Here is a 115,343-nt window from a genome sequence, read left to right on the forward strand (position 1 = left end):
ATTTTCCGACAGCGTCATCACATAACTGTCCAGCCGTACCGGTTCCCGGTCAGGCTTGGGATGCATGGGCTTACGTCCCTTGTTTCCCTGGCGCGGGGGCACTGCCAGAATCGGTTCTTCCAGGAAAACAGTCTCATCTTTGTGGACGTCCAGCACAAAAAACAGTCCCCTCCGGTCCAGTCCTGAGCCCAGCTCATAGCTGTGTCCGTATAGGCCGTCTCCACCCACCCAGTCAAAGGCCACCCCGTTGGCAACACATTCGTCCACAAGCTCCAGGGCAAGTTGCGGCTTGGTCTTGAATTGCCGCACATTGCCCGGGATATCGGATTTGTCGCAGCGGTTTTTGTCTTCCACCCAGTTTTTTGGCAAAAAAAGCTTCTCATTGACCAGGGTGGCGTAGCTAGCGTTGCAAAGGGAGGCATAAACACCCACCTGACAGTTGTCCACCTTGCCCACAGAACCGGCATACTGACGGGAAACCCCAACTGACATCTTCCCTTTTTTCACATGGGAAGACTCGTCCACAATCAGTCCGGTTGGCTTCCCGTTCTTCCGCTTTTGGGCAGCCAGAACCTCGCTGGCCTGGAGCTGGACCTTGCTGAGTACAGCGCTGTGATCCCATTTTGAATTGGAGATGAACTGTTGGTACCTGCGGTATTCACCTTGGTCTATCGCTTCTTCCATTCTTTCCAAATTAGCGGTGTTCTTTTCACAGGCCACCAGTCCAAGAATATAGTCCAGGGCAGTGGGGGAATTGTCATATCGGTGGCATAAGAATTCAGGACGGTAGCCGGCGATGAACTCAGAGAGCTTACTAGCTGATTTAGAGAAAGTTGACTTATAATCAAATTTTTTTTTATCCGATTGAAATGTCATGGTTAATTTCAATCGGCTCGGTTAAAAGCGTAGTTTTATTTAAACTTAAAATACCGCATTCACCCCACTTTTACAAACTACTACTGTACTATTTTTAACTTCGTAAAGTAGTAATAGAATGAACTTATTGATTTGCCTCACTTCTCGCACTAGACTTTGGGCTTCCTGCTTTTTCTACTTCAATGACTTGATCAATCTTTCATTTAATCCCACATAATCCTGATTCCCTGCTTCCTCTGCTAGGTCTATTGCTTCTTCAGCTGACTCTAACGCCTCTGTTTTTTTGCCTAAGGCAGCTTCTATCTTAGCTTTCAGGTGCATTGTCCAATATTTCGGATCATCTTCCACAGATTCATTGATCCAGTTGAAAGCCTGATTCAGATCCTTCTTGTTGGTGTAATAATAGCTTGCCGCAGAATAGAGTAGACTTGGATCAGCGTTGTTGGCATCGATTACATATTCTTTGATCTGTGACATCACCAGTGGGTCTACCTCTGTTTCAATCCGGAAATCAATTTTTGTTTTTTCCCATTTCAATGAAAGATCTGAGCCTGTATCCGTCATATTTGCAAAGCTGATTTCAAAGGTTTCAGCCTTTTTGTTAAGCTTTTCAGGCTTTGCACTAAACCGGATAACATCTTCACTTTCATTGTATCCAATAGCGCCCCAGAGTTTGATGTTTCTGGAAAGAATCATAGTCCACTCAGATTTACCCGGGATAGAATAAAGCGCATATTGCCCTGCCGGGATGTTTTTGCCGTCTATGATAACATCGGTGGAAAATGAAAGTACTGTAGCGCCGTTTGCACCCGTTCTCCAAACCTGTCCGTAAGGAACCAGTTCTCCAAAAATTTTACGGTCCTTAGTACTCGGTCTACTATAGTCCACCGTCACATCTGTCAAGCCTACTTTTTGGGCAATCTTTGCTGATGGAGATGCCTGTGGCATTTGGATTTGCTGTGCAAAAGAAACTAGACTGCACAGCAAAATAGCTAATGTGAATGCGATTTTTTGTTTCATTGAATTTGAAGTTCTAATTTGGTTTAAAGTTAGTTAAGCGTAAAACTGTGATCGTATGTTTTGAAAAGCCCAAATTTCGATCTTTTTAAGGCAAATATTTTAAATGCATCCCTCATTTTTTATATACGCCTGAAGGTTTTTAGCTGTTTTTCATCCTCAATTGATATCCACCGTATAGAACATTATGAGTTTAGCTATTATAAGTCCAGGCAAAGATCCGGACGTTTGGATTAAAGAATTTAACGCGCTCGCACCTGATTTGAGTATCGAGGTATATCCCAAAATTAATGAACCTGAAAAAGTGGAATACGTTTTTCTTTGGCAGCATCCGGAAGGCATACTTTCCGAATTTCCGAATTTAAAGCTTATCAGTTCTATGGGTGCAGGGGTAGATCATATTTTACGGGACAAATCAATTCCTGCCTCTATACCTATAGTGAGGATAGTGGACGAAAAGCTTACTTTTTCCATGACAAATTATGTGGTGATGGCTGTGCTGAATTTTCACAGACAGACAACACGCTACCAGCTAAACCAGAGAAAGAAAATCTGGGATATGAGTAGTCCGGAATTGGACGTGACTATAGGAGTAATGGGTGTGGGGGCTTTGGGAAAAGACGTAATGGACAAACTCAATTATATGGGATTTCCAGTGGTTGGTTTTGGTTTTTCTGAGAAACCTGATTTTGAATATCCCTATTATACTAAGGATAAATTAAATGAGTTTTTAAATCAAGTGAATGTGTTGATTTGCTTACTTCCGCTTACTCCGGATACTGAAAATATTTTGAACATGGATTTATTTGAGAAATGCAACCCAAACACCTACCTCATCAACGTGGCCCGTGGAAAGCACCTGGTAGAGGATGATTTGATGAAGGCCCTAGAAGAAGGCCACTTGTCAGGAGCCATGCTTGATGTTTATCGAGAGGAACCATTGCCTGAAAACCATCCATTTTGGGAAAATCGGAAAATAACCATGACCCCGCATATAGCGAGTGTGACAAATCCCCAGGCAGCGGCACCACAAGTGGTGGAGAATATCAGACGAATCAAAGAGAACCGGGAATTGGTAAATGTCGTAAATCGGAGTAGAGGCTACTGAGAATACTATGGAGCAAGTTTTTAACATATTATGCCCTACAGATTTTTCTGAATGCTCGCTCAACGCAATTGAGTATGCTACCAGATTGGGTGAAAAATACAGGGCAGACCTTGTCCTTTTCCATGTTCTTAACAGAGAAGATTATGAGAAGCTTTCTCCTTCAGATAGTAGTGGTGAACATCAAATGAACTTTGTGCTTGAAAAGCTTCAAAATCTGCAAGATGCTGTCATTAAGGAAGCGACAAAGAATGGACTGAAGAGCTGTGTTTCCGTGGTGAAGGAAGGTGGTATCGTCAAGGAAACGCTGGAATATGCGGAACAGATCAATGCCGGTCTGATCGTGGTAGGTACTGAGGGTGTGAATGACTTTAGAGAGAATATGATTGGCTCTAGAGCCAGCCTTATAGTGGAGCAATCCGATAGGGATGTCCTGGTAGTTCCTCGAAAAGTTTATTTCAAAGCTCCCAGAAAGCTTGTGTATGCGAGTGATTACTTGGAAGAGGATAAGCTGGCGATTCAAAAAATCGTGGAGGTAGCCAGATTTTTTGATTCAGAAATTGATTTGGTTCATGTCACCACCAGTCATAAAGCCCTTGATAAATCACTGCACATGACCATGGTGGAAGAGATTGAACCCTTTATAAAATATGATAAAGTCAATTTTGTCCTGAAGTCCTTCCGCGATGATATTGCTTTGGGATTGGAAAATTACCTACAAACAGCGAAAGGTGACATTTTGGTCACGCTCAGTGAAAAGAAATCCTTTTTTGATCAGATTTTTTCGAAAAGCCTATCGAAGAAAATGGCCTACTTCATCAATAAACCGTTGTGGGTAATTAAGTCTTTTTAACGTTTTTTACAACGAAGGATATGAAAAAATTAAGCCGAAAGGTTTATCTACTACCCGCTCTTTTTCCCGCCAAACATGCCCTTTAAGTAATCTGCAAATTCTTTTCTGGTATTGACATTGGTAAAAACAGAACCTAATGTATTTAAGAAATGGTTAAAAGACATTTCTTTCTTGTGAATTGGGACAGTAAGTTTCTCAATTGATTTTGGATCAGTTTTAGGAATACCAGAACCTTCTTCAGCGGGCGTCGCACTTGGGGCATTAATCTCTTTTGGTGAGTATCCGACTAGACCATCAGCTTTTTCAAAACTCTTTTTTGACCTTTCCTGATAGCCTAGTTTCTCTTCGACCAACCCTTTATTGTTATGTGAAACTGCATCCTCAGGATCCAGTTCTATGGCTTTTTCGTAGTCTGCAATAGCTCCTTCCAAGTCACCGATTCTATCTTTGAAGTAAGCGCGGCTGCTGTAGCGATAAGGGTTTTTAGGATCGAGATTTGCGGCTCGGTCCAGCTCAGTGAGCGCTTCCTTATTTCTTTTGAGCAAATGCAAAACCACTGCCCGATCTGAGATGAAGTCAGTATTGTATGGCTCCAAAGCTGTAATCAGATCGAATTCGACCAAGGCTTCTTCCGTTCTCCCAAGCCTGGAAAGTATCCGCCCGCGACTTAGATGCAGGTGAGGTTGGTCGGGAGTGGCTTTTACCAATCCATCAAATATGGCCAAAGCCTCTTCAAATTTTCCTGACTTATATAATTCTATTCCTTTTTCGAAATTCATAATCCTTTTTTTTAACCATCGGGGACACGGAGTGATACGCAGTGAGCATAATTATATGGTACAGACGCTGAGGTTGCAAGGGGAGTTAGAGGAGGGAATTTTTATAGCTTACTACACTTTCCAACTTTCGAACGCTACCTCTAACTTTTAACCTCAAACTATATCTACAAACAAAACGTGCACCCGAAATTGTTCATACTTTCCAACTTTTACACTTTCCGGCTCTCAATATCAAGACAAAGTTAAGCCTTGAATAGTTTACCAAAGAATCTTTCCGTGGTTTTTGCAGGCAAATGGGTAGGCTTGCTATCTTTAAGGCCTGAGATTACTCCTTCCTTATGCCCCAACAACCACAAGCTGTACTTAAAGATCTGAAAGCGAAAAAGTTTGCTCCCATTTACTTTTTGGATGGGGAGGAACCGTTCTTTATTGATCAGATTACGGACTTTATCGAGAAGAATGCGATCGCTGAACATGAACGGGGGTTCAATCAGGTAGTCCTTTATGGAAAAGATTCCAATGTCGGAGTGATCCTGAACAACGCAAGGAAATTTCCGATGATGGCAGATCGCCAAGTAGTGATCGTGAAAGAGGCCCAGAGTTTATCCGATCTGGGAAAGGAGGAAGCGCAGAAATTACTGGTTAGCTATGTGCAAAATCCACTACCGAGTACTATCCTGGTATTTGCTCATAAATACAAAAAGCTGGACGGGCGAAGTGCACTTTACAAAGAGTTGGATAAGAAAACCGTGTATGTACGCTCCGATAAGGTGAAAGATTACAAGCTCACGGACTGGATAGAGGGATTCATCAAGGAAACGCAGCATTCGATCGATAATCGTGCAGCTCAACTGTTAGCGGATTCTATTGGGAATAACCTCGAAGTACTTTCCAATGAACTAGGGAAGATGCTGATCAATTTCCAGGAGCCTACGAAAATCACCAATGAACACATCTCCAAGTACATTGGGATCAATAAGGATTACAACAACTTTGAATTTCTGAAAGCAATAGGATTCAAGGACGTGGTGAAGGCAAATAAGATCATCCACTATTTTATCCAAAATCCTAAGGCAAATCCAGTGATTCCCATGTTTTCACTGATGTTCAACTACTTTACGAGAATTGCTATGATCCATCAGGCAAAAAAATCAGGAGCAAACGAGCAGCAGTTAGCAAGTCTTTTGGGGTTGCCACCATTTGTGGTCAAAGAATATTTGGTAGCATCCAGAAACTATAATTTAGGCAAGGTAATTGATGTGTTTGGATACATCAAAGAGGCTGATCTTCGTTACAAAGGAGTTGACTCCGGAAGTCTGAGCGAAGCTGAAAACCTCCGCGAGCTTGTTTACAAGATTTTGCACTGAGTACCTAAGCCACTTTATGAAATCGAGCATGTTGCAGGCAACACACAGAGGCAAGATTGTACGCCGTGCGAGATTCCATATGACCGCTGAGAAATAAAAAATAAACAGATGAAATATCACCTTGTGGTCCTGGCGAGCCTTGGACTCAGTTTGGAGGCGTATTCCCAATCTACCCTCTATCAGACCAGTCCCCAACAGAAGCTAGATCACAATCTGGCCCTTTTTGACAAGCAGCTTTTTTCTGCAAACATCTATGATAATACCAGGCTTCTGGAAAGGCCTGTGAACTCAGGACAGGAAAAAGCCGCTGAATTGAACCGCGCAATGGCGGCTCTTCAGCTAGAAAGTCCAGATGGGGCAGGATTGATGAAAAGCTATATCTATGATCATGGAAATGATCCTTCCGTAACCACTGCAGGATTGTATCTGGGGGATCACTATTTTTTCAAAAGGAATTTTGCTGAGGCGATCGAAAGCTATAAGCTGGTCGATGCCGAAAAACTGCCTCTGGAAAATCAAGCCGAAGTTCTCTTTAAGCAAGGCTATTCGCATTTCCAGCTCAACCAATACGAGCAGGCAGCACCCTATTTTGATGCCGGCAAAGCGCTTAATCAACAGGCAAGTTTTGACTCTTACTATTACAGTGGCTTTATTGCCATGGAAAATGGGAATACTTCAAAAGCTATTGCAGATCTTCAGACAGCTTCCCAATCACCATTCTATGCCAACAAGGTTCCTTATCTACTGGCGGCTCTTTATTACAAGCAGGGAAGCTATGATCAGTTGATTAGTTTCGCTGAGCCAAAGTTGACAAATGGGCAAAATCTGGAGAAAAAGGAAGTAATCTATTTGTACCTGGCAGAAGCATATTATGCCAAGGGAAATTTTGCAAAAGCGGCAGAAAACTACGATGCGTTTATCAATGCCCAAAAAGGAGAACTCGGAAGAGAGGAGATTTACAAAGCCGGGATTTCCCAGTTTGAAATAAAAAACTACCAACGCGCTACGGATTACTTAAAAGTATCTGCATCAGCAACTGATGAAATTGGCCAAGCTTCCAGTTATTACTTGGCCCAAGCTTATTTGAAACTGGAGAATTATCAGTTCGCCTCAACAAGTTTCCAATCAGCTGCAAAATCTGATTTTAATCCTGCAATCAAGGAAGAATCCATTTTCAATTATGCCAAAGTAAACCTGCAAAAAGGAAGTTTCCAATCTGCCATTACGGCTTTAGATGAATATGTGGAAAGTTATCCTTCAGGAAAATACAGGTCAGAAGCAGAGGGTTTACTTTCTGAAGCACTTGTAAACACCAATGATTACCTCCGTGCCATTGAGCAGATGGATAAAATCTCTAACAAATCACCTAGAATCCAAGAAGCTTATCAGAAAGTGGCCTTCTATCAAGCCATGGTTTATTACCGGGATAAAAAGTGGAATCCTGCTTTGGTTTATATCGATAAATCTCTGAAGTTTCCTGTAGATAAAAACCTGGTTTTGGATTCACACTTCTGGAAAGGAGAAATCAATTCAGCAGCAGGTAATTTGCCGCAGGCGATCAAAGCCTACGAATCAGTGCTGAGTAATCGCCCATCGGGAACCAATGGCACAGTGGCCAAAACCTATTATGGGCTTGGCTACGCCTACTTCAATTCCCAGCAATATTCCAAAGCAGAGGAGCAGTTCAGGAAATTCACTGAAAACAGACAGATTATTGCAAACAAACAGCAGTACGACGATGCGATATTGAGGTTGGGTGATTGTTATTATGTGCAGAAAAGATTTGGTGAGGCAGCTTCTGTATTCCAGCGGGCCATCAATGAAGGGAACTCAGGAGTTGATTACGCTTATTACAGATTGGCGGTAGTGCAAAATTTCCAGTCCAGAAACCAAGAAGCTCTTGGTCAACTCGATGTGCTCATTTCCCGCTATCCGAATAGCCTTTACCTGGAAGATGCTTTATTCCAACGAGGTCAGATCTATATGGAGGAGACTAGCTATCAGGCGGCTTCTGTTTCTTTTTCAGACCTGCTGAGTTCTAAGCCAAATAGCCCATTTGTACCTTATGCGTTGGAAGGTAGGGCTGTGGCGAATTTCTCGCTTCAGAATTACGATCAGACAATAAAGGATTACAGTACTATCCTCAATGAGCATCCCAATGCCCAAAATGCCGAGACTGCGCTGAAAGGCCTTCAAGAAACTCTTGCGCTTCAGGGAAGATCTGGTGAATTTTCAGATTATTTGACTAAATACAAAGGAGCAAATCCAAGTGACGGAAGTGTTCAATCGTTGGAATTTGAAGCTGCAAAAGGGACTTATTTTGATAAAAACTATGCCCAGGCAATACGAGGATTCGAAAATTACCTGAAAAACTACCCTCAATCAGCACAGCGAGCTGATGCACTTTATTTCTTAGGAGATAGTTATATGCTGGCCGGTGATACGGATAAAGCCTTAGCACAATTCAAAACTCTGGAAAATGAGCCAGCTTCTCCGCAGAGACTTCGTGCCATGCAGAAGATAGGAGCCATTGAATTGGAAAAAGGCAACTTTGCGCAGGCTATACCCTATCTGGAGACATCTGTGCAAAATGCCCGCAGTAAACCAGAGGAAGCTGAGGCTGTTCAGGGATTGATGCTTGCAAATTTTGAAGCAAAGAATTATCAGCAGGCGATCACACTGGCTGAGCGTTTAGCTACGCTGGATGGCGTGATTCCAGAGACTTCTCCAAAAGCTTTGCTGATCAAAGCAAAATCCCAAAATGCCCTAAATCAAAAACCGCAGTCGGAATTGACTTTGACTGCTTTGATAGCAGATTATAAAACGGAACAGGGGGCAGAAGGGCTTTATTTATTGGCTTTAGCTTTACAGGAAAAAGGAGAGATTACCCAATCCAATGAATTGATCTTTGATCAGTCAGGTCCTTTTGTCAACTACGATTATTGGTATGGGAGGATATTCTTGCTTTTGGCAGATAATTATGTGAAAAGCGGAGAGGAATTCCAGGCAAAAGCGACCTTGGAATCTATCGTGGAGAATTCTACTAATCAGGAAATCAAACAAATGGCTCAATCCAAACTCCAAACCCTTAACTAGACAATGATAAAGCTAGCAAGAACTATCCTTTTGACAGGAATTATCGGTTTGACGTCCGTGTGGTCAATCGCACAAACCCAGCAAAGAGGAGCTGTTACTGATCAGGAATTTGTGATCAGAAAAGACCGCGTACTCACTGTACCGGTTCAACCGCGGATGTATGAGAAGTTGCCTACATTGCCTAAACCAACAGGGTTGAATGAATATAATTATCTGGTTACAAGCTATCCGTTGAATCTGAAGCCCTTGGATCTGAAAGCTGAACCTTCACAGAAAGTCTATACTCCTGAGCGATTGGATCTTTATCCAGGATACATACGGGCCGGTTATGGCAATTTTGATTCTCCACTTTTGGAAGCTAGGTATATGGGTACTGAGATTGCGGATTTCAATTATTCTTTGCAATTGAACCATCAGAGTTTTAGAAAAGGCCCTGTGTTGGGTGAAGAATCTAAGGAATCACATACTGATTTAGGGTTTGATGGCAGCTACTTCACGGATTTTGTTGAGGTATTTGGTGGGTTCAGTTGGAACCAGGATAGCTATCGGTTTTATGGCCTGGATCCAACTTTCCTGGTGGATGAAAATGGTCAGTTTACAGGATTTGATGGAAATGTACTACAGGCCATCGAGGTGAAGGCCGGTATACGTGAGCTCGAAAAAGTGGGGCCTATATCTTACCAAGGACAGTTGAGCTATAGAAATTTCACGGATAGCTATCTGGTCAAAGAGAACCAAATTGGTGCAGAGGCAAGCTTGACGTTTAGACCAACAGATGACTGGGCTGGAAAAGTTGGGCTATCTTATTTTTCCACCAATCCCGAAGATCTGACCTATTCATTGAAGAGGACTTATTTTGCAGTCCGTCCTACAATTTCCTATAGATATGAAGCATTTAATTTCACTGCAGGTTTGAATCTGGTTTCAGAAAATGATTCTATAGAGAATAAATCAAGTGATTTTCATGTCTTTCCAGTACTTAAAGCAAACTATCAGTTTGCAGAAGAGTTTGGCTTTTTCGGAGAGTTTTCCGGTGATGTACAGCGTAATACCTATTACAGTTTTGTTAATGAAAATCCTTATTTGGGGCCAAGTGATCAATTGCTAAACACAGTTCAGAATTACAAGATTGAAGGTGGGATAGAAGGTCAGTTTCAAGGTGCTTTCAGCTATAGGGCAGCAGCCAATGTGAGCCGCTATAATCAGATGCATTTCTTTGTGAACAGTTACACCAATAATCTGGTGACGACTGATTCAGCAAGGTTTAACCTAGTGTATGATGATAAAACCACGGTCTTAAACATCAATGCAGAACTGGGATATAAATTCTCGGATATGTATTCGCTAAATAGTAGGCTTGATCTATATCAGTATGATCTGGGCACTCAGGCAGAGGCCTGGAATAGACCGATCTGGGAACTGAGAGTAAATAATCAGGTAACTCCAATTGAGCGATTGATCGTACAGGCGAATCTTAATTTGATGGGTGGAATTAAAGCCCGCGGGACTGATTTGAGCGACACAACAGACCCGGGACCGTATGAGGTGGTCAAATTGAAAACAATTGCCGATTTGCAGCTGAAAGCTGATTACGGGATCACGGATAGAATCTCCATTTTTGCCGAAGGCAATAATATCCTGAACGGTAAAAATATGCGCTGGCTGAATTATCCTGTGCGGGGAATCCAGTTCATAGGAGGAGCGTCTTTCAAATTCTAAGATTGTTTGAGACTTTAGGTTGGGGTTTAGACTCAATTCATTTAGTTTCGTAACATTCCCCGAAAGCAATGACCGGTAAAACCACAGATAATAAACATTGGACTGACCCTAAGGATTATGGACTTCCATATGTAGAGGTTGTTCCATTGGCACAAGCCCGAATTTCCAAGAAGGAAGAAGGAAAAGCGGCTCCTATAAATGTAGCTGAAGTCAAAAAGAAGACAATCCAAGCATTAAAACCACCTCTTTCAGAGACAGAACAGGTTTCTAAATCAGAATTCAAAATTGAAGAAAAGAAATCCAGTAGTTCCTGGATTTGGATTACGGCTATCTTGGCTTTAACGGTGGTAGTTGTGATTATTTGGCAAATGAATAAGTCGGATGTTTCTACTCAAGGATCTGAGGTATACATGTCTGAATCGGCAGCAGGGGCAGCAAGTAAAGAGAACGATGAAGCTATCTTAAATTCTACACCAAGTGAAGAGTTTCAGGATATTGATAATCAGGGTATTAATTCCGACTCTCTAAGTTCTGCTAAACCTGCCATCCAGTCTGGTCAAACTGGTACAACTATTGATGATAATGCAACAGGTAACTTGGTGAAAGTAACTGAAAAAAGTTCAAGACCACAGTTTTACATTATTGTTGGAAGCCTTCCTAATGAAGAATTGGCGGTGAAAGAGGCTTCCCAATACTTTAACCGAACTGAGACTATTTACCTGATCATGCCATACGAAGGTTCTGACAATTATCGTTTGGCTATTGAACGCTCGATAGGATTCACAGCCATGACTGAAGAATTGGAGCGTGTCAAAGATCAATACAGTGAAGCATTATGGATTTTGAAATATTAATATGATTCTACTTCAAACGCTCTCTACAGATACTCTTTCTGCAGCAGACAGCTTGGCAATGGGCGCCACCAAAGATAACATCGGTCTTCTTGATCTTTTAATTAAAGGCGGGTACATGATGGTTCCGCTTTACCTTCTATTTATTCTGGCCATTTTTATCTTTGTAGAGCGACTAATTACGCTCAATAAAGCTTCTAAAACTTCCTCACATCTGATGGATCAGGTGAGGGTATTGGTTCAGAATGGACAGACAGAAAAGGCGAAAATTCTCTGTGCAGGCGAGCAAACTCCGGTTGCCAATATGATAGCCAAAGGAGTGGAACGTATAGGCTCTCCTTTGAAAAATATAGAAGTAGCTATTGAGAACGTCGGTAAAATCGAGATCTATAAGTTGGAAAAAAACCTAAACTTGCTTGCTACTGTATCAGGAGCAGCTCCTATGATAGGATTCTTGGGGACCGTTGCGGGTATGATTCAGGCATTTATAGCCATAGCGCAAGAGGAAGGGATGGTTTCACCGAAGCTTCTTTCCGAAGGTATTTATGAAGCGATGATCACTACCGCGGCGGGATTGGTGGTCGGTATTATCGCATATTTGGGGTATAACTATCTGGTGTCGAAAGTATCTAAACTCGTCCACAATATGGAATATTCCTCGATAGAATTTATTGACCTGCTACAAGACTAAAGAAAAATGGGACTTCAGGCTAAAAATAAAGTGGATCCGGCATTTAGCATGTCATCGATGACAGATATTATATTTCTGTTGTTGATTTTCTTCATGCTGACATCTTCCTTCATCACACCTTCAGGTTTACCGGTGAACTTGCCTTCCAGCGAGACTTCAGATATCGTTATGCAGGAAGTCACCGTTACAGTTACCAAAGATCTTAAGTATTCTGTAAATGATAAGATTGTTCCAAGGGAACAAATCAAAGGCGAATTGACTTCTTTACTTAAGGATAAGAAAGGCCAGGTAGTCTTGCACATTGATAAAGATGTTCCCGTTGAGTATTTAGTAGAGATTGGAGGAATAGCGGCAGGACTTGAGGCAAATGTATCTATAGCAACAAAACCATTCTAAAAGAAATGGAATTCTGGAACGCAGATAAAATAGAGAACGAAAGCAAAAGGAAATCGTGGATAATTACCATTATCTTCAACGTGCTGCTTTTGATCGCGTTCTATTTTATTGTGGTTTGGAAGCAACCTGTCCCACCTTTGCCTACTTTCGGGCTGGAGCTGAATCTTGGATTTACTCCAACGGGTTCTGGCGAAAGAAACAGTCCCGTTGCTCCTTCAGAAACTCCAACGCCGGTAGTTGAAGCAGCTGCACCTGGAGAAATAGCTCCAGAAGTGACCAAACCTGCTACTCCGCCACCAAGCCCTAAAACAGAGACAGCAAAGCCAGCTGCCCAGCCTAAGCCTTCTGTAAACAAGGCAGTGACAACCAAACCATCTCCAATCAGAGGGGAGGAAAAGGCCACAGAACAGACTAAAAAACCTGAACCTGTAAAGAAAGAAGTAGCTAAACCGGTAGAAACTCCTGCAAAAGCTAAAGAACAGGAAACTGTACAAAAAGCGCCTGAGAAACCAAAAATTGATCAGAGAGCGATATTTGGTGCTGGTGGAACCTCAGGGAAAGGAACTACACCCGCTTCTGGCGGAGCTCAGGGAACTTCGCAGGACAAAGGAGATGAAGGCGATCCAAAAGGTACTGTTGATGGAAGAGCTATTATGGGAGTTGGATCAGGGAAAGGTGCTAATTCCGGTGATGGGTATAGTTTAGATCTTGCAGGCTGGGATTTTGCGCAGCGACCGAATATCAACGATAGGGTCTCCACCCGAAATGGTAAGATTGTTTTTAAAATAACCATTGATGATCTGGGAAGAGTTGTGCAGGCAGTACCTTTAGAATACAATGTGTCAAATGACGTGTTGGCTTATTACCGCCAGGTAGTAAACCAGATATCATTTAAGAAGCAAGGGGGGGCTGCAGCTGAGTTTTCTACAGGTAAAATCACGTTTGTCGTAAAGGTAGATTAAGCAATGAATTACCAGGAAACGCTGGATTATTTGTTTAATTCCCTTCCCATGTTTCAGCGCGTGGGAGCCTCAGCATTCAGAAAGGATCTTCGAAGTACTGTTTTACTTTGTGGCTACTTAGGCAATCCCGAACGAAAATTCAAGTCAATTCATGTGGCTGGAACTAATGGCAAGGGAAGTTCTTCTCATAGTTTAGCATCAATTTTTCAAAGTGCAGGTTATAAAACCGGACTTTATACCTCTCCTCATCTCAAGTCATTTACAGAGAGAATAAGGATTAACGGGGAGAAAATTAGCCCGGGGTTGGTGGTTCAGTTTGTAGAAGAAAATAAAAACTTTCTTGATGAATTGAAGCCAAGTTTTTTCGAAATGACTGTCGGAATGGCTTTTTGGCATTTTGCGCAGCAAGAAGTTGATATTGCTATTGTGGAAGTAGGAATGGGAGGGAATTTCGATAGTACGAATATTATCACCCCTGAGCTCTCTCTGATTACCAATATTGGATTTGATCATGTACAGTTTTTGGGAAATACACTTCCTTTGATCGCAGGAGAAAAAGCTGGAATCATTAAAGCAAATACGCCTGTGGTGATCAGCGAAACGCAGGGGGAAACGAAAGAAGTTTTCATTCAGAAAGCTATCAAGATGAATGCTCCAATCACTTTTTCCGATGATAAATGGAGAGCTGAAAAAGTCTCTGAAGAGGAGGGAAAGGCGAATTATTGTATTCAAACTAGTGGTGAATTAAAGTCGTCTGTGGAATCACAGATCGATCCCGGCGATGCAGCAAGCCGGTCCATGAATCCACAGGAAGAGGTTAATAATTCTTTCATTCTGACGTTTGGGTTGAACGGGAATTATCAGAAATATAACCTTCCAGGTATTCTTGAATCAATTGCTCATATGCGGAAATTGGGTTGGAATTTGCCAGAAAAAGCTGTTTTGGAAGGACTGAAAAATGTAGCTGAATTGACCGGGTTGAAGGGAAGGTGGCAAACATTATCTACCAATCCTACAGTAATTTGTGATACTGGACATAACGAGGCTGGTTTTAGGGAAATACTATCCCAATTGCAAACATACACTTTTACGAAGCTTTGGCTGGTGCTCGGGATGGTTCAGGATAAGGATATTTCAAAGGTACTTTCCATGCTTCCGAAATCGGCAAACTTTGTCTTTTGCGCAGCCAAACTACCAAGAGCTTTGCCTGCAGACCAGTTGGCAGAAAAGGCATTTTCTTTAGGTTTGAAAGGAGAAGTAGTTCCTGATATTAATGACGCATTGGCATTTGCCAGAAAAAATGCTGGCGAAGATGACTTGATTTTTGTTGGAGGGAGTACTTTTGTGGTCGCAGAAATCGAAGAGCTTTAGATGAGTAGAAAAAAACTGGTTCGCTTCCAAGAAAACGAAGAGAACCCAAATGTAATCCAGGCTGGAAAGCCAATTTTTGAAACAATCAAGGGGAGCTGGAATGATGGTCAGTTTAAAAATCCAAATCCACTAGTAGTGGAACTTGCCTGTGGGAGAGGAGAATTCACCGTTGGTTTAGCCCGTAATTTCCCCAATCAGAATTTTATTGGCGTGGATATCAAAGGAAGTCGAATCTGGAAAGGTAGCTCAACAGCCACCAAAGAAGGTATTCACAATGTGGCTTTCCTTAGAACTCAGATTGAGCTTTTGGATAAGTATTTTGCGGCAGATGAGATTTCTGAGCTTTGGATCACTTTTCCTGATCCATTTCCACGAGATGGAGACGAAAAACGCCGGTTGACCTCACCTCGCTTTTTGGACATGTACAAACCCATACTGAAAAAACAAGGTGTTTTGCATTTCAAAACTGATAATACAGATCTTTTCAATTATTCATTGGAGCTTTTTCAACGTAGGGAAGATATCCAAGTGATAGGCTTCACTCATGATTTTTATCAAAGCGAATGGAAGGATGATCATTTTGGAATTCAAACCCGATACGAAAAGATGTTCTCTGATAAGGGGGAGAAAATCAAATACCTTAAATGTAGGTTTATTTAGCTGGACTGTCATTATATTTCCCCCTGGATTTGTGCAAATGATTTGATATTTCCCATCAAATATCATTTCAGAATCTGGGATAATCCGTGATTGTTTTTCGCATTTACCTGCGGGAAGTAAAATGAAAACGCAAGAGTCATGGGCAAAAAGAAGCATTTGGTTGTATTGAGTGGTGCAGGAATCTCTGCGGAAAGTGGTATTAAAACTTTTAGGGATTCCGGTGGCCTTTGGGAAGGCCATGACGTGATGGAAGTGGCTTCACCAGAGGGGTGGAGACGGAACCGTCAGCTGGTACAGAATTTTTACAATCAACGCAGGAAGCAACTGCTTGAGTGCGAGCCGAATCATGCTCATGTGATTTTGGCAGATTTAGAGAAAGATTTTGATGTATCCATCATCACCCAAAATGTGGATGATCTACATGAGCGGGCAGGCTCAACCAAAGTTATTCATCTTCATGGTGAACTGAAAAAAGCGCAGAGCACTTTGGATCCCAGTCTGGTTTATGAGCTAAATGGTTGGGAAATAAAAGATGGTGACAAGTGTGAGAAGGGCAGCCAACTCCGTCCTTTCATCGTCTGGTTTGGTGAGCAAGTACCCAAGATGGATGAAGCGATGGAAATTGTAGCACAGGCAGATATTTTCCTTGTGGTTGGTACTTCGCTTCAAGTTTATCCCGCAGCAGGTTTGGTTGATTATGTTCCTGTTTCCAGCAAGATATATTTGATCGATCCTAAGAATCCAGAAATTGGTTTAAGCAAAAAAGTTGTTTATATCCCGGAAAACGCCACTTATGGGATAAATACTTTTGAAAAAGTGATAAAGTCTATAATTTAATTTTTGTTCAGGGCGGAAAAACTATAAATTGAGAGATAAACTTTTGTCTATGGCACCGAAAAAGAACTCCTGGCCGGTATTTCAGTTTGAAGAGAATAAAGATACCCTTTATCTCTTGCACCAATGGACTCAGATTGTGGGCAAAGTACGTCTCAAAAAGTCGCCATGGCAAAATCATTCCTGGCATGTTTCCCTCTATGTAGACACGCAGGGGTTGACTACGGGAAATATCCCGTATGAGGGAGGAATGTTTAATATTAATTTTGACTTTATCCATCACGAATTGAGAATAAAAACAAGCAATGGTACCCGGGATCGTTTTGCGCTAGGCGGTCAGACTGTAGCCAGTTTTTATGAGCAATTAATGGAAAAGTTGAAATTTCTAGGGATCGATGTGAAAATCCACGAAAGCCCAAATGAAGTGCCTGACCCTATTCCTTTCCCGAAGAACAAAAAGCGGATAATGTACCAGGCGAATGCTGCACAGAGTCTATGGAAGACTTTGGTTCAAATTCAGAATGTATTTGGAGTGTTTAGAACAAAATTCACTGGGAAAAATAGCCCAATACATTTCTTCTGGGGTTCTTTTGATTTGGCATATACTCGCTTTTCAGGAAACAAAGCTCCTGAATTCTCTGGGCAGGTGCCTAACATTCCCCTTACTGTAATGCAGGAAGCTTATTCCCATGAAGCTTTTAGTGTTGGTTTTTGGCCGGGGAGCGACACGTTCAAAACTCCTGTTTTCTATGCCTACAGCTATCCAAATTATCCTGATTTTCAGAAAGAGAAGATTTCTCCGGATAAAGCTTATTGGAACAATGATCTAGGTGAATTTATACTCAACTATGAGGAGGTGAGGAAATCTTCTTCGCCTAATGAGATGCTGCTAGAATTTCTGCAAAGCACCTATGAGGCAGCTGCGAAGGCCGGGAATTGGGACCGTGAAAAGCTCGATTGTGACTTCTCACATTTGGATAAAAAGTAGAAGCGGGACGTTAGGTTCTTTGGATGTTTCTTATTACCCGGAAAGGCTAAACAGCTCTAGCTTCCCAAGATCCAATTAGATTAAAAATAGTTGATTCTATGACTAAAAAAATCAAAATTCTTTCAACTGTTTTGGTTTTTTGGATAGCGCTGTTTGTGGCTTGGGAATGGTGGCATAGCTATCCCAAAGTACGTATCACCCCTAGCTTAAAAGCATCAACCCAAAATGAAGGCATTGATTCTATTGTGAATCAAGCTATGTCAACCTATCTTTTGCCCGGTATTTCTGTAGCGGTCGTAAAGGATGATAAAGTTATTTATTTGAATGCGTTTGGGTTCGGGAATTTGGAGACGAAGGATCCCTTGACTGTAGAAAGTAAAATAGTAGTTGCATCGGTTTCGAAAATATTTACGGCCTTAGGATCAGCTACTGTTTTTCAGGGTAAAGAAATAGATCCAAAAGATCCTGTTTCCTCACTGGAATTGGGAAGGGAAGTAAATTCTTCTTTCCTTACCAACCTGCGCCTTCAAGATTTGTTATTGCATCAGTCGGGTATTCGCGATAAAAATCTCTCTGAGCTGATTTTCTCATTTTCAAAATCACAAAACCTGAATGAATGGGGATGGGAGTTTTTAGAAAAGCCGTCGATTGATGAGGTAGATTCTGTAGCCTTTAACTATGCTGACTCCAATTTCGATTTATTGGGGTTTTTGCTAAGCGAGACAGGAGAACTTAATTTTGGTGCCCAAATTCACAAAAATGTGTTAGCTCCTTCAGGAATGGCTAATTCTGAATTTGTGACGAGCTGGCCTTTGGAAGGGAATAGGATAACCGGATATCAAAAAACCTTCCTGTGGAAGAGGATTGAGCCAAAAAGGATTAGTTTTTCGCTGTTTCCTTCGCCATCCTCTGGACTGATTACCACTACAAAAGACATGAGTTTAGCCCTGCTTCATTTACTAAGAGCAGAATCGGGAGCGTATAAAAAAGCGCTGGAATGGCTCACTCTTGATGATGCCGATGTACCCGCAGGTTTTCAAAAGACCCAGATTAATGGCAATAGGTGGATTGGCCACTACGGAGGTCAGGCAGGATATTCCAGTTTATTGTTCTACTCCAAAGAAACTGAAACCGGTATTTTTCTATTTTCGAATGCCAGGGACAAAGAAGATTTCAGAATTGAAATTGCCAGTCAAATTATCTCTTATATTTCCCTTAATTGAATATTTTTCCAATACATTGATTTTTTCAGCTATTGAATCAGCTATGTATGGAAAAGTTGATTACTTCATAGGGTCTTAGGTTTGATATCAGCTTTAATCGCTCTATTTTGGTTCGTTTAAACAATAACTTAGACCTAAAACATGGATATTAACGATCATTCACCACTTCTACCATACCAGCCTGCCGCTGATCGCTACCACCAGATGAAGTACCGCAGATGCGGAAATAGTGGCTTAGTCTTACCTCAGATAAGCCTGGGATTATGGCATAATTTCGGGCATAACTCTAATTTTACACTCGGAAGATCTATCCTCCGAAGAGCTTTTGACCTAGGGATTTGCCATTTTGATTTGGCAAATAATTATGGGCCTCCCTTTGGATCTGCCGAGGAGAATTTCGGTCGAATACTAAAAAAGGATTTTTCTGCCTTAAGAGATGAATTAATAATATCCTCTAAAGCAGGCTGGGATATGTGGCCTGGACCGTATGGCAATTTTGGTTCTAAGAAGTATTTGGTAGCAAGCTGTGATAAAAGTCTGAGGCGAATGGGATTGGATTATGTGGATATATTCTACCATCACCGTCCGGATCCCGATACTCCGCTTGAAGAGACCATGGGAGCGCTTGATCTTTTGGTAAAGCAGGGAAAGGCACTTTATGTCGGTATTTCCCAGTACTCTGCCGAGGATACGGTCAAAGCCTATGACCTATTGAAACGACTCGGGACACCGCTTTTGATTCACCAGCCTAGGTACTCCATGATAGATCGCTGGGTGGAAAATGGGCTGATGGATGTGTTGGGGGAAAAAGGAGTGGGCAGCATCGCATTTTCTCCATTGGAACAAGGACTTCTTACGGATAAATACCTGAAAGGAATTCCTGCAGATTCCAGAGCCGCCAAAGACGGAAGGTATTTGAAGGCAGAGCAGATTTCTGATGAGAAGATCCGTATGATCTCCCGATTGAATGATATTGCGATAGACCGGGGGCAAACACTTGCTCAAATGGCTATTGCTTGGTTGCTTAAGGATCAGCGTATTACATCTGTTTTGGTAGGAGTTTCCAAGCCAGAGCAATTGGATGATAATGTAGCTGCTGTGAAAAATTCGATATTCAGTACTGAAGAGGTAGCCATGATCCGCCAAATCTTAGGCGCTTGAAATATGAGCTAACATCCCGAAGTGCCCTGATTTTGATCGTCTTCGCTCAATTTTTGGGTACTTCGCTTTGGTTTGCGGCAAACGCTGTAGCCCCGGAAATCAGCCAAATACTTAATAATACCGGAATTTTAGCAAGCATCACTTCGGCAGTGCAATTTGGCTTTATACTAGGAACCATGATTTTTGCTGTTTTTTCGATTCCAGATCGCTTTTCTCCTAGTAATGTTTTCTTTTACAGTTCGATTTTGGCTGCAGGTTTTAATCTGTTGATTGTTACTCTTCCAATGGATCTTTCCATGGTCCTTTCCTGCAGATTTATGGTTGGTTTTTTTCTAGCCGGAATATATCCAGTCGGGATGAAGATCGCGGCGGATTACTTTCAAAAAGGTTTGGGAGCTGCGTTGGGGTTATTGGTGGGGGCGCTAGTTTTGGGAACGGCTTTTCCGCATCTTCTGAAGGGACTGGAGCTGGATTTCTCATGGAAGCGAGTGCTCTGGTTTACTTCGGGACTGGCTTTATTAGGAGGATTTATCATAGGATTCTTTGTTCCAGATGGTCCATTTCATAAAATTAATCCAAAATTTGACCTTAGTCTTTTGCCAAAACTAGCTAAGGTCAAAGCCCTGGTAAGTGCTGCTTCGGGATATTTCGGTCATATGTGGGAGTTGTATGCTTTTTGGGCGTTCGTTCCGATCCTCATTTCATTTCTGAGTGGCAATGATAAACCGGGTGGTTCAGAAAGTTTACTGTCTTTTTTTGTGATAGGCAGTGGAGCTATTTCTTGTGCAGTAGGAGGGTGGATAGCCCAGCAGGTCGGGAGTAGGAAAGTAGCTGAAGTAGCTTTAACAGGATCTGGGATTTGCTGTGTCTTGCTAGTATTTGTTTCAGGAATGCCAAATTGGGTATGGATTGGATTGTTATTGATATGGGGTAGTCTGATTTCAGCTGATTCCCCTCAGTTTTCTACATTAGTTGCCCAAAGTGTACCTGCAGAATACCGGGGAACAGCGTTGACTTTAGTGAATTCTATTGGGTTTGCTATTTCCATTTTAAGTATTCAGCTTGCCCAGTTTCTCCTAAAATGGACCCAAATTAACCATGTTCTGGCTTTACTGGTCCTTGGCCCAATAATAGGGCTTTTTCTATTCCGGTTTTATGATCGAAATTAAGTAATCTCTGTGATGTTAACAGGCCTTTACATTGTCCGGTCTCTGAAGATTTAGTGCAGCTACTTTCAGTTTTTTCAGTAATTTTTTGATTAGTTGAATAGAAGCATAATACCCTGATCCTCATTCGGGCGGTGTTTTCTATGCAATCTTCCGAGCTCATCAAATTGAAGCACGCAAAAAAAAGAGGCTCCCTTTGAAGCCTCTTCACGTAAGTTGCAACCGGACTATCGAACTACGTTTTCTAATGTTGCTAGATAAACCCATTTCTGATCTCTAGAATTTAAGCCTTCATTTACAGCTTCCCGCTGTGCAGCGGTCTGGTTCATGTCTTCATAGGATTGGGCATTAAAGAATTGCATGTAATCCTTGTAAATATTCATTGTCAGGTGTGTGGAATTAGCTTCTGAGCCCAGGGGTAGAGCAGTCCTTAAGAGACTCCAGTGTCCCATCAATCCTTGGTCTATATATTTTTGATGAATGGGTTTAAATACTTGTGATTCAGCCTCTTCATAGGCTTCGAAGTTTCCTTCTTTCGCTTTCATTAGGTCAAAGGAGGCTAATACTCCGGGCTTCATTTGGAAATTATCCCTGGTCTCTGATATTTCCTTCATATATAGCCTCATGGGCAGATCTCTCATGGCAAGTGATTCTTGAAACAATTTGCTTATTTGGACACTGTTCAGATGTGGGTAAGCGATTTTTGTGTACTCAATCATGGATTGTTCATCTAGGCCATTCATCATTTTGACAGGATTATCATAATAGGTGACCATGATGTACTGGAAGTTGGAATCTTCCGCGCCTGATTGTAGCGACCAGAAATCCCAGCCTTCTATTCTGTCGTCATTAAGAGCTTGCCTGTACACTTTCTCCATCAAATCCTTAAACTCGATATAATCAAAAAGTTGATCGTTTTCAACCTTGACAAATTCGAATACCATGTATTGCGTTTGCTGAGCCTTGAGACTACTTACCCAAAGCATCCCGCAAACCAGGAAAAATATTAGCTTTTTCATAATTATTAGGGTTTAGGGTTAATTTCGCTTTTGTATAATTTAAAAAAATATTTTGTTGATATCCATATTTAAGAGAGATAATTTTATTTTTTTGTTGATATCATGGTAAAAGCCAATTTTAACAAAGTGTTTAAAATAATGCTGTATTTATAAGCTAAGAGTGAAAAGTTTAGCGTTTTGATAAACAAACAGAGAAATATTAAAAAGATTTGTAAGAAGATTTATAAAAAAAGTGTGCGTTTTCATGCTTTATTTTAGATAAATAAAGCTATAGTTCAATAATTTGAAAAATAGATATGATAGATCGGAATTTGATTTTGGAAAATGAAAGCGTGCGGCTTGCCCCGATTGCTGAAGAGGATTTTCAGAATTTGATGCTTTTGACAGATGTTCCAAGTCTATGGACTTATTTCACATATAACCTAAGTATTCCGGAGGAATTCATGGAGTGGGCAAATCAGGCGCTGGAAGGTCAACGCTTGCAGTTCTCAGTTTGGGATAAAAACATAAACCAACTTGTGGGAAGTACAGCTTTTGGAAATTATTCCGAGCGGGATAGGCGTATAGAAATAGGGTGGACTTGGTTGGGAGCGGAATTCCATGGCACCGGCATTAATCGGGTTATGAAACTGTTGATGCTTGAATATTGCTTTGAAAAACTCAAATTGAAGCGCGTCGAGATCAAGACGGATGTGTTGAATATTCCTGCACGCAAGGCGCTTGTAAAGTTAGGAGCTGTAGAGGAGGGCGTTCTGAGAAGCCATACTTTGTTAGCTAACGGTAGACGCAGGGATACTATTTATTATAGTGTACTGAGCAGTGAATGGGAAACAATTCGGAGAAAAATGTAAAAAACAGTACTGCGTATAAAAGTGTTTTTTCTGAGTGGTGTATGGTTCCGGCAGATTTGCCCTGAAAAGGAGGCAGACCTGACTGGTCTCAGGCAGGTCTTCGGGATCGTATAGCACGGTGGTCCAACTTTCATCTTTGTTTGCGGAATTTTGATTCATAGATGCTTTTTCTGGAGAGGCATTTGCTCTTTAATCCTTTGGTGCAGTCGCGGGGAGGTCTATTTTTTTCAATAACCAATACAGAGTACAGCCGAAATACTTTTCAATCCCAAAACCAAAGTTACCAGCCAAATCAAACCTGCTGTTGCAGTATATACAGGTTTATTTCGGAAATCTCCCAAGATCAATCTTTGCGAAGCTATCCAGATAATCCAGCCACTAACCAGGGGCAAAAGTATTCCATTGGCCAATTGCGCCAAAGTGATCAATTGTATAGGTTTGATTCCCAAAGAAGCGAAAGCCAAACCCAGCAGCACGATTGCTCCCATAGAGGCTCTCATGGCTTTGGAATGGATAGTTTGGTCCCAATCCATTATTCCACAGATAACCAACCCGCCAGCGAGTGGCGCTGTGATGCTAGAGGTAAGCCCAGCAGCCATCAGTCCAAAGCCCATAAGGTACTTGGCCAAGCCTCCAAAGACGCCTTCCAACCCTTTGGAGACATCGGATGCATTTGTGATTTCTTCGCTTGGGTTACCGGCACCGACCATCAAAATAGCCATGGAAACCAGACCACCGAGAATGACAGAGATCACGATATCCCTTCGCATCCACTGAATGTCCGATGACCCAGACCATCTTGTCTTTGCCAAACTGGCATAGAGAAATAGATTATAAGGAACTACCGTTGTCCCTATTAATGCAACCAACGTGGGAAGATCTTCATTGCTCCAACTTGGGATAAAGCCTGCAGATACAGCTGGCCAATCTGGCTTGGTAAGAATAGCTGTGGCTGTGAACGCTATGGACATACAGACCACCAAGCCCACCAACACCCGTTCCAGCGCTTTGTAATTGCCCCACCATAACAGTGTGAAAACCAGAATTCCCATGATCAGATTGCCGGATTGAATTTCAATTCCCGGAAGGACTGGGGTAGGAGCTTCCCAGAAAATCTGCAGCCCTAAGTAAGTGCCAGAAATATTTCCTGATTCGTAAGCCCCATTTCCTACCCCTATTGCTATAATAACCAGTGACATACAAAAGTAGCGAAAGACTGGATTACCTTTTTGATTACGGATGAGCTGACTCAAATCCCTTCCGGTGATAAGTCCCAATCTTCCGGAAATTTCCTGAAGGATCACCGTTGAGATCACTGATAACCCTAAAGCCCACAGCAAGGAAAACCCAGAATTCATACCTGCAAGTGTACATACCGTCACTGTTCCCGGACCAATAAATGCGGCGGCGACAACAGGGCCAGGACCAAGGTTGTTTAAAAGTGTTTTAAGACTCAACGTGTATATTTATAAGCCAACATAAGGGAAAATGAGTTTTCTTGTTTTTCTTTCTGACAGCAATTAACATAAAGATAAAAAAAGCCACATTAATGCTTTGGATCAAACGGACTTTGAAGGTTTTATTCGTTCTTGCGCTAACGTTGATATTTTTCATGCTCTTGATTTTCCGCAGTGATATTCCTGCTGCCCAAATAGAGGAAAAGTACGGCACTGCCCAGTCTCATTTCATTGAGGTAAACGGGATCAATGTTCATGTGCGGATTATGGGAGAAGGCGATCCGGTTTTCCTTTTGCATGGAAGCTTTTCGTCGCTTCATACCTGGGATATCTGGCAGCAGGAGCTCAGTCCGTATTTTTTGACCATCTCGCTGGATTTCCCTGGGCATGGGCTTACAGGCCCCGATGAACTGAAGCGTTATAGCCTGACGGATTATTCCCAGTTAGTTTTATTGTTGGCAGAAAAACTGAACCTAGACCAGTTTCATTTAGCTGGGAATTCCATGGGAGGGTCAGTAGCAATGCAAATAGCTTCTACGCGGCCTGATAAGGTGCTCTCCCTTAGTCTTATAGATGCTGTTTCTGCAATACCATCTGAAGAATTATCTTTTAATAGTGGAGAACCCAAGCCAAACGAAGCATGGATTTTTAAATTTGCCACAACTCCGATTATTTCATCTGCACTTATGAAATGTACCCCCAGGTTTTTGTTTGCGATGAATCTAAGGCAGGTTTATTCTGATTTTGATAAAATCACAGAAGAGGTAATTGATCGCTATTATGAACTGATGCTTCGGGAGGGCAACAGACAGGCGACTTTAGATCGGTTAAGAGCTCCTGGAGAAATGAGGATTGACTATGAAAGACTGACTATGCCCACCTTGATTATGTGGGGTGAAGATGATTCCTGGATTCCTGTGGCTCAGGCATATTCACTCGAAAAAGCAATCTCAGGTTCCAAATTGATTGTTTTTGAAGCTGTAGGTCATGTACCCATGGAAGAAATTGCGACGGAATCTGTCGCCAAATACCTGTCCTTTTTAGGGGTGGAAGCCCGGAAGGATTACCTTCATGAACCTCAACTAATGACATATGCCCACTGAGTACATTTTAATTTTAATAGTCTTTTTACAACTGGTTTTTTTGGTTTTGTTCTTCTTACGAAAGAACAACGATCAGGACAAAGCCTTCCTACAAGCCGAGCTGAGCAGAATGAGTAAGGAGCTCGAAATCGCCTTGGCACAATCTAGAAGGGAAGCGAGCGAGAATCTTACCAATCAATTTCAGTTGGTTTTCAATAGCATCCGTGCCAATTCCAAAGATCAGAATGAGGCGTTAAAATCCTTTGGTGAGCTATTTCGTCAGAATGTCCAAGAGTTCAATACCCTGCAACGGGAAAAGTTCAGTGAGCTGAATCGCCGTCAGGAAGAGTTGATGAAAACAACAGAACTGCGTCTGGAAAAGATCAGGGAAACAGTCGATGAAAAGCTTCAAAAAACATTGGAAACCCGTCTTGGGCAGTCATTTGCCATGGTAAGTAACCAACTTCAGGCAGTTCAGAAAGGATTGGGTGAAATGCAAAACCTTGCCAATGGCGTAGGTGATTTGAAACGCGTGCTGACCAATGTGAAAAGTCGTGGAGTATTGGGAGAATACCAGTTGCAGGCCATATTGGAGAGCCTCCTTTCACCTGATCAGTACCTATTGAATGCCGAGGTAGGTAAAGGAAACAGAGAGCGTGTAGAGTTTGCAGTGAAAATGCCAGGTCAGAACGAGTCTATTTTGCTTCCTATTGATTCTAAATTTCCTCAGGAATCGTACTTGAGGTTAGTTGATGCATATGAAGTGGCATCTAAGCCAGAAATAGAAATGTATAGAAATGAGTTGTATAAAGCTGTGAAAAAAGCTGCTCAGGACATTCAGAACAAATATGTCCATCCGCCTTACACCACGGATTTTGCAATACTTTTTCTTCCTGTAGAAAGCCTATATGCCGAAATACTTCGTGAGCCGGGCCTGACGCAGCAGATCCAACAGGAATATAAAGTCTTAGTGACAGGGCCAACGACCCTTTCTGCGATTTTGAACAGCCTTCAGATGGGGTTCAGGACCCTGGCTATTCAAAAGAGAAGTTCAGAAGTTTGGCAAATATTGGGGGCAATCAAGACAGAGTTTGGAAAATTTGGAGAGCTGATAGAAAAGACCCAGAAGAAACTAACTGAGGCAAATTCCGAACTGGATAAGCTGGTTGGAGCGAGAACTCGTGTGATTCAGCGGAAATTGAAAGATATTCAGGAATTGCCCGAAGCTGAGAGTAGCAAGCTTCTCGAAGAGTAGGGGGATTTACAGGATTTGAATCTGAAAAACCCACCCAAAAAATGAATTATTCGATTTTAGCTTTGTTACTTTGACCTGTATAGCATAAAGAAATAGCTTAATGGCTGATTACCATTTAGAAAGATATTACTTTTGCCAGTTCAAAAATCACCTGAATTACCTCTATGGGGATGAATATTGTGATTGCCGGTGCAGGAGATATGGGATATCACCTTGCTGAGCAATTAAGTTTCGATAATAAAGACATCACACTGATCGACACGGACAGAGAAGTTCTGGACTATGTTTCTTCCAAACTTGATGTGTTGACAGTACAAGGGGATGCTACATCTTTTGAAGTGCTCAAGCGTGCCAATGCTAACAGGGCGAGTATGGTTTTATGTGTCACTACGTCAGAGAAAACCAACATTGTCACAGCAGTTTTGGCTAAACAATTAGGGGCAAAGCGCGTGATGGCAAGAGTGAGAAACCACTCTTACATGGAAGCCGAGAATTTGACCTATTTTCAAAATCTGGGTATTGACAACCTGATCTCGCCTACGATGCTCTGCAGCAAGCACATCTTCAATATGATAGAAAATTCCAGTTTTACTGAAGTTTTCGATTTTGAAGGAGGAAAGCTCAATATTGTGGGCATCACACTGGATCAAAGCAACCCTTTGGTCAACCAGCGGATCATGGATACCAAGTCAAATCCGATTTTTGAAGACATTCGGATCATTGCGATTTTAAGGGATCAAAAAACCATTATACCCCGCGGAAGCACAATTATCCGAAATAACGATCACGTGTTTTTCATTTCCAATAAGAAAAATACGCAGACTATCATGGAAGTTCTTGGCCAAGAGAAACATACGGTCAGAAATGTGATGATTATCGGTGGAGACGATATGGCTTTGACCACTGCACTCAGACTGGAAGACCACTTCCGTGTGACCTTGATCAATAAAGACAAAGAGCGCTGCAAATGGCTGGCGGAAAATCTTAAAAGTTCCCTGGTGATCAATGGGGATTATAAAAATGTCGAGCTTTTGATTGAAGAAGGATTAGAGCAGATGGACGCTTTTTTGGCGTTGACTGAATCTTCGGAAACAAATATTATAGCGAGTTTGACGGCCAAAAACCATGGGGTTTATAAGACTATTGCGCACGTGGACACACGGGAATATATACATATTTCACACAGTATAGGAGTGGACTCACTAATTAATAAAAAGCTGGTTGCAGCGAATGAAATTTCCAGATTTTTAAAAAAGGGGACTGTAGAGGCTGTTTCGGGAATATATGGCGTGGATGCTGAGTTTATTCAGTATTCTGTATGCAAGAATAACCGGTTGATTAAAAAGTCACTTAGAGAGCTACATTTTCCAGATTCAGCGATTGTCGCTGGAGTGATAAGAGGAGAAAAAGTATTTATTCCTGATGGGGATTTTCAATTGGATCTGAATGATAAAGCAATTGTTTTGGCATTGCCAGAGGCAAAAAGCGCACTCGAAAAACTGTTCCATTAAGACATGATCCATTTCAAGGAAATCGGAAAGATCATGGGAGCACTCTTGGTGCTGATTTCCCTCCTGATGCTTCCGGGTATAGCTTTTTCCTTCCATTTCAATGAAGACCCCTGGCCAATTTTGAGTTCGGCGGTGATCACTATGATTATCGGAATGGTATTGTTCTTTTCATTCTCAAAGCAGGATCAGAACATACGAAAACGTGAAGGTTATCTCATTGTAGCCTTGAGCTGGATTTTTATGGCATGTTTTGGAATGCTGCCATATGTGCTTAGTCGGGAAATCAATGGGTTTTCTGATGCACTTTTTGAGACCATGTCTGGGCTTACCACTACAGGAGCTTCCATTTTGACAGATATAGAGGCGATGCCAAAGGGCTTGCTTTTTTGGCGTAGCATGACCCAGTGGATCGGAGGGTTGGGAATTATTGTCCTGACAGTGGCTATTTTTCCTTTGTTAGGAATCGGCGGAATTGAGCTTTTTGTTGCAGAGTCTCCAGGCCCTACTTCCGATAAAGTCCACCCAAGGATATCCGAAACAGCCAAACGGCTTTGGTATGTATATGTAGGTCTTACTGTATTGGCCACCTTGCTTTATTGGGTTGGGGGGATGACTTTTTTTGATGCAATTAACCACGCCCTTACGACTTTGGCCACTGGAGGGTTTTCTACCAAAAATGCCAGCATGGCTTACTATGATTCGGCTTTTATTCAATATGTAGCAATTGTGTTTATGTTTTTGGCGGGGACTAACTTTACGGTGATCTACTTTGGATTGATAGGGAAATTTAAGCGTGTTTTCCAAAGCGACGAATTCAAAACGTATGCCCTTGCCTTATTGGGAATTTCTGTACTTCTGTATTTTCCTATTTCTAACATTGAGACTAATGCTGAATTGGCATTTAGAAAATCCCTCTTTCAGGTGGTTTCCATTGTGACTACTACAGGTTATGTGACTGATGATTATACCAAATACAGTCAAGGAGTTACTTTTTTTTGCTTTATGTTGTTGTTTTTGGGAGGTAGTGCAGGATCAACCGCGGGAGGAATAAAATTTGTAAGGCACCTCACGTTTATCAAGAATTCCTGGTTGGAATTTAAGCGGCTGGTACATCCGAGGGCAATTGTTCCTTTGATTATCAACGGTGACAGAGTAACAGGTAGGATCATCACACATATTATGAACTTCCTCCTGATTTATTTATTGACTTTTGTCTTAGGCTCGTTGGCGCTTTCCCTGATGGGGTATGATTTGCCAACTTCTCTAGGGGCGGTGGCTACTTCTTTGGCCAATGTCGGGCCGGGAATCGGGGATGTTGGCCCGGTAGATAATTTTGCATTTTTCTCACCTACAGCCAAGATCTTTCTCTCCTTCATCATGCTTTTGGGAAGGCTTGAACTGTTTACTATACTGATATTATTTACGCCGTTCTTCTGGAGAGCTAATTAATTTGGGAATTGGTACTTAGTTTTGTGAGCGTGGATGTTTTGACAACCTCTAAGAATTTCGAACAGAAATCAATAACTTTCCGTTGAGCACTAAAAGCCGAATTATTATGAGAAAACTGTTTCTGATCTTATCTGTACTAGTGAGTGTTTGGTCTTGCTCTGAATCTGAACCTGAAGTCTACACTGGCAAGAAACTAGAGTACCGGCTACATAAAGCCAGTGCATTTGATTATTCTGGTCAGCTTACCGTCCGGGAACTAACAGATGGGAATCTGGAGCTGACAGTGCAGCTAGTAGGTGAGACAAGCAATTCGGCGACGGCATTTCCTGCTCATTTGCACTATGGGAATTACTCCGATCCAGAAGCTCCGATGGCTTTTATGCTAAACCCTGTAAGTGGTGCTGATCTTCGAAGTGAGACAATTCTCGGTTCATTGATGGATGGAAATAAACTGAGTTTTGAAGATATGAAAGAGTTTGATGGACACGTGAAAGTTCACTTGGCTAGTGAGGGCCCGGATTACAAAGTGATTTTGGTGGCAGGAGATATAGGGTCAAATCTAGATGAAACAGTGGAATTTGTCGCTGCCCAGATGACAATTTGTTCACCTGACTTTTAATAGTATTTGCCAGCTAAACAGAAAAAGCAGCTGAGAAGCTGCTTTTTCTGTTTATAAACGTCATTGATTACTCAATCACAACAGGGAAAGTGATGTCCAGATCGGATTCTCCTCCCGCTTGTGCATAGTCTGTAAAAGTTGGATTTGTCGCTCCGGGATAGCTTTTGTCCAATGCATGACGGAGTAAGATCTGCATGTTGGCATTGTTGAGTGTCGGGCTTTGGTCTACCTTCACTATGCCTTTCAATCCAAGGTTTATCCCGCCTTCGTCGTCATATTCATAGGTAAGAATAGGTGTGCCTACAAAAGCTGAACCTAAGAAATAGAACTGATGCTCATCTGATTCTTCACTGATTTCTTCAGTGATATCTTCTCCTGCTACGGAATTATAAACAGAAATGGACATCTGGTAAGTCTTGCCTTTAGCCAACATCACTGTTTCTATCTCAGGTGTAGAACCTATTTCTATACCTTCGGTATCAGAAGCCGTGAAGTCAAAAGGCTCTCCCACTTCATCTCCGTTTACATCAATTTCCTGAAAAGTGAGGGTTACATCAGTAATCAGTTCTCCGTCATTTTCCGGTACGGGATCTTCGCTGTCGCAGCTTAAGATGGTGAATGAGATCAAAACTAGGGCAATAAGGTAAAGTTTGTTTGTCGTTTTCATAAGTTATTGGTTAGAATTCATAATTGATTTTTAGAAGAACATTTCTTCCCATATCATAGGTGAAGTACCGAAAGCGGTTCATGTAATCTTTGTAACTGGTATTGAACAGGTTTTGTACCTGCAGCCCTAGATTCAGCTTATTTTCTCCAAGGGTGAGCTGCTTTTGATAGGCTAAATTGAAAAGGGCATAAGCAGGTGGGGCAGGAGCAATATCAAAATCAGGTTCTCTGTTTTGCCTGGCAACAAGGACATTGCTCAAGGTGATTTTATTGGTCCGTGAATCCGAGGCTTTCGCAAAATCATAACTGACACCCCAATCCATTCTGTTGCTGGGAATAAACGGGAAATAGCTGTCATTATCTATGTTTTTCGCCTGAACGATGGAGCCTTTCAGGTAGCCATTGATCTTGGTGGTAAATTGATAGCTTCCTGCAAAGTCAAACCCGTAGAAAAAAGCGTTTGCCTGCACGTATTCATATACATTGAATGTTCCTCTTAGGCTTACATACGTTTCACCTGTAGGGTTAAGGTAGATGTAATCACGGATAGGATTCAGATAAGCTGTGAATTCCAAATGGGTTTTTTGCCCATCATACTGCAGTTCATTGATCCACTTAAGGGATTTCTCCGATTCCAGATCAGGATCACCGATTTCTACCGCTGCAGCTCCATGATGTAGCCCTTCACTAAATAACTCATTCACATTCGGGGATCTCCATGCTGAACCAAGGTTCGAATTGAATGTAAGATCAGGACTAATATGATAGAGTCCACCGATAAAAGCCGAGAGGTTTTGATAAGCAAGATCTGATGTTCGCAATTCCTGGTTGATGTACCTTGCTGTACTTACATTTCTGAAATCATATCTTACTCCAGCTTCAACTTCCAGCGGTCCTTTCGAAAATTTTTCCATTGCATACAATCCGGCATTCACCATGTCATAGTTTGGGATCAAGGGCGTCACCCCAGTTCCAGGTACATTCGTATTAGCTTGCTGGATAAGGCTGATGCCCCATGTTCCGCTCAGTTCATTCTTATGTGTGTGGTTTACATAGAGGTCAATAGTATTGGTGTAAAGTTCCAGATCCAAGCTGGCCTTCTTGTTTAGATTTCCCCGTCTCTTATCAAATTCCTGTCTGTGGTTTAGTTGGAAACCGTATTGAAAGTTTAATTTCCAGCTTTCAGAAATGTGATAATGTGACTTTAATTTAGCTAGGTGATGAGTTACCCGTTGCTTTGGATTAACGATGTCATAGCTGAATTCCCCGTCTGCAAATGGGCGACCATTTTCGATGATATCTTTCAGATCCGAAAGATTTCCGGTATGTGAATCCTTCAGTATCCCCAGTTCTGAATGAAAAAGGCTGTAATAGGCTTCAATACCAAGTTTGGTGCTGCTATAGCCAAGTGAAGTGCTTAAGTTTAACTCATTCACTCCGGTGTTTTCTTGGAAATATCCGGGAGACTTCACATTGCCTGATCTTTTGGCGGAGCCCTGGATCCGGTAGCCTAATCCTTTGATTTTATCTGAACCACCAACATGGGCCAAATTTAAATTGCCCATCCGACCATTCGTACCGCCTACAAAGTTAAGATTTGTCTTGCTGGTTTTTTTTGTAGGTAGAGGTGCTGGGTTTACCAGTATCACCCCGCCCATCGCCTCAGGTCCATATCTTACAGTTTCAGCGCCTTTTATCACGGTGATTTCATCCGCGAGAAAAGGATCAATCTCAGGTGCATGCTCAGCTCCCCATTGCTGTCCTTCCAGTCGAATGCCATTATTCATAATCATAATCCGATTACTATGCATACCATGGATTACAGGTTTTGCTATACTGTTTCCGGTAGAAAATGTAGATACACCAGAGATGCGCTTTAAACTTTCTCCAAGATTCTCACCTCTTGATTCCAGCAGGTTTTCGCCATACAATGAAGAGACGGCAGTAGTCGTTTGGACCGCATCACGGTGACCATGGATTTCCACTCCGCTCAGTTCCATAGCTTCATCTTCCAGCCTATAGGTTTTGCTGAATGTATTGGATTCTATTTTCACAATATCCCTAATATCCTTATGTCCAAGGTATTGTATCGTAATTGTATAAGTTCCGCTACACAGGTTTTTGACTGTGAAATTCCCATTCTGATCACTTACTGCCCCTTCCTCTGCCTCAACAACCCACACATATGCTGCCTCAATGGGTTCATTGTTTTCCAAATGGACAATTTTTCCCCGGATAGAAAAGTTGCAATTCTGGGCATTGGCTTTAAACCCAAACAGCAAAATCAGTGTTAAGAGTATTCCTGTTTTTAAATTCACAATGCAAAAATAAGATGCGTCGGAATTATTAACTAGGATATTTGAAACAAAGTTGCATTAATAGGATGGATGGTTAAAAATGGGAAGTGATGCGGTGATTTGGACTGAGAATAGATGATGGTGATGGCTGGATTTTAGCAGTCAAACTTATTCTGTTTTAGCTTTGGTAAGAAGGACAAAAGCTTATTGGTTTTAATGAAGACTAATCACAATTTCATTTAAAAGAGACGGAAGCTTATAGAAACTGCGTCATTTTATGCCGTCAATTCTTAACTGAAAATTCTATTTCATACTTTTAGTCAATGGAATTTGCTATAGTAGATATTGAGACCACGGGAGGAGCTCCAAAGAATGGTGGTATTACCGAGATTGCTGTTTTGATACACGATGGGAAATCGATTATCAGAGAATACCAGACACTGCTTAACCCCGAGCAGGCAATTCCCACTTATATTACAGGATTGACTGGGATCGATAATTTCATGGTAAGACATCAGCCCACTTTTTCGGCAATTGAGGGAGAGCTTTGGGAGTTGCTCAATGATAGGGTATTTGTGGCGCACAATGTTAGTTTTGACTATGGCTTTCTTCGTGAGGCGTTTTTGAAAGTTGGCAAGGAACTCAAGACTCCAAAACTCTGTACTGTTCGATTAAGTAGAAAGGTCTATCCAGGCATGGGATCCTATAGTCTTGGTAGACTTTGCGAAAGCCAAAAAATACAGATTGAATCCAGGCACCGTGCGATGGGTGATGCAAAAGCTACAGCTATATTGTTTGATCGGATGATCAAATCCGACTATCAGATCATCAATCAATCACTGAAGAAGAATACAGGAGAAGGCTTTTTGCCTCCTAATTTTCCCCATTCAAAATTCAAAGAAGTCCCTACAGCATGTGGTGTTTATTATATGCTGAATGAGCATGGCAAAGTAATCTACGTAGGGAAGGCGGTAAATATCAGGGAGCGGTTTAAGAGTCATTTTTCCGGACAGCTACTCCCAAATCTGAAACAAAAACTTAAAGCCGAAGTTTTTGATCTGAAATGGGAACTTACTGGAAGTGAATTTATGGCTCTTTTATTTGAAGCGTTGGAAATCAAAAGATTATGGCCAAAATATAATTCCGCTTTGAAACTTCCTAAGCGCATGTTTGGCTTATTTCACTACGAGGATAATTCAGGTTATGGAAGATTTCAACTAGCTAAGATTACCAAGTATTTCAGGCCGATTGAATCCTTTTTCTCTTTGGAAGAGGCGAACACATTTCTTAAAAACGGTATTACTACTTATAACCTATGTCCCAAATTATGCGGAATCAGGAAAGTAAATTGTGATCCTGAAGAGGAAATGTGCTGTGATGGCGCATGTGATTTTACTGAGGAACCAAAAGAATACAATAAGCGTGTGGCAGAATTCATGGAAAAGATAAGGGAGAGCCAAAAAGAAATCCTCATCAAATTGGAAGGGCGAAACCCTGACGAAGCTGCATATTGCATGTTTGAAAGCGGGATGCTAAGCAGATTCGCCTACCTGGGTATTGAGCAGATAACCGATGATATACCTTCCCAACTTGAGCTGGTGGCGCAAGTGCCTGAAACCTATTATATCCTTCGTCAATATATCCATCAGATCAGCCCAGAGCAGATCATGGTTTTGGAAACCCACTGAGATTAGCTATAAGTTGGTAGCATTGAATGTGTCTCCTTGATTGATGTCTCCTGTTTCAAAGCCTTTTTTAAACCATTTCATTCGTTGGGCAGAGGAGCCATGGGTGAAAGAATCAGGTATTACACGACCTGTAGCTTGCTTTTGCAGACGATCGTCTCCGATAGCGTTTGCTGCATTTAATGCTTCATCCAAATCTCCCTTCTCCATCCAACCAATTGATTTTTGACTGTGGTGAGCCCAAACTCCTGCCAGGAAGTCTGCTTGCAGTTCTAATCTTACCGAATATTGGTTGTACTCTTTTTCGCTCACCTGACCTCGCAGCTTGTGCATTTGATCAGTGATGCCCATGATTTTTTGAATGTGATGTCCAACTTCATGAGCTATGACGTAGGCCTGGGCAAAATCTCCGGGAGCATTCAGTTTCAATTCCATTTCTCGGAAAAAGCTGAGATCTATGTATAGTTTTTCATCCCCCGGGCAGTAAAATGGGCCAGTGGCACTGGATGCCATTCCGCAGGCGGAAGAGACCTGTCCGCTAAAAAGTACCAGAGTAGGTTCCCTGTAGTTTTCCAAAAGATTATTCCATACATCTTCGGTATCCGCTAAAATGGTTTCGCTGAAAGCAGCGAGCCGATCTTCCTCAGCAGTGGGTGTATAGTTGGTCTCAGTGGTAAAACCTTGGCCACCTTCGCCAAGGAATCCCCCTAGAAAAGTAAGAGGATTGGTACCGGTGATCACTGAGACAGCAATCACAATCCCGGCAATGATCAGTCCGGTTTTGGAAAATAGAATCTTGATCAGGGGGCCAATAAGCATTGGATTAAATCCACCGCCCCGCATACCGCCACCGCTTTGCCCCCTTCTATCCTCTACATTTGAGCTTCGTCTTCTTCCTTCCCATTTCATATGATTGTTATTTGTCGTTTAAAGACCACATGGACTCTTTGACGATTAAAATCATCATTGCCCTGTGTATGTAATGATGATTTTAGTCGTGCCGATTTCATATGATTATAATTTGTTTTTAAAGGCATATGGAATCTTGCATGGGAGATAATCATCCCAGAGGGGAATCCCTTAGGTACGGGATCATGCTCGATTTCAATGCATAAAAAGCTTGATTTTGTCTAAAATTAACCAAATTGGGCAATTACACATTCTTCTTTATTTATTTTCGAAAAAAATTACTTAATCCATTAACCTATGAATAATATAGTTTTTCAAAGATTTTCACTAAGTCTTGCTTTCGTTTTTGCTATTACACTGGTTCAAGCCCAGACGGGGGTGGGGGCAAAACCTGAAAAAAGAGCCAAAATGTATCTGGATGGTTCCAAGAAGTCCCTCGAAAAAAACTGGGAGTATTGGGAAGGCCCAAGATTTAAGGCTGAAATGCCTATCAAATGGCCGGAAGTGACAGATCCAGTAGATGGAGGAAAGGCAATAAGCAGTAATGATCCAGCTGCTGCAGGAGGACTTTATGGAGCAGCGGATATAGTCACCAAAGACAAATTTGAAGATTTTCGCGCACACGTAGAATTCTTTATTAAAAATGAGGGAGGTAATTCCGGAGTCTATCTTCAAAATAGATACGAAGTTCAGATTCTGGACGGAGATTATGGAGATCATGGCATGGCTGCCTTGATCAATGAACATATTCCAACTTCCAAAGAGTACTATGGCATTGGGAAGTGGAATGCTTATGATATTGTGTTTAAAGCAGCTCGGTTCGAAGACGGCAAACTAATAGAAAAGCCTCATGCTACTGTTTATCTAAATGGGGTTAAGGTTCATGAGGACAAGGAGATACAGCAGGTTTGGGGAGGGCCTAATTCAGGTCTGGATGGAGGAAATGATGGCGGAAAGGGGATAACCGATACTCCGGGAGGATTAAAGTTGCAAGCAGAAGGCCATGATGTTTATTACAGGAACGTGTGGATTAAGAAGCTTGATCTGGATGGGAAGTCAACTGATTTCTAAAAACTAAGTGCAAAAAATCTATTCAGTTTTTTTGCACTTAGTTTTAATTCTGCTCCAGGAGATGTAAAAAGGCTGTTTTTCAATCTTAATTCACCTGGAGCTACATCTGGATTAGATGCTGACTGAATAAAGCAACTAACTGTTTTTCAGTTACGGCCTGAGTTTATATCAGAGTAGCTTTAATCGGAGTAATCATAATTTGGGTAGTATATTCTTTAAAGGGTACTCATCGGTTAGCCATTTGTCTGAAATCAAATTCCGGTTCCAATGGCAATAGATTCATTCGAATATTTTGGGCTAGACATCGGATTAAAGTTCCGAATGGAGAGTGCACTAGTGGGATTTATAACTTCAAAGAAAGCTAAGATTTACTTGAAGTGAGTGCTATCCTTTGCTTTTCTTGAATTATTCTGCGAATATAGATTAATTCGGTTTAATAATTTGATAGAATTGCAGGTTTTCTTGTCAAAAAGAAGAAAAATGGTTTGTATTCCTGTTGAGTTGCCCGGGATTGGTTTGCAATTATTGTATAACCTCTTTTAATATCCCTGTACCTATGCCAATCATTTTCCAATCTGATATTTCCAAGTCAATCACTGCCAGCATTCCAGGTTGCAATCCAAGGTAATTTTCATCGGAAATATGTGCCAGAAGAAGGCTAATGGTAGGATTGTGTCCGACAAATAGACAGGAATCAACCGAAGGGGAAGTTTTTTCCAGCATAGCAATCATAGCTCCCATGCCTCCCTGATAAATGTCCCTGGAGTAAATTTTTTCTTTTATAAAAATGTGATTTTCTATCAATTCAGCAGTTTCTAAGGTGCGTTGGGCAGAAGAACAATACATCAAATCGACTGATTTCAACTTTTGACCTAGTCCTAATCCCATGCGAATCAGTTTTTCTCTACCTTTTTTTGTGAGTTGTCTTTGAAAATCCGAATCTTGAGAAAAACCTGCTTCCCCGTGTCTTAGTAAAAACAATTGCTTCATGATAAGTGGTTTATGTCATAAAAAGTATCTGTCACTTTAATCAAAAATCCCACCAATTTGAGACTGGTCTAGTTTAAATATTTGGACGAGAATACAATGCCATCTATTTTTAGCTTTTCTAAACGGGCTTGAACCCCCAGAAATATTGCTTTTTATGTCAAAAAACCTTGTTATCGTCGAGTCACCTGCTAAAGCCAAAACCATTGAGGGATACTTGGGCAAAGACTATAAGGTAGCATCCAGTTACGGTCACGTTCGGGATCTACCTAAAGGCGATAAAGCGATCGATATTAAAAATAGATTTAACCCTACTTACGAGGTTACAGCTGATAAAAAGGATGTGATCAAAAATCTCAAAGCTTTGGTAAAAGATGCAGAAACTGTCTACCTAGCGAGTGATGATGACCGCGAGGGAGAAGCTATTTCCTGGCATTTAAAAGAAGTATTAAAGCTTAAGGATGAAAACACCCGGCGAATTGTGTTCAGAGAGATCACCAAAAATGCGATTACCAAGGCAATCGAAAATCCCCGGGGAATTGATATAGATCTTGTAAATGCCCAGCAAGCCAGACGTATATTGGATAGACTGGTGGGTTTTGAACTTTCTCCCATTCTTTGGAAGAAAATCAAAACAGGGCTTTCTGCTGGTAGAGTGCAGTCCGTGGCAGTCCGTCTTATCGTTGATAGAGAGCGGGAAATAGAAAAACACAAAGCCAAATCAAGCTTTAGGATCACAGCTATATTTGAGGTGGAAGGAAGAACATTCCAAGCGGAACTGCCAAAGAAATTTGATACTAAAGCTGAAGCTGAAGAATTCCTCAAGAAGTGTCTTGAAGCTGATTTTTCCGTTGCAAACCTTGAGAAAAAGCCAGGAAAAAAATCACCTGCCGCACCATTTACAACTTCTACGCTTCAGCAGGAAGCGAGTAGAAAGCTTTATTTCTCAGTAGCGCAGACGATGTCTGTAGCACAGAAATTATATGAAGCGGGTAAGATAACCTACATGAGAACAGATAGCGTAAATCTATCAGATGATGCCATGGCTTCTGCCAAAAATGCAATTCATGGTTCATATGGACAGAAATACCATAAATCAAGAAAATTCACAACGAAGTCTGAAGGTGCCCAGGAAGCTCACGAAGCCATCCGGCCTACCGACTTTGCCAACGCCAATGTATCTGGGGACCGTAATGAGCAGCGTCTATATGAGCTGATCTGGAAGCGTGCTATCGCTTCGCAAATGGCTGATGCGGAATTGGAAAAGACTATCATTACTGTAGATATTTCCAACCAACCTCAAAGTTTGGTGGCTTCTGGAGAGATCATCAAGTTTGATGGATTTCTAAAAGTTTATTTGGAAGATACAGATGACGAGCCGGAAGAAGATGAAAGCAACGAGGGCAAAGCACTTTTGCCTCCATTGACTATCGGTCAGAGCTTGAACTTACAGGAAATGAAAGGCCGGGAAACATTTTCCAGACCTGCTCCTAGATATACTGAAGCATCGCTGGTGAAGAAGTTGGAAGAACTTGGAATCGGTCGTCCATCCACTTATGCGCCTACAATATCCACGATCCAGAAACGAGAATACGTGATCAAGGAATCTAGAGATGGCACACCTAGAGATTATGTGGAAATGATTATCGCCAAAGGGAAATTTAAGGATGCGACCAAAACTGAAAACACAGGAGCTGAGAAACAAAAGCTCTTCCCTACCAATATTGCGATGGTGGTAAATGATTTTTTGGTGGAACATTTTCCAAATGTGATTGATTTTAGCTTCACGGCAAGAGTCGAGAAGGAATTTGATGATATCGCCGCAGGGGGACAAGTTTGGCAGGATATGCTAGATTCCTTTTATGGCAAATTTCACAAGAATGTGGAGGATACCGAACAGGTTTCCAGGCAAGATATCAATTCCGGTCGTGAGCTTGGTAATCACCCTGTGAGCGGCAAGCCAATAATCGCAAGATTAGGAAAATTTGGACCTTTGGTGCAAATAGGAGATTCAGAAGACGAAGAGAAGCAGTTTGCAAGTTTGAAAAAAGGGCAATTTATCGAAAATATTACCCTAGAGGATGCACTTGAATTATTCAAATTGCCTCGTGACATCGGGATGTTTGAGGATAAAAAAATGGTGGCGGCGATCGGCAGATTTGGCCCTTATGTTCGTCATGATGGTTCTTTCGTCTCCCTTCCAAAAGAAATTGATCCATTAAGTGTCACCGAGGAGGAAGCTATTCAATTGATCAAAGACAAGCGGGAAGCAGATGCAAAGAAGCATATCAAATCCTTTGATGAGAACCCTGATATCCAGATCTTGAATGGAAGATGGGGCCCTTACATCAAGATGGGGAAGAACAATTATAAGATCCCTAAGGATAAGGAAGCTGAGGCTTTAACTTACGAAGAGACTATTCAGATCATTGAAAATCAGCCGGAGCCTAAGAAAAAAGGTGGACGGTTTGCCAAGAAGAAATAATTCCTTAAGGATTTCCTTAGCATATGGACAAGCCTAATTCAATTCTAATGAAGATTGTTTTAGGCTTGTTTTTGGTTTTAGGAAGTTTTTTCTCCTTCTCACAAACCGTTTTCAGGGGAACTGTAGCTGATTATGATACAGGAGAGCCCATTGCTGGCGCAACCATATTTCTGGCAAATACAACCTTGGGTACATCTTCTGACAATGAAGGGAAATTTTCAATTTATTTACATAACGGAAATTATGAGGTGATCATCAGAATGCTGGGGTATGAGGGCTTAACATTCAATCTACCAGCAGCAATGGTGAAGCCGCAAGGCTATAAGTTTTTGTTAGTCGCAATAGATGAAGAATTAGAAACTCAGAACGTAGATGACACCCGTGATCAGGTTTGGTATAGAAATCTTGCTGATTTCAAGCGATATTTTTTAGGAACATCACGTAATGGGGAATCCACAGAAATAGAAAATGAGTTATCTATGATCCTGGACGATCAATCACTCCCAGGTCATTTGATAGCATCCTCCAGAGATATTCTAAAAATCAAGAACCCGAATTTAGGCTATGCAATAGACTATCTGCTCAATGAGTTCAGGTATGATTACCAAAAAGGTTTTGTGTCATACAGTGGATTTCCGTTCTTCATTCCGGATTCCACTCTTTCTAAGAGAAAGCAAAGAAGAGTGGAAAGAAATCGTGTGGAAGCATATCATGGGAGTTTACAGCATTTCATTAAATCGGTATACTATGGCAGGACTATGGCTGAGGGATTTGAGATTAGAAGACTTTACCGTAAGGAGGATCCTGTTCATAGAGGGAAATTCATAGACAGTGTGGCTATTGACCCTATTACATCTATTGCAATCCGTAAAAACAGGGATAGAAGAGAATATTTGGAGTTCTCAGGTTATATTCTTGTCACTTATCTTAAGGAAAGAGAAAGTCCTCTATACCTCATGGGAATGCGTAGAGGAGCTAGAAATAGTCAATCCTCAATAATGCGAATGACGGTTGATTCAACTGAGATTTTTGAGAATGGAAGCCTCTTTGATCCCCTTGGTCTTGTGGTAGAAGGCTATATTGGTTGGGAGAGGTTCGGGGATATGCTGCCAATAGATTATTTTCCTGAAAACGATTATGAAGTTAGGGGGAACTAGTTTTTGGCGAAACTTGCTTTATTTTAGAAAATCCGGGTTTTTATAGCTTGGGTTAGGGTAGCTGTAGAATCCTTCTCCGGATTTGGTTCCCAATTTACCTTGATCCACATAGGTTTTTAGAAGCGCTGCAAAAGCTCGAGAAGCAGGATTTCTTTTGGAACTGGTAATGTGCCAAGCAGTATCCAGTCCCACATTGTCCAAGATTCCGAAGGGCCCAACGTCCACATTGAAATTTATCATCCAGGATTTATCGATAGCCTCCACTTCAGAGATTTCTCCGGTTAAAAGCCTTCCTGCCGCATCGATCCACGCTATCAGCAAGGCATTGAAAATGTAGCCGGAATTTTCCTTTTTAATCAAAATCGGTATCTGGTTAAGCTTTCTCCCAACGCTTTCCAAACTAGCAATTACCGCTTGTGCAGTACCTGCATGTGGCATAATGTCCACTACTCTTGAATGAAATACATCATGGAAATGAAATGCACAGAATTTCTCCGGCCTTCCCGATAGCTGAGCAAATTGGGAGGGAAGGAAGTAGGAAGTATTGGTGGTAAAAATCGTATGGGTTGGGGCCATTTTGCCTATTTCTTTCCAAACTTCGCTTTTGACTTCGATATTTTCGGTTACGCTTTCGCTGACCAGATCCACTCCTTCAAGAGCTTCTTTTAGATTATTGGTAAAAAAAATGCTTTCTATTGCCTGAATTTCCCACTCCCCTTTGCCTGATGAAGCCTTGTCCATCTCCTCTACTAACTTTTTCATGTTTAGCAGGGAGCTTATCAGGCTTTTATGATGAATATCATACACATTCACACGATATCCTGAAATCGCAGCCTGCAATGCAATTCTGGTCCCTAAGTTGCCTGCTCCTATAATTCCGATAGTATTTATTTTCATTAAAGTTTGATTTGCTACTGGTTAAACAGTGAATAAAGGATTTTAACAATTATCACCCTAGAGTTCGGTTTTCTTCATCTTAGTATTCGATGATTTACTTTCTTAGGTAGGCTGCTGCCTTGGAATGCAGTGTTTTTTTTGATTTTAATTAAATAGTTTTTAGCTTGGAGGGAGATGGCTAACCCATATCCGTCAGTTGGAGCTTATCTTTTTTCAAGGTAGAAAAAAGATGAAGAGTAAGCCTGAGTGAATGTATATTTTTACCGGTTAAAAACGTATTAACTGTCAAATCTGAAATTTATGGAGACTATGAAGGAAGTGATTTTTGAAAAGACAGGGTTACCTGAGGATGTTTTGCAGGTAAAGGACTCACCGCGTCCGGAACCAAAACCGCATGAAGTCCAGCTAGAAGTAAAGGCGAGAAACATCAATCCTTCTGATCTGCTATTTATTCAAGGCCAGTATGGAGTGCAGCCAGATTTACCAAGCAGTGCTGGGTTTGAGGCTGCCGGAATAGTAAGTATAGCTGATAAAGAGGGTAAATTCCCTGTGGGCACAAGGGTGATGTTTACAGCCCAAGGGACAACTATGGGAACATGGAGAGAGTATATCACTCTTTCGACGAAGCAGGTTTTTCCAATGCCGGAAGGGATGTCTTTTGAAGTAGCATGTCAGGCTTTTGTCAATCCTGTGACAGCCGTAGCCCTGATCAATAAATCCGGGTTGAAGGCCGGAGAATGGCTTTTGCTTACTGCCGGTGCTTCGGCATTTGGGAAATTTGCCCTTCAGGTAGCGAAGAGCAAAGGAATTAAAGTGGTTTGTACAGTGCGTCACGATGAGCAGAAAAAATATTTAGCTGACCTAGGTGCTGATTTGGTGATCAATACGGAAAAAGAAGAGCTAAAAAAGATAGTTTCTGATGTTGTGGGTGATGGGGTTTCTGCAGTTTTTGATGCCGTAGGCGGAGAACTAGGGGCCATGGCATTGGCCTGCATCAGGCAATTCGGGAAAATGTATGTCTTTGGAGTATTGAGTTTGCAAAATATGCCTCTCAATACCGGAATGATTATTTTCAAAGAAGTTACAATTGAAGGATTTTGGTTAAGTAGTATTTTACAGCGAATAGGTAGTGAAGAGCGGGCGAAGCTTTATAGAGAAACCCAGACTTTTCTGATGGGAGATGATACTAAGGCAGAGGTAGCAGGGAAGTTTCCGCTTGTCGAAGTAAAGTCCGCTATCGAGGCTTATAATAGACCTGGGAGAAATGGAAAAATCCTTTTGATCAGTTAATTTCTTTGAAATAGTTCTTCATAAAAAAAGGGATTCCCCATCTTTGCATTTCAAATCAATAAAACTGAACAGAATGAATTGGGATACGCTGGATAAAGAGCTTACCGAAATAGTAGAAAAGAGAAATCAACTTGCCGCAATGGATTATAGTGACGAAAGCTATGATGATCTGGAAGAAGAGCTTCATGACTTAGAAGATGATTTTAACGAAAACTACGAGGATAGACTTGAAACTGAAATAGAGAAAATCCAGGATAAGTTGCAGTCTGACACTGACATTCTTTTACCCACCGCCTACATTGCCAATGCTTACAAGCCCCTTTTACCTGATGCTAACGGTGTTGTTAGCTATGAAGTTTCTGGTCTTCAAGGTGTTCCTATTGAGTCAGAGCAATTTGACAAGCAGGATGTTCGCATAGTTTTGATCCCAAACCCTGCGCGATTTGTAATGCTGATCAATGGAAAGCAGTTGAAGGATCTTTGGAGAAGCAGATAATAGAAAGTATCAGGATATTAGTTTTGGGTATCTTGGGATTATTAGCATGATGATAGGTTTTATAATTATAATTTTAAAATCTAATTGATTTAGAAGGCCTGGCGAGTAGCCGGGTTTTTCTGTTTTTCACGGTTGATCCAGGTTGAAGATTACCGTAGATAGCATATACAGGTTATTATTAACAAGGCAAATGAACTAGGATTGAATATGGATTTAATTTAGAAGACCGCCGTTTATCCTATTTGGTCTTTCGAATTATGCCTAATAAACTAAAATTTAACCAATGAATTCAAAAAGAGTAGTGATTACAGGTTTAGGAGCTTTGTCTGCTCTTGGAAATGATGTGACGACCAATTGGGAGAATGCAAAGAGTGGAAAAAGCTGTGCCGGTCCGATTACTTATTTCAATGCCGAAAAATTCAAAACCAGGTTTGCCAGCGAAATCAAAAATTTTGACCCGACGCTGAAGCTTGATAGAAATGAGATCAAGAGAGCTGACCTGTATACCCAATATGGTTTGTATGCAGCTACAGAGGCTATGACTGATGCCGGTTTGGATGTTTCTCAATTGGCTTCCCCATTTGACGCCGGAGTAATCTGGGGGACCAGTCAGGGAGGCATGGGCACATTCGAAAAGGAAATGAAAGAGTTTGTGGGAAATGACTTAAACCCAAGATTCAATCCTTTTTTCATTCCCAAATATCTGGTGAATATGGCATCCGGTGTGATTTCGATGAAGTATGGCTTTATGGGGATCAATTATACACCTGTCACAGCATGTGCGTCTTCAAATAGTGCGATCATGGATGCCTTTAATTACATCAAGTGGGGAAAAGCAAAAGTGATCATTACCGGTGGTTCGGATGCCCCGATTACTGAAGCTTCCATGGGGGGATTTAATGCATTGAAAGCACTTTCTACGCGAAATGAAAATCCTGCTACAGCTTCTAGGCCTTTTGATGCACATAGAGACGGATTTGTAATGGGAGAGGGGGCAGCGGCTTTGATCCTGGAAGAATATGAACATGCAAAAAAACGCGGAGCCAAGATCTATGGAGAAGTGGTAGGAGCGGCGATGACTGCCGATGCTTATCACTTGACTGCTACACACCCGGAGGGAGCTGGCGCTATGCAATGTATGAAGTTTGCCTTGGAAGAAGCTGGCCTGACCATACAGGATGTAGCTTACTTAAATGCACATGCGACTTCTACGCCCACTGGAGATCTGAGTGAAATCAAGGCAATTTCACAGCTACTTGAGGGCAAGTATGAAAAACTCCATATTTCCTCTACTAAATCTATGACAGGACACTTGCTGGGCGCTGCTGGAGCGATAGAAGCGATCTTCTGCGTGAAGGCAATTACTGAAGGAATAGTACCTCCTACCATCAATACCGAGAACTTAGATCCGGCAATTCCTGCTGGAATTCAGATTGTTACTAAGCATGCTTTAGAGAAAAAAGTTAAGGTGGCCTTGAGCAATACCTTTGGTTTTGGAGGGCATAATGCTTCGGTGATCTTTAAGGAATTTGTGTAGCCTTTGAGGTCTAGAAGACCTCAATTTTTTTGTGGTTGATCTAACTAAATATGTCTCTGTCATACAGTAGCGGAGACATATTTAGTTAGATTGCAAATCTTATAGCAGCGCTAAGGAAATAAAAATCCAGAAAAGTGAGAGTTTACTTCGAGATTACAGATCCCGAAGTGCACTAAAGGAATATAAAAACCTTCAAGTTTTCCAGACCCCCAAGGCTAAAACTTATTTAAACCCCAGTTTAACTCTGACTCTATCCAGTAATTCTGCTCCGATCGCTTTGGCTTTTTCCTCGCCGGCAGCAAGTTTCATTTCGATTTCTTCCGGATGGTTCATATAGAAGTCAAATAACTCACGTTCTCTACGGTATGTATCCAGGATCAGCCCTAGCAATTCTTTTTTTGCATGTCCATAACCATAGTTACCACCTAAGTAATTTGCTCTCATTTGTTGGGTTTGCTCGGCAGAAGCTATCAGGCTGTATAGCTTAAATACGTTATCAGTATCTGGATCCTTTGGTTCTTCCAATTCTTTACTGTCCGTTACGATGCTATTGATGTTTTTCTTCAACGCCTTTTCCGGGAGAAAAATGTCAATAAAGTTATTATAAGACTTACTCATCTTCTGGCCATCCGTACCTGGGATTGTTTTTACAACTTCATCTATTCTTGCCTCCGGAATTGTCAAAATATCTTCGCCTACAATCCTATTGAACGTAGAGGCGATATCACGTGTCATCTCTAGGTGTTGCATCTGGTCTTTTCCCACAGGGACTAGGTCTGCAGAATACAGCAAAATATCTGATGCCATCAATACTGGATAGGTAAACAGTCCGGCATTTACGTCTGATAATCGTTCGGCTTTGTCCTTGAAGCTGTGCGCATTTGCGAGCATAGGAAAAGGAGTAAAACAGTTAAGATACCAAGTCAATTCTGCTACTTCAGGTCTTCTAGACTGGCGGTAAAAAGTAGTATGCTCTATATCCAATCCAAATGCCAGCCATGCTGCGGCCACCGCCAACGTGTTTTGTTTCCTCAGTTCACCATCTTTGGAAGTGGTGAGCGAGTGTAAATCTGCAATGAAAATGAATGATTCTTCCTCATTTTGCTTGATCAACTCTATAGCAGGAACGATCGCACCGAGAATGTTTCCCATATGTGGTCTGCCACTGCTTTGAATACCTGTTAATACTCTTGCCATTGGTCTGATTTTGGCGCAAATTAAGTAAATCAGCCTATAATACGTTTGAAATTATACGTTAATTGCGGGTATGATTCGAATTGAGAAGACCCTTTGCACCCTTTTATTCTTTTGTATCGTATCCCAACTAGCACTGGCTCAAGGTACTATAACACCAAAATTGATTTGGGCAGTGAATAAGGTTGATTTGGGAACTGTCCTGGAAGAGCAAGGACCGCAGGTAGCAGAATTTCAATTTACGCACACACAGGACTCCCTGTTTTTCATAGAAAAAGTCTTGACAGATTGTGGGTGCACTACTGTAGAATATACGCAGGATACTTTGCAGGTGGGAGAAAGCGGGACTTTACAGGTTTCATTTGACCCATCTTCGGGTGCTGGTTTTTTTTCCAGAATGATTGTAGTGAAGGGCAATCTATTTGGCGTTCAGGACACACTTTATATTGAGGGAAGAGCCATTCCCAGGGCTAGTAATCCTGAAGAAACTTATAGGACACGAAAAGGTGATTTGGGATTTAGGCTTTCCAAAATCAACATGGGGGAGGTATTGACAAACGGACCAAAAGTGAAGCAGGTGGAGATTTACAATTTTGGTGACAAACCTTTTTACAAAGACAGCCTGATGTATGTTGGCCCTGAATATATCCAGGTAGAGCAGCTTACGGATTCGATTATGCCCAATGACCGTGGATTGATTCAGTTGCATTATGATGGAGCAATGAAAAATGACCTGGGGTATTTCGAGGATCAAATTTCCCTCAACTGGCAAGACAGCTCTACTTATATTGACTTGGATGTGTTGGCAGATGTCTTTGAATACTATGCGCCATTTGCCAAAAATAAGCTGGGCTTGGTGCCACAGCTGGTCCTGGAGCCAAAAGAAATTGATCTGAAGACCATAAAAGCAACTGCTATTCAGGTCGAATATGTGACCCTAAGCAATAGAGGTAAGCAAGTGCTGGAAGTCAGGAAAATCCAGGGAAATTGTGAGTGCCTGAAACTTGAGCTGCCTAAAACAACCTTGGATCCGGGAGAATCTATTCAGCTAAAGGTAGTCTTTGATCCCAAAGAACGAAAGGGGATTGATCAGCGGAATATTTACATCTTCAGCAATGATCCTGTGAACCCGGTACAATTGTTTTTATTGAAAAGTAGAGTGGAGTAAGTAAAAAAGGCTTAAGTGAGGAAAAGAGATAGGAATCCGAATTATATAATGCTTTCTTCTCACATCAGTAAGAAATCATTTATACATATAATTGATGTTTTAGTCTAAATTTACCATTTAATTTACCTTTTCCAATAATTAGTTATACTTAAGCTGAAATGAGAATAAAACTGTTTTTTATTTATTTTTTGATTTTTTCGTTACCGGCTTATGCTGGAAAAAAGTTTGCATCACCAAGTGGGAGTTCGTCAAATTCCGGAAACTCTCTCACGGATGCCTGGTCTCTTTCATTTGCGCTTGGAGCTACATCTCCCTTAAACCCAGGTGATTCTTTGATATTAGCAGACGGTGTATATCAGGGCAATTATATTTCGGCAGTAAATGGGTCGCCCACTAAACCCATTATAATCATGGCTTTGACTACAGGTAAAGCCATTATAGATGTTAGCTTAAATAGATCAGCAGAAGCCGGAATTATTATCAATGGAAACAACACATGGTTCATTGGAATACACATTACATCTTCTGACACAAATAGACGATCGGATGATAGTAGTGGCAGTACTCCTCTGGCAAATACATCTGGTATTACAGTTTATGGGAATAACAACAAGCTTATAAACTGTTGGATTTATGATGTGTTGGGGGGAGGATTGGGACTTTGGAGGTCAGGGTTGAATCTTGAGGTTTACGGGTGTGTAATTTTTAATAATGGCTCTCAAGATGCTTTGCGCGGTCATGGCCATGGTATGTATATTCAGCATGATGACGTCAATTCACCAAAGAAGATTGTTAATAACTTCGTTTTTCAGAATGCGTCCCAAGGAATTAATATTTATACTACCAATCCCGTAAATCGAGGGATGATTATAGATAGCAATGTATCTTTTAACACTGGAGCTATGGCAGATTTTAATCCGGCTTTTTTTCGTCCTCCCCACAACTTGACTATAGGCTCTAAAAATAATTTCAGCAGTGATGTAAAGGTGCTCAACAATATTTTTTATTCTGACTTACAAGGAGGCAGGCTGAATGCATCACAAATTAGCAATGTAACCCTCGGAAGAACGTATTCTCCAAATGCAAATTTGAGCTTTATCGGTAATAAAGTCTATGGAGGACGAAGCCAAGTGGAATTTCTGCCTACCGAGAATTTAGAGTTTAGAAAAAACCTTTTGTACAATATTAATGGCAAGTTCATAGAATTACTAGGTGCGAATAAAACGTATTCTAGGGCAAATTGGAATTCGAATACCTACGTCAATTTTTCTTCCAATACTGCTGTTTTTGATGGTTCCAGCTTTTCCGACTGGAAAAAGTCTTATGGTTGGGATAGTGAAAGCCAGGTGATTTCTGCCGCTCAAAAATCAGTCGAAACTTTGATAGTCAGGAATGAATATGTTCCAAATCTTTACTACGTAACTATTCTCAATCTGGGCAGACAGGAAATCATTGACCTGGATTTTTCTGGATATGGAATAGCAGAGGGGCAAGATTATGTAATAAGGGATGTACAGAATCCTTTTGATCAGGGACAGAGAGTCGTTGCTAAAACGAAGGGTAATATGGTTTCATTTCCGATGAATTGGACTAAATCCATGCAGCCTAAGGGCAATATGCCACATCAGGTAAAGCATACGGATAAAACATTTGGAACATTTATCCTTGAATTTGCGAAAGCAGCGGAGACTAATCGTCCAGAGGTAAAAGACTCTGTGGTGATATACCTTGACAATAAGGGAAAAGCCAATCTGACTTCAGTAGATTTTTTAATTGGACAACCAGGCACAGATTTCACATTTTCATCTTCCCAGGGATTTGAGTTTGATTGCGATAAGTTAGGGCTGAATGAAATCACAATCACCTCTACACACTCCATTTCAGGAGATAAATGGGAAGATGAAACCAGTTTGTTTGTACTGGACACTATCAAACCTCATTTTAGTTCACTATCAAAAACCTTTGAATTTGATCCTTTGGTCGGTAAAGTTGAATTTAACAGGGATGACTTTGCTGGTATAGGTATTCAAGATAATTGTATAGGGGATTATGATATCACGTTTGGTAGATCCACGACTATAACTTGTGCGGACTTAGGGGAATATTATGAAAAAGAAAGACTTGCAGTCGATATCACTGTTTCGGATCAATCTAAAAATAAGTCCACGGTACGTTCTTTCATTACACTTAAAGTCATTGAATCTGCGAAGATTTCGCTGACAGCTAATACTGAATCCCAAGAAGGAGGATCGGTGAAATTAACTCTTGGCTCAGAGTTTCCATATAAAGTATTGGGTTGGTATAGGGGGGAAGGACTGTTGTCGTCCAGCGCTGAAAAGCAGCTTATAGTCACCAAACCGGGGTTATATAAAGCTAAACTACGTCCGGTAAATGGCTGTGAGGTATATTCAAAATCAATGGAGGTTACTATCGGAGATACACCGGAATGGCCTGTGGTGAAAGAAAAAATTGAACTGGAACTCGTTAAAGATGGTAAGGGAACGCTAAGCCCCGAGCAAGTATTTGTGGAGTGGCCAATCAGTTCAGAATTCACCGTGGAATTGAGCAAATTGGATTTCACCTGTGATGACCTTTGGTCAAATACTGTACTTGTCAAAATAACTGATTCGAAGGGGACAATTGAAGAAGAGGAAATTGAGGTGGTAGTCAGGGATAAATCAAATCCGGTCCTAGTCACCAAAAATGTAGAGGTGGTTGTTGATTTGTCTATAGGTAAAGCAGAATTGAAACCTGAGGATTTTATAGCTTCTCTCACGGATAACTGCGGAATAAAAGAAGTTAATCTAAGCCGACAGACTGTGGGCTGTGAGGAAATAGGAAAAGAAATAACAGTAGAAGTGGGCGCCATAGACTATGCGGGGAATGTCATGCAGAAATTGGCCAAAGTAATAGTTAAATCGTCTAATTCTAAGCCTTTGGCGATCAATGGCCCTTCATCTATCTGTCTTGGGGTTAGTCAACCACTGACTTTGACATCAGAAGCTGAGTTTGAAGTGCTACAATGGAGAAGAAATGGAATTGAGATTAGCGGTGCAACAGGCAAAAACTTGGAAATAGAAGAGGGCGGAAGCTATCATGCCATCGTGAGATATGCTGGTGGATGTCTTTTTGAAACAGCCAGATTCGAGGTAGAATCGCTTGTTAAGCCTAGCGGAGAAATCCTGGTGGATGGAAATATTCTTAGCGCACCGGAAGGTAACCTTACTTACCAATGGTTTAGGAATGGGGATATAATAGATGGTGCTATCCTGCGAACGCTGACGGTAAATCAAATAGGGGAATATGCAGTAGAATTGACCAACGAAGCAGGCTGTATGCAAAGGCTGGAATCAGTCACTGTGACTATATCAGGTCTTTTCAATCCAGGTCTTTTGGTATCCGGAGAACTCAAAATTTATCCAAACCCAGCTTCCTTGGAAGTTGAAATACAGGTGCTTGGAGATTTAAAATTTGCTGAAAACTCTATGAGGATTTACAATTCTTCTGGGAAAGAAGTCAGTTCCAATGTTGAGCTAGTGCATCAAAGCCCAAGTAAAGTAACCTTGGCAATATCCCGATTAGCCGCCGGAACTTATCTGATTAGGGTGGAAAGCACAGATAATAGGGCGTTTGTAGGCAAAATGATAAAACGCTAGAAAATATTGAAGATTTCGTTTTTTGAATTCTATTTTAACCACGGCATGGAGGTTAGAGGTATTCAACTGCAGAGAAAAACGGATACCTAAATAGAATGAGTCAAGAGAATCCTTCATATTCAATAGGAAGGGCATTTTGGCGATTCAATTATCTTCATAATATCCGGGTGGATAAAACGTGATTTTGAGCCATCAATTACAACCTAGGATCGTTTGCCTCTCCATTTCTCGCAGATCCGGCTATTGAATGTATTTGCGATTGTACATGCTGACTTACATAAATAAGAGAAATCAAAAAGGTGGTCAGCTTCATTTATAAAGTAAGTTATATACGAGGAGCAATCGCCGCACCATTTATTCAAATAAACCTAAAAGTATGTTCACGCGGGACAAGCATGCTCTAAGTAGGCTTAAGGAAAGGAAGATCCTGTTTCAGAAGATGCAGAATAATGCGCTCCATAAAATTATTCAAGTGTAAAAATTGGCAAGGCATAGAAAGAAGCAGCATAGCCTGCAAGGGAATAAGACGGAAGCTGTGTTTTCCACCCCACCTTTCGTATGTCTGGTAGTGAAATTTTAACTCAAAAAAACTTACAATTCTTTTTGATTGTAACATATTCATTGTAATATTGCAATGAGATAATAATCTATGGGAGTTACCAAAGCAGATTTATTTACACAGGAACAAAATGAGCTGGCGCAGGTGGCCAAGGTGTTTGCACATCCAGCCAGAATCGCAATCATCCAATACCTCCTCAAATGCAATACCTGCATTAATGGGGACTTGGTTCATGAGCTGGGATTGGCACAAGCTACCATTAGCCAACACCTTAGAGAGCTCAAACAAGTGGGGATTATTCAGGGTACCATTGAAGGTGTCTCAGTGAGCTATTGTATTAACCCGGTGAGATGGGCACATATACAGCAGTTATTCAACGAAGTGTTCGATCAGTTTCAGGCGCCGGATAGCTCCTGTTGCTAACTAGTAAGAAAAAAATTTGTACACATTCATCGTATTATCGCAATAAACAATTTTAATTATGAGATTATCAGAAGTAAAGCAAGCACTTAGCCAATTGGAAAACATCGCGTTTCAACTGCCGGACGGTACTTTGGTACCTACCCATTTTCACGTCACCGAAGTAGGTAAGATCTCCAAGCATTTTATTGATTGTGGCGGGACTGTGAGAACTGAAAATGTAGCAAATTTCCAACTTTGGGATGCGGATGATTACAATCACCGCCTGTATCCGGAAAAGCTGAACAAGATCATAGAGCTGTCAGAGAACGTATTGGGTCTGGAAGATCTCGAAGTGGAAGTGGAGTATCAGGGGGAAACCATAGGTAAATTCGGGTTAGAATTTGATGGGACTAACTTCTTGCTGGTTGGAAAACAGACTGATTGCCTGGCAAAGGACAATTGTGGGATTCCACAGGGTAAACAAAAATTAAACCTTTCAGATATACCTACCAGTGCTAATTCCTGTGCGCCTGGATCAGGATGCTGTTAATCCAACCGAATCTATCTATGCATCCTTCGAATGTAAAGTTATTGCCTGACCTTGCTGCCACAGTTGAAAAGGCTAGATCACTTCCTATACCCGAAGAAAGAAAGGAGGCTCTACAGATCCTGATTGATTATATACAGTCCAAGCTTGAGTCTGGGGGTGATATTAACTTAAACTTCATCTGCACCCACAATTCCAGGAGGAGTCAGTTCTCCCAGATCTGGGCCCAGACAGCTGCCGATTATTTCGGGGTTCCTGCTGATTGCTATTCCGGGGGAGTCGAAGTGACTGAGTTCAATGAGCGGGCAGTGGAATCCATTAAAAGAAGCGGATTCCGGGTGACCAAAAAAGGGAGCGAAAACCCCGTATATTTTATTTTTTACTCAGATGAAGCCGAGCCGGTTTCTGCCTTTTCTAAACTCTTTGATGATCCGATCAATAAGGCGCAAAAATTTGCTGCAGTAATGACCTGTTCACATGCGGATGAGAACTGTCCATTTATCCCCGGAACCGAGAACAGGATAGCAGTAAGGTATGAGGATCCTAAAAAGTATGATGGAACTCCTGAGGAAGCTAGCCGCTATGATGGAAGATCTATGCAGATTGCTTCTGAGATGTTCTATGTTTTCAGTAAAATCAACAAGCATGACTGCGTTTCGAAAAAAGCTGGGATTTCTGGATAAGAATCTGACCTGGTGGATTTTTATTGCAATGGGTGTAGGTGTAGGGATAGGTTATCTATTCCCCTCCAGCTCTGATTTTATCAACTCCTTTAGCTCCGGGAGTACGAATATTCCCATCGCTATCGGGTTGATCCTGATGATGTATCCGCCCCTGGCAAAAGTGGATTATAAGCTGTTGCCAAAAGTGTTTCAAAATGTGCGGATTCTCAGCATTTCCCTGGTACTAAACTGGATCATAGGTCCGGTACTGATGTTTTTCCTGGCATTGATATTTCTGCAGGATTATCCTGAATACATGGTAGGGCTGATCCTGATCGGATTGGCCCGATGTATTGCTATGGTGCTGGTATGGAATGACCTAGCGGAGGGAAGCAGTGAATATGGAGCGGGTTTGGTGGCGCTGAACAGTATTTTCCAGGTGTTTATGTATAGCTTTTATGCGTGGCTGTTTATAACCGTGCTGCCTCCTTACTTCGGATTTGAAGGAGTCATAGTGGATATTTCCATTAGAACCATTGCTGAGAGTGTTGCTGTTTATCTCGGGATTCCATTTCTGGCTGGAATCCTCAGCAGGTTGATCCTGGTCAGCATAAAAGGAGAAGAGTGGTATAAAAACGCGTTTATTCCGGCAATTTCTCCCATGACCCTCATCGCACTACTATTTACCATTGTGGTGATGTTCTCTCTCAAAGGTGATCTGATCGTGGAGATCCCGATGGATGTGGTCCGTATTGCCATTCCTCTTCTGGTCTATTTCACCTTGATGTTTATCATCGGGTTTTTCTTCAGCAAGGCCATGGGAGCCACTTATGACAAAAACGCCGCTATCTCCTTTACTGCCGCCGGAAACAATTTTGAACTGGCAATTGCGGTTGCCATCGCTGTTTTTGGACTGGATTCGGGACAGGCATTTACCGGGGTGATCGGCCCATTGGTGGAAGTCCCTGCATTGATAATTTTGGTGAGGGTGAGCTTTTGGTTGAGAGATAAGTATTATGGAACTCCAAAACTTGCGGATTGATGGAAAAGGAAGTTGATCTGATAATTATTGGGGGAGGACAAAGTGCCCTTGCCTGTGGCTACTTTCTCCGCAGAGCGGAGCTGGATTATTTTATTTTGGATGACCGGGAAGATTGTGGTGGCAGCTGGCCACAGACCTGGGAGTCCCTCACACTCTTTTCGCCCTCCAAGTTCAGCTCTCTTCCGGGCTTTATGATGCCCGCATCCGTAGGAGCATATCCTTCCCGCGATGAAGTAATCGCCTACCTCTGTGCCTATGAACAACGTTATGATTTCCCGATTAAGAGGAATGTACGTGTTACAAAAGTAGAGCTTCAAAACGGTGTTTTTCATATCCATATCGCGGAGGGGGAACAGCTGAAAGCAAAAGCTGTGATCTCCGCCACGGGAACCTGGCAAAAGCCTTTTATTCCTGAAGTACCTGGAAGGAAAAGTTTTAAGGGAATCCAGATTCATTCGGTGGAGTATCAAAATGCCGAAATCTTTAAAGGAAAAAAAGTACTTGTTGTGGGTGAAGGAAACACCGGGGCCCAACTGCTTGCCGAGGTCAGCAAAGTGGCCAGTACAGTATGGGCTACCCATAAGCAACCGGAGTTTTTGCCCGATGATGTGGATGGCCGGGTGTTGTTTGATCTGGCTACTGCAAAATATGAAGCTGAGAAACAGGGCAAACCTTTTGACGCATCCCAATACCATCTGGGGAATATTGTCATAACCCCTGCGGTCAAAGAAGCCCGTGACAGGGATGTGTTCAGATCCAAGGGCCGAATTTCAGCCATAGAGGATGCCGTGGTAGTCTGGGAAAATGGGGACAGAGAGGATGTTGAGGCCATTCTCTGGTGTACAGGATTCGGTTTTGCTACCGATCATCTCTCAGGTCTGGTTCCTACTGATTCAAGGGGTAGGATAGCTACTGAAGGCACCCGCTGTAAAGAGGTGCCGGGGCTCTGGCTGGTAGGTTACGGAGGATGGACCGGTTTTGCCTCTGCTACCCTTATAGGCATTGGCCGCTCAGCGCGCCAGACAGTAAAAGAAGTTGTGGAATATATCAAAGAATTAAAATGAAAGTCGCTTACTTTTCTGTACATGCAAAATTTGCCAGGAATGGGATAAAGGTCACTCGCAGTTTTACAGCCTAGTCGCTGAACTGCACGGTAGCAGGATTGGTAGCCTTGTTTTCTGGTTCTTCTCGGTGTGTTTTTTGGGGAGTAGCAGAAATGGGTATTTCTGTCTTCAGAGGTTAGCGTATAGGTATTGTCCTACTGGTCAAAATAGTGGAAGAAATGGAGAATCATGGAATCTGGATGTTACAGATCGGTATTTTTCCTTAAAATCATGGGAGTATTTTACTCCATGAGAATTCAGGTTTTAGAAAAGTACTGACAAGGGAGAAAATAGGCCAAATGCCTGGGCCTTGGCATGATACTGTCCTATCAGAGTGCAAAGTAACCAGGATTGGCGTAGATACAGGAAAACCTGTAGATAAGATTGAGAAGAAAAAGTGGATGCCATCCATCGTTTACAGCCTGCCTTTGAGTGGAATAGGGACGGGGTTGTGTTTGTGATCGTTAGGTAGCTTGAGTACCATTTTTCTGCAAGTATAAAAGGTCGGCTATACCGGTGTACTTTTAGCTTCCTTACCGATAGACTTCTTCATTCCAAAAACAGTATAATGGATTCCCATAAAACTTCAGTGCGAAAATTTTCAACTGTCTTTACTGAATATGCTTATGAGGATAGTTATTCTAATAAAGTGTAAATTGGTTTGAATTTCTTAATTTTGGTCCATGGAAAATAAATCAGAACGTTGCATTTCGGATTTCAACACAGAACTCAAACTGAAGGGCTTCAATGTATTTCAAATAGAAGAGGATGGGGCTTCCACCAAAGTTTATAGCCGTAAGGATTTCTACAAAATCTGCCTTACTACGGGGAAAAGCAAAATCCATTATGCAGACCGAAGCTTTGAGCAGGAAGGAACCATTTTGTTTTTTGGGAATCCCCATATTCCATACGCATGGGAAACGATCTCCAGTACTTATGTAGGGTACACCTGTCTTTTCTCAGAAGAGTTCCTGAAGTTGTCTGACCGCTTTGATGGTATTTTACAATCTCCTCTGTTTAAGATAGGTGGAACGCCTGTTTTGATGATAAGTGAAAAACAACGGGTCTTTTTAAACTCTTTATTTATAAAGATGATCGAGGAGCAACAAACGGAGTATATGTATAAGGATGATTTGATTAGAAACTACATACATCTTATTATCCATGAGGCGCTTAAACTGGAACCATCCGGAAATTTGGACCAGCATAACAATGCGTCTTCCAGACTGACTTCAGTTTTTCTAGAGCTTTTGGAGCGGCAGTTTCCTATCGAAAGCGTAGACAATCCACTTCAACTGAGAACAGCCCAGGATTTTGCAGCCAGTTTAGCTGTGCATGTTAATTACTTGAACAAATCGGTTAAAGCATTGACTGGAAAACCTACCTCAGCACATATTTCAGAGAGGATTTTTGCTGAAGCTAAGGCCTTGTTGCTACATACCAACTGGAATGTCAGTGAAATCGCCTATGCCCTGGGATTTGAATACCCTACCTATTTCAACAATTTTTTCAAGAAAATTTCCGGTACCACCCCTAAAGCTATCCGGTCTGCAGAAGTTTGATTTTCTTACTTTTTGATTTGAAGCTCATTACTTTTTCGGGCTAACACGAGGTAGCTTTGCATTGGATTATCAAATTAATCAATCGATGCATACCTCAGACCACACGAATAAAGATGCCAAAAATATATGGCAAAGACTGATGACAGGGGAATCCATTTCCATGGATGATCCCGGATACTCCAGGGTACATGAGGTAGTGGAGGCAACTAGAAAACTTGTTCTTCAGCTGAATAGTCTTAGCGAAGACCATGAAATCCGTCAAAAATTAGCTGAGATTACCGGAAGGAAGATTGATCCCAGGACTACAGTTTTTCCTCCTTTCTATACCAATTACGGAAAAAACATATCGCTGGGGAAGCAGGTGTTTATTAATCACCTGTGTAGTATGCTGGATCTTGGGGGGATCACCATCGAAGACGGTGTAATGATAGGTCCCCGGGTAAATTTGATCTCCGAAAATCACCCCGTAAACCCCAGACATAGAAATACGCTGGTACCCGGAGCTGTCTTGATTGAGAAAAATGCCTGGATAGGAGCTGCTTCTACTATCCTTCCCGGGATCACTGTTGGTGAAAATTCTGTAGTGGCAGCCGGTGCACTGGTCACTAAGGATGTGCCAGCCCACAGCCTGGTGGCAGGAGTCCCAGCTAAAATTATCAAATCAATACAGGATATATAATTATAATATATGAAGGAGTTTGTAATAGTAGCGGCCGCATTGCTCATGTTTTTGGCATGTCAACCGAAAGAAGCCGAGTTAACCACGAAGAAAGAAGTGGAGTCTATATTTCCAAGTGGTGAAAAAGGTTCGGATGAGTTTTTTACAGGAAATGCATATGCATTAAGTCTGGTGCCTTCAGATTCCACCTTAACGACATTGGTTGGCAATGTGTACTTTGAAGCAGGGGCAAGAAGCCATTGGCATACCCATCCTGCAGGTCAGATTCTGATAATTACCGATGGGATCGGATATCATCAATTGGAGGGACAGCCACGCCAAGAGCTTAAAAAGGGAGATGTGGCCACCTGTCCTCCCAATATCAGGCACTGGCATGGGGCCAGCCCGTATACAGGTATGCAACAACTTTACATTATCCCCAACAACGAAAAAGGTATTGTAGAATGGATGGAGCCTGTGACAGATGAACAGTATTTTCGATAGCTAGGAATTTTGCTTGGAAAAGTGTGTGAGACATGAAGCCTGTCTGTTGCAAACATGAAGGTCTCATGCTTTCCTGCTTATGCATTCACATGAAATCGAGCATGATGAAAACGTCGCTCACTGGAATGATTATTCGCCATGCGAGATTCCATATGACCTTTGAAAAACTATTATAAACATATGAAACGATGATTAACAGAAGTGAGAGATTCCAAATGGCATTAATAAATAACAAATTTAGAATAGCATGTTAAATAACATTCAAGGTAAAGTTGTAGTAATAACTGGAGCAAGCAGTGGTTTAGGGGAAGCAGCCGCCAAAAATCTGGCGGATATGGGGGCAGTTGTCGTCCTTGGGGCAAGAAGGGCCGAACGTATCGAACGGTTGGTAGAGGAAATACAAGCCAAAGGGGGGAAAGGGTTGGCGGTCGCTACAGATGTGACCAAGCGTAATCAGGTCAAGAAACTGGTGGATTCAGCAGTAGCGCATTTTGGGAAGGTGGATGTGATCATAAATAATGCAGGGGTGATGCCGCTGTCACCAATGGACAGATTAAATTTAGACGAGTGGGATTTGATGGTAGATGTGAATATCAAAGGGGTTCTCAATGGTATAGCAGCCGTACTTCCTTATATGAAGGAGCAGAAGTCAGGTCAGATCATTAATACCTCCTCTGTGGCTGGACACAAGCTGTTTGGAGGATCTGCAGTGTATTCTGCCACAAAATTTGCTGTACGGGCATTGAGCGAGGGATTAAGAATGGAAGTCAAGCCTTACAATATCCGTACAACCATCATCAGCCCGGGAGCAGTAAAGACCGAACTTCTGGAACATATCAGTGAAGAAGATATCCAACAAGCCAACAAAACGTATGTAGGGTCTGTGGGGTTGAGTCCGGAGACTTTTGCCAATCTGGTGGCTTTTGCAATCAGCCAGCCAGAGGATGTGGATATCAACGAGATCCTTTTTCGGCCTACTTCCCAAGAGTTGTAAATGGTGGGTACTCAGATCAGTTACTAACAAACAAGAGTACGAGTTTGAGGAAAGGAATAATTATGCGGGATGAAAATGATAAGCTATGTTCCGAAAATTTAAAGTGAATTATAGTCATACCAAATTGAGGACGATAACAATTTTGTTGCTGTATGGAATATTGTCCACCACGGGAATGTTCTACCAAGGCGAAGAACCTCGTGCACAAATTGTAAATGATATGGAAAGCGAAGCAGTACAAATCGAAATAATAGTAGGAGATCAGCAGTTTTTGGCTAATTTGAATGAAAGTGAGACAGTCCGGACTTTCTTGACACTTCTTCCAATGACCGTGAATATGGGTGATTTAAACAGCAATGAGAAATACATAGATCTTCCACAGAACCTACCCCAAAATGCAAGTAATCCAGATGCCATTCAGGTTGGGGATTTAATGCTTTGGGGATCCCGCACCTTGGTTATATTCTACAAATCATTTTCTACTTCCTATCCTTATACCGCATTGGGGAAACTTACTAATTCTGATGGATTGGTACAGGCTTTAGGTGTAGGAAATGTAGAGGTTACATTCCGGGTTAAGACTGAGTATTAATTTGAATGAACCGGTTTCACCTGATGGTAGATTGTTAGTCGAGCATAAAAATTCCTGATTAACCTTTAGTAGAGTTGTGGGTATGTTGCCCTAAATCTGGATAAATGGAATTCAATCAGAACAGGTCTCCTGATTTCTACCTTGCCGTATTTCCTTATAGTTTTAAGAGATAAAATTCGATCCAATCAAAAAAAGCCGGATTGTGTCCGGCCTTTTTTGTGTCAAATCTTAATTGGCAATTCATATATCCGCTTCCCGGTCATTTTGTATACCGCATTGCACAATGCAGGTATAAACGGAGGTACTGGAGGTTCACCTACGCCTGTAGGCTTTTCAGTACTATCCATAATATGTACATGGATATTTCTCGGTGATTGGGACATCCGGATCACTTGATACCCGTCAAAATTATTCTGTTGCACCTGTCCGTTTTCAAATGATATCGCAGAAGTAGTGGCTAAGCTGGTCGCAAATTGAGCCCCGCCTTCAAACTGAGAACGGATTCTGTCTGTATTTACCGGTACTCCACAATCAACTACATAGTGGACATTCGGTATCAGCAATTCACCATTGGCGCCTTTGTCTACTTCGACGATACAAGCAACGTAAGTCAGAAAGCTTTTATGGGCAGCAAATCCAATGTTTTTTCCCTGTGCCAGTGATTCCTTCCAATTTGCCTCTTGAGCCACTCTGCGGATTACATTTTTGAGACGGCCGGTATTCCAGGGGAATTTCTCAATAGGCTCTCCATAGTTGCCAAATGTACCTTTCATCTCCCCTTCAAAAGAAATGTTTCTATCTTCTCCGAGTAAATCCAGTAACATATCAACGGGATCCATGTTCCGTGCTTCGGCTATCTCATCTAGCATTCCGTTTACCGCAAAAGAGTGATGGATATTACTTACTGATCTTAACCAGCCTATGCGGGTATGGGCCCTGGATTCATGGGTTTCTATTCGAATATTGGGGACTTCAAACGGAAAGTCTATGCAACCCAGCCCCAGTTCTCCATCTGAGGGATGCAGTTCATCCGGGGTGCTTGTTGCTCCGATTGCCGGGAAAACCGTGTGGTGGTTCCATCCGCTGAACTTCCCTTCGTCATCCAATGTGACTTTTATGCGCTGAGCACTCAAAGAGTGGTAAAAATCATGGTGAATATCGTCTTCTCTTGTCCATTGAACTCTAACAGGGCCTTCGGTGGCTTTGGAAAGCAAGGCTGCTTCCACAACAAAGTCTGGCTTTGATTTTCTGCCAAAACCTCCTCCCAGAAGAGTCACATTCACCCTCACCTGTTCTTCGGGAATACCCAATGCAGTAGCCACGGCGGTTCTCGCCCATTGGGGATGCTGGGTAGGAGCCCAGATTTCACAGAAGTCCGCTTTCCAGTTAGCAATTGCCACAGGAGGTTCCATAGTAGCATGTGCGTAATAGGGAGCCACAAAGCTTCTTTCCAATACGGTTTTTGCTTTACGTTGAGCATTGGAAAAATCGCCTTTCTCCCTGCGGATCTGGCCATTCGTTAACGTACTCTTTACCATTTCTTCCAGCTGCCTGGCTGAGTCATAAGTTTGATTTGGTCCTAAGTCCCATTCTACTTCCAGGGCTTTTCTTCCCTGAATTGCTGCCCAGGTATTGTCTGCAAGTACTGCGATACCTTCCAGTGCCTTATCCAAACCCGTGGGGATTCCTTGCCCATCAATTTTTATAACGCGGCTTACCCCGGAAATTGCCAACGCTTTTTCATCCGAAAATGAAACAACTTTTGCTCCGATCACTGGACTTCTCCGGATCACCGCGATTTGCATTCCTGGGATATCTACGTCAGCTCCGAAAACGGCCTTTCCTATGGCAATATCTTTGGCATCGTATATCGGCACATCCTTGCCTATGAGCTTATAGTCCTTCAGGTTTTTTAGTTTAACGTCTTCAGACTTAGGGATTTCTTGATTTTTCAACTCTTCAATCAATTCTCCAAAGTCAGCGGTCTTTCCGTCCGAATGAATAACCTGGCCCTTTTCAGTGCGGCATTCAGATGGATCCACTTCCCATTTCCCGGCAGCTGCGTTGATAAGCATCAATCTGGCGATGGCACCTGCTTGCCGCATCGGTTCAAAAAACATGCGGACAGAATAAGATCCATCTGTGTTTTGATCTCCATATTTTTCGTTGTCTCCCTCTGCCTGTATGATTTTTACCTTAGCCCAGTCAGCTCCCAGTTCATCTGCGATAATCATCGGAAGAGAGGTGCGTATGCCAGTACCCATTTCAGATCTATGGGCAATAAGTGTGACCTGATTGTCTGAATCAAGGATTAGGTAAGCATTGGGAGCGAAGCTAATGGGATCACCTTTCGGTCCACTGCATTGAAAATTCACTCCGAGGAGAAAACCACCGGTGGCCAAACTTCCAATTTTCAGGAATTCCCTCCTTGAAGGAATATATACCTTGCTTAAATTCTCAGGATCCTGTTGTTTACGGGAAAGAAATTTTGTGAACATTTGTGGTTATTTCAATGAGATGGATGCAGTATGTATAGCTTCTTTAATACGGTTGTAGGTACCACAGCGGCATATGTTTCCATTCATAGCTGTATCAATTTGCTCATCAGATGGAGTGGGATTGGATCCTAAAAGCGCTACAGCACTTAGGATCTGACCTGACTGACAATAGCCGCACTGGGGGACAACATGCTTTATCCAAGCTTGCTGGACAGGGTGGTCTCCTTTGTCTGAAAGTCCCTCGATGGTGGTAATAGTGGCATTATCGCCAACCTCTGAAAGCTGAAAGCTGCAGGAGCGTATAGGCGATCCGTCCAGAAGAACTGTGCAGGCACCGCATAGTCCCTGACCACAACCAAATTTGGTTCCTTTGAGCCCTACCAAGTCTCTTATTGCCCACAGTAAAGGCATTTCGCTTTCGGCTGAAATTTCATGGACCTTGTTGTTGATTCGAAGAGAATATTTTTCCATAATTTAATTTACTTCATTTTCTGTTATTAAAACAGGACACCTGAATTTATCTTCTAACTGTTTTGGAAGGTAAAGTTTGTGAATTGAAATACACTAAAGTTGAGCTAATCAAACTTTGGATTAATGGATTCAAATAATCCCTGAATAGGATTAATGAATAGAAGATAGAAGGGGATGCTATACCAATGGCACGAATCTTTGGTTATTAGATCTAGGACCTTACAATTTCGAAAGAAAATGAGTGGAAAGCCGGGCAGCTTATTAGTCTGTATCTGGATAAGCTATTTTTTTTATTAAGCCCATAAATAACTGGTCATCTTTAAAAAATCATTTTATACATTTTGAAAAGAAACGCGTATTAGCGTTGGCCTGCTTAATATAAAAGACAAAGGATCTTGATTCGAAAATTTTCAATTTTAACAACTACCATTTTACCTTTGAAAGCAGAGTTTTATTTTTACCACTTATCAAAGCAATTCCTATTTCCTTTGACCTTATCCTTAGTTCTCCGATTTTTGCAGCATAATCCCTGCTGCATTCGGAGCTGACACACTAACCTGTTTAAGTAAAGATTGCAGCTGCTAAACCGACTATTTCTTCCGAATGAAAAGTGTCCTTTTGACATTTGTATTGCTAGTTGCTTTTACGCTGGAGGGAATTTCCCAATCTGAACTGGCATCACCAAAGATCAGGAATTTCACCAATAAAATTTATCAGGGAGGACTCCAAAATTGGGGAGCGGCGCAGGATGAGCATGGGGTCATCTATTTTGGAAACAATGAAGGCTTACTCACCTTTAACGGCAGCTTTTGGGAGCGTTACCAACTCCCAAACCAGACCATTATCCGGGCTCTGAATTTTGACTCCCAAAATCGTCTTTTCGTGGGGGGACAGGATGAAATAGGGTTTTTTAAACCAGAAGAAAACGGGGAGCTGAAGTTTCATTCCTTAAAATCCTCTATTCCGGAAGCAGAACGGACTTTTTCTGATATATGGAAAGTAGAAAACCGAAGGGATGAGTTCTTTTTTCTAGAGCATGACAGAATCTACCATTTCAAAAACGAAGTGATGCAGGTATTCACTTCCGAATCTCAATGGATGTTTTTGGGAGTGGTGAAAGACCGGGTATTTGCACAAGACAGAGATGCCGGGCTTATGGAATTTTCGGATGGTATTTGGCAGAAAGTCTTTGAAGCCTCTTCACCAAAACTTCCACACATAGTCAGCATTTCTCATTTTGCGAATGACAATCTGCTCATCTCCACCGTTGCGGATGGCATGTTTCTTTTGGAAGAGAATACCGTGAAAAAGTTTCCAACACAAATAGATGATCTACTGATAAAGAGTTGGATAAATGTTGTTGTGCAAATAAATCCTGATACTTATGCCATCGGAACTAAGTCCTCGGGAGTATTGATTATGGATAAGGATGGTAAGCTGCTACAGCAATTCACCTATGCCCAAGGCCTTCAAACCAATAATGTAAGAAGTATTTTTGTTGACAGGGATCAGGGGCTGTGGGTCGGCCTGGATGATGGCATAGATTATATTGACTTTCAGAATCCCATCAAGGAAATCCAGCCTGATCCCAGCAAGCGGGTGTCCGGATATTCTTCATTGATTCACCGAAACCAGCTTTACTTAGGCACTTCAGACGGTTTATATAAGTACTCCATTTTATCCCAACATTCCGATATGAGCCTTACCAAAGGTGGATTCTCCCTTGTCAAAGGATCGGAAGGACAGGTCTGGAAGATACAGGAAATCAACAACCGCCTGCTGATGGCGCATGAAAATGGGGCTTTTGAAATTGTGAATGATAGATGCAAGTCCATCTTTAGTACCACCGGCGCTTGGGTATTCCAACCGGCTAAGTCCATATATCCCAGCAAAAAAATCTTTGTTGGGATATATACCGGAATGCAGGTCTTGGCTGATAGTGGAGAAGAGCTGGAAGATCTGGGATCAGTTGGTGAGCTTTCAGAATCTCTTCGCTTTCTGGAAATGCAGTTCAGTACCGGGGAACTCTGGGGATCTCATCCTTACCGAGGCATATATAGACAAGAACTTTCTGCTGATCTTTCAACAGTAGAGAAAAGTACCACTTATACTGCCAAGGATGGACTTCCTTCGGATCTCTACAACTATGCGTTTCAGGTTAAAAACAGAATTCTGATTGCCACTGAATCGGGTGTTTACGAATTTGATTCGGTAGCCAACAGGTTCCATCCTTCTGATATTTTCAAAGGGGTTTTGAAAAATCAGAGCATTCAGTATCTCAATGAAGATCAGCAGGGGAATGTGTGGTTTGTGTCGAATAAAAGAATAGGTGTCATCGATTATAGTATGCCGGGAATAGAGCATTCTTTTACTATTGTTCATCTGCCCGAGCTCAGCGGGAATGTGATCGGCGGACATGAATTCATCTATCCAATTGATTCACAGAACATACTCATTGGTTCCAACAAGGGTTTTTTCCATATTAATTACGATGAGTACAGAAGACGGATCAGAAGACCATCCAGCTGGATAGGAAAGGCAAGCCTGATCGGTTCTAAAGACAGTGTAATTTATAGCTTGCATCCTGGAAATCTGAAAATTCCAGCCAAGCAAATCCCTGAACTGAACCATACCCTGAATTCTATTCACTTTGAGTATTCTTCTACCTCTTTCCGGCAATTAGATAATTTGGAGTATAGCTTTCGCCTTCAGAACTTTGACGAAGGGTGGAGCGAATGGACAGAAAGAAGTGAGAAGGACTACACTAACCTGGCTGCAGGTACCTATACTTTTGAAGTGAAATCCCGAAATAACCTCAGCAATGAATCGGAAGTTGCCAGTTTCACCTTTACTGTTTTGCCGGCATGGTATGAAACGATTTGGGCTTATTTGCTTTATTTTATTCTGATATTAGGTGTGATGTTCTGGTTTTTTACCAGACAAAACCGAAAGCATATCCTAAGCCAGAAACACCTTAGAGATAAGCATAGTCTGGCACTAGAGCGTTCGGAACGTGAAATAGTCCAGCTGAGAAACGATAAACTGCAGGCAGAAATCAATTATAAAAACCAAGAACTGGGTTCCACCACCATGCACCTACTACAACGGGGTAAAGTCCTGTCCAAAATAAAGGAGGAACTCATGGCGGAGAACCAAGAGACTTTGGATGTAAAAAAAGTAATCCGGCTGATCAACGAAGTGGAACGGAGTGAAGACGATTGGGACAGGTTCGCTGTCCATTTTGATCATGTACATTCCAATTTCCTTTCGGTACTTAAGGAAAAATTCCCAGCACTTACAGGCAATGAGCTTAAACTTTGCGCCTTCTTAAAGATGAATCTTTCTTCTAAGGAAATTGCGGACCTGATGAGTATTTCTCTGAAAGCTGTGGAAGTTGGAAGATATAGGTTAAGGAAAAAACTGCAAATCAGTACAGAGGTGAATCTTCATGATTTTTTAATCCAGATCACTACTGGCTGAAAAAGAGCGTTTGAATCTTCCCCAAACCAATCCCTCCATTCGTCCCTGAGGACATCCATTCATCCCCTTAGTTGATTTTTGTAGTAGTCAAGTAGTGACTTCATAATGCAATAAGGGCCTATTTAGGCAATTCTGTAGGGGTAATGTAGTAGTCTGTTGTAGTGGGGTTTTAACAATTGATTAGCAGTTTTGGAGAATGTGAATTAGGGTAAAATCCTATGCACAACTAAACAAACCAGTCAATTTAACTTAAACCCATTTCAAATGGAAAGAAGAATCTTTACAATTTTCTTCTTTTCCTGCTTGTTGCTTATGGTAGGCACTGTGCATGCCCAGAAAGTAACAATCACAGGAAAAGTCACGCTTCAGGCGGAAGGAGAGGCCCTCCCCGGAGTGACAATAATCGAAAAAGGTACCACAAACGGGGCCGTCACAGATATCAACGGAGACTACAGCATCAATACTCCTATTGGCAGCACCTTGGTATTCAGTTTTCTTGGATTTGATTCCCAGGAAATCCTTGTAGGGAACCAATCAGTGATCAATATACAACTTACCGAAACCAGCAGTGATCTGGAAGAAGTTGTGGTGGTGGGATACGGTATCCAGAAGAAGAGTGTCGTGACCGGGGCGATCTCCAGCGTCAGGGCGTCCGACTTGGAAAATCAGCCTATCAACCGTGTGGAGCAGGCACTCCAGGGCCGTACATCGGGTCTTACTGTGGCGGCCAGCTCAGGCCAGCCTGGCTCTGCCTCTACTATCCGTATCAGAGGGCTTACCACGTTAGGAAATAACAACCCGCTTTGGGTAGTAGATGGGGTTGTAGTGGATAATGGCGGAATAGGCTACCTGAATCAGTCAGACATAGAATCCATTGAAGTGTTGAAAGATGCTTCCTCCCAGGCAATTTACGGAGCGAGAGCAGCTGCAGGGGTGATTTTGGTCACTACCAAAAAAGGTAAAGCAGGAGAAATGCGTGTAAACTACCATGGCTACTATGGTACTTCCGCTCCTGCCAAAAAGCTGAATCTACTGAATGCAACCGAATATGCTACGTTGAGAAACGAATCCGCAGTAAATGCGGGAAATAACCCGGTATTTTCTGATCCGGCCAGCTATGGCGAAGGTACTGACTGGCAGGATCTGATCTTTAACAACGACGCCCGCCGTCAAAACCACGAAGTGAGTGTAAGCGGAGGAAACGAGGTGTCCACGTTCTACGCCTCTTTCGGGTACCTTCAACAGGATGGAATAGTGGCAACGGATATCTCGAACTACAAGCGTACCAACATACGTCTGAACTCAGAACATAAACTGGCCAAATGGCTTACTGTAGGACAAAATTTAGGCTATGCCCATGACAAATCAACTGGACTTGGAAATACTAACTCCGAATTTGGCGGTCCTTTGAGTTCGGCAATAAACTTGGACCCGATCACCCCCGCTGTAATCACTGATCCCTCGGAAGCATCCCAGCCACCCTATACTTCCCAGAATATTGTAAGGGATGGGAACGGAAATCCCTATGGTATATCCACTATTGTAGGTCAGGAAATGGTGAATCCACTGGCTTATATCCAGACCAGGCTTGGCAATTATGGCTGGTCGGACAATATCGTCGGCAATGCATATGCTGTGGCAGAACCAATTGAAGGGCTGAAGTTCCGATCTACGCTTGGAGCGAAGCTTTCGTATTGGGGAGATGAATCATTTACTCCACTGTTTTATCTAAACGGATCCAATGTCTCTAACCAGACTGCCTTTACCAGAAATCAAAGTAGAGGATTTGACTGGAACCTGGAGAATACGGTGTCTTACACCAAAAGTATAGAAGACCACACCTTCACGGTGCTATTGGGGCAGGGCGCCTATAAGGACAACAACAGCAGATCCCTTGGTGTGACTTACTTCAATGTCCCTGCGGATAACTTTGACGATGCTTCCCTGAACTACAATGTTCCTAGCGATCAAAGAGTTGCTTCGGGATCTGAGGGTTCAGGACATACTGTTACTTCACTTTTTGCCAGAGTAAACTATAACTTCAAAGAGAAATACCTGTTCGAAGCATTGGTAAGACGCGATGGTTCTTCCCGGTTTGGTGAAAACAACCGCTATGGTGTATTCCCTTCTTTCTCTGCGGGTTGGGTACTTTCCCAGGAAGATTTCTGGCCTAGCGATACATTCATTGATTTCTTGAAAGTGCGAGGAGGATATGGTGTGGTCGGAAATGACAATATCGGTGATTTCGCCTATTTATCCACTATCGGCGGCGGCAGAAACTACGCAATCGGAACCAGTGGCAGCTACCTGATCGGATATAGCCCAAATGCTCCAAGCAATCCGGACTTGAAATGGGAACAGACCAGTCAGGCAAACTTCGGTTTTGAAGCAACAGTCTTTGAGGATTTCAATGTGACTTTTGACATGTACAAAAAAGTAACTACCGGTATCCTGCAAAATCCGAGAATCCCGTCTTATGTGGGGGCAATATCAAATCCTGCTGCAAACGTAGCTGACCTGATGAATAAAGGAGTAGAGCTGGAAATAGGCTATAGAAAGCAACTGGGTGATCTTAACCTGGGTGTTAGCGGCAATGTGTCTTATCTGCACAATGAGGTGACTGACCTGGGAAATAACATCGACTATTTGTCAGGTGGCCAAAGCTTCCAGGCGAGTACCTATCCGATCACCAGAACAGGTGTAGGCTATGCTGCAAATTCATTCTATGGCTTCCAAAACCTAGGTGTTTTCCAGACGACCGAACAGGTAGAAAACTATGTGGATGCAGATGGAAACCAGATCCTTCCCAATGCAAAACCGGGTGATTTCATCTGGGCAGACTTGGATGAAGACGGTCAGATCACGGAAAAAGACAGGACCTATATCGGAAATCCTACGCCTAACTGGTCTTATGGATTCACTTTGAATCTTGCCTACAAAGCCTTTGACATGGTGTTGTTCGGTCAGGGAGTTGCAGGAAACAAAGTATTTCAAGGCCTGAGAAGATTGGATATCGGTACTGCCAACTGGCAGACAGAAGCATTGGGCAGATGGACGGAAGCAGGAGACAACAATTCTTATCCGAGGTTGGTAGATGGTGATCCAAACAAAAACTTCGGTAACCCATCTGATTTCTATCTGGAAGACGGATCTTATTTCCGTATTAAAACCCTGCAGTTTGGTTACACGCTGCCAAGCACAATTGCAAAGAAAGTGGGGATGAAAAAAGCCAGACTGTACGTGATGGGTGAAAACTTGCTGACGTTCACCAAATACACGGGATATGATCCTGAAATCGGCGGTGGCGTGATGAGTATTGACCGCGGTATCTACCCGCAGGCACGCTCATTTATGGTCGGTATAAATGTAGGCTTTTAATCAAAATTGAACTGAATTATGTTAAAACATAAAAAATATCTCGCTGCCATAGCATTGGCAGCAATGACCTTGAGCTCCTGCTCTGAGGACTTTTTGGAGATTAAACCAAGAGGAACAGACCTGGAATCCAATTACTACCAAAATCAGGAAGAGGCATTCAATGGCTTGGTAGCTGTCTATGATGTAGTAGGAATGCAGAGTGGTGGGTATGTCACGAAACTGACTGCCTTAAATTCCGCATCGGATGACCATTTCGCCGGAGGCGGTGGGCCAAACGATGTCACTTCTATTCAAGTCTGGTCAAATTACACCCTGGATCCGGCTACAGGCCCTCAAGGTGATCTTTGGAGCAAGGGGTTTTCAGGAGTATTCCGAGCCAATGTGCTTTTGCAAAAGCTCCCTGATGTCCCAATGGATGAAGCACTCAAAGCACGCTATCGTGCAGAGGCCACATTCCTTAGGGCTTACTTCTATTTTGATCTGGTTCGTCTGTTTGAAAATGTACCACTTTTCACCGAACCTGTATCTACTTCGGAAATGTACGATGTCCTGCAGGCAGATCCTGCTGAGGTATATGCTCAGATAGAAGCCGATATCCTGGCAGCGCTTCCGGATCTCCCGGCACAGCTCAACCTGGAAACTGAGGCAGGCAGGGCCACGGAAGGTCTTGCCAGAGCGGTATTGGGCAAAGTCTACCTGGAGCAGGAAAAATTCCCGCAGGCAGCCGAACAATTTGAAATGGTAAACGGTACTCCAGGTGGCACCAGCCAGTACGGTTACAAATTGCTCGACAACTATGCGGACTTATTCGAAGTTGACAACAAATACAACTCCGAGTCCATTTTCGAAGTGTCCTACACCAATACTTCCAATGGAGACTGGGGATGTGTAGGCTGTACAGAGGGTAACCTTCTAAACATCATGGTCGGTCCACGTGGCTACAATCCAATTGCGGAAAACGCACCGGATTATGTTTCTGGATGGAGTTTCCTGACCGTTACGGAGGGCTTGTATGAAGCAATGAAAAACGATCCACGTAAATCAGCAACTATTGCGGATTTGGATAGTCTGGAAAATGCCGGTGCTGTGACTTATGAAAAAGGCTACAATAACACAGGCTATTTCCTGGAAAAATTTGCAGGCCGTCAGAAAGACAGATCTACCGGAGGAGGGGTAATGGAGCTTAACTTCCGCCAGAACATCTATGAAATCAGACTGGCAGATTCCTATCTTTTGGAAGCTGAGGCACTGGTAAGAGGCAGTGGAAATACTTCCCGCGCCCAGGATTTGCTTGATGCCGTACGTGCCAGAGTAGGCCTGCCTTCAGTTCCTGTCACTATCGATTCTATTTTGGAAGAAAGGCGTCTGGAACTTGCCGGAGAAGGCCACAGATGGTTTGACCTGATCAGAAACGGAAGAGCTGCAGAGGTGCTGGCGAGCAAAGGTTTTGTAGCAGGAAAGCATGAAATTTTACCTATTCCGCTTTTAGAACTGGATAACACGCTTATAGAGCAAAACCAGGAATACGGCGGCACTAAATAAACAGCCACCAGTAATAAGTCAAAATCCTATTCCCTGTCTAGGGAGTAGGATTTTGAATTTATAATCCATCCTCAAGAGATGAAAACAGTAACCTCATCCAGATATTTGAGTTTGCTGTTCAACAAAGGGAAGATTGAGAGTATATGGCATATTCAAAAGAAAGTGCTTCGTTCCGAACCCCATTTTTTTGCTCTAGAGAAGTAAGCTCTAAATAAGTAACTGCAAGGAAGAACTCTCTTGCAAACCTTCCGGAGAGTTAGGTACATAAGACCCCATTTATTGCTAAACTATACCTCAATGAGTTGCTTCCTTTTCCCAACGAGCACATGCTGATTATGTTTAGACAGAAGACGAGTCCTGAGCATTTAGGATTTCAGAAGTGATGGCCTCCCGTTATTTTAGGCCCGAGAGGTGTAAATAGACGGATTATGAAACTTTTGCGGCTTTAGAATAAATGGATGGGGCTTACATGGCCACCATTTTGTGGTGATTTATTGGAAATGAAGCGGTTGAAAAGATGGTGCTACTTAGAGCATTGGAGTCCACTTGACATGGAAAACTAATCGTCGGTGAGTAACAATCCAGTCAGATATTGTCAAACAAAAACTGCCAGCTACTAATAGTGGATTACTAGGATTGGATACCGATGTAGTCTGAATTAGGGTCAATGGTAAATCAAACAAAAAGTAATGACTGAGATTAGGAATACCTTCAAAGCAATTATTCTGGATATGGATGGCGTAGTAACACAGACTGCCACCCTACATGCAGAAGCTTGGAAACAGATGTTCGATTCATTTTTGGAGAGTGTATATGGTGAGAACTTTCACCCGCTGGTGATCGGAAAAGACTACAAACACTATATAGATGGAATTCCAAGGTATGACGGGGTACGTGGTTTTTTGAAATCCAGAAACCTGGAAATACCTGAAGGGAACCCTGGGGACTATCCAGACCATAAAACAGTTCATGGTCTGGGAAATAAGAAAAATGAAATTTTCCTTGGGCTTTTAAAGACTCAGGGTGCTCAGGTTTACAAGGATGCACTGGCAATGCTTAAGATATGGAAGAAGGAAAAAATCAAATTGGCTATTATTTCTTCCAGTAGAAACTGTTCGCATGTTATTCATTCGGCTGGACTGACCGAATATTTTGATACTAGGGTAGATGGAGAATTATCAGAGAAAGAAAACCTTGCAGGAAAACCTGCACCAGATATCTTTTTGAAAGCCTGTGAATTGCTAAATGTGGAACCCCATGAGGCCATTGTAATTGAAGATGCCATTGCTGGAATAAAGGCAGGTAAAAGAGGGGGATTTGCTGTGGTGATAGGTGTAGCTAGGCATGGAGAAGGAAGGGGAATGAAAGAAGCCGGAGCTGATATAGTGGTAAAGGAATTAACAGAGCTGGAAAATATTACACAACTAGAACGGCCAACACTGCACTTAGATCTTCCTGATGCGCTGGAGAATTTTCAGGAGATTGCAAAGAGCTTTGAAGAGAAAAGACCTATACTCTTTTTGGACTATGATGGTACGTTGACCCCCATCGTATCCAATCCTAAAGATGCGGTTCTTTCGGAAGTGACCAAAAAAATAATAAAAGATCTGTCGGAATACATTACGATAGCTATTATAAGCGGTCGTGACCGCAAGGATGCAGAATCCATGATTGGCCTCCCAAACTTGATTTATGCAGGGAGCCATGGATTTGATATTAAGGGACCCAACGGCCTGCAGAAGCAACATGAACAAGGTCAAGAAACACTACCTGCTCTTGACAAAGCAGAGGCGAGACTTATAGAAAACCTGGCTAACGTGGCAAGTGTTCAGGTTGAACGTAAAAAATATGCCATCGCTGTACATTATAGAAATGTGGAGAAAGAGTCCATTGAGCAAGTAAAATCTGCGGTGGCAGCAGAAGCAGCACAACATCCTAAACTTAAAAAAGGATATGGGAAGAAGATCCTTGAACTCAAGCCTGATTTGGATTGGGATAAGGGAAAAGCCTTACGCTGGCTAATGGAAGAACTAAGATCCGATACTTATGAACAAACCCCCGTTTTTATAGGAGATGATATTACAGATGAGGATGCCTTTAAAGCAATTCGGGGTAAAGGAACAGGTATTATTGTCGGCGCTCATGATGAAGAAACTGCGGCGTCCTACAGCTTGCAAAATGTTGATGAAGTCAATCTGTTTTTAACGGAATTAAAAAGGTTTCTCAGCGAAAGGAAAGAGATGTAATAGTCCAATGAAATAGTTAACTCTATCATCGGGATTGATCCGGGCGTTGACGTCCTCTGTTTTTATTGCTACTAGTGGCCAATAAAGATCGACCCTAACCTATGAATCGCAAACACATGAAATCGACCATGATGCAGTCAACACATAGCGGGATGATTCTCTGCCATGCGAGATTCCATATAACTATTGAAAAACTATTGTAACAGATGAAAAGATTCAGTATACGCTACAAGGACTGGAATCCCAAAGAACAAAAACACAGGGAAGCTATTTGTACGTTGGCGAATGGTTACATTGCTACCAGGGGAGCTGCAGAAGAGAACGGCAACACCGAGCATAATTATCCCGGTACTTATTTGGCAGGAGGATTCGACCGAGCCTGGACAGAAATAGCAGGAAGGACAATCGAAAATGAGGATTTTGTCAATTTCCCCAATTGGCTTTCGCTGAGCTTCAGACCACAAAATGGAGAATGGCTGAATCTGGAAAAATTTAAAGTACTGGATTACTGTCAAACGCTTAAAATGAAGAAAGGCATTCTGGAGCGGAAATTTCGGGTTGAAGACTCCCAGGGCAGGAGAACTTTCATTCGTAGCCGGAGACTGGTAAGTATGCATAAGAAACATCTTGCATGCCTGGAATGGACCTTCAGACCAGAAAACTGGCGTGGAGAAGTAGAATTTTTGTCCGGATTGGATGGAAAGGTAACCAATGACAATGTAGCACGGTACCGGGAGCTGGAAAGCCATCATTTGGATCCACTGGGTACGGATCAGACTGATGACCACATCATTGAGCTATCTGTGCGGACCAAGCAGTCTAAAATTACCATGGTACAGGCGGCAAGGACAATAGTTTACAACAGAGGACAGGCTATCCAGACAGCAATTGAGACGCATCAAAAGGAATACGATATCCACCAGATTATACGTTTCGATGTCAAGGAAAGGGAAGAATATACCGTGGAAAAAACCGTGGCTATTTATACTTCCCGGGATGTTGCCATCAGCGAGCCGGCCCTTGAAGCACGAAAAGCAGTAAGACGTGCAGGCAGTTTTAAAGATACGCTGCGAAAGCATACCCAGGCTTATAAAACGCTTTGGTATCGGGCTGATATAAGGCTGGCGGGAGATGATAAAAATCAACTCCTGTTGCATCTTCATATTTTTCACATCCTGCAGACGCTATCGCCAAATGTGATCGGAGTAGATGTGGGCGTCCCTGCCAGAGGACTTCATGGAGAAGCTTATCGAGGTCATGTTTTTTGGGATGAGCTCTTTGTATTTCCTTTTCTTAACCTCCGTTTTCCTGAAATCACCAGTAGCCTCTTAATGTATAGATACCATAGGTTAACTGAAGCCCGGTATGCAGCGAAGGAGGAAGGGAAAAACGGTGCTATGTTCCCCTGGCAAAGCGGGAGCAATGGTAGGTCCGAAAGCCAGGTTTTGCACCTGAATCCCGAATCGGGTAGGTGGATTGCAGACAATACCTACCTGCAGCGGCATGTGAATTCAGCCATTGCCTATAATATCTGGAATTATTTTCTGACTACGGACGACAGAAAATTCCTTTCGTTTGTTGGCGCTGAGATGTTTTTGGGCATTGCTTCCTTCTGGGCAAGCATGGTCATCTACAACGCTGAGCAGGATCGGTATGAAATTCACGGTGTAGTCGGCCCGGATGAATACCATACTGCTTATCCCGGGTCGGAGACACCTGGGCTGAACAACAATGCCTACACCAATGTCATGGCTGCCTGGGTGATGCAAAAAGCATTGGAAATTCTTGAGATCATTGGTACCAGACGTAAAGAGGAACTGCTTCGGTTACTGGATATTAATGCCATGGAAATTCAATTGTGGAAGGAAATCAGCCACAAGATGTACGTTCCTTTTATTGGGCATGGTATTATCAATCAATTTGAGGGCTATGAAAAGCTAGAAGAGTTTCCTTGGGAGGAGTACAGAGAAAAATATGGGGATATTCATCGGTTAGACCGAATTCTGGAAAATGAAAACAAAGATCCGAATAGCTATAAAGCAAGTAAACAAGCGGATGTACTCATGCTTTTCTATCTGTTTTCAAAGGATGAAATCGGCTCAATTTTCAAGCAGCTTGGTTATGAAATGACAGAAGATATCATTGTAAAAAACATTGAATATTACAGAAAACGGACTTCCCACGGCTCTACACTGAGCAGGGTGGTTTTTTCCTGGGTATTGTTGAAGTATAATCAACTGCAGTCTTGGGAGAATTTTGAAAAGGTGCTGGTGAGTGACTTCGAAGATATACAAGGGGGGACCACAGCTGAGGGGATTCACCTTGGAGCCATGGCCGGTTCTCTTGACCTGGTGCAAAGAGGATTCTTAGGACTGGAGGTTGGTGAAGAAACACTTTGGATCAACCCGCTCAAACTGGCCTATATTAAGAAGTTATCTTTGAAAGTAAAATATCGAAGCCACTGGATTTTGGTTGCACTGGTAGGTAAAACACTGAAAATCACCTTTAAAGAAGGGTATAAGGATACACTAAAAATCGGGGTCATAGATGAAATTTTCGAATTTAGGCAAGGAAAAACACAGGAATTTTCCCTTGCCTAAATTATAGATGGTCTTGGAGCGAGTATGTGAGAGAGACACACAGCTTAGGTCTGTTTTAATATGTCTACTCCTCTTGAATGAGCTGATTTTTGAGCGATAGATTCTGAAGATACACGTGTGGAAGGATAATGAAATTTGTAACAAAACTGGAAATGGGAGAAACAGAAGAGTCAAAAGCGACCATTACAGATGCTTACCTGAAGTCTGTCGAAGAAGTGATCAAAGCTTCTTCGGTAGATCCACAACACGGGCTTTCTGCTAAAGAAGTAAGCGAAAGAAAGGAAAAGTACGGGCCAAATATCCTTAAGGAGCAAAAAAAGAGAAGCCTCTGGCAAATTTTTATTTCCCAGATCAATAATCCTATTGTATATCTGCTTACCGCGGCAGCTGTTCTTGCTTTTCTATTTGGTGACACTGCCGAAGGTATAGCCATTCTAGTAGTTCTAGTACTGAATTCCATCATTGGTTTTTGGATGGAATATAAGGCGCAGAAATCCATGAAGGCTTTAAAGCAGATGGATAAAATAAGATCCAAAGTGTTACGGGATAGCAACAAATCAACCTTTGATGCAGAAGATATTGTACCGGGGGATATTATATTGGTAGAATCCGGGGATCTTATTCCTGCAGATGCCAGGATACTTGAAGAGAACGAACTGAATGTGGATGAATCACCGCTTACAGGGGAATCAGTACCGGTTCGTAAATCTACAAAAGCCGCAAAAGAGGAAAAACCAGTTGCGGACCGTACCAATATTCTCTATAAGGGAACGGCCGTCACCAGTGGTACAGGAAAAGCAATAGTTTTTGGTACTGCGATGCAGACAGAATTGGGGGGTATTTCAGCCATGGTAGGTGAACAGGAAAAAGATGAAATTCCCTTGAACCAAAAGCTGAACAAACTGACAAAAAACCTTATTTTTGTTACGCTGGGGCTTGCAGTGGCTTTTTTTATAATCGGATGGATAGCTGGAGAGGAAGTCTACCAACTGGTACAGACTTCCATAGCCTGGATAATTGCCGCCATTCCTGAAGGACTTCCCATTGTTGCCAGCATAGCGTTGGCTAGAGGAATGCTTCATCTGGCAAAGAAAAATGTGATTGTGAAAAAGATGGAAGCAGTGGAAACCCTTGGCGAAACCACTGTCATCTTTACCGATAAAACAGGAACCCTTACCAAAAATCACTTAACTGTAAGAATACTGCTTTTTCCGGATAATGTCCGCATGGAAGTGGATTGGCATAAGAAGGGCAAACCTGTCCTGAAGGGGAATGAAGAACCTCGGGAAAATGAGATGTTCAACCATTTCAGAAAAATCGCAGTACTGGCCAATGACGCTACGCTGGTAGATGATGAGATTACACCCACAGCTAAGGGAGATGAAGAAAGTAAGGGTGAGGGTGATCCGTTGGACGTGGCATTGCTTCAATTTGCCCAAAAATACGATCAGGATTCTTTCAGGCGGTCCAGAGAACTGGAACGGAAGCTTCATGACCCGTTTGACTCAGAAGCTATGGTCATGGGAAGTGTGAATCAGGACAACGAAGGCTTGTATATAGCAGGAAAAGGTGCTGCACATGCCATTTTAGAACGCTCATCTCAGGTATTGTCCCATGGAGAGACGAAGCTCTTGAGCGATGAGGATAAAAAGTATTGGAACAAGAAAAATGACGAACTGGCAGAGGAAGGCCTGCGTGTATTGGCATTCGCCTATAAAAAAGTAGAAGCATTGCCGAAAGGAAAGGACTTTTTGCGGGAGCTTGTATTTATAGGTTTGGTTGGGTTCATAGATCCCCCCCGAAAAGAAGTTGCAGAAGCCATCAATACCTGTCATGAGGCAGGGATAAAAGTGATGATGGTAACAGGAGATCATTCTGGAACATCCAAAAATATCGCTAGGCAGATTAACTTTTTTAAAAGAGGGGAGGAGGAAAACAAGGCACTTTCCGGTCAGGATCTAACGAATGAGTTTGATGAAGGACCTAGTTCTAAGATTGACGAAACGAGAATTTTTTCTCGGGTAGATCCTTCACAAAAGCTACAACTCATCAAGTTTTTTCAGCAGAAAGGAGAGATAGTAGGTATGACAGGTGATGGAATCAATGATGCACCCGCCCTGAAGCGGGCCAATATCGGGATTGCGATGGGGAAGAAGGGGACCCAAGTAGCACAGGAAGTTTCTGATATGGTATTGAAAGATGATGCCTTTGGATCTATCGTACAGGCTATCAGGCAGGGGCGGATAATTTTTGGCAATATCAGAAAATTTATCATCTATCAGTTGTCCTATCATCTGAGTGAAATTCTGATTATCGCCCTGATCAGTTTTACACTTTTCGTTCTTCCTATACTTCCCCTGCAGCTTTTATTTCTTAACCTGTTGTCTGATGTTTTTCCGGCCTTGGCCCTAGGTGTGGGTGTAGGAAATCCAGGTATTATGAAAGTACCACCCAAAGATCCTGATGAACCGATCCTAATCAGGGAAAATTGGTGGCAGATTGCATTGTATGGCGGGATTATGACTGTGTGTGTTTCAGGAGCATATTTTTACGCTCATTATATATGGGATCAGCCTGAAGAAATCAACAACAATGTGGCGTTCTTCAGTATGGCATTTGCTCAACTGTTGCATGTGTTCAATATGCGGGATGCCAATGAGCACATTTTTAAAAATCAGGTCACACGCAATAAGTATATCTGGATGGCTATGCTCTTTTGTATTGCACTTTTGTTTGCAGCATATTTTATCCCGGCAGTGTCAGAAGTATTATCCTTCCAAGAACTGGAAGCAAGGCTATGGTTTTTGATTATAATCACAAGCCTGTTGCCTCTATTGATTATTCAGTCCATAAAGTATTTTACTAAAAAGTTATAGTCATGAAATCAAGCATAAGGCAGACTACACACTGGGATGATTATCCTCCCCATGCGAGATTCCATATTGTCTTAGAAAAATAATTACAAACGGATGAAAATAGCAACTTTAACAATAAGTCCGGCCCTCGATAAAAGCACTACAATTGATAGGTTACAGCCGGAAAAAAAACTGCGATGTGAAGAGCCTTCCTACGAACCGGGTGGAGGCGGAATCAATGTCTCACGGGCGATTAATATTTTGGGCGGTGAGTCCTTGGCAATTTATGCTGCTGGTGGTCCAGAAGGAGACCAAATCGAAGAATTGCTTGAAAAAGAGGGGATAATCCAGCACCGAATCAAAACCCAGAAGCCTACCCGGGAGAATTTGTTGGTGATGGAATCATCTACGGGTTATCATTATCGGCTTGGAATGCCAGGAAGTGAACTGAGTGAAAGTGAACTGCAGCAATGCCTTGATGCTGTCCATGACTTAGCAGACGATGTGGAATACCTGGTGGCAAGTGGTAGTCTTCCTCCCGGTGCACCAGAGGATTTTTATGGGCAGGTGGCAAAAATTGCACGTGACAAAAACATAAAATGCATAATCGACACCTCTGGCAAAGCGCTGCTAAAAGCAGCCGAATCAGGTGTCTGCATCATGAAACCCAACCTATCTGAACTTAGCGCTCTGGCAGGAAAAGAAAAGATATCTGGTATGGAGCAGGAAGAAATAGCCCGAAAGATCATCAACGAGGGAAAGGCAGAGATATTGATCGTATCCCTTGGGGCCAGAGGAGCTATGTTGGCTACAAAAGAGATTTTGGAATACGTGGTTCCTCCTACGGTAAAGCAAAAAAGCACTGTAGGAGCTGGTGATACCATGGTAGGAGGAATCGTATTGTCTCTGTCCAGAGGAGATGATATTCATGATGCTATCAAATGGGGCGTGGCTGCGGGGACTGCTGCCACTATGACGCCAGGAACAGAACTGTGCCGTAAGGAAGATGTGGAAGAAATTTTCGACTGGATCAGTTCAAAAGAACGTTCAGGCAAGAACTGATGGAGTAGCGTAAATAACAAGTGAATATGTTGGAAGATGTGCTGAGAAAAAAATCCTTTGTGTAACAGTAGTCGGCAGGGGAAACTAAAAATGAAACAAGAATGAGGTATGCGCCGTGGTTCTCGCTATTTTAATGGAAGTAGAAGTCCCTGGAGTTATGACGGAAATGTTTGCTTAGTTCATATGTGAATTTGTCATAAGATTACGCCCGCCAGCAGTACTGGAACCTAACCATATGTGTCATTTAAGTTACACTCTTCAGGATTTAGCCTTCATGCATATAAAATAATCCTCATTCTGCCCATAACTATCCTCACCTCCTTCGGCCGAAGGAGGTTTTATAGCATTATATCTTACTTCCTCGGTATCCTAAAGCCAAATTAGGTGCTAGGCATTTTTTTTGTCCAAATAATTGATTTAGTGAGGATTGGATTAATGCCTCACGGAACAGTAAGTGGAGTTTAAATAAATGAAAAATGAGTAAGTATATTCGGTTTTTCAGCGATTTAAATCATCGGGATACAGCGATAGTGGGGGGTAAAAACGCTTCTCTTGGAGAAATGATACGGGAATTGGCTCCAAAAGGAATCCGGATACCTGCGGGATTTGCCACCACTTCAAGCGCCTATTGGGATTTTCTGGAGCATAATGGTCTGAGAGAAAAGCTCGTCGGAAGTCTCAAAAAACTGGATAAGAAGGACTTTACCAATCTTAAGAAAATCGGTAAAACGTTAAGGCAATATATCCTGAAAGGTACTTTCCCAGAGGAGCTCGCGCAGAGTATCAGGAAAGCCTACATCCAATTGGAAGAAAAGGAGAAAGGGCTGAGCAGTGTAGCTGTGAGAAGCAGTGCGACAGCTGAAGATCTACCTGAGGCATCTTTTGCAGGTCAGCATGATTCTTTTATGAACATACAAGGGGCCGAAAACACATTGGAGAGTGTTAAGAAGTGCTTTTCTTCCCTCTTTACTGACCGGGCAATCAGGTATCGGGAACACAATGGGTTTGACCACATGCAAGTGGCTCTTTCGGCAGGCGTTCAGAAAATGGTGCGGTCTGATAAGGCTTCAGCCGGGGTGGGATTTACCATTCTGCCTGATACTGGCTTTGACAATGTGATATTTCTTACGGGCTCGTGGGGCCTGGGCGATAATGTCGTACAGGGTGCGGTCAACGCGGATGAATTCCTCGTGTTCAAACCTGCTTTGAAAAAAGGATTACGCTCCATTATTTCCAAAAAACCCGGTACTAAAGAGAAGACTATGGTCTATGCAGGATCAGGCCAAAAAGAAGGAAGTACTACCATAAATAAAAAAACTCCGACGGAGAAGCAAAGGAAATTTGTGCTCAGCGATGAAGAGGTAAAACAACTCGCCGTATGGGCAATGGAAATAGAGGAACACTATGGGATGGCCATGGATATTGAATGGGCCAAAGATGGAGAAAGCGGTGAACTCTATATAGTCCAGGCAAGGCCAGAAACAGTTCACTCAGGAAAAGATGAAACAAAGATTAAGGAATACAGGCTAAAAACCGAAGGCAAAGTGATCACCTCCGGTACAGCGATCGGCGATAAGATTACCAAAGGACTGGGCCGACTGCTGGATTCACCTGATGACTCCGATAAGCTTCGTGAAGGGGATGTACTGGTGACAGATATTACCAATCCTGACTGGGACAATGTCATGCAAAAGGCTTCTGCCATCATCACCAATAGCGGTGGACGTACCAGTCATGCAGCCATAGTGGCCAGGGAACTTGGCGCCGTAGCGGTAGTGGGTACGGAAAATGCTACAGAATCCATAGAAGATGGCCAGGAAATCACCATCTCTTGTGCGGAGGGAGCTACAGGTAGAATCTATGAGGGGTTTCTGGACTGGGAGGAAGATGAAATCGACTTCCGTAACCATGAGGAGCCTCAGACCGAAGTAATGCTTATCCTGGCAGATCCTGGGCTAGCTTTTAGTTATAGCAATTATCCTGTTAAAGGTGTTGGTCTTATGCGGTTGGAATTTGTGATCAACAATACCATACAGATTCACCCTTTGGCACTGCTTCATTTCAATGAGCTAAAGGAAGCTAAAACCAAAAAGGAAATCTCTAAGTTGACCGCATTTTATCCTGATAAGCGTCTCTTTTTCATAGAAAAACTGGCTGAGGGAGTGGCCACCATTGCGGCGGCTTTTTATCCTCGGGAAGTAATCGTCCGTATGAGTGATTTCAAATCCAATGAATATGCAAACCTAATTGGGGGCAAGGAATTTGAACCTGAGGAAGAAAATCCAATGCTTGGCTTTCGTGGCGCATCAAGGTATTACAGCCATCATTATAAGGAGGCTTTCAGAATGGAGTGCGATGCAATGAAGATTGTAAGGGATGAGATGGGATTTACCAATGTGAAGCTGATGGTTCCTTTTTGCCGGACTGTTGAAGAGGGAAGAAAAGTGGTCAACCTCATGGGAGACTTTGGATTAAAGCAGGGGTGGAACGGGTTGGAAATCTACATGATGTGTGAGATTCCCTCCAATGTCCTTCAGGCAGAGGAATTTGCCGAAATTTTTGACGGCTTTTCAATCGGTTCCAATGATCTCACCCAGCTCACATTGGGACTTGACCGGGATTCATCACTTGTAAATGACCTCTTTGATGAAAATAATGCTTCAGCCAGACAAATGATCAGTATGGCCATCGGACGTGCCAAAAAGAAAGAAAGGAAAATAGGACTTTGTGGTCAGGCTCCCAGTGATTTCCCTGATTTTGCCAAGTTCCTTGTCAGGGAAGGGATTTCCAGCATTTCCTTTAACCCGGATGCTGTCGCAAAAGGGATTAAGAACATCCTTGAGGCTGAAAAATCTACAAAATGAAGCTATGTGGATAAATACGATGCGTTTCTGTAGTCTGTTGTTGACTTCCCTGTCGATGAGTGCGGCCCTGGCTCATTTATTCGAACTGCCCAATAAAATCAAGCTGTCAGGGGAAGAATACCTGATAGTCCAACAAATCTACAGAGGTTGGTCCTTAGCGGGGATCTTGGTAGTTGGGGCATTGATTTCCACCTTCGTGCTGGCAATTATGGTCCGTAAAAAAGAGAAAGTATTTACGCTCACTTTAATCGCATTGTTCTGCATTCTGGCTACACAAATTCTATTTTGGGTTTTCACTTACCCCGTCAACCGAGTAACTGATAACTGGGCAAGCCTGCCTGCCGACTGGATTGGGCTTCGAGAGCAATGGGAATATTCCCATGCTATGGGAGCAGTGTTACATGTGATTGCCCTGATTAACCTCATTTTATCTGTTTTGCCCAAAAAGCAATTGAGCGGAACAAAGGAGTAGCGGCTGGAGATACATTGCATTAGGGGTTCAATCTATTAAAGTAAAATCCGATGGATATAGACCAAAAACATCCTTATCACAGCATAGAAATCCAAGAAGTGCTCCAAAAAGTCTTCTCTGACGAAAATGGGCTTACTGCCGATGAAGCGGGAAAGAGGCAGGAAGAATTCGGAAAGAATAAGCTGCCTGAGAAAGGCGAAACCAGTCCGCTGACACTGTTTTTTAAGCAGTTTAAGGACTTACTGATATTTATCCTTTTTGTCGCAGCGGCAATTGCTTTTTGGGCAGATAAGATGACTGATGTCTACATCATTATAGCGGTGATACTTTTTAATGCCATCATGGGCTTTGTACAGGAATACAAAGCTGAAAAAGCTATCCAGGCCATCAAAAGTATGGATCAAAAACGGGCGGTTGTACTGCGGGATGGGATGGAGGAAGAAATTCCCGCAGAGGAGCTGGTCCCGGGAGACCTTATGGTACTTAAAGAAGGCAACCAGATTCCCGCTGACGGTAGATTACTTGAAACCAAAGAACTCCGTACCGCGGAGGATTCCCTGACAGGTGAATCCATGCCAGAGGACAAAACCACTGATCCCACTGCGGAGGATACTGCTATTGGTGACCGGACCAGCATGGTGTGGAAAAGCACAAACATTGTCAACGGCAGAGGAAAAGCTGTGGTGACTGCCATTGGGAACCAGACTGAAATAGGAAAGATCGCCAAATCCATGAACGAGATGGAAATGCATGAATCCAATTTCAGAAAAAAGACCAATTTACTGGGAAAGCAGATGGCTGGAATTGCCATAATTACCTCACTGAGCATTTTCTCCCTGGGTTATTGGTTCCGAGGTTATGAGTTCCAGGAAATACTGCTGGTCACTATTGCCGTACTTGTATCGACCATCCCAGAAGGTTTGCCGGCGGTGATATCCATAGTGCTGGCGATTGGAGCGAACCGAATGGCAAGGAAAAATGCCCTTATCAGAGAATTTACTGCAACGGAAATGATGGGCTCTGTTTCTACTTTGCTTACAGATAAGACCGGAACGTTGACCCAGAGTATTTTGGTGATTAAGAAATTTTTCACAGGTAGTGGTAGAGATATAGCAGTTTCGGGACATGGCTATGAACTAAGCGGGGAATTTAAAGAAAACGGCAATGATTTTAACTGGGAGGAAAACCCGGTAGAGCGTAAGCTTCTGGCTATAGCGAATTTTTGCAATGACGCGCATATCAAAAACGGCCAAAATGAAGAAAGAATTCCGGGTAAAAAAAATCCCACTGTCGAGGCAAAAGAGCAGGGATCTAAGATTGAAGCCAGCGAAAATGATGCTCCAAAAATATCGGGTGATCCAACGGAGGTAGCCATGCTGGTGATGGGTGAGAAGGCCAAAGTGGAAGAAAGAGAACCATATTCCAGATATAAACTTCTGGATGATGTGCCATTTAAGTCCGAGCGGAAATTTCGTGCATCACTGGTGGATACTGAAGAAGGTCCCGAACTGTTTGCAATTGGCGCTCCGGAGAGGATTTTGGAATTGAGCACAGTATACCTCACCGTAGAAGGGCCAGATCCACTGGAAGAAGAGATGAAGCAGAAAATCCAGGACAAAATGGATGAGTGGGCTGCTGATGCTATGCGGGTTCTGGCACTGGGCTTTAGAAAGGCGGAGGGCAAAGAAAATATTTCCGCTGAAGATGTAGCTGAGCTGTGTTGGGTTGGAATGGTCGGCATAGTGGATCCGCCGAGAGAAGGGGTCAAAGAATCTATAAAGGAATGCAAAACAGCAGGTATACGGGTCATTATGGTCACCGGAGATCACCGGGAAACAGCCATCTCCATTGCCAAAACTGTAGGTATATTGTCAGATGGTGAAAGAAAAGGGAACTACCCTTTAGCCATGACCACACAGGAACTGGGAGTAGCCGATGAGGAATTTGATGACTACATCAATAACGTGAATGTTTTTGCCCGCATGGATCCTGACACGAAGCTCAGAATAGCGGAAAGACTACAGGCAAAAGATACCCTTATCGCCATGACCGGAGATGGGGTGAATGATGCCCCTGCGCTGAAACGAGCCGATGTAGGAATAGCCATGGGAATCAGAGGTACTGATGTGGCCAAAGATGCTTCTGAAATTGTCCTTCAGGATGACAATTTTAATAGCATCGTCAATGCCATCAGAGAAGGGCGTATAGTTTTCAACAACGTTAAAATCACCAGTTATTTTCTGCTCACTACAAATTTCGCATTCGCGATAGGTTTTATGATTGGTATTTCTATAGGCTGGCCGTTGCTTTTTACAGCAGCCCAAATTTTATATATCAACCTGATCACGGATGGGATAATGGATGTAGCACTGGCAACAGAGCCGGGCCATGGTGATATCATGCACCGCAAGCCGGTAAGGAAAAGTGAGAAAATCCTGGGCAGTGATATTCTGCCTTACCTGCTTATGGTATCTGCTGTGATGGTTACGCTTACCTTGCTCACTTTCGGGTACTACTTGCCTGATGGAGAGAAAATGGCACATACCGGAGCTTTCATTATTGTCTCTACCACCCAGCTGTTCAATGCCTACAATATGCGTTCGCTTCGCTTGTCTATCTTCAAAATTGGCCTATTGACCAACCGCTGGGTCAACCTAGCTTTTGCAGTAGCAATACTCCTCCAGTTTCTCATGGTCAAAATCCCTTTTTTTCGGGATCTGCTGGAATTTGAGGATTTTCCGGTTTTGGACTTTCTTGTAATAGTCCTTATTTCCTCAGTGATCATCGGAGCAGGTGAATTGTACAAGTATTTTAAATTCAAGAAGAATATTTTCTGACAACTGGGAAAGTGATAATCTGCTTAATGCATAATGACTTAGAAATAAGAGGTAAAGTTACAGAATGATAAAATAGAAATACATCGCATGGAAAAAGGAGAATGGCTGATTTCATTGGGAAACCTCAGCCATTAGGCCAATGAAAAACCCGAAAGTTCTAGGGCTTCTAGCCTGTAAAAAATATGTATAGCAGCTGTTTTCTCTGTCAGTTGCAAATAATATCTTGCTTCGAATGGGATGAAAGCAACACTCAGGTATTTATCCAGATTAAAGCTGCCCAGTGTATCATGGTTTTATGCCACCGGAAAAAATAATGTAGATCAAAGAAATCTGTATTGATCATGAGTGGCGTTATAGTTCTATAGTAGGTCTAATACTTTAAGTTTAGGTGTGAACTGTTTTTGAAAATGCCTTCTTCGCTATTCATTAAATTCAACCACTCCCATTGAAAGGCCAAAGCGTGCTTGGCGTGATCTTTGATTATTGCTCTGATGACCTGGTCTAATTGGTTGAATTTCAGTTTAGAACGATCTATAAACTTGACGTATAGTGGGGTGAATGGGTCTTCTTCAAGTTTTTCCCCATAGAGGTTAATTTTGATAACCGGATCTGGATTTTTTAAATGGAGGGGAAGCTCATGCTCTCCAATAAAAAAGAAGCTGGGTTGGGGTAGTGTTTTCATTGTCAGGTGGTCGTTGGTTTATCTTGCTCTAAGTTAAAAAAAATATTGGAATAATCCTGATTATCAAGGTTGTATCAAGATAATTTTCAAGTGAGTGACAACGGAGTATCTTCATCCTTAGTTGCTTGTATCAGACTTCTTTTTTAGATACCTTATTGCAGGGGAGACTGTCAACCCGTGGATCAGGATTGACATGGCTATGCTGAATGTCACAAGTGACCATAGTTCATTTTCAGAATCAAAAGCGACTTCATTTAGAGCGAAGGAAAGATAAAAAAGAGAGCCAATTCCACGAATTCCAAAAAAAACTACAATTAGTTTTTCCCAGAAGTGAAGGTCGGTTCCAAGTAAACTAAGGTATGCAGATATAGGGCGGATAAGCAGTAGGTAGGAAAATGTAAAGATCATCATTTCCCAAGTGAGAAAATCCAGGATTCCCTGAGCGATAGCCCCGCCTAGCAGCAATAAAAGTACAGCTACGAATATTTTTTCAACCTGTCCTGTAAAAGAGTGAATTGAATTGTGATACTTATGCTTCTTTTCATAATGCCTAAAAGTGAGTGCACATACGAAAACAGCGATAAAACCATACCCGTGCAGTGCTTCGGTAATTCCATACACAAGTAAGGTCAGAGAAATAGCCAGAAATCCATCTAGTCTTTCTAGGATTTTATTTTTCTTGGAGAAATCGAAAACCAGGTAGCCAGCTCCTTTGCCAAGAATGAATCCCAGCACAATCCCTCCGATAATCTGATAGATGAAATGGTATGAAAACCACTGTAGGAGTGTCGTCTCCCCTTTGATGTTTATCAAGCCAACAGTTATAGCGAGCCAAGTAAAAGGAAACGCCATTCCGTCATTAATCCCTGCCTCTGAGGTCAGGATGAATTTAGGGAAGGAATTATCCGGTTCATTCGGTGGGCCTACCTGTACTTCGGAGGCTAGTACCGGATCAGTCGGAGCTAAGGAGGCACCCAGTAAAATTGCGGCAGCTAAGTTTAATCCCAGCAAGTAATATCCGAATAAAACGGCGACAATAATACATAAGGGCATTGCAATGAAAACCAATCTCAGCGGAAAGGACCATGTTTTAAATGAAAAGGGGAGGTCGATCTTAATCCCAACTCCCATTAATGAAATAATTACAATCAATTCAGTGAGATGGAGGATTGCTGTACTATTTTGTGAGGGAAGCGGACTTGGTAAAAATTCTGGAAAAACACTATAAATCAGAATCCCTGCTAACAGGTAGAAAATAGAATAGGATATTCCCGCCTTTTTCGATAGAATTGAAACCCATGGCATTACAAAAGTAGCCAGCCCTATTATCAAAACCGAAAACATAAATTTTTCCATAACTAGTGTGAAGGCTATACGCACTCAACTGTTAGAAGTATTTTAAACTCTTTGTTAACAATAGGATTGTATAATTTTTTGAAGAGAAAGATGTCATTACTGAATGTTTTCCGTATTGCACTTTTGAACTTTCCTCCAGATAGCTTTATATCCGGAATATTCATTGAATAATCTACTGGGAACTACAAGGTATTCCCGTGTGTAGTCCAGGCTAAATTGACTTCAATGCTTTAGACTGCAAGAGTTTTGCCAGCTGAATTTGAGAACCTAATTGGGGCAAAGGGTTATAATGGATATCAAGTTGGGTTTGATCGAAAAATGGCATCTCTTACTTTTTAGAAATAACAGGTAACGATTCTCATCCTAATGGTTGAAATAGGAGATTTAAATAAGTAGGGCTTGAATTGCTCTATCCCAAATAAAAAAATGTTGGCTTTTACATTCGTGTAGGGATGAGCATTGAACAGAGTACTCTTTAACACTATAACCACCAAGTAGTAAGAATGGTAATTGGAAAAAAAATACAAACATTACCTTTCTAACGGAAGAAAGTCTATACGGCGAGAATTCCAATTTCCCAATGGCATACAATGTGTTTATAAAAGCACCAATGTCACCTGGCACTGCTTTTCCAATATGTTGATGAATAATATCTTTTAATAACACCATGGCTCCATACATTGGTACTTCTGGATTCTATTACAATGATTGGAAGGGGACTTTTTATCCCGAAGATCTAGCTAAGAAAGATTGGCTTCCATTCTATTCCAAACATTTTAAAACGGTGGAAATCAACAATACTTTTTATAATACACCGCAGAAGTCAACCTTTGAAAAATGGGGAGAACATACTCCTGCTGACTTTAAATTTACGCTCAAGGGAAGTAGGTATGTGACGCATACCAAAAAACTCAGGGATCCAACAGAAGGAGTCACCAATTTCTATAAGGCGATAGAACCCCTTGAAGGGAAGACCGATTGCGTACTTTGGCAGCTCCCGCCTTACCTTCATTTCGATGCGAAAAAACTGAAGGACTTTGCAAAGACCTGTAGTAGCAACTATGCTAATATTATGGAATTCAGACATAAAACTTGGTTTACCGACGAATGTTATGATATCCTTCGTAAGCACCGGATTGGATTTTCTATACTTTCCACCTCAGATGATCTTCCTGAAGAGATCATACATACTGGACATACAGCCTATCTTAGATTCCATGGAAAGGATAAAAAGCAGCGTTATAGATATTTATATTCAGAGGAGGAACTACGGCAATGGGCTGAAAAAATAAAATCCCTCAATCCTCACCGCATCTTCATTTACTTCAATAATGATTTTGAGGGAAATGCTATCACAAATGCGCGACAGATGAAAAAAATGCTTTTTTAGATAAAGCTTCTGTATGGCATGCCTTAATCTGTTTTATTCCAGTACTTTAGCTTGGTCCTGAAGCTCGTACCAGAGTTCTGGATTGTCTGTGATAAGCTGAAATACATTTACGCTAACGATACCAAAGATGATATGGGCGAGGAACAAGGCCATAAAGTAATTGGCCTGGGAGATTTTGGGAGGGGAATTGTGCAGGGTGAGATAGCCTTTCCAGATTATGATGGCCACTACACCACTTGCTGCACCGATAAGAATGGAATCCTCAAAATTGATCCGGAAAGTCCCCCAGTTCCATAGCAGGAAATAGGCAAAAGAAAAAATAACCCCAACACCAAAATGCCCCAAAAAACCGATTATTAAGGAGCTTTTGCCTGGATTTCTAAAGCTTTCATCTCCAGCCAGCATACTACCAAGGATATGGATGACTTTGGTGTATTTCTTTGTGATGGCAGCATACATATACATGACACAAGTCATAGCTATAGTTCCTGCTATTCCCGATAGGATAGTGATTATGAAATGGGTAAAGTCCATTGACTAATTTGGTTTTGGTGAGCAATAAAGAAGAAGGTAAAAGCCCTTAGGATTTTGCCTTCTTCATATTCTGCCCGATTACAGACAAATAGGAAAGTTTTTATGTTGTTTATTTGAAGAGATTTTAATCTTCACTTACAGGTTTTTGTTTTTCGTCAAATTGTCTGGCAAGCTCGCTGTCGGGAGTGATGTTGGACATAGTCACATTCATCTTGTTTTTGAACCCTGAGACCACCTTATCGTCATTATTCATTAGGGCTTCATAGCCGTCTTTAGCTACATCCTTTGGATCAGACAGGGCATCTTTGTCCTGTACGATTTTACTTTCGTTCATTCCGGCCTTGTTAAAGAAATCGGTGTCTGTAGCACCTGGCAGCAGCGCAGTGACAATCACATTCCTATCCTGGACTTCCTGACGGATAGCCTCCGTGAATGACAATACAAAAGCCTTTGTGCCATGATATACTGACTGCCAAGGCCCTGGCGCCTTTGATGCAATTGATGCCAGGTTCAGTATTTTCCCTGATCTTCTGGCGCTCATTTTTTTGATGAAATACTTGGTAAGAACTATCAGCGAGGAGATGTTCAGGTTGATAATATCCAGTTCACCTCTGATGTCAGTATTCTCAAATTTCCCGTAAAGTCCCTGACCTGCATCGTTAACCAATACTTCTATTTCTACTCCCATGGCTTCTGCCTGTTCGCAGACGGTAAAGGCTGAGTCCACATCAAAGAGGTCAGCCTGAATGGTTTTTACATCGATCCCGCAATCCTTAAATTCTATGGCCTTGGTCTGTAATTCATCCAGATCACGGGAGACTATAATCAGGTTATATCCGTTTTTTGCAAATAGTAAGGCTAGCTCATAGCCGATTCCACTGGTGGCCCCGGTGATTAAAGCATATGTTGTTTTGATTTCCATGATTGTATAGGTTTTTGGTTATGGTTTAAGGACAACTTTCACACAGTCATCTTCTTTCTTGTCAAATAGCTCGTAGCCTCTGGCCGCTTCATGGAGCGGTAAAGTGTGCGAGATGATATCATCAAGGACTACATTACTGTCCTGAATAAGATCAATCAATGTGTCGATATAATTCAATACAGGGGCTTGCCCCTGTTTGATGGTGATAGCTTTGTCAAAAACCCGATGTAGGGGAAAGTTATCGTAGGTGGATCCATATACCCCCATGATGCTAACCGTTCCTCCCCGTCTTACTGCCTTGAAAGCCATATCGAGCACCTTCATACTCCCTTTCTCAAAGTTGATCGTCGCTTTCACCTTATCCATCATAGTACGCTCTGGTTCAAAACCCACTGCATCTACACATACATCTGCCCCACGTCCATCTGTCATCTCCCGAATGGCTTCTATGACATCCACCTTATGCGGGTTTAGCGTGTCTGCGTAGTTAACATCCTTTGCTTTCTGCAGGCGGTAATCTAGAGGATCTATTGCTATTACTCGGCTTGCCCCGTGGATCCAGGCGGATTTTTGCGCCATGAGTCCCACTGGTCCGGACCCGAATATGGCAACTACTTCTCCGCCTTTCAGCTGGGCCCAATCAATCGCCGACCAACCGGTGGGAAAAATATCTGTTAGAAACAAAACCTGTTCATCTGTCATTTCCTCGGGGATTACCCTTGGGCTGATATCTGCGTAGGGAACTCGCACATATTCTGCCTGTCCTCCGGCATAGCCCCCATACAAATCCGTATAACCAAAAAGTGCTCCACCCTTTTCATCGGTGAGATTCCCACTCGGGCCGTAATGCTCATAGTTGGAGTTTTCACAGTGGGGAGATGCGCCATGGTTGCAAAAAAACATTGTCCACAAGCAATAGGAAAGGGGACTACCACGCGATCACCCCTCGTGAGGTTGGTTATGGCAGAGCCTACCTCCTCGACTATTCCCATGAACTCATGCCCCATGATCATGTTGCCGGCTTGGGGAACAGCTCCGCTCAGGATATGGAGATCTGAACCGCAGATGGCGGTAGAAGTTACTTTTAAAATAACATCCCTGTCATTTTTTAATTTAGGATCTTCTACTGAATCTACTTGGATATTGCCGGGGCTGTGAAAAACTGCTGCCTTCATGTGGTTATAGTTTGATTTTAAAATTGGAATGGTCTACTACAGGTAAGTGTACAAAGCTTTTGCCACTGGCAGAATCGATTGGTAACCACTAGTAGTAGCTTGTCATTCCCTGGGAATGCGAGCTCTGCTAAACTTTTATTAAAGGAAGGAAGCGGACATAAAATATTTATTGGATGGGCCAGAAGAGGTGGCCTTACGCTTGTTTACAAGCTATATCTCTTAAAAAATCATCAGAGAAAAGAAAGAAGGATATTATGGAATAACTAGGTACTATAGAGAAAAGGCGCTGGTACCGAAAAAAATCTATTTTTACAGTTGAAACACAACAGCTTTATTTTAACAGTCAAGCGATGTGGTATAAACCACACATGCTGTAACGGGTTTGCGCCATCTATTTTTCATTAGGTTAATTGAAACCAGCCTTATGATAATGGTCTTTTCTTTGATATGTAATTTTATATGTATCAGGAATTTTTGATAAAAACCCAAACTATCCAATTTAGTTTATCCAATCATGACATCCCAACAAAATTATCCAAGATTTTTAATAAATAGCTACCCATATGTCCCTGTGACCTGGTTTCCTGTAGGAAAAAAGAAACTGGCAGAAATCAAATGTGACATGCTAAAGAAGGAAGGGGGTAAGATGATTAGAGTAGGTATTGATTACAACAGTGGTATGTCCAAAAGGAAAGCCAATTGGTACAGATGGTTGCTGCCTACGTTGACCGATGGATTCGAAATAGAGCCCTGTTTTATAAAATCACCATCCAGAGATTCCGACTTAAAAGGCACACCTTCATTATCGGAGTCAGTTGAGGCTTTTATTCACTGCTATGGGGAAATGTTTTCATCGGTGGGGCTTTGGAGATGTCAGCAGGAACGCCTTACAGATTTAAGTGCGGAAAATATTTTCGAGCAGGACTTTGTGTTTGCCATCAGCTGGTCGAAGCATTTAGGCAAATGGGTAAATCTCTGTGGAATTTGCCCCACAGATTTTAATTGGATACTTCGAATGATTTCATCTCAGGTTTTGAAAAATGTGGCAATGATTACCCTAGATCCAGTGGATGAAGACCTTTGTGGGTACAATAACTCCTTTTGTAGAATTCTTAAAAGCCTAATGGAAGCAAAAGGGCTGGATATTAAGATCCACTCTCCCTTTCGTTCAGATTCTTCTGATAATTTTGACCAGACAGGATCTAAAAGTGCATCGTTGAATACCAGCTGGAAAATTACCGGATAAGAATCCAAAATTTGGAAGCCTCATCTTCGGGATCTGATGTTACTGGTTTTCTTGTGTTATTGGTCCTCGCAGAAATTCCATCTGGAACCAGGTCTAGATTACCATTAAGAAATTATCCTTGCTTAATCCTGTACTATGATATTGATGGTTTATAGTGATGACCTTATAAAGGATTGACTTGAGTATCCCAAAATCCGATGGTTTCTTAATGTATATATTTGCGCCATGAATCAGACATTCATCAATATCTTTTTGCGCACTTGAAGTAGAATAGATTGCCACTGATAGGTTTTTTAGAATATCCGTTCTCCTCATTTCAATCAAACATTCAATCCCTCCTTTAATCGGCATATTCAGGTCAAGGAATATCAGCTCAGGTAAGCGGGTTTCTGGGTGCTTCAGGTAATCGATTAATTCCACACCGTTAACCACTGTATTCAGGGCAATATCTAAATCGAGTTGTTCTATTGCCTCGCTAAAAAACAAGCGATCATCATCGTCATCATCCGCTAAAAGGATACTGATCTGTTTCATAATTGGTTAGGAACTTAATCATTATACTTTGTCAAAAGTAGATTTCTTTGTTTTATGATTCTCATGAACGAAGTGGATGTGAGGCCGGTTATTTTCTTGAACTGACTCGATAAATGCCCTACGCTGCTATAGTTTAATTTGTAGGCGATTTCTGTCAGTGTATACTCATCACTTAAAATCATTTCCTTGGCACGCTCTATCTTTTGAAGTATTATGTAATTTTCTAATGTGTTTAAAGTGTATTCAGAGAATGTATTGGCAATGTAACCATAACTTAGATTTAATTTTTCTGCCAGTATATTAGAAGTTTTAAAGGAGTAATATTCCTCGCTATAGATTAGCTCGGTAACTGTGTCTTTTATCTTCTGTATGAACTGATCCCGCTGTGTTTCCTTTATATGAATGCCATATTCTTCCAGGTTTTTCTTAAGCTTTTGTAAATGGGAATAGGGGATTTCTTCCAAAAGTTCTAGTTGAGAAGAATTATGATATTTGTAGGTCACACCTATTTTTCCCAATTCTTTTTCTACTACTTTTCTTGCAAGTACATGAATCTGATATCCTAATACTAATTTCATCTTTTTATTCATTTGAAAATGTCACGCATCCCTTCCTTGAAGAAAACCTATTCCACCATATATGCCAAAATTTAATTATACTATTTTTATTTGTTTTAGTACTTTTTTTAGTGGTTAATTAAGGTCAAATGAACTCAACTGTAACTGGAAGCTATTCAAAAGGATAAATATACACTTTGAATATGATAAACTGCATTTAGTAAGAATTATTCAGCTTTGACCTGAAATAAGAATGCCTTTTCAAAAGCAAAAGAGGGAGAGTCTATGGCTTAATGATCTTTCCAATGCCTCAAATAGATTCAATTTTTTCTACTGAATGAAATAATGGGTATCAGTTATAGTGGAATTTTTCTCCCAGCTGCTGTGTATATTTTCCACACAAGGGGGATCACGATCTACATGAAGGTACTTCACACTGAGTATAATTTTAAACTAATAGTTAAATGTCATGACAGTATATACGAGGAGTCGGTCATCTAAGGACTTAGAACATTTTGGACAGTGGATGTCTTTTTAATGTAACAATTTCAGGAATTTTTGTTACAATTTGTTAGCGTGCAGGATAATACAATCTGTTCTGTCTTCATTATCAGGTGCTTTTGAAATTGGCAAGCTATTGGAGTTTTTAATTCATACTAAGCTTTAAATAAATTTTAATCTAACCACTTAATTATTATGGCAACTCAAACACCAACAGCTTCATCCGCTTCATCAAAAGAAATGAAGAATTCAAAGTTCCACAAATTGTTTTTGCAGGAGCTGAAGGATATTTACTGGGCGGAAAAGAATCTCGTCAAAGCTCTTCCAAAAATGGAGAAGGCAGCTACCTCCTCGAAATTATCCCAAGCTATTGCCTCACATCTGGAGGAAACAGAAAATCATGTAAGCAGACTGGAAGAGGTCTTCCAGCTATTAGACGAAAAGGCCCAAGCCAAAAAATGCGAGGCTATGGAAGGTCTTCTTGCTGAGGCGAAAAGCATTGTGGAAGATACCAAATCAGATACAATGGTGAGGGATGCAGGAATAATCATAGCCTGTCAGAAAGTGGAGCATTATGAAATAGCTTCCTATGGTTCACTGGTAGAACTTGCCAAAAAAATGGAGCATAATGAATGTGCAGAAAAACTTTCACAAACGCTGGATGAGGAAAAGAAAGCGGATAAGAAACTGACAAAATTGGCCGAATCAGAAATTAATGATAAAGCTTCTCAGGAATAGAGAATAGACCAATAGTAGATGATTAAAGCCGGAAGTGATTCCGTCTTTTTTTATTCTTTCTATTGCAAAATTAGGTTTTAATTGACCAGTACTAACCACAAAAAAACTATACTATGGACACTGAAAAAAAAGAAGGCAAAGTTGCTAAAACTATTGAATCGCAAACAGCTAAAATTCCATCTGATATATATCTATGGTCTTCACTTTCTACAATGGGGGTGTCATTATGCTTAAAGGTCTGCAAACAAAACCACTTGGCATTGTTTGTAGGACAATGGGCCGCCCCGTTCCTTTTATTGGGGATCTATAATAAGATAGTAAAAACTGAAGGCTCTGACAGGGAGAGCTAATACTTTCTTTTCCAACATCTGGTAAAAGGCAATTATGTCCTGTGTACTTAACTGGAGAGTAGCCTTTACACAGCTTAAACAACATGCTCATGAAAACTAACTTTCATGCCACCGAGCTTAGGTCTCGGTCACGAAATACGCAGCGCAGGTTGAACTTGCATCTGTCAAATCAAAGAAGCTTTCCTGAAAGTCTGGTGATTGATAATCTGGGGGAAATGGGTTTGTATTTGTGGATTTACAGATCAAGGATAGCCGGGTTTGTTCATAAGGATGAAGTATTCCCCCCCGGGGAAATTATCCCTAAACCGAATGAACCCGAAATCCTCCCCGACCCAAGCTTACCTGAAGAAGAAGAATATCTTCCGGATGAGGATGAAAATCCTTTAGAAAGTCCAAGAAGGGAAGTCAATGATCCATACCAACCTGACCGAGAGAAGGATTTCCCTCCGGATAAAGAACCAGAGTGGCCTCAACAAGAACCAAAAAAAAGGGTGGGATTTTCCACCTTTTTTTGGTTGATTTTCAAATCTTGCAGTTGAAAGAGTATCCACATATTTTTGCTGAACCTAATTCAACAAGGGATGTTTAGTGATTTTATCTTAACATATAGGGTTTTACGGTGAATGTTCAACACCTCTGCCGCCTTGGTTTTATTATACCTCACTTTTTCCAAAACTTCCATAATCCTTCTTGATTCGGCCTTTAGTGCGGTAGATCTTAAATCACCTTTTTTCACTGTAGGGATGGACTCTTCGCTTTCCGATGGTTCGTCAGCACTGAAAAGAGTATCTTTATAAGTTGTGATCCGGGGTGGAAGTGAATCTTTACCTATCAGGCTTTCAGAATCCGAGAATAAAGTTGATCTTCTGATTACATTCCGTAGCTCCCTGATATTTCCAGGCCAATAATATTCAGTTAATAAGTCACTCGCTTCTTTGCAGAATTTTGCTTTTGGTCTTCCCAGTTCCTTACCGGTCTGCTCTAAAAAGAAGTCTATAAAAAGTGGAAGATCCTCTGGACGCTCCCGCAGTGGCGGGATTTCCAGAGTATATTCACATAATCTGAAATATAGGTCTTCACGAAAGTTTGAAGTTCCGGATTTTTGCAACAGGTTTTCGTTGGTCGCCGCTATGATCCGTACATCTATAGGGATCTCTTTTGATCCTCCTACCTTTCTGATCACTTTTTCCTGTAAGGCACGTAATAGGGCTATTTGTATATCCATAGGCAGATTTGCTATCTCGTCAAGGAAGATTGTTCCTCCATTTGCCTGCTCGAAAAAACCTGTTTTCTGAAAAGCTGCGCCGGTGAATGCCCCTTTTTCATGACCAAAAAGCTCGCTTCCTGCTATTTCACGGGATAGACAGCCACAGTCCACAGCGACAAATGGCGCATCTTTACGTAGACTCTTTTGGTGAATCAAACGCGCCAAAGACTCTTTACCGGTTCCCGTCTCCCCCTGTACGATTACTGAAAAATTGGTCGGCCCAACACGCTCTACCTGCTCAATGATGGCGCGCGCTTTCTTGCTCTTGCCCGTCACCATATCAGAAGGAAGGTTAGCTGCCTGCTGAGTGTTTGAGGCTGACGTCCTGTCTTCCATTTGGGGTAGTGTGATTTTTTCAGCTTCCTGTATAGCCTCAAGGAGTTCATCAGGGTTCAAAGGCTTCTCAATAAAGTTTTTTACCCCCTTTTGTATCATAGCAATGGCATTTTTGAGGTTGACTCCTTTCCCCATTAGGATCATTTTTGCATTTGGATCCCACTTATCCACCTGGTCAAAGAATAATGTGCCTGATATATCAGGAAGTCTATATTCAGCCAGTATAAGATCATACCTACGTTTTTGAAGCATTTCCAATGCGGTTTGCCCCCTGGTAGTAGTGGTTACTTTATAGTCCTTTTTGGTTAAAAATTTGGATAATAGATCGCAATTCGAGATCTGATTATCCACTACAAGAATATGTTTCATAAATGGTAAATTAATAGTGGTGTGATTGTTCATAAAGCTATTCATTTAAGTTTCCAAGACTGTTACATGAATTACACGGATCGTTACATAATTTCTGGGTGTAAGGATTTTGAAATTTTTTTCCCTTCTCCATCAGTATTTTGTATACTTCTCAGATATCTTCCAAGAAAATCTCAAATAGTAAATAGTTGAAAAGGGTAATACTCCTTCCTGAGATCACTCATAGAAAAAGAAAGAGAATTAAAGGAAACCAGGAGCCGCACATGAGTTCCAATGCTTATTTTGTTGATAAAAATCCGGTATGCATTTCTGCCATAAATTCTATAACAATGTGGTGAAACAGCTACAATCTGATTGAAGCCAGGTAATGAACGCTATAAGAAAGTTAAACAATTCGGCATTCTTGCTGTTTAATTTATAGATGACCAACGATGTATATATGTATCCCACAAAACGTCATTGCATTATTCTTGCAGGATATTTGACAGTGCTGGGTAGAAAAACAAAATTTTCGATATACGTAGCAAATCAAATAGAACCACTTTTATCATTCTGATTCAATGTTAAAGCGATCAAAAAAGTTACACTTTGGCTCTATCCTGACCACTGTTACTATTACGATGGTTGTCGTTATGTTGGGGTTTTTGCACTACAGGGCGCAGATGCGTGAGAGAGAGCAAATATCCCGCTCCCAGATGCTTATGCAGAATTTGTCTAGCCTGCTTGCAGAATTTGAGAGGCTCGAGGCATTGATCCATGAATCGGATAAGGAACCTTATCCACAGGTAATGGTAAAATACCTTGACATAGCCGCAGCGCTTCATTTTCAGCTTGCTCAACTCGTTACTTCAAAGAGTAGTACTTTACTTTATAATTCCAACTTCGATACACTTCAGACTAAATCCAATACCTATTTGGATAAGTACCAGAAACTGCTGGCTATGAAGTACGAGCCAAGACCAGAGGAAGAATGGGCTTCGCAGTATCTGGCCCTGGCGGATGTGGGTATGTTATCTTTTATTTCCGGGTGGTCTAGACAGGAAGGAGAGAGACTTTCAGATAATCTTAATTCTTCGCAACAGATGCGGGATGCCTTACTTTTGGCTGCCATCATTTCACTTATTGCCATGGTGGTGTTCCATATTATCTACCATCGTATTGTAATGAATGAATTCAGCAGGTGCGATGATGCTATTCTACAAAATCAAGTAAACAGCGATATTTTTGAGTACATCGAAAAAATGGCGGGGATGGGCCATGCATACTACGCTTTTAATGAGAAAAAGCTGTTTTTCTCAACTAATCTGTATCGCATCTTAGGATATGCCCCTTTTGAAGATGAGCCATCCTTTCGAATGTATCTTAGAAAAATTTATTATCCTGATTTAACCCCTCTTCTAGAGAAATTAAAGTCAATGACATTAGCCAAGGGCCCAGTTGAAACCAGTGTAAGAATAATGTTGCCCCAGGGCGAAATCCGGAATGTTCGCCTGCTCGGCCACATCCGTAATGATAGGCAAGGCAGGATTGCCGTATTTGTAACCAAGGATGTCACTTCCGAAATTGCCTCTCAGGAAATGCTCAGGGAGCTCAATGCAAATCTTTCTCTCCAAAATCGCTTATTTAGACATGTGGAGTCCGTAGCCTCTATAGGTTATTACACTCATATTTTAGATTCTGGTAGCCAACTTTTTTCAGAAAATTTATTCAGACTGTTGGGATTCTCCCCCGATTCATTCACTCCCTCTAAAAAAATTCTTCTCTCGCATGTACTCGATGAAGATAAGGAAGTTGCCAGTTCGTGGGCGGATCCGGAATCGGAATTTGACGATCGGCAAAAAGTAACTATTCGGATTCGCGACCGCTACGATTCCATTAAATATTTAAGCTTGAGCAGGGAATTTTTTGAAGATGATAATGAGAGGATTCTGGTAGTCACTTTTATGGATGTCTCTGTGGAGGCTTCAATTAACCGCGATCTCGAAAACAAAAACATAGAATTGTTTAGAAGTAATGCCGAACTGGAATCATTCAACCACATAGCCAGTCATGATCTACAGGAACCAATACGAAAGATACAGACGTTGATCTCTATGCTGAAAAGCCTTCCTGATCTGCATATGCCCGAAAAAGGTGAGGATTATGTGAGAAGAATAAAACGCTCGGCTAGCCGTATGCAGCTACTAATACTTGATCTGTTGAAATTTTCAAGCGTATCGAACCAGACCAAGAAATTTGAACCAGCGAGCCTGTATACATTGGTGGAAACAGTTCTGGACGAGCTGAGCCTGAAGATCGTTGAAAAAGGGGCAGAGGTGAATGTTTCATGGCTTCCTGAAGCTTCAGTGATTCCTTCCCAGATGCAACAGCTTTTTACTAATCTGATTGAGAATGCATTGAAATTTGGTGCTCAAGATCGTAAAACCATTGTCAATATATTCACTGAGGAAGTGACAGATTATGAAAAATCCCTTTTTTCAGCAGTAGACCGGGCAAACTTATTGAAGATTACAGTTCAGGATAACGGGATCGGGTTTGACCCAAATCTCGCAGAGACCATTTTTATTATATTCAATAGACTTCATGATAAACAGAACTTCGAAGGATCAGGCATAGGCTTGGCCATTTGTAAGAAGGTGGTCGAGAATCACGGCGGAATCATATTTGCCAATAGTATTCCGGGAGAGGGATCCAGCTTCACTTTTATTATCTCTAATGAGCTGGTAGAAACAGCTTCCCGTGGATAATATTAATAGGAAATTGGAGGCTTTTTAGAGTTGTCTAAAAGAGGTTGACGTCGTTGCTTCAAGTTCTATTTTCAACTAAGCAAACTGTCCTTCCCTACGTCCCGTAGATGTGAATTATGCAAGCAATCCGTTGAATTTTGTAATATACCGGCAGGGTAAGAGGGGTAACTTTGGTCTAAGCGTTTTTCTTATCCCATTGGTAATGACATTTATATCATACATGAATTTTTACCGATTTGAAAAAGGCGACTGCCCTTTGAAAAACATAACCAACTATTATCAACTTACCTTACTACTATATGTCTGAAGAAACTGAACGAAAAGGACTGACACAGGAGCGACAACCGGGGAAGGAATATAAAATGTATCCTTTGCCGGAATTTATCAAAAAGGGCTACCGTGGATCGGGTTTACTCACGGATAAAGTAGCGATAGTCACCGGTGGGGACAGTGGAATTGGCCGGGCTATAGCTGTACTTTTCGCAGAGGAAGGCGCTGATCTGGTAATTGCTTATTTTGGTGAAGATCAGGATGCCGAGCTTACCAAGAAGGAAATTGTAAAGCGGGGTAGAAGAGCTGTACTGATTAATGGGGACGTGTCGGTGAGTAGCCACTGCAAATCCATAGTAAAGAAAACCATTGAAGAATTTGGTAAAATAGATATACTGATCAACAATGCAGCAATGCAATTTCCGCAGGAAAGTTTAACGGATATTTCGGACGAGCAATTGCATAAAACATTCGAAACAAACATTTATCCTTACTTCTACCTTTCTCGCGAGGTATTGCCATATATGGACAAAGGGTGTACGATTATCAATACATCATCGGTAACAGCCTATCAGGGTAATGGTCGGTTAATTGATTATTCCGCTACGAAAGGAGCAATTGTCAGTTTTACCAGATCCTTGTCTGCTAACCTGGCCCACAAAGGTATCCGTGTGAATGGGGTAGCACCTGGGCCTATATGGACACCCTTGATCCCGGCGACATTCGGAAAGGAAGATGTAGCCAGGTTTGGCCAAAATGTACCGCTCAATCGGGCAGGGGAACCATCCGAAGTTGCACCAAGCTTTCTCTTTTTAGCCTCAGATCAGTCAAGTTATATTACCGGACAATTTATCCACCCAAATGGGGGAGACATTATAAATACCTAATTGAGCAGATCATGGCAAAGAACAAAGAATCTGATTTTGAAAAGAAAATAGACAAAGACAATATAAGCGTTACACCGTTCGGTACTGACAAGAGAAAAAAGAATGTACCTGACGAAGACCCGCGGGAAGAATACGTGCAACCCAAGCCTAACCGTTCCGATAAAAAGAAGTGAATCCGGTATAAAAAAGAATAGTTGCCAATATGAATTTAATCGAAGAAGATACCCAAAATGCCCTTAATATTATCCGTGATTACTGTCTGAAGCATAATTATAGGATTTCTGTCGCAGAGAGCGTTACTGCGGGAATGTTGCAGTTGATGCTAAGTACCTGTCAAAATGCAGGTATGTTCTTTAGCGGTGGAATAACAGCTTACAGTTGCTTTCAGAAAATGAAACAGCTTTCTATCATTGATGAAAATTGTGTTGCCCTGGATGGCGTTTCCAAAAAGCTTGCTGAAAAAATGGCTCTTCAGATTTGTAGGAGATTCAATTCTGATTTGAGCTTAAGTTTGACAGGATATGCATCCAAGCTTCCTGAAAAGGGGATTATTGATTTGTATGCTTATGCATCTTTTTGTTTAAAAGGAGAAATAGTCTTTACCGAAAAATTCACAACAAATACCTCCAATCAACTGGAAGCACAGCATGAATATGCATCTTCGTTGATTAAGCTTTGTGGGTTTAGTCTTGAGAAAAAAACTGCAATGACGTAATTCTTTTAGTTATATAATGCTTCTATAGCCAGTATATCTATTTTTTCGGTAGATGTTCCAAATCCATAGTATGATTATTACTGATTCTATCACTGCGTCCAATAAATATACTGCAGAGATAGTATTGGATAAATAGAATACAATGTCTATAGTAGCTAGTGCTGTAGATGAGCTAATTGCCAATGTAATAACAGAAGGATTTCTTCTTTTATTAAAAGATGTGATCAGTAAAACCATTCCTATAACAGAGATTAAAATTCCGACAACCTTTACAAGCCATAAATCATTTTTAGGGCCGGTAATTTGCAAAAAAGTAGACATAGAAATGAGCGGCCAGATCCCTGTCGAGAGAAAGTACATGCTCTGGCATCGGAGAATTAACTTATAACCTGCTGGCTTTATCATAATTTATTCTTCCAGTTAATATTTTTTGTCAAGTTGACTTTCAGGATTCGGATTTTATTTTGTAAATAACTGAATGTCAATTATCTGAATTAAATTTAGAGAACTTTCTGCTTACCCATTTCCAGTATGCCAAATAAAGCCATAGAAGCATAAAAACTAGCTCTGCCAATAGATCAAAATTTTGAAAAAGTGTGGATTGGCTTTCAAGAGCACCATTTATTTGGTTGAGTAAGATTGAACCAGAACTGACTAAGCCTAAAACGCAAAGTGACAATGGCACCTTCTTATATTTTTTACCAGCATAGAGGGCACATCCTATTCCAATTATCAGGCTTCCCACTAAAGCAGAATTAAATTCAAGAATTAGAGATTCGGCAATCCGGTTTGCCTTAATGGAAAATAGCATAATTATAAACCCCAATAACACATAATAGGATCCTTGTGCAATGGTTAATTTAAAATATATTCTTTTTTCTTGTCTATTCATGTTCTTGTTTGTAAGCTTTTATTGTGCCGATTTTACGTTATTATTAGTTTTGTACCTGTAGTAGTCAACGCGGGTAGCTCCTAATTATATGTCAATCTATTGTTATTACAAAATGGTGACATACTGTGCACTGTTGGTTACCTAAATGTTTATTGAGGGTTTGCTCCCAGCCAACCAGCTGGTGTTTCATCGCTGGAACGTTGTTTGTACTTCTACTTCTAAAAATTTTAGAAGTAGAAAAAATATATTGATAACAGGCGGTGCAGGATTTATAGGATCCCATCTTTGCGATGAGCAGATAAAGCACGGATATAAAATCCGTGTGCAGAACAATCTCACTAGCCAGGTGCACGGGGGAGAAAGGCTGAGGCCGGATTATCTAGCCGTCGAGATTTGATAGTTGGGGATGTCTGAAATGGGGATCTGATGACAAGTCTGGTGCGTGAGGCTGATGCTGTATTTCAATTTGCATCTCTGATGGGAGTAGGCCAATCTATGTGCCAGCTGGAAGAATTCACAGATTTGAATGTGAGAGGAACTGCAAGCCTAGTAAAGAACCCAGGCTAGATCCGCACTGTACTGTAAAGCGGGGTCTGCTTCTACAGGAAAATGCGTTTCCGGACTGTATGCATTATAAATAGCAATTGATTGACTATGTTATGGATATAGAACATGTCCTCTGCCTCTGAAGTGCTGCGAATGGAGCCCCATAGGATAGGCATACTTGAGAAATCCAAGCTTATTCTTATAAGTATTAGTTGTTTAACTAGTAGTTAATCAGCAGTTTGAGTATTCAGGAACGAAGCAGGATAAGCCAGGCTAAAAGTTTAGCACCTTTAAACTACGCGGTTTATTTTCCATGTTTTTTCTTTTTGGCGAAGTAGCCTATTCCGATCGCAGTAATTGCAATTATTAAGATGACAAAAATGATTAGTTCTATTCCCATAATATGTAGCGTTTAATTTACATGATTGTTGGCAATGCGCAGACCAAAATAGATTTTGCATAATTTTGTCAAATAGGGAGAATATGATTCCAGGAACTGGCTGTACCTGATCTAAAATGTGGGTTGTTAAGGTGACATAATGTAACATTCGGGCGACTTAATAATTAAAGAATTGATTTATTGATGCCGATTTTAAAAAGATAGGGAAGTTTTCTGTGCTGGCTTAAAATTCGTACTATTTGAATTGCTAAAATAAATTAATTACATAATAATTTGATACAAATATGTCAATCGTCAAAGTTATAGAACTCATAGCCACTTCAGATAAAAGTATAGATGATGCATTAAGAAATGCCGTTGCTGAAGCCTCAAAAACCATTAAGAATATTGATTCTGACAATATAAGCAATATAAAGGCGCATGTAAATAATGGAGAAATTTCATATGGGATAAATTGTAAGGTTTCTTTTAGAGTGGATGATAGAGCATCCACAAACTAATGTAGTAAGTGCTTTGTAATTAAACTGCCAATCAGAACTGAGAAGGCTTAGGTGGGAATTCTTGATATGCCTACAGTACTATAATTGAATAATTCAATTATAGTACTTGTCCGCTGATTAAAATCCTTACTCTAGGTCTTCTATTTTTTACTTTTTCCGGGACGATCGTTGAAAAAATGAACATAAACCTCAGTGGATTATAGGGGTTTGAAAGAATGCTTTATTAGCGCGTTTTCTTCTTTCTCAGGTTGTCTTTCTCATGATCAAGCGTTTCCATAGCGAGTTTACGAAGGTCTTTATTTCCCCGTATTGCGGATTTAAGTATGGAACTGCATTCTTGGAGGTATTTTGGTGCGAAGGAAATATCATATTGGACTATCTCTCTGCAGTTATCCAGAATATCGGCATATTTTATCGATTGGGCATCGGGACTGGTTTTTTTGATCCGTTCCAGTTCTTTTTGCTTTCTTGTATCACGGTTCCATTGCGGATATGCTGCCTTGGTATATACATCGGTCATTTCAATTACCAGTTTCACCGTGCGGGTTGCTTCCTCAGCTAACATTATGGTAGATAGATAATCCTTCATTTCCTTCGGAGTCACGTCGGTATCCTCTAACACATCGTGAAGAAGGGCTGCAGCTACTACCGGTAATTTGTTGCTATATTCTTCACAGATCTTTAGTACCCTTTCCGGATGGACAATGTACCGCTCTTTTGTGTATTTACGGATCTGATCTCCGTGTGCTTCATCAGCATAATCTCGGACCAGCTTCAATATTTCATCTTTTTGCATGATTATAAGCGTCATTTAACAGCAATTTTACTTCTTGATCAGTCAATTGCTGGAATTCTTCATAATGCCGGCCAACGCTTAAAAATGGATCTGGGGCGTATAAATATACGACTTCGTCGGCCTCTTTCTGTAACTTTTGTAAAGCATCCAATGATATTATCGGAGCCGCCACTACGAGATGGGCAGGCTGCTCAGCCCTGACAAACCGTACGGCAGCCAGCATTGAATTTCCAGTGGCAATACCATCATCTAAAATAACTGCGGTTTTATTCTGGATAGTTTGTGGGCGGTGATCTCCTATGAAATACCCATATTTTTCAAGAAGCTTTTTTCTGATTGTTTCGATCTGGCCCTTCAGGTATTTTTCTGAAACCCCCTCCCGGATTTGAATGAATTCTGTATCAGGAGAAACGGAACCAATTGCATATTCAGGATACATTGGATGGCCTATTTTTTTTACCATGACAATATCTATTGGTTTTGCTATGGTTTTGGCGATGACATGTGCGATGGGAACACCTCCTCTGGGAATTGCAAGAAGTATTACATCATTTGTCAGATATTCCGCCATCATAATGAGTAATCTTTCCGCTGCTTCAGCTCTGTTTTGGAGTAAGGCCATAAACGTGTCTGTTTAGATTCCAAATGGATAGGTCTCTGGGGTTCGATCTATCTCGGTTTTTACATAAATCGGATGTAAGGCACTGCTTTTATCAATATAGACAAATGCTTCATATCGTTCAGGGATAATGCTGGGCACATAGTTTCCTTTCTCATCGTTGTGGTCATAGACCACTCCGATGGCCCTGTGACCGATAGGTGAGTTGAAAAAATGAAGGTCCTTTGTAAGTAGAATTTTGTTCCATGATCCTGATAGATGCAGCAATTCTTCCCAGCTTTGCTTCCAAGCAGAAGGAACAGTTGTTCTTTTCATAGGAGCTTCCCAGTAACTTCCAGCTATGAGATCACCTTCAAAAGAGCCAAAACCGATCCGGTATATCTTCATCCGCATATTCCTCTTGTATTATTTGATCAATATTCAGAAGCCCCTTACTTCGCATAGAAGTAGCCCGGGCATCTCCGATATGGTTATTATGTGCCCAGATTACAATTTTGGATTGAGGACCGTAATATTCCATTAACCGTTTTACAGTATCAGCCATGTACCAGTCTTGTATGTTCCAGGTAGATTCACCTTTTCTATTTTATTACCGATCATACCAGTGTTTAGTCGCCTTAAAATTTATTTTGGAGAATGTGATGGGGTGCAGCTGGCGCCTGCTCCGGATCTATACTGACTTCTATCACAGCTGTGCTTTTTGTTCTAAAGGCTTTATCCAAAATGCCATGTAACTGGTTTTTTCTGTTACAGCTATAACCTTCTGATCCACAGGCTTCTGCCACTTTTACAAAATCTATAGGGGTTAAATCCCCGCCATATACTGCTGTGCCTGCTGCTTTTTGCTCATACACATCCTGGGATAGCTGGTTATTCTTAAATATCACAACTTTGATAGGCAGTCTATAACGAACGGCGGTCACCAGTTCCGCCATAAGCATCGAAAATCCTCCATCTCCTACCATGGCGACACATTGCCTTTCAGGGAAAGCCAATTGTGCTGCAATGGCAAAGGGGAGCCCCGGAGCCATGGATGCAAGGTTTCCTGACACGGCCATTTGTTGGTCTTTCTTTATTTCCCAATGTCTGGCGGTGAAGATTGTATGAGCTCCTGTGTCAATGGAGACGGTGGCATCATCTTTTAATAACCTCCCTACTTCTGCTACCAAGTATTGTGGCCTGACCAACTCGCTCTCGCCTTCTTCTACCTTCTTGAGGGTTTTCCTCCAATCACCCATGGCTTTTTGGTACTTTCTCAAAAAGCTTTGATCTTGCTTTTTGTTTACTTTTGGGAGTAGTGCCCGAACAGTTGCGCGGACATCACCGGTGAGCCCTACAGTAACGGGATATCTTAACCCTATCCTTTTGGGATTATGATCGATTTGTACTGCTTTGGCATCCTTGGGATAATAATCCAGATAAGGCATATTACTGCCAAGGATGACCAAAACATCACATTCCTGCATCCAATCGCTAGACGGTATTGTTCCCAGATGTCCTGTACCTCCTGTACTGTAAGGTGAGTCATCAGGAATCACAGCTTTTCCCAATAATGCTTTCGCGACAGGGGCACCGAGCAACTCTGCAAGGCTTTGTACTTCATTTCGTGCTGCAAGTGCTCCGAAACCGGCCAGGATACCGATTTTTTTTCCAGAATTAATTATTTCCGCGGCCGACTCCAGGGCTTCATCAGCAGGAACTTCTACTCTGGGCTGGTAACTCTGTGAGCCTTTGAGTTTTTCGTTCCCCTCTTTGGAAGGCTTATCATCTTTGATTTCAACTTCCTGAGTGTCTTTGGAAAAATTCAAATGTGAGACCCCTGATTCATTCAATGCTGCTCTTATTGCTAGATCTACAATACTTTCAGCTTGTTTGGGACCGGTGATAACCTGGTTATAAGTTGTAACTTCCTGCATCAGAGAACTTACATTGACTTCCTGAATGTAATCTGTGCCTTCCAGATCCTGCACAGGTGCTCCGGTAATGGCAAGTACAGGAACGTGATCTTTGTAGGCATCATATAGTCCGTTCAGCAGATGGATGGCTCCCGGGCCGGAAGTAGCCAGACATACGCCTAATTTCCCGGTATATTTTGCATATCCACTTGCCATAAAGGCTGCGGACTCCTCGTGACGAACAGTAATAAACTTTATATCATCTTGCCGTTTACGCAAAGCTTCCACAATTGGATTGATGCGATCGCCGATGATTCCAAAAATAAATTTTACTTCCCAGTCAATAAGTTTCTGAACCAACACGTCTGCTGTGTTCATTTTTGATTCTCTTGTCTCATCTTTTCCTTTCATGCTTAAGTAGGTTTAGTTTCAGCAAGTCTAACTTCTGTCTCTTTAGTACAGGTAGAAAATTCAAGATCTGTTCCCACTGCGGATAGCTAAAGAGTTTATTAGAAATAGGTTGTTGAATATGGCAGTGCATGGACAGTTATAGAACTTGATATTGTTTTTGGTATGAGAAGTATTCTGCGTGTGGTTCTTCCATTGAGATAGGACTGTGCATAATAGGTAACAGATCGTGGACTTTTACTCGCATAAGCAGCTGTTGGAAGAGATTTTCCTGAAAGGATTATTCCAGACTTCCGCCTTTAGAGGGATCAGGTTTAGAAGGGATCTTAGTTAGTAGCGCTATTGCACATATGAGCATACCTGCCACCAGATGGGGGATTGCCGAGATTTCTGAGAAGTGGGTGATCCAAGGACTGATAGCAAGGAAGATCCCAAGGATTACATCAAACACGATATGTACTCTTAAGGATATTATTCCAAAATGCTCTTCTTTAAACCGGGTAAATATGCTGTAAGTCAATGTAGTCAGGCCGATTATCACAGGAATCCACATTTCAGGACCATTCATTGTGAATCCGAATACCCATGGTATTCCTATTAAAATTGCCGCAACAACATAGTCTAAATAGGAGTGGGTTTTTGGGCTGATTATGTTCATAAATAGCGATCATTTTTACTAATTGGCTTCTAATCTTTTACAAAATTTGATCCTTTCTTAGCTACTCCCTGAACAATTAATATGCTTATGATCGCTTATTGGCTTATACTTTGGTTGCATTGCAGGTGTATTTCCGGCACACTAGTACGTCGGTTAGGTTTGAATTTATTTTCCTTAGAATATTCAACGCTTTTATTATGAAAGATAAAACTGATTTTAGCGGATTAAATGCACTTATTATTAACTGTACTTTAAAAAAATCCCCGCTTCCCAGCCATACATCTAAATTGGTTGATGTATCAAAGGGGATAATGGAGAGAGAGAATGTAAAGGCTGACTACATAAGATTTATTGACCATGATGTTCCCCCTGGTGAGTCGCCTGACATGACTCAACAGGGGTGGGAAACCGATGAATGGCCTGCTCTTTTTGAACGGGTAGTCCAAGCTGATATTCTTATAGTAGCAGCTCCAATATGGCTCGGCCAGCAATCTTCTGTGGCTAAAAAGCTGATCGAGAGATTAGATGGAATGAGCAGTATGACCAATGCTAAAGGTCAGTACATATACTACGGAAAGGTAGGCGGCTGTTTGATTACAGGGAATGAGGATGGGCTTAAGCACAGTGCTATGGGGATTTTATTTTCATTGCAACATTTAGGTTTTACTATACCTCCACAGGCCGACTGTGGGTGGATAGGTGAAGTGGGCCCAGGACCTAGTTACGGCGATACAGAGTGGCAGGGGAAACCCATAGATCCTCCTAAAGGTTTTGACTCTGACTTTACCAACCGAAACGTGACCTTTATGACCTATAATCTTATGCATCTGGCGTCAGCACTTAAGCGCCAGGGAGGATATCCAGCCTATGGTAACTCTGCTGAAGAATGGGAAAAAGGTAAAAGATGGGAATTCAAAAAGCCTGGAACAGGTAGCAGTTAAGGTTGGTATTCCTTTTTCTGAGAAGAAAAAGGAATAATCACCAGACGGTAAATGGCTTACGTAAACAAGTAGGTGGTTTTATAACGCGATGTGTGGCAACTAAAACCCACTTGAAGAAGAGTGTGGTTATTCCCGATATCTCTTTGATATGTAAGCCACATATGAAATTGGTAGGTGATTTGAACTTTGATTAAGCATTGTAGAATATAGCGTTCAGAAGAGCATATGGAAAACATACTTATTACCGGCGGTGCGGGATTTATGGGATGCTACCTTTGCGATGAATTACTCTCCCGGGGGTACAAAGTCACTGTATTAGATAATCTTTCTCCCCATGTCCATGGGCTAGATTCCGAACGACCGGAACGAGTATCTAAGGACGTAGAGCTAGTGGTAGGGGATATCCGGGATGTTTTTACCGTAGAACCACTTGTGAAGAAGGCAGATGCAGTCTTTCATTTGGCAGCCATCGGAAGCAATGGTAAATCCATGGACCAGATACAAGAACTTAACGATGTGAATAATATTGGCACATCGGTACTGATAGAGTCAATCATAAGAAATCCGGTCCGGAAACTGATATTTGCCTCCAGTTTGAGCATTTATGGAGAAGGTACTTACACTGATTCAAGCGGGGGTATTTATCAAAATTTAAATCGCTCTCCTGCTGACTTAATGGCTAAAAAATGGGATTTTCATAGTCCGTCAGGGGAATTGCTCATACCACTTGCATGCAAGGAAGATCATATTGCCAGCCTGGATTCCGTATACGCCCTTACTAAGTACGATCAGGAAAAACTATGTATGTTGGTAAGTGAGGCCTATAATATCCCTGTGGTTTCTCTTAGATTTTTTAATGTATATGGCCCTGGCCAGTCCTTTGAAAGCCGGTATTCTGATGTGATGTCAGGGTTTGTCTCCAGGTTTATAAATAAACAATCCCCTCTTGTACTGGAAGATGGTAATCAGCTTAGGGATTTCATCTACATTTCTGATGCAGTGAAAGCCTGTCGGTTGGCATTGGAACTCCCCACGGCAGACGGAGAAATTATTAATGTAGGAAGTGGGGAACCCAGAACCATCCTTTCACTCGCGCAATATTTTACGGATGCATTGGACTCTGGGCAGACTGTTCCCCTTGTAACTGAGCAATATAGGTTTAAAGAAGCAAGACATTGCTTTGCAGATATTTCCAAAGCTGAAAAACTATTAGGGTTTCAGCCAGAGATAGAAATAGAACAAGGTATAGGAAAGGCCATAGCCTGGCTTGAGGACCCCGCTCTTATCAACGAAATAAAAAGACAGTTGGATTGACGGTATATCCTATGTGAAGGATCGTACACATGGTAAACGTATTGGTCCAAGTAGATTGGAGCTCATCAAATCTAAGCGGCATTTCGAATCTGTAAATTATTGAAAATAACCCGGTTTTAGAGGAACAAAAATTCTTTGTATTCACTTTTTTAAAGAGGAACGTTCATTCATTGTCTTTGGAACCACCGATTCAAGGCAATTATTTCATTGCCTTACGTCGTTTCTGGCTACCTGCCTTCCAGTTCGGGCAATCACTTGATCCTTACCGTTTTTTGCTTTTCGTTTTGTAAAAATCACACCACTAATCTACCTACAACTATTATGGAAGAATTACTAAATAATGAATATTTCGGAAATACAGGGCAGGAATACCTGATAATGCTCGGGGGAATCGCCTTAGGGCTATTGCTGGTTAGGGTTTTCAAGCGAGTGATATTGAAGCGTATCAGTCATGCTGTTTCAAAATCCAAAACCACAATCGATGATTTTATAGTTGAGAATATCGGACTTTACGTGGTTCCGATGGTCTATTTTACAATTATTTATGCAGGGCTGAAGACACTCTCCTGGCCTGAAAGAATGACCACCATTATGGAAGTAGTGTTTGTGGTTATCCTTACTTATTACGCTATCCGACTTGTTTCCAGTATAATACTCATGTTGCTGCAGTCATATATCAGAAGCCAGGAGGGAGGTGAAGAAAAAGTGAAGCAGATGGGCGGGATTATTTTGATTATCAATGGGATTATTTGGATGATTGGATTGATATTTATGCTAAGCAATCTCGGTTATGATGTTTCCGCGATCATTGCCGGAATGGGGATAGGAGGTATTGCCATAGCGCTTGCAGCACAGAATATAATAGGCGATTTATTTAATTATTTTGTGATCTTTTTTGACCGTCCCTTTGAGGTAGGAGATTTCCTTGTGGTTGAAGATAAAAATGGAATTGTAGATAAAATCGGTATCAAAACCACAAGAATCAAGACGCTCTCAGGCGAGCAGCTGGTCTTTGCCAACAGCGACTTGACCAGTTCCCGCATTCATAATTACAAAAAGATGCAGCGCCGTAGGATTGTATTCACAGTGGGAGTGACGTATGAAACGCCTGTAGAGCAGGTGAAAATGATTCCAGGGCTTCTGAAAGAAATAGTAGAATCAGAGGAGCGGGTGGACTTTGACAGGGCCCATTTTAAATCCTTTGGGGATTCTAGTTTAGATTATGAGGTTGTCTATATTATCAACAGCGCCGACTTCAACACCTATATGGATATACAGCAGGACTTCAACTTTCAGATCTATCAAAAATTTAGTGAATTAGGTATATCCATAGCCTTCCCTACACGAACGTTGTACCTGCGCAATGAAAATGGAATGAAACTCAAGCTGGATATGGAGAAAACCGTGGAGAGCAGCTTAGATCAAAAATAGAAAAATATTACGTCAGGAGACTCAGGTAGGTATTTGACTCTTAATATCAACTTGTTGAGAGAATTCAACGGGTTGAGAATATATCTCTCATACCTATTTGGGCACCTATAGAAGAGCGGTTTTGAAGGTTAATTTAAATTGTCAGTTAGGAAGCTCAAATTCCAGCCCTAACATCCAGTGAAACTGGTTTTGTATCTTGAAACCTCGGTTTTGATGCCTTCAACCATCGTTTGGTACATGGATATGGGGAGGTATGGCTGGTTTTTTGGTTTAACAAAACGAATGAACCCGATAACTATGAATAGCTTAACCCCTTTAAAAAGTAATTGTTCTAAGGCACTTGAGCAGTGCATCAAGGATAGCCATCAGCTGGTAGAATCCCATAAAGAAATTTCTGGAATGGAGAAATGTGTGGAACTAGCACAACGCTGCATCAGAGCATGTGCTGAATGTCTAGATGCATGCGAATCGGCGAGATTGGATCGAGGAAGAATGATGTTGACCTGCGCTGAAGTATGCAAAATATTTGCGGCTGAATGTGAAAAGCATGGCTCTGATGAATGTAAAAATTGTGTTGAATCGTGTAGAAATTGTTTGGAAGAATTCGAGCATGTTCTAGCTTAACCATTAACAACAAGCTTCGGACTATGGCGTCCTTTGGGGCGATAGTTTAAATTTTATTGAGATTATACTGTCATCTAGTGATTGCTATCGGGCTATCTGCCCTGTTTGGGAGATTATCAGTGCATCTACTTTGCTGCGATTCTGATTTTCTATCATTAAGCTTTATCTAACTGCCAAATTTTTTTAAAATGAGGAGGAGCTAAAATTGCTATTGGTTGGCAGCGGGGATTTGAAGTAGCTTTTTTACTCAGGTAGTTTTAAGATATAGGTATATAAATAATATAGGTATATAAATAATATAGGTATATAATAAAACATGGATAACATACTATTTGAAAGTTGGGATAGTACAATCCGTACGATTGTATTGACTGTGTTAGGTTACATGGTGATGGTTGTTTTACTCCGGATATCCGGGAAAAGGACACTTTCGAAAATGAATGCATTTGATTTTGTCGTTACCATAGCTTTGGGATCGTGCCTGGCTTCCATTTCACTGAATAAGAATATTACTTTGGTGGATGGTATTGTGGCGTTTTCGCTGTTTATTTTTTTGCAGTTTGCCTTTACCTATCTTTCAGTCCATATAAAAGGTTTTAGGTCACTTATCACTGATAAGCCTGTGATAGTATTTTACAAAGGTGCTTTCCTGGAAGCAGAAATGAAAAAACAGCGCTTGACCAAAGAGGAGGTTTTTAATGTCTGCCGTCTCCAAGGCTATTCCTCATTGGATCATGTCTACCTTATTGTTTTGGAAAGCACTGGGGATCTATCGATTATTAAGGACCATACAAAAGGAAAACTAGATGCTGTAGCTTTCTTATCTCCACATGATGCTAGCTGACCAGTATGGGTATTGCAATGCTGGGAATTACTCCTAAAAATATACAGATGGAAGATCTGTGTACTGATTGATTTATTGATGCAAGTGTAAGTAGGAAATACAGCATGGGGGACTAA

95 protein-coding genes and 1 pseudogene (1 of these 96 only partly in view) are annotated in these 115,343 nt (G+C 41.7%); 68 read left to right on the forward strand and 28 right to left on the reverse strand.

The features are described 5' to 3' along the window. Positions 1-876 carry the 5' portion of an IS701 family transposase gene (locus AS141_RS11075; RefSeq protein WP_057937732.1) on the reverse strand. It extends 549 nt beyond the left edge of the window, so 876 of the gene's 1,425 nt are visible here — the first part of the coding sequence; its start codon is at positions 874-876; its stop codon lies beyond the left edge, outside the window. 174 nt (positions 877-1,050) lie between these two features. Further along, a complete protein-coding gene (locus tag AS141_RS11080) occupies positions 1,051-1,896 on the reverse strand; it encodes a DUF2911 domain-containing protein (RefSeq protein ID WP_057937733.1) in 846 nt (281 codons plus the stop codon). 184 nt (positions 1,897-2,080) lie between these two features. Between AS141_RS11080 and AS141_RS11085 the strand changes: the two genes are divergently transcribed. Then, positions 2,081-3,001 carry a 2-hydroxyacid dehydrogenase gene (locus AS141_RS11085; RefSeq protein ID WP_057937734.1) on the forward strand — a complete coding sequence of 307 codons (921 nt, stop codon included), beginning with the start codon at positions 2,081-2,083 and terminating at the stop codon, positions 2,999-3,001. A gap of 7 nt (positions 3,002-3,008) precedes the next feature. Beyond that, entirely contained in the window at positions 3,009-3,851 is an 843-nt protein-coding gene (locus tag AS141_RS11090) for a universal stress protein (RefSeq protein WP_057937735.1), read from the forward strand. 50 nt (positions 3,852-3,901) lie between these two features. On the opposite strand, the gene AS141_RS11095 is transcribed toward AS141_RS11090, so the two are convergent. Beyond that, entirely contained in the window at positions 3,902-4,630 is a 729-nt protein-coding gene (locus tag AS141_RS11095; protein ID WP_057937736.1) for a tetratricopeptide repeat protein, read from the reverse strand. 338 nt (positions 4,631-4,968) lie between these two features. Between AS141_RS11095 and holA the strand changes: the two genes are divergently transcribed. The 14 genes from holA to AS141_RS11165 all read left to right on the forward strand — a co-directional run bounded on the left by holA (position 4,969) and on the right by AS141_RS11165 (position 21,118). Next, the gene (gene holA / locus AS141_RS11100) at positions 4,969-5,997 is read left to right on the forward strand and encodes a DNA polymerase III subunit delta (RefSeq protein WP_057937737.1); all 1,029 of its coding nucleotides are present in this window, start codon (positions 4,969-4,971) and stop codon (positions 5,995-5,997) included. 108 nt (positions 5,998-6,105) lie between these two features. Next, entirely contained in the window at positions 6,106-9,093 is a 2,988-nt protein-coding gene (locus AS141_RS11105; protein ID WP_057937738.1) for a tetratricopeptide repeat protein, read from the forward strand. 3 nt (positions 9,094-9,096) lie between these two features. Beyond that, positions 9,097-10,812 (forward strand): TonB-dependent receptor, encoded by a 1,716-nt coding sequence (locus AS141_RS11110; RefSeq protein WP_057937739.1) that lies wholly within the window; start codon positions 9,097-9,099, stop codon positions 10,810-10,812. A 68-nt stretch (positions 10,813-10,880) separates the two neighbouring features. Next, positions 10,881-11,666: a hypothetical protein gene (locus AS141_RS11115; protein WP_057937740.1), complete on the forward strand. Its 786-nt coding sequence runs from the start codon at positions 10,881-10,883 to the stop codon at positions 11,664-11,666. A 1-nt stretch (position 11,667) separates the two neighbouring features. Further along, positions 11,668-12,354: a MotA/TolQ/ExbB proton channel family protein gene (locus AS141_RS11120; protein ID WP_057937741.1), complete on the forward strand. Its 687-nt coding sequence runs from the start codon at positions 11,668-11,670 to the stop codon at positions 12,352-12,354. A 6-nt stretch (positions 12,355-12,360) separates the two neighbouring features. After that, complete coding sequence (locus AS141_RS11125; RefSeq protein ID WP_057937742.1) at positions 12,361-12,750, forward strand: ExbD/TolR family protein; 390 nt, start codon at positions 12,361-12,363, stop codon at positions 12,748-12,750. Between the two features lie 5 nt (positions 12,751-12,755). Continuing rightward, entirely contained in the window at positions 12,756-13,712 is a 957-nt protein-coding gene (locus AS141_RS11130) for a hypothetical protein (RefSeq protein ID WP_057937743.1), read from the forward strand. Positions 13,713-13,715: 3 nt separating this feature from the next. Continuing rightward, positions 13,716-15,083 (forward strand): bifunctional folylpolyglutamate synthase/dihydrofolate synthase, encoded by a 1,368-nt coding sequence (locus tag AS141_RS11135; protein ID WP_057937744.1) that lies wholly within the window; start codon positions 13,716-13,718, stop codon positions 15,081-15,083. After that, a complete protein-coding gene (gene trmB, locus AS141_RS11140) occupies positions 15,084-15,743 on the forward strand; it encodes a tRNA (guanosine(46)-N7)-methyltransferase TrmB (protein WP_057937745.1) in 660 nt (219 codons plus the stop codon). A 138-nt stretch (positions 15,744-15,881) separates the two neighbouring features. Beyond that, the gene (locus AS141_RS11145; protein WP_057937746.1) at positions 15,882-16,580 is read left to right on the forward strand and encodes an SIR2 family NAD-dependent protein deacylase; all 699 of its coding nucleotides are present in this window, start codon (positions 15,882-15,884) and stop codon (positions 16,578-16,580) included. 49 nt (positions 16,581-16,629) lie between these two features. Next, positions 16,630-17,565 carry a DUF5996 family protein gene (locus AS141_RS11150; RefSeq protein WP_057937747.1) on the forward strand — a complete coding sequence of 312 codons (936 nt, stop codon included), beginning with the start codon at positions 16,630-16,632 and terminating at the stop codon, positions 17,563-17,565. A 98-nt stretch (positions 17,566-17,663) separates the two neighbouring features. Continuing rightward, on the forward strand, positions 17,664-18,788 hold the full coding sequence (locus AS141_RS11155; RefSeq protein ID WP_057937748.1) for a serine hydrolase domain-containing protein: 1,125 nt from the start codon (positions 17,664-17,666) through the stop codon (positions 18,786-18,788). 141 nt (positions 18,789-18,929) lie between these two features. Next, positions 18,930-19,949 (forward strand): L-glyceraldehyde 3-phosphate reductase, encoded by a 1,020-nt coding sequence (mgrA, locus tag AS141_RS11160; protein WP_057937749.1) that lies wholly within the window; start codon positions 18,930-18,932, stop codon positions 19,947-19,949. After that, on the forward strand, positions 19,946-21,118 hold the full coding sequence (locus tag AS141_RS11165; RefSeq protein WP_198293527.1) for an MFS transporter: 1,173 nt from the start codon (positions 19,946-19,948) through the stop codon (positions 21,116-21,118). Before mgrA ends, AS141_RS11165 begins: the two co-directional genes overlap by 4 nt. A 224-nt stretch (positions 21,119-21,342) precedes the next feature. Here AS141_RS11165 and AS141_RS11170 read toward each other — a convergent pair whose 3' ends face one another. Further along, on the reverse strand, positions 21,343-22,134 hold the full coding sequence (locus AS141_RS11170; RefSeq protein ID WP_057937750.1) for a hypothetical protein: 792 nt from the start codon (positions 22,132-22,134) through the stop codon (positions 21,343-21,345). A 296-nt stretch (positions 22,135-22,430) separates the two neighbouring features. Here AS141_RS11170 and AS141_RS11175 point away from each other — a divergent pair, with 296 nt between their 5' ends. Beyond that, positions 22,431-22,985: a GNAT family N-acetyltransferase gene (locus AS141_RS11175; protein WP_057937751.1), complete on the forward strand. Its 555-nt coding sequence runs from the start codon at positions 22,431-22,433 to the stop codon at positions 22,983-22,985. A 227-nt stretch (positions 22,986-23,212) separates the two neighbouring features. On the opposite strand, the gene AS141_RS11180 is transcribed toward AS141_RS11175, so the two are convergent. Beyond that, a complete protein-coding gene (locus AS141_RS11180; protein ID WP_057937752.1) occupies positions 23,213-24,442 on the reverse strand; it encodes an Nramp family divalent metal transporter in 1,230 nt (409 codons plus the stop codon). Positions 24,443-24,534: 92 nt separating this feature from the next. On the opposite strand from AS141_RS11180, the gene AS141_RS11185 reads away from it, so the two are divergent. From AS141_RS11185 to AS141_RS11205, 5 genes are all read left to right on the forward strand, one after another. After that, positions 24,535-25,545: an alpha/beta fold hydrolase gene (locus AS141_RS11185; RefSeq protein WP_057937945.1), complete on the forward strand. Its 1,011-nt coding sequence runs from the start codon at positions 24,535-24,537 to the stop codon at positions 25,543-25,545. After that, the gene (gene rmuC / locus AS141_RS11190) at positions 25,535-26,779 is read left to right on the forward strand and encodes a DNA recombination protein RmuC (RefSeq protein WP_057937753.1); all 1,245 of its coding nucleotides are present in this window, start codon (positions 25,535-25,537) and stop codon (positions 26,777-26,779) included. The genes AS141_RS11185 and rmuC overlap by 11 nt, the downstream gene beginning before the upstream one ends. Positions 26,780-26,943: 164 nt before the next feature. Beyond that, complete coding sequence (trkA, locus tag AS141_RS11195) at positions 26,944-28,290, forward strand: Trk system potassium transporter TrkA (RefSeq protein WP_057937754.1); 1,347 nt, start codon at positions 26,944-26,946, stop codon at positions 28,288-28,290. Positions 28,291-28,293: 3 nt separating this feature from the next. Further along, positions 28,294-29,739: a TrkH family potassium uptake protein gene (locus AS141_RS11200; protein WP_057937755.1), complete on the forward strand. Its 1,446-nt coding sequence runs from the start codon at positions 28,294-28,296 to the stop codon at positions 29,737-29,739. 106 nt (positions 29,740-29,845) lie between these two features. Further along, positions 29,846-30,358, forward strand: a complete 513-nt coding sequence (locus tag AS141_RS11205) for a hypothetical protein (protein ID WP_057937756.1) — start codon at positions 29,846-29,848, stop codon at positions 30,356-30,358. 67 nt (positions 30,359-30,425) lie between these two features. On the opposite strand, the gene AS141_RS11210 is transcribed toward AS141_RS11205, so the two are convergent. Both AS141_RS11210 and AS141_RS11215 read right to left on the reverse strand, forming a co-directional pair. Further along, positions 30,426-31,025: a hypothetical protein gene (locus tag AS141_RS11210; protein ID WP_057937757.1), complete on the reverse strand. Its 600-nt coding sequence runs from the start codon at positions 31,023-31,025 to the stop codon at positions 30,426-30,428. 10 nt (positions 31,026-31,035) lie between these two features. Then, the gene (locus tag AS141_RS11215) at positions 31,036-33,342 is read right to left on the reverse strand and encodes a TonB-dependent receptor (protein WP_082632263.1); all 2,307 of its coding nucleotides are present in this window, start codon (positions 33,340-33,342) and stop codon (positions 31,036-31,038) included. A 302-nt stretch (positions 33,343-33,644) separates the two neighbouring features. Between AS141_RS11215 and AS141_RS11220 the strand changes: the two genes are divergently transcribed. Beyond that, entirely contained in the window at positions 33,645-35,009 is a 1,365-nt protein-coding gene (locus AS141_RS11220; protein ID WP_057937758.1) for an exonuclease domain-containing protein, read from the forward strand. A gap of 6 nt (positions 35,010-35,015) precedes the next feature. Here AS141_RS11220 and ypfJ read toward each other — a convergent pair whose 3' ends face one another. Next, entirely contained in the window at positions 35,016-35,915 is a 900-nt protein-coding gene (ypfJ, locus tag AS141_RS11225; protein ID WP_057937759.1) for a KPN_02809 family neutral zinc metallopeptidase, read from the reverse strand. A gap of 297 nt (positions 35,916-36,212) precedes the next feature. Between ypfJ and AS141_RS11230 the strand changes: the two genes are divergently transcribed. Further along, positions 36,213-36,986 carry a 3-keto-disaccharide hydrolase gene (locus AS141_RS11230; RefSeq protein ID WP_057937760.1) on the forward strand — a complete coding sequence of 258 codons (774 nt, stop codon included), beginning with the start codon at positions 36,213-36,215 and terminating at the stop codon, positions 36,984-36,986. A gap of 522 nt (positions 36,987-37,508) precedes the next feature. Here the strand turns inward: AS141_RS11230 and AS141_RS11235 are convergent. Then, positions 37,509-37,976, reverse strand: a complete 468-nt coding sequence (locus tag AS141_RS11235) for a SixA phosphatase family protein (RefSeq protein ID WP_057937761.1) — start codon at positions 37,974-37,976, stop codon at positions 37,509-37,511. A gap of 154 nt (positions 37,977-38,130) precedes the next feature. Here AS141_RS11235 and topA point away from each other — a divergent pair, with 154 nt between their 5' ends. Next, on the forward strand, positions 38,131-40,458 hold the full coding sequence (gene topA, locus AS141_RS11240; protein WP_057937762.1) for a type I DNA topoisomerase: 2,328 nt from the start codon (positions 38,131-38,133) through the stop codon (positions 40,456-40,458). 47 nt (positions 40,459-40,505) lie between these two features. Next, on the forward strand, positions 40,506-41,615 hold the full coding sequence (locus AS141_RS11245; protein WP_057937763.1) for a carboxypeptidase-like regulatory domain-containing protein: 1,110 nt from the start codon (positions 40,506-40,508) through the stop codon (positions 41,613-41,615). Between the two features lie 18 nt (positions 41,616-41,633). On the opposite strand, the gene AS141_RS11250 is transcribed toward AS141_RS11245, so the two are convergent. Then, positions 41,634-42,512: a 3-hydroxyacyl-CoA dehydrogenase NAD-binding domain-containing protein gene (locus AS141_RS11250; protein WP_057937764.1), complete on the reverse strand. Its 879-nt coding sequence runs from the start codon at positions 42,510-42,512 to the stop codon at positions 41,634-41,636. 300 nt (positions 42,513-42,812) lie between these two features. Here AS141_RS11250 and AS141_RS11255 point away from each other — a divergent pair, with 300 nt between their 5' ends. The 3 genes from AS141_RS11255 to fabF all read left to right on the forward strand — a co-directional run bounded on the left by AS141_RS11255 (position 42,813) and on the right by fabF (position 45,835). Then, entirely contained in the window at positions 42,813-43,802 is a 990-nt protein-coding gene (locus AS141_RS11255) for a zinc-dependent alcohol dehydrogenase family protein (protein WP_317043033.1), read from the forward strand. A 73-nt stretch (positions 43,803-43,875) separates the two neighbouring features. Next, positions 43,876-44,298, forward strand: a complete 423-nt coding sequence (locus AS141_RS11260; protein ID WP_057937765.1) for a hypothetical protein — start codon at positions 43,876-43,878, stop codon at positions 44,296-44,298. Between the two features lie 283 nt (positions 44,299-44,581). Beyond that, complete coding sequence (gene fabF, locus AS141_RS11265) at positions 44,582-45,835, forward strand: beta-ketoacyl-ACP synthase II (protein WP_057937766.1); 1,254 nt, start codon at positions 44,582-44,584, stop codon at positions 45,833-45,835. A 222-nt stretch (positions 45,836-46,057) separates the two neighbouring features. Here the strand turns inward: fabF and trpS are convergent, their stop codons facing one another. Beyond that, positions 46,058-47,032 (reverse strand): tryptophan--tRNA ligase, encoded by a 975-nt coding sequence (gene trpS / locus AS141_RS11270; RefSeq protein ID WP_057937767.1) that lies wholly within the window; start codon positions 47,030-47,032, stop codon positions 46,058-46,060. Between the two features lie 70 nt (positions 47,033-47,102). Between trpS and AS141_RS11275 the strand changes: the two genes are divergently transcribed. From AS141_RS11275 to AS141_RS11335, 12 genes are all read left to right on the forward strand, one after another. Beyond that, the gene (locus AS141_RS11275) at positions 47,103-48,197 is read left to right on the forward strand and encodes a DUF1573 domain-containing protein (protein WP_057937768.1); all 1,095 of its coding nucleotides are present in this window, start codon (positions 47,103-47,105) and stop codon (positions 48,195-48,197) included. A 158-nt stretch (positions 48,198-48,355) separates the two neighbouring features. Next, positions 48,356-51,853, forward strand: coding sequence for a T9SS type A sorting domain-containing protein (locus AS141_RS11280; RefSeq protein WP_057937769.1), 3,498 nt, complete (start codon positions 48,356-48,358; stop codon positions 51,851-51,853). A gap of 649 nt (positions 51,854-52,502) precedes the next feature. Next, a complete protein-coding gene (locus tag AS141_RS11290) occupies positions 52,503-52,835 on the forward strand; it encodes an ArsR/SmtB family transcription factor (protein WP_057937771.1) in 333 nt (110 codons plus the stop codon). Between the two features lie 58 nt (positions 52,836-52,893). Next, entirely contained in the window at positions 52,894-53,364 is a 471-nt protein-coding gene (locus AS141_RS11295) for a DUF6428 family protein (protein WP_057937772.1), read from the forward strand. A 17-nt stretch (positions 53,365-53,381) separates the two neighbouring features. Next, positions 53,382-54,044, forward strand: a complete 663-nt coding sequence (locus tag AS141_RS11300; RefSeq protein WP_057937948.1) for a low molecular weight phosphatase family protein — start codon at positions 53,382-53,384, stop codon at positions 54,042-54,044. Beyond that, positions 54,007-55,065 carry an ACR3 family arsenite efflux transporter gene (arsB, locus tag AS141_RS11305; RefSeq protein ID WP_057937773.1) on the forward strand — a complete coding sequence of 353 codons (1,059 nt, stop codon included), beginning with the start codon at positions 54,007-54,009 and terminating at the stop codon, positions 55,063-55,065. Before AS141_RS11300 ends, arsB begins: the two co-directional genes overlap by 38 nt. Next, positions 55,065-56,129, forward strand: coding sequence for an ArsO family NAD(P)H-dependent flavin-containing monooxygenase (locus AS141_RS11310; RefSeq protein ID WP_057937774.1), 1,065 nt, complete (start codon positions 55,065-55,067; stop codon positions 56,127-56,129). Before arsB ends, AS141_RS11310 begins: the two co-directional genes overlap by 1 nt. A gap of 722 nt (positions 56,130-56,851) precedes the next feature. Beyond that, a complete protein-coding gene (locus AS141_RS11315; RefSeq protein ID WP_057937775.1) occupies positions 56,852-57,730 on the forward strand; it encodes a helix-turn-helix domain-containing protein in 879 nt (292 codons plus the stop codon). An 85-nt stretch (positions 57,731-57,815) separates the two neighbouring features. Next, positions 57,816-58,409, forward strand: coding sequence for a DapH/DapD/GlmU-related protein (locus tag AS141_RS11320; protein ID WP_057937776.1), 594 nt, complete (start codon positions 57,816-57,818; stop codon positions 58,407-58,409). Between the two features lie 9 nt (positions 58,410-58,418). Beyond that, entirely contained in the window at positions 58,419-58,892 is a 474-nt protein-coding gene (locus AS141_RS11325) for a cupin domain-containing protein (RefSeq protein WP_082632265.1), read from the forward strand. Positions 58,893-59,139: 247 nt separating this feature from the next. Continuing rightward, the gene (locus AS141_RS11330; protein WP_057937777.1) at positions 59,140-59,886 is read left to right on the forward strand and encodes an SDR family oxidoreductase; all 747 of its coding nucleotides are present in this window, start codon (positions 59,140-59,142) and stop codon (positions 59,884-59,886) included. Positions 59,887-59,971: 85 nt separating this feature from the next. Next, positions 59,972-60,478 (forward strand): cyclophilin-like fold protein, encoded by a 507-nt coding sequence (locus AS141_RS11335; protein ID WP_198293529.1) that lies wholly within the window; start codon positions 59,972-59,974, stop codon positions 60,476-60,478. A gap of 221 nt (positions 60,479-60,699) precedes the next feature. On the opposite strand, the gene AS141_RS11340 is transcribed toward AS141_RS11335, so the two are convergent. After that, on the reverse strand, positions 60,700-62,976 hold the full coding sequence (locus AS141_RS11340) for a xanthine dehydrogenase family protein molybdopterin-binding subunit (RefSeq protein ID WP_057937778.1): 2,277 nt from the start codon (positions 62,974-62,976) through the stop codon (positions 60,700-60,702). A 6-nt stretch (positions 62,977-62,982) separates the two neighbouring features. Further along, positions 62,983-63,447 (reverse strand): (2Fe-2S)-binding protein, encoded by a 465-nt coding sequence (locus AS141_RS11345; protein WP_057937779.1) that lies wholly within the window; start codon positions 63,445-63,447, stop codon positions 62,983-62,985. Positions 63,448-64,050: 603 nt separating this feature from the next. Between AS141_RS11345 and AS141_RS11350 the strand changes: the two genes are divergently transcribed. The 10 genes from AS141_RS11350 (at position 64,051) to AS141_RS11395 (ending at position 86,783) form a co-directional block, all read left to right on the forward strand. Then, positions 64,051-66,927 (forward strand): ligand-binding sensor domain-containing protein, encoded by a 2,877-nt coding sequence (locus AS141_RS11350; RefSeq protein ID WP_057937780.1) that lies wholly within the window; start codon positions 64,051-64,053, stop codon positions 66,925-66,927. A 264-nt stretch (positions 66,928-67,191) separates the two neighbouring features. After that, positions 67,192-70,305 carry a SusC/RagA family TonB-linked outer membrane protein gene (locus AS141_RS11355; RefSeq protein ID WP_057937781.1) on the forward strand — a complete coding sequence of 1,038 codons (3,114 nt, stop codon included), beginning with the start codon at positions 67,192-67,194 and terminating at the stop codon, positions 70,303-70,305. A gap of 18 nt (positions 70,306-70,323) precedes the next feature. Then, on the forward strand, positions 70,324-71,847 hold the full coding sequence (locus tag AS141_RS11360; protein ID WP_057937782.1) for a RagB/SusD family nutrient uptake outer membrane protein: 1,524 nt from the start codon (positions 70,324-70,326) through the stop codon (positions 71,845-71,847). A 689-nt stretch (positions 71,848-72,536) separates the two neighbouring features. Further along, the gene (otsB, locus tag AS141_RS27040) at positions 72,537-74,093 is read left to right on the forward strand and encodes a trehalose-phosphatase (RefSeq protein ID WP_057937783.1); all 1,557 of its coding nucleotides are present in this window, start codon (positions 72,537-72,539) and stop codon (positions 74,091-74,093) included. A gap of 206 nt (positions 74,094-74,299) precedes the next feature. Beyond that, positions 74,300-76,693, forward strand: a complete 2,394-nt coding sequence (locus tag AS141_RS11370) for a glycoside hydrolase family 65 protein (RefSeq protein ID WP_057937784.1) — start codon at positions 74,300-74,302, stop codon at positions 76,691-76,693. A 128-nt stretch (positions 76,694-76,821) separates the two neighbouring features. Next, entirely contained in the window at positions 76,822-79,569 is a 2,748-nt protein-coding gene (locus AS141_RS11375) for a cation-translocating P-type ATPase (RefSeq protein ID WP_198293530.1), read from the forward strand. A 93-nt stretch (positions 79,570-79,662) separates the two neighbouring features. After that, positions 79,663-80,610 (forward strand): 1-phosphofructokinase family hexose kinase, encoded by a 948-nt coding sequence (locus tag AS141_RS11380; RefSeq protein WP_057937785.1) that lies wholly within the window; start codon positions 79,663-79,665, stop codon positions 80,608-80,610. A 476-nt stretch (positions 80,611-81,086) separates the two neighbouring features. Next, a complete protein-coding gene (gene ppsA / locus AS141_RS11385; RefSeq protein ID WP_057937786.1) occupies positions 81,087-83,474 on the forward strand; it encodes a phosphoenolpyruvate synthase in 2,388 nt (795 codons plus the stop codon). A gap of 4 nt (positions 83,475-83,478) precedes the next feature. Next, positions 83,479-83,946, forward strand: a complete 468-nt coding sequence (locus AS141_RS11390; protein WP_057937787.1) for a hypothetical protein — start codon at positions 83,479-83,481, stop codon at positions 83,944-83,946. 50 nt (positions 83,947-83,996) lie between these two features. Next, positions 83,997-86,783, forward strand: a complete 2,787-nt coding sequence (locus AS141_RS11395) for a cation-translocating P-type ATPase (protein WP_057937788.1) — start codon at positions 83,997-83,999, stop codon at positions 86,781-86,783. Positions 86,784-87,153: 370 nt separating this feature from the next. On the opposite strand, the gene AS141_RS11400 is transcribed toward AS141_RS11395, so the two are convergent. Together AS141_RS11400 and AS141_RS11405 are read right to left on the reverse strand one after the other, a co-directional pair. Beyond that, positions 87,154-87,465, reverse strand: coding sequence for a hypothetical protein (locus AS141_RS11400; RefSeq protein ID WP_057937789.1), 312 nt, complete (start codon positions 87,463-87,465; stop codon positions 87,154-87,156). Between the two features lie 117 nt (positions 87,466-87,582). Continuing rightward, positions 87,583-88,821 (reverse strand): cation:proton antiporter, encoded by a 1,239-nt coding sequence (locus tag AS141_RS11405; protein ID WP_057937790.1) that lies wholly within the window; start codon positions 88,819-88,821, stop codon positions 87,583-87,585. A 667-nt stretch (positions 88,822-89,488) separates the two neighbouring features. On the opposite strand from AS141_RS11405, the gene AS141_RS11415 reads away from it, so the two are divergent. Next, positions 89,489-90,211 carry a DUF72 domain-containing protein gene (locus AS141_RS11415; RefSeq protein WP_057937792.1) on the forward strand — a complete coding sequence of 241 codons (723 nt, stop codon included), beginning with the start codon at positions 89,489-89,491 and terminating at the stop codon, positions 90,209-90,211. A gap of 33 nt (positions 90,212-90,244) precedes the next feature. On the opposite strand, the gene AS141_RS11420 is transcribed toward AS141_RS11415, so the two are convergent. From AS141_RS11420 to AS141_RS11430, 3 genes and pseudogenes are all read right to left on the reverse strand, one after another. Further along, positions 90,245-90,745: a DUF6789 family protein gene (locus AS141_RS11420; RefSeq protein ID WP_057937793.1), complete on the reverse strand. Its 501-nt coding sequence runs from the start codon at positions 90,743-90,745 to the stop codon at positions 90,245-90,247. Positions 90,746-90,869: 124 nt separating this feature from the next. Next, complete coding sequence (locus tag AS141_RS11425; protein ID WP_057937794.1) at positions 90,870-91,667, reverse strand: SDR family NAD(P)-dependent oxidoreductase; 798 nt, start codon at positions 91,665-91,667, stop codon at positions 90,870-90,872. Between the two features lie 18 nt (positions 91,668-91,685). Continuing rightward, positions 91,686-92,842, reverse strand: a pseudogene (locus AS141_RS11430) (zinc-dependent alcohol dehydrogenase). A 514-nt stretch (positions 92,843-93,356) separates the two neighbouring features. Here AS141_RS11430 and AS141_RS11435 point away from each other — a divergent pair. Next, the gene (locus AS141_RS11435) at positions 93,357-94,088 is read left to right on the forward strand and encodes a hypothetical protein (protein WP_057937795.1); all 732 of its coding nucleotides are present in this window, start codon (positions 93,357-93,359) and stop codon (positions 94,086-94,088) included. A 93-nt stretch (positions 94,089-94,181) separates the two neighbouring features. Here the strand turns inward: AS141_RS11435 and AS141_RS11440 are convergent, their stop codons facing one another. Continuing rightward, entirely contained in the window at positions 94,182-94,622 is a 441-nt protein-coding gene (locus AS141_RS11440) for a response regulator (RefSeq protein ID WP_087149412.1), read from the reverse strand. A gap of 14 nt (positions 94,623-94,636) precedes the next feature. Next, complete coding sequence (locus tag AS141_RS11445) at positions 94,637-95,200, reverse strand: helix-turn-helix domain-containing protein (RefSeq protein ID WP_087149414.1); 564 nt, start codon at positions 95,198-95,200, stop codon at positions 94,637-94,639. 675 nt (positions 95,201-95,875) lie between these two features. On the opposite strand from AS141_RS11445, the gene AS141_RS11450 reads away from it, so the two are divergent. The 3 genes from AS141_RS11450 to AS141_RS11460 all read left to right on the forward strand — a co-directional run bounded on the left by AS141_RS11450 (position 95,876) and on the right by AS141_RS11460 (position 97,307). Beyond that, on the forward strand, positions 95,876-96,418 hold the full coding sequence (locus tag AS141_RS11450; RefSeq protein WP_057937798.1) for a YciE/YciF ferroxidase family protein: 543 nt from the start codon (positions 95,876-95,878) through the stop codon (positions 96,416-96,418). A gap of 113 nt (positions 96,419-96,531) precedes the next feature. Next, positions 96,532-96,768, forward strand: a complete 237-nt coding sequence (locus tag AS141_RS11455; protein WP_057937799.1) for a hypothetical protein — start codon at positions 96,532-96,534, stop codon at positions 96,766-96,768. Between the two features lie 89 nt (positions 96,769-96,857). Further along, on the forward strand, positions 96,858-97,307 hold the full coding sequence (locus AS141_RS11460; RefSeq protein WP_057937800.1) for a hypothetical protein: 450 nt from the start codon (positions 96,858-96,860) through the stop codon (positions 97,305-97,307). A gap of 32 nt (positions 97,308-97,339) precedes the next feature. On the opposite strand, the gene AS141_RS11465 is transcribed toward AS141_RS11460, so the two are convergent. Continuing rightward, entirely contained in the window at positions 97,340-98,740 is a 1,401-nt protein-coding gene (locus tag AS141_RS11465) for a sigma-54-dependent transcriptional regulator (RefSeq protein ID WP_057937801.1), read from the reverse strand. Positions 98,741-99,300: 560 nt separating this feature from the next. Here AS141_RS11465 and AS141_RS11470 point away from each other — a divergent pair. From AS141_RS11470 to AS141_RS26545, 5 genes are all read left to right on the forward strand, one after another. Then, a complete protein-coding gene (locus tag AS141_RS11470; RefSeq protein ID WP_082632267.1) occupies positions 99,301-101,487 on the forward strand; it encodes a sensor histidine kinase in 2,187 nt (728 codons plus the stop codon). A gap of 299 nt (positions 101,488-101,786) precedes the next feature. After that, complete coding sequence (locus AS141_RS11475; RefSeq protein WP_057937803.1) at positions 101,787-102,644, forward strand: glucose 1-dehydrogenase; 858 nt, start codon at positions 101,787-101,789, stop codon at positions 102,642-102,644. 11 nt (positions 102,645-102,655) lie between these two features. Then, positions 102,656-102,817: a hypothetical protein gene (locus tag AS141_RS26540; RefSeq protein WP_157243437.1), complete on the forward strand. Its 162-nt coding sequence runs from the start codon at positions 102,656-102,658 to the stop codon at positions 102,815-102,817. 29 nt (positions 102,818-102,846) lie between these two features. Then, entirely contained in the window at positions 102,847-103,359 is a 513-nt protein-coding gene (locus AS141_RS11480) for a CinA family protein (protein ID WP_057937804.1), read from the forward strand. A 142-nt stretch (positions 103,360-103,501) separates the two neighbouring features. Next, positions 103,502-103,747 (forward strand): hypothetical protein, encoded by a 246-nt coding sequence (locus tag AS141_RS26545; protein ID WP_157243438.1) that lies wholly within the window; start codon positions 103,502-103,504, stop codon positions 103,745-103,747. 93 nt (positions 103,748-103,840) lie between these two features. On the opposite strand, the gene AS141_RS11490 is transcribed toward AS141_RS26545, so the two are convergent. Then, entirely contained in the window at positions 103,841-104,251 is a 411-nt protein-coding gene (locus AS141_RS11490; protein ID WP_057937805.1) for a hypothetical protein, read from the reverse strand. A gap of 145 nt (positions 104,252-104,396) precedes the next feature. Between AS141_RS11490 and AS141_RS11495 the strand changes: the two genes are divergently transcribed. From AS141_RS11495 to AS141_RS11500, 3 genes are all read left to right on the forward strand, one after another. Continuing rightward, on the forward strand, positions 104,397-104,648 hold the full coding sequence (locus AS141_RS11495) for an NAD-dependent epimerase/dehydratase family protein (protein WP_057937806.1): 252 nt from the start codon (positions 104,397-104,399) through the stop codon (positions 104,646-104,648). 29 nt (positions 104,649-104,677) lie between these two features. After that, entirely contained in the window at positions 104,678-104,818 is a 141-nt protein-coding gene (locus tag AS141_RS26550) for a hypothetical protein (RefSeq protein WP_157243439.1), read from the forward strand. Between the two features lie 663 nt (positions 104,819-105,481). Further along, positions 105,482-105,697 carry a dodecin family protein gene (locus AS141_RS11500; RefSeq protein WP_057937807.1) on the forward strand — a complete coding sequence of 72 codons (216 nt, stop codon included), beginning with the start codon at positions 105,482-105,484 and terminating at the stop codon, positions 105,695-105,697. 223 nt (positions 105,698-105,920) lie between these two features. Here the strand turns inward: AS141_RS11500 and AS141_RS11505 are convergent, their stop codons facing one another. From AS141_RS11505 to AS141_RS11525, 6 genes are all read right to left on the reverse strand, one after another. Then, complete coding sequence (locus AS141_RS11505) at positions 105,921-106,508, reverse strand: HD domain-containing protein (protein WP_198293531.1); 588 nt, start codon at positions 106,506-106,508, stop codon at positions 105,921-105,923. After that, on the reverse strand, positions 106,480-107,115 hold the full coding sequence (locus AS141_RS11510) for a phosphoribosyltransferase (RefSeq protein WP_057937809.1): 636 nt from the start codon (positions 107,113-107,115) through the stop codon (positions 106,480-106,482). The genes AS141_RS11505 and AS141_RS11510 overlap by 29 nt, the downstream gene beginning before the upstream one ends. A gap of 12 nt (positions 107,116-107,127) precedes the next feature. Continuing rightward, positions 107,128-107,499, reverse strand: coding sequence for an erythromycin esterase family protein (locus AS141_RS11515; protein WP_157243440.1), 372 nt, complete (start codon positions 107,497-107,499; stop codon positions 107,128-107,130). After that, a complete protein-coding gene (locus tag AS141_RS25995; protein WP_082632269.1) occupies positions 107,465-107,656 on the reverse strand; it encodes an erythromycin esterase family protein in 192 nt (63 codons plus the stop codon). Before AS141_RS25995 ends, AS141_RS11515 begins: the two co-directional genes overlap by 35 nt. A 73-nt stretch (positions 107,657-107,729) precedes the next feature. Next, positions 107,730-109,418: a thiamine pyrophosphate-binding protein gene (locus tag AS141_RS11520; RefSeq protein ID WP_198293532.1), complete on the reverse strand. Its 1,689-nt coding sequence runs from the start codon at positions 109,416-109,418 to the stop codon at positions 107,730-107,732. Positions 109,419-109,695: 277 nt separating this feature from the next. Continuing rightward, entirely contained in the window at positions 109,696-110,073 is a 378-nt protein-coding gene (locus AS141_RS11525; RefSeq protein WP_057937811.1) for an SPW repeat protein, read from the reverse strand. Between the two features lie 197 nt (positions 110,074-110,270). Here AS141_RS11525 and AS141_RS11530 point away from each other — a divergent pair, with 197 nt between their 5' ends. From AS141_RS11530 to AS141_RS11550, 4 genes are all read left to right on the forward strand, one after another. Then, a complete protein-coding gene (locus tag AS141_RS11530) occupies positions 110,271-111,014 on the forward strand; it encodes a flavodoxin family protein (protein WP_057937812.1) in 744 nt (247 codons plus the stop codon). Between the two features lie 225 nt (positions 111,015-111,239). Further along, positions 111,240-112,328, forward strand: a complete 1,089-nt coding sequence (locus AS141_RS11535) for an NAD-dependent epimerase/dehydratase family protein (protein ID WP_057937813.1) — start codon at positions 111,240-111,242, stop codon at positions 112,326-112,328. 321 nt (positions 112,329-112,649) lie between these two features. After that, entirely contained in the window at positions 112,650-113,759 is a 1,110-nt protein-coding gene (locus AS141_RS11540) for a mechanosensitive ion channel family protein (RefSeq protein WP_057937814.1), read from the forward strand. Between the two features lie 940 nt (positions 113,760-114,699). Continuing rightward, entirely contained in the window at positions 114,700-115,227 is a 528-nt protein-coding gene (locus AS141_RS11550; RefSeq protein WP_082632270.1) for a DUF421 domain-containing protein, read from the forward strand. Positions 115,228-115,343 lie beyond the last annotated feature (116 nt).

This window comes from Algoriphagus resistens (assembly GCF_001442615.1).
GTDB classification, from domain to species: domain Bacteria; phylum Bacteroidota; class Bacteroidia; order Cytophagales; family Cyclobacteriaceae; genus Algoriphagus; species Algoriphagus resistens.

What these genes read in the sequence shown, in the direction of transcription:
- AS141_RS11080 (WP_057937733.1), bottom strand. Translation starts at nt 1,896, where the DNA reads ATGAAACAAAAAATCGCATTCACATTAGCTATTTTGCTGTGCAGTCTA.
- AS141_RS11085 (WP_057937734.1), top strand. Translation starts at nt 2,081, where the DNA reads ATGAGTTTAGCTATTATAAGTCCAGGCAAAGATCCGGACGTTTGGATT.
- AS141_RS11090 (WP_057937735.1), top strand. Translation starts at nt 3,009, where the DNA reads ATGGAGCAAGTTTTTAACATATTATGCCCTACAGATTTTTCTGAATGC.
- AS141_RS11095 (WP_057937736.1), bottom strand. Translation starts at nt 4,630, where the DNA reads ATGAATTTCGAAAAAGGAATAGAATTATATAAGTCAGGAAAATTTGAA.
- holA (WP_057937737.1), top strand. Translation starts at nt 4,969, where the DNA reads ATGCCCCAACAACCACAAGCTGTACTTAAAGATCTGAAAGCGAAAAAG.
- AS141_RS11105 (WP_057937738.1), top strand. Translation starts at nt 6,106, where the DNA reads ATGAAATATCACCTTGTGGTCCTGGCGAGCCTTGGACTCAGTTTGGAG.
- AS141_RS11110 (WP_057937739.1), top strand. Translation starts at nt 9,097, where the DNA reads ATGATAAAGCTAGCAAGAACTATCCTTTTGACAGGAATTATCGGTTTG.
- AS141_RS11115 (WP_057937740.1), top strand. Translation starts at nt 10,881, where the DNA reads ATGACCGGTAAAACCACAGATAATAAACATTGGACTGACCCTAAGGAT.
- AS141_RS11120 (WP_057937741.1), top strand. Translation starts at nt 11,668, where the DNA reads ATGATTCTACTTCAAACGCTCTCTACAGATACTCTTTCTGCAGCAGAC.
- AS141_RS11125 (WP_057937742.1), top strand. Translation starts at nt 12,361, where the DNA reads ATGGGACTTCAGGCTAAAAATAAAGTGGATCCGGCATTTAGCATGTCA.
- AS141_RS11130 (WP_057937743.1), top strand. Translation starts at nt 12,756, where the DNA reads ATGGAATTCTGGAACGCAGATAAAATAGAGAACGAAAGCAAAAGGAAA.
- AS141_RS11135 (WP_057937744.1), top strand. Translation starts at nt 13,716, where the DNA reads ATGAATTACCAGGAAACGCTGGATTATTTGTTTAATTCCCTTCCCATG.
- trmB (WP_057937745.1), top strand. Translation starts at nt 15,084, where the DNA reads ATGAGTAGAAAAAAACTGGTTCGCTTCCAAGAAAACGAAGAGAACCCA.
- AS141_RS11145 (WP_057937746.1), top strand. Translation starts at nt 15,882, where the DNA reads ATGGGCAAAAAGAAGCATTTGGTTGTATTGAGTGGTGCAGGAATCTCT.
- AS141_RS11150 (WP_057937747.1), top strand. Translation starts at nt 16,630, where the DNA reads ATGGCACCGAAAAAGAACTCCTGGCCGGTATTTCAGTTTGAAGAGAAT.
- AS141_RS11155 (WP_057937748.1), top strand. Translation starts at nt 17,664, where the DNA reads ATGACTAAAAAAATCAAAATTCTTTCAACTGTTTTGGTTTTTTGGATA.
- mgrA (WP_057937749.1), top strand. Translation starts at nt 18,930, where the DNA reads ATGGATATTAACGATCATTCACCACTTCTACCATACCAGCCTGCCGCT.
- AS141_RS11170 (WP_057937750.1), bottom strand. Translation starts at nt 22,134, where the DNA reads ATGAAAAAGCTAATATTTTTCCTGGTTTGCGGGATGCTTTGGGTAAGT.
- AS141_RS11175 (WP_057937751.1), top strand. Translation starts at nt 22,431, where the DNA reads ATGATAGATCGGAATTTGATTTTGGAAAATGAAAGCGTGCGGCTTGCC.
- AS141_RS11185 (WP_057937945.1), top strand. Translation starts at nt 24,535, where the DNA reads ATGCTTTGGATCAAACGGACTTTGAAGGTTTTATTCGTTCTTGCGCTA.
- rmuC (WP_057937753.1), top strand. Translation starts at nt 25,535, where the DNA reads ATGCCCACTGAGTACATTTTAATTTTAATAGTCTTTTTACAACTGGTT.
- trkA (WP_057937754.1), top strand. Translation starts at nt 26,944, where the DNA reads ATGGGGATGAATATTGTGATTGCCGGTGCAGGAGATATGGGATATCAC.
- AS141_RS11200 (WP_057937755.1), top strand. Translation starts at nt 28,294, where the DNA reads ATGATCCATTTCAAGGAAATCGGAAAGATCATGGGAGCACTCTTGGTG.
- AS141_RS11205 (WP_057937756.1), top strand. Translation starts at nt 29,846, where the DNA reads ATGAGAAAACTGTTTCTGATCTTATCTGTACTAGTGAGTGTTTGGTCT.
- AS141_RS11210 (WP_057937757.1), bottom strand. Translation starts at nt 31,025, where the DNA reads ATGAAAACGACAAACAAACTTTACCTTATTGCCCTAGTTTTGATCTCA.
- AS141_RS11220 (WP_057937758.1), top strand. Translation starts at nt 33,645, where the DNA reads ATGGAATTTGCTATAGTAGATATTGAGACCACGGGAGGAGCTCCAAAG.
- ypfJ (WP_057937759.1), bottom strand. Translation starts at nt 35,915, where the DNA reads ATGAAATGGGAAGGAAGAAGACGAAGCTCAAATGTAGAGGATAGAAGG.
- AS141_RS11230 (WP_057937760.1), top strand. Translation starts at nt 36,213, where the DNA reads ATGAATAATATAGTTTTTCAAAGATTTTCACTAAGTCTTGCTTTCGTT.
- AS141_RS11235 (WP_057937761.1), bottom strand. Translation starts at nt 37,976, where the DNA reads ATGAAGCAATTGTTTTTACTAAGACACGGGGAAGCAGGTTTTTCTCAA.
- topA (WP_057937762.1), top strand. Translation starts at nt 38,131, where the DNA reads ATGTCAAAAAACCTTGTTATCGTCGAGTCACCTGCTAAAGCCAAAACC.
- AS141_RS11245 (WP_057937763.1), top strand. Translation starts at nt 40,506, where the DNA reads ATGAAGATTGTTTTAGGCTTGTTTTTGGTTTTAGGAAGTTTTTTCTCC.
- AS141_RS11250 (WP_057937764.1), bottom strand. Translation starts at nt 42,512, where the DNA reads ATGAAAATAAATACTATCGGAATTATAGGAGCAGGCAACTTAGGGACC.
- AS141_RS11255 (WP_317043033.1), top strand. Translation starts at nt 42,813, where the DNA reads ATGGAGACTATGAAGGAAGTGATTTTTGAAAAGACAGGGTTACCTGAG.
- AS141_RS11260 (WP_057937765.1), top strand. Translation starts at nt 43,876, where the DNA reads ATGAATTGGGATACGCTGGATAAAGAGCTTACCGAAATAGTAGAAAAG.
- fabF (WP_057937766.1), top strand. Translation starts at nt 44,582, where the DNA reads ATGAATTCAAAAAGAGTAGTGATTACAGGTTTAGGAGCTTTGTCTGCT.
- trpS (WP_057937767.1), bottom strand. Translation starts at nt 47,032, where the DNA reads ATGGCAAGAGTATTAACAGGTATTCAAAGCAGTGGCAGACCACATATG.
- AS141_RS11275 (WP_057937768.1), top strand. Translation starts at nt 47,103, where the DNA reads ATGATTCGAATTGAGAAGACCCTTTGCACCCTTTTATTCTTTTGTATC.
- AS141_RS11280 (WP_057937769.1), top strand. Translation starts at nt 48,356, where the DNA reads ATGAGAATAAAACTGTTTTTTATTTATTTTTTGATTTTTTCGTTACCG.
- AS141_RS11290 (WP_057937771.1), top strand. Translation starts at nt 52,503, where the DNA reads ATGGGAGTTACCAAAGCAGATTTATTTACACAGGAACAAAATGAGCTG.
- AS141_RS11295 (WP_057937772.1), top strand. Translation starts at nt 52,894, where the DNA reads ATGAGATTATCAGAAGTAAAGCAAGCACTTAGCCAATTGGAAAACATC.
- AS141_RS11300 (WP_057937948.1), top strand. Translation starts at nt 53,382, where the DNA reads ATGCATCCTTCGAATGTAAAGTTATTGCCTGACCTTGCTGCCACAGTT.
- arsB (WP_057937773.1), top strand. Translation starts at nt 54,007, where the DNA reads ATGACTGCGTTTCGAAAAAAGCTGGGATTTCTGGATAAGAATCTGACC.
- AS141_RS11310 (WP_057937774.1), top strand. Translation starts at nt 55,065, where the DNA reads ATGGAAAAGGAAGTTGATCTGATAATTATTGGGGGAGGACAAAGTGCC.
- AS141_RS11315 (WP_057937775.1), top strand. Translation starts at nt 56,852, where the DNA reads ATGGAAAATAAATCAGAACGTTGCATTTCGGATTTCAACACAGAACTC.
- AS141_RS11320 (WP_057937776.1), top strand. Translation starts at nt 57,816, where the DNA reads ATGCATACCTCAGACCACACGAATAAAGATGCCAAAAATATATGGCAA.
- AS141_RS11325 (WP_082632265.1), top strand. Translation starts at nt 58,419, where the DNA reads ATGAAGGAGTTTGTAATAGTAGCGGCCGCATTGCTCATGTTTTTGGCA.
- AS141_RS11330 (WP_057937777.1), top strand. Translation starts at nt 59,140, where the DNA reads ATGTTAAATAACATTCAAGGTAAAGTTGTAGTAATAACTGGAGCAAGC.
- AS141_RS11335 (WP_198293529.1), top strand. Translation starts at nt 59,972, where the DNA reads ATGTTCCGAAAATTTAAAGTGAATTATAGTCATACCAAATTGAGGACG.
- AS141_RS11340 (WP_057937778.1), bottom strand. Translation starts at nt 62,976, where the DNA reads ATGTTCACAAAATTTCTTTCCCGTAAACAACAGGATCCTGAGAATTTA.
- AS141_RS11345 (WP_057937779.1), bottom strand. Translation starts at nt 63,447, where the DNA reads ATGGAAAAATATTCTCTTCGAATCAACAACAAGGTCCATGAAATTTCA.
- AS141_RS11350 (WP_057937780.1), top strand. Translation starts at nt 64,051, where the DNA reads ATGAAAAGTGTCCTTTTGACATTTGTATTGCTAGTTGCTTTTACGCTG.
- AS141_RS11355 (WP_057937781.1), top strand. Translation starts at nt 67,192, where the DNA reads ATGGAAAGAAGAATCTTTACAATTTTCTTCTTTTCCTGCTTGTTGCTT.
- AS141_RS11360 (WP_057937782.1), top strand. Translation starts at nt 70,324, where the DNA reads ATGTTAAAACATAAAAAATATCTCGCTGCCATAGCATTGGCAGCAATG.
- otsB (WP_057937783.1), top strand. Translation starts at nt 72,537, where the DNA reads ATGACTGAGATTAGGAATACCTTCAAAGCAATTATTCTGGATATGGAT.
- AS141_RS11370 (WP_057937784.1), top strand. Translation starts at nt 74,300, where the DNA reads ATGAAAAGATTCAGTATACGCTACAAGGACTGGAATCCCAAAGAACAA.
- AS141_RS11375 (WP_198293530.1), top strand. Translation starts at nt 76,822, where the DNA reads ATGAAATTTGTAACAAAACTGGAAATGGGAGAAACAGAAGAGTCAAAA.
- AS141_RS11380 (WP_057937785.1), top strand. Translation starts at nt 79,663, where the DNA reads ATGAAAATAGCAACTTTAACAATAAGTCCGGCCCTCGATAAAAGCACT.
- ppsA (WP_057937786.1), top strand. Translation starts at nt 81,087, where the DNA reads ATGAGTAAGTATATTCGGTTTTTCAGCGATTTAAATCATCGGGATACA.
- AS141_RS11390 (WP_057937787.1), top strand. Translation starts at nt 83,479, where the DNA reads ATGTGGATAAATACGATGCGTTTCTGTAGTCTGTTGTTGACTTCCCTG.
- AS141_RS11395 (WP_057937788.1), top strand. Translation starts at nt 83,997, where the DNA reads ATGGATATAGACCAAAAACATCCTTATCACAGCATAGAAATCCAAGAA.
- AS141_RS11400 (WP_057937789.1), bottom strand. Translation starts at nt 87,465, where the DNA reads ATGAAAACACTACCCCAACCCAGCTTCTTTTTTATTGGAGAGCATGAG.
- AS141_RS11405 (WP_057937790.1), bottom strand. Translation starts at nt 88,821, where the DNA reads ATGGAAAAATTTATGTTTTCGGTTTTGATAATAGGGCTGGCTACTTTT.
- AS141_RS11415 (WP_057937792.1), top strand. Translation starts at nt 89,489, where the DNA reads ATGGCTCCATACATTGGTACTTCTGGATTCTATTACAATGATTGGAAG.
- AS141_RS11420 (WP_057937793.1), bottom strand. Translation starts at nt 90,745, where the DNA reads ATGGACTTTACCCATTTCATAATCACTATCCTATCGGGAATAGCAGGA.
- AS141_RS11425 (WP_057937794.1), bottom strand. Translation starts at nt 91,667, where the DNA reads ATGGAAATCAAAACAACATATGCTTTAATCACCGGGGCCACCAGTGGA.
- AS141_RS11435 (WP_057937795.1), top strand. Translation starts at nt 93,357, where the DNA reads ATGACATCCCAACAAAATTATCCAAGATTTTTAATAAATAGCTACCCA.
- AS141_RS11440 (WP_087149412.1), bottom strand. Translation starts at nt 94,622, where the DNA reads ATGAAACAGATCAGTATCCTTTTAGCGGATGATGACGATGATGATCGC.
- AS141_RS11445 (WP_087149414.1), bottom strand. Translation starts at nt 95,200, where the DNA reads ATGAAATTAGTATTAGGATATCAGATTCATGTACTTGCAAGAAAAGTA.
- AS141_RS11450 (WP_057937798.1), top strand. Translation starts at nt 95,876, where the DNA reads ATGGCAACTCAAACACCAACAGCTTCATCCGCTTCATCAAAAGAAATG.
- AS141_RS11455 (WP_057937799.1), top strand. Translation starts at nt 96,532, where the DNA reads ATGGACACTGAAAAAAAAGAAGGCAAAGTTGCTAAAACTATTGAATCG.
- AS141_RS11460 (WP_057937800.1), top strand. Translation starts at nt 96,858, where the DNA reads ATGAAAACTAACTTTCATGCCACCGAGCTTAGGTCTCGGTCACGAAAT.
- AS141_RS11465 (WP_057937801.1), bottom strand. Translation starts at nt 98,740, where the DNA reads ATGAAACATATTCTTGTAGTGGATAATCAGATCTCGAATTGCGATCTA.
- AS141_RS11470 (WP_082632267.1), top strand. Translation starts at nt 99,301, where the DNA reads ATGTTAAAGCGATCAAAAAAGTTACACTTTGGCTCTATCCTGACCACT.
- AS141_RS11475 (WP_057937803.1), top strand. Translation starts at nt 101,787, where the DNA reads ATGTCTGAAGAAACTGAACGAAAAGGACTGACACAGGAGCGACAACCG.
- AS141_RS26540 (WP_157243437.1), top strand. Translation starts at nt 102,656, where the DNA reads ATGGCAAAGAACAAAGAATCTGATTTTGAAAAGAAAATAGACAAAGAC.
- AS141_RS11480 (WP_057937804.1), top strand. Translation starts at nt 102,847, where the DNA reads ATGAATTTAATCGAAGAAGATACCCAAAATGCCCTTAATATTATCCGT.
- AS141_RS26545 (WP_157243438.1), top strand. Translation starts at nt 103,502, where the DNA reads ATGTCTATAGTAGCTAGTGCTGTAGATGAGCTAATTGCCAATGTAATA.
- AS141_RS11490 (WP_057937805.1), bottom strand. Translation starts at nt 104,251, where the DNA reads ATGAATAGACAAGAAAAAAGAATATATTTTAAATTAACCATTGCACAA.
- AS141_RS11495 (WP_057937806.1), top strand. Translation starts at nt 104,397, where the DNA reads ATGTTTATTGAGGGTTTGCTCCCAGCCAACCAGCTGGTGTTTCATCGC.
- AS141_RS26550 (WP_157243439.1), top strand. Translation starts at nt 104,678, where the DNA reads ATGACAAGTCTGGTGCGTGAGGCTGATGCTGTATTTCAATTTGCATCT.
- AS141_RS11500 (WP_057937807.1), top strand. Translation starts at nt 105,482, where the DNA reads ATGTCAATCGTCAAAGTTATAGAACTCATAGCCACTTCAGATAAAAGT.
- AS141_RS11505 (WP_198293531.1), bottom strand. Translation starts at nt 106,508, where the DNA reads ATGACGCTTATAATCATGCAAAAAGATGAAATATTGAAGCTGGTCCGA.
- AS141_RS11510 (WP_057937809.1), bottom strand. Translation starts at nt 107,115, where the DNA reads ATGGCCTTACTCCAAAACAGAGCTGAAGCAGCGGAAAGATTACTCATT.
- AS141_RS11515 (WP_157243440.1), bottom strand. Translation starts at nt 107,499, where the DNA reads ATGAAGATATACCGGATCGGTTTTGGCTCTTTTGAAGGTGATCTCATA.
- AS141_RS25995 (WP_082632269.1), bottom strand. Translation starts at nt 107,656, where the DNA reads ATGGCTGATACTGTAAAACGGTTAATGGAATATTACGGTCCTCAATCC.
- AS141_RS11520 (WP_198293532.1), bottom strand. Translation starts at nt 109,418, where the DNA reads ATGAAAGGAAAAGATGAGACAAGAGAATCAAAAATGAACACAGCAGAC.
- AS141_RS11525 (WP_057937811.1), bottom strand. Translation starts at nt 110,073, where the DNA reads ATGAACATAATCAGCCCAAAAACCCACTCCTATTTAGACTATGTTGTT.
- AS141_RS11530 (WP_057937812.1), top strand. Translation starts at nt 110,271, where the DNA reads ATGAAAGATAAAACTGATTTTAGCGGATTAAATGCACTTATTATTAAC.
- AS141_RS11535 (WP_057937813.1), top strand. Translation starts at nt 111,240, where the DNA reads ATGGAAAACATACTTATTACCGGCGGTGCGGGATTTATGGGATGCTAC.
- AS141_RS11540 (WP_057937814.1), top strand. Translation starts at nt 112,650, where the DNA reads ATGGAAGAATTACTAAATAATGAATATTTCGGAAATACAGGGCAGGAA.
- AS141_RS11550 (WP_082632270.1), top strand. Translation starts at nt 114,700, where the DNA reads ATGGATAACATACTATTTGAAAGTTGGGATAGTACAATCCGTACGATT.